General features: G+C 45.0%; 97 protein-coding genes and 1 pseudogene. 55 read left to right on the forward strand and 43 right to left on the reverse strand.

What is annotated here, in order from left to right; translation table 11 throughout:
* From QUA44_RS03180 to QUA44_RS03190, 3 genes are all read left to right on the forward strand, one after another.
* The coding region (locus QUA44_RS03180; RefSeq protein WP_445243628.1) for an ISAzo13-like element transposase-related protein at positions 1–207 on the forward strand (207 nt) is incomplete at its 5' end.
* A 164-nt stretch (positions 208–371) separates the two neighbouring features.
* Positions 372–758 carry a hypothetical protein gene (locus QUA44_RS03185; RefSeq protein WP_333248534.1) on the forward strand — a complete coding sequence of 129 codons (387 nt, stop codon included), beginning with the start codon at positions 372–374 and terminating at the stop codon, positions 756–758.
* Entirely contained in the window at positions 752–1,573 is an 822-nt protein-coding gene (locus QUA44_RS03190) for a hypothetical protein (protein ID WP_333248532.1), read from the forward strand. Before QUA44_RS03185 ends, QUA44_RS03190 begins: the two co-directional genes overlap by 7 nt.
* Positions 1,574–1,612: 39 nt before the next feature.
* Here QUA44_RS03190 and QUA44_RS03195 read toward each other — a convergent pair whose 3' ends face one another.
* Positions 1,613–2,314: a CatB-related O-acetyltransferase gene (locus QUA44_RS03195; protein ID WP_333248530.1), complete on the reverse strand. Its 702-nt coding sequence runs from the start codon at positions 2,312–2,314 to the stop codon at positions 1,613–1,615.
* 13 nt (positions 2,315–2,327) lie between these two features.
* Positions 2,328–3,221 carry a glycosyltransferase family 2 protein gene (locus QUA44_RS03200; RefSeq protein WP_333248528.1) on the reverse strand — a complete coding sequence of 298 codons (894 nt, stop codon included), beginning with the start codon at positions 3,219–3,221 and terminating at the stop codon, positions 2,328–2,330.
* Positions 3,222–3,663: 442 nt separating this feature from the next.
* Here QUA44_RS03200 and QUA44_RS03205 point away from each other — a divergent pair, with 442 nt between their 5' ends.
* The 5 genes from QUA44_RS03205 to QUA44_RS03225 all read left to right on the forward strand — a co-directional run bounded on the left by QUA44_RS03205 (position 3,664) and on the right by QUA44_RS03225 (position 9,130).
* Entirely contained in the window at positions 3,664–4,581 is a 918-nt protein-coding gene (locus QUA44_RS03205; RefSeq protein ID WP_333248526.1) for a glycosyltransferase family 2 protein, read from the forward strand.
* On the forward strand, positions 4,574–5,734 hold the full coding sequence (locus QUA44_RS03210) for a glycosyltransferase family 4 protein (RefSeq protein ID WP_333248525.1): 1,161 nt from the start codon (positions 4,574–4,576) through the stop codon (positions 5,732–5,734). The genes QUA44_RS03205 and QUA44_RS03210 overlap by 8 nt, the downstream gene beginning before the upstream one ends.
* A gap of 100 nt (positions 5,735–5,834) precedes the next feature.
* Positions 5,835–7,064, forward strand: coding sequence for a glycosyltransferase (locus QUA44_RS03215; RefSeq protein WP_333248523.1), 1,230 nt, complete (start codon positions 5,835–5,837; stop codon positions 7,062–7,064).
* A gap of 59 nt (positions 7,065–7,123) precedes the next feature.
* Positions 7,124–8,206 carry an NAD-dependent epimerase/dehydratase family protein gene (locus tag QUA44_RS03220; RefSeq protein WP_333248521.1) on the forward strand — a complete coding sequence of 361 codons (1,083 nt, stop codon included), beginning with the start codon at positions 7,124–7,126 and terminating at the stop codon, positions 8,204–8,206.
* Between the two features lie 117 nt (positions 8,207–8,323).
* Positions 8,324–9,130, forward strand: coding sequence for a WecB/TagA/CpsF family glycosyltransferase (locus QUA44_RS03225; protein WP_333248519.1), 807 nt, complete (start codon positions 8,324–8,326; stop codon positions 9,128–9,130).
* A gap of 474 nt (positions 9,131–9,604) precedes the next feature.
* On the opposite strand, the gene QUA44_RS03230 is transcribed toward QUA44_RS03225, so the two are convergent.
* The 5 genes from QUA44_RS03230 to QUA44_RS03250 all read right to left on the reverse strand — a co-directional run bounded on the left by QUA44_RS03230 (position 9,605) and on the right by QUA44_RS03250 (position 16,418).
* Entirely contained in the window at positions 9,605–10,615 is a 1,011-nt protein-coding gene (locus tag QUA44_RS03230) for a class I SAM-dependent methyltransferase (RefSeq protein WP_333248517.1), read from the reverse strand.
* A gap of 849 nt (positions 10,616–11,464) precedes the next feature.
* Complete coding sequence (locus QUA44_RS03235; RefSeq protein ID WP_333248515.1) at positions 11,465–12,724, reverse strand: glycosyltransferase; 1,260 nt, start codon at positions 12,722–12,724, stop codon at positions 11,465–11,467.
* Positions 12,725–13,422: 698 nt separating this feature from the next.
* Entirely contained in the window at positions 13,423–14,382 is a 960-nt protein-coding gene (locus QUA44_RS03240) for a DUF362 domain-containing protein (protein WP_333248514.1), read from the reverse strand.
* A 128-nt stretch (positions 14,383–14,510) separates the two neighbouring features.
* Positions 14,511–14,837, reverse strand: coding sequence for a hypothetical protein (locus QUA44_RS03245; RefSeq protein ID WP_333248512.1), 327 nt, complete (start codon positions 14,835–14,837; stop codon positions 14,511–14,513).
* 120 nt (positions 14,838–14,957) lie between these two features.
* Positions 14,958–16,418, reverse strand: coding sequence for an aspartate ammonia-lyase (locus QUA44_RS03250; protein WP_333248510.1), 1,461 nt, complete (start codon positions 16,416–16,418; stop codon positions 14,958–14,960).
* A gap of 58 nt (positions 16,419–16,476) precedes the next feature.
* On the opposite strand from QUA44_RS03250, the gene QUA44_RS03255 reads away from it, so the two are divergent.
* From QUA44_RS03255 to QUA44_RS03280, 6 genes are all read left to right on the forward strand, one after another.
* Positions 16,477–16,962 (forward strand): hypothetical protein, encoded by a 486-nt coding sequence (locus QUA44_RS03255; protein ID WP_333248509.1) that lies wholly within the window; start codon positions 16,477–16,479, stop codon positions 16,960–16,962.
* Between the two features lie 29 nt (positions 16,963–16,991).
* Entirely contained in the window at positions 16,992–17,441 is a 450-nt protein-coding gene (locus QUA44_RS03260; RefSeq protein ID WP_333248507.1) for a hypothetical protein, read from the forward strand.
* A gap of 246 nt (positions 17,442–17,687) precedes the next feature.
* Entirely contained in the window at positions 17,688–17,972 is a 285-nt protein-coding gene (locus QUA44_RS03265; RefSeq protein WP_333248505.1) for a peptidase, read from the forward strand.
* A 242-nt stretch (positions 17,973–18,214) separates the two neighbouring features.
* A complete protein-coding gene (locus QUA44_RS03270; RefSeq protein ID WP_333248504.1) occupies positions 18,215–20,095 on the forward strand; it encodes a hypothetical protein in 1,881 nt (626 codons plus the stop codon).
* Positions 20,096–20,599: 504 nt separating this feature from the next.
* The gene (locus QUA44_RS03275; RefSeq protein ID WP_333248502.1) at positions 20,600–22,288 is read left to right on the forward strand and encodes a DNA repair helicase XPB; all 1,689 of its coding nucleotides are present in this window, start codon (positions 20,600–20,602) and stop codon (positions 22,286–22,288) included.
* A gap of 146 nt (positions 22,289–22,434) precedes the next feature.
* Entirely contained in the window at positions 22,435–22,776 is a 342-nt protein-coding gene (locus tag QUA44_RS03280; protein ID WP_333248500.1) for a hypothetical protein, read from the forward strand.
* A gap of 86 nt (positions 22,777–22,862) precedes the next feature.
* Here QUA44_RS03280 and QUA44_RS03285 read toward each other — a convergent pair whose 3' ends face one another.
* Together QUA44_RS03285 and QUA44_RS03290 are read right to left on the reverse strand one after the other, a co-directional pair.
* Positions 22,863–23,069: a hypothetical protein gene (locus tag QUA44_RS03285; protein ID WP_106148803.1), complete on the reverse strand. Its 207-nt coding sequence runs from the start codon at positions 23,067–23,069 to the stop codon at positions 22,863–22,865.
* A gap of 5 nt (positions 23,070–23,074) precedes the next feature.
* Entirely contained in the window at positions 23,075–23,494 is a 420-nt protein-coding gene (locus QUA44_RS03290; RefSeq protein WP_333248498.1) for a GIY-YIG nuclease family protein, read from the reverse strand.
* A gap of 315 nt (positions 23,495–23,809) precedes the next feature.
* Here QUA44_RS03290 and QUA44_RS03295 point away from each other — a divergent pair, with 315 nt between their 5' ends.
* The 9 genes from QUA44_RS03295 (at position 23,810) to QUA44_RS03335 (ending at position 34,506) form a co-directional block, all read left to right on the forward strand.
* Positions 23,810–24,994: a hypothetical protein gene (locus QUA44_RS03295; RefSeq protein WP_333248497.1), complete on the forward strand. Its 1,185-nt coding sequence runs from the start codon at positions 23,810–23,812 to the stop codon at positions 24,992–24,994.
* A 6-nt stretch (positions 24,995–25,000) separates the two neighbouring features.
* Positions 25,001–25,897, forward strand: coding sequence for a WD40 repeat domain-containing protein (locus QUA44_RS03300; protein WP_333248547.1), 897 nt, complete (start codon positions 25,001–25,003; stop codon positions 25,895–25,897).
* Positions 25,898–26,009: 112 nt separating this feature from the next.
* Positions 26,010–26,429, forward strand: coding sequence for a DUF2281 domain-containing protein (locus tag QUA44_RS03305; protein ID WP_333248495.1), 420 nt, complete (start codon positions 26,010–26,012; stop codon positions 26,427–26,429).
* On the forward strand, positions 26,404–26,541 hold the full coding sequence (locus QUA44_RS03310; protein ID WP_333248493.1) for a hypothetical protein: 138 nt from the start codon (positions 26,404–26,406) through the stop codon (positions 26,539–26,541). Before QUA44_RS03305 ends, QUA44_RS03310 begins: the two co-directional genes overlap by 26 nt.
* A 184-nt stretch (positions 26,542–26,725) precedes the next feature.
* On the forward strand, positions 26,726–27,871 hold the full coding sequence (locus QUA44_RS03315; RefSeq protein WP_333248492.1) for an iron-containing alcohol dehydrogenase family protein: 1,146 nt from the start codon (positions 26,726–26,728) through the stop codon (positions 27,869–27,871).
* A 252-nt stretch (positions 27,872–28,123) separates the two neighbouring features.
* Positions 28,124–29,308, forward strand: a complete 1,185-nt coding sequence (locus QUA44_RS03320; protein WP_333248490.1) for an aspartate aminotransferase — start codon at positions 28,124–28,126, stop codon at positions 29,306–29,308.
* Between the two features lie 394 nt (positions 29,309–29,702).
* A complete protein-coding gene (locus QUA44_RS03325) occupies positions 29,703–32,210 on the forward strand; it encodes a dynamin family protein (protein WP_333248488.1) in 2,508 nt (835 codons plus the stop codon).
* Positions 32,211–32,280: 70 nt separating this feature from the next.
* Positions 32,281–33,156: a hypothetical protein gene (locus QUA44_RS03330; protein WP_333248486.1), complete on the forward strand. Its 876-nt coding sequence runs from the start codon at positions 32,281–32,283 to the stop codon at positions 33,154–33,156.
* Positions 33,157–33,171: 15 nt separating this feature from the next.
* Positions 33,172–34,506, forward strand: coding sequence for a hypothetical protein (locus QUA44_RS03335; RefSeq protein ID WP_333248484.1), 1,335 nt, complete (start codon positions 33,172–33,174; stop codon positions 34,504–34,506).
* 356 nt (positions 34,507–34,862) lie between these two features.
* On the opposite strand, the gene QUA44_RS03340 is transcribed toward QUA44_RS03335, so the two are convergent.
* Both QUA44_RS03340 and dapF read right to left on the reverse strand, forming a co-directional pair.
* Complete coding sequence (locus tag QUA44_RS03340) at positions 34,863–36,008, reverse strand: hypothetical protein (protein ID WP_333248482.1); 1,146 nt, start codon at positions 36,006–36,008, stop codon at positions 34,863–34,865.
* 93 nt (positions 36,009–36,101) lie between these two features.
* Positions 36,102–36,944 (reverse strand): diaminopimelate epimerase, encoded by an 843-nt coding sequence (dapF, locus tag QUA44_RS03345; protein ID WP_333248480.1) that lies wholly within the window; start codon positions 36,942–36,944, stop codon positions 36,102–36,104.
* A gap of 313 nt (positions 36,945–37,257) precedes the next feature.
* Between dapF and QUA44_RS03350 the strand changes: the two genes are divergently transcribed.
* On the forward strand, positions 37,258–37,470 hold the full coding sequence (locus tag QUA44_RS03350) for an Hfq-related RNA-binding protein (RefSeq protein ID WP_333248478.1): 213 nt from the start codon (positions 37,258–37,260) through the stop codon (positions 37,468–37,470).
* A gap of 237 nt (positions 37,471–37,707) precedes the next feature.
* Here the strand turns inward: QUA44_RS03350 and QUA44_RS03355 are convergent, their stop codons facing one another.
* Positions 37,708–40,023, reverse strand: a complete 2,316-nt coding sequence (locus tag QUA44_RS03355; RefSeq protein ID WP_333248475.1) for a cation:proton antiporter domain-containing protein — start codon at positions 40,021–40,023, stop codon at positions 37,708–37,710.
* 196 nt (positions 40,024–40,219) lie between these two features.
* On the opposite strand from QUA44_RS03355, the gene QUA44_RS03360 reads away from it, so the two are divergent.
* From QUA44_RS03360 to QUA44_RS03400, 9 genes are all read left to right on the forward strand, one after another.
* A complete protein-coding gene (locus QUA44_RS03360) occupies positions 40,220–40,384 on the forward strand; it encodes a hypothetical protein (RefSeq protein ID WP_333309491.1) in 165 nt (54 codons plus the stop codon).
* Between the two features lie 388 nt (positions 40,385–40,772).
* Entirely contained in the window at positions 40,773–40,937 is a 165-nt protein-coding gene (locus QUA44_RS03365) for a glutathione S-transferase family protein (protein ID WP_333248471.1), read from the forward strand.
* Between the two features lie 36 nt (positions 40,938–40,973).
* Positions 40,974–42,035 carry an NADH:flavin oxidoreductase/NADH oxidase gene (locus tag QUA44_RS03370; RefSeq protein WP_333248469.1) on the forward strand — a complete coding sequence of 354 codons (1,062 nt, stop codon included), beginning with the start codon at positions 40,974–40,976 and terminating at the stop codon, positions 42,033–42,035.
* A gap of 59 nt (positions 42,036–42,094) precedes the next feature.
* On the forward strand, positions 42,095–42,832 hold the full coding sequence (locus QUA44_RS03375) for an SDR family oxidoreductase (RefSeq protein ID WP_333248467.1): 738 nt from the start codon (positions 42,095–42,097) through the stop codon (positions 42,830–42,832).
* Positions 42,833–43,163: 331 nt separating this feature from the next.
* Positions 43,164–44,240: a D-hexose-6-phosphate mutarotase gene (locus tag QUA44_RS03380; RefSeq protein ID WP_333309493.1), complete on the forward strand. Its 1,077-nt coding sequence runs from the start codon at positions 43,164–43,166 to the stop codon at positions 44,238–44,240.
* Between the two features lie 332 nt (positions 44,241–44,572).
* Entirely contained in the window at positions 44,573–46,099 is a 1,527-nt protein-coding gene (locus QUA44_RS03385; protein ID WP_333248462.1) for a phosphomannomutase/phosphoglucomutase, read from the forward strand.
* A gap of 52 nt (positions 46,100–46,151) precedes the next feature.
* Positions 46,152–46,379, forward strand: a complete 228-nt coding sequence (locus QUA44_RS03390; protein ID WP_333248460.1) for a hypothetical protein — start codon at positions 46,152–46,154, stop codon at positions 46,377–46,379.
* A gap of 695 nt (positions 46,380–47,074) precedes the next feature.
* Positions 47,075–48,016, forward strand: coding sequence for a M23 family metallopeptidase (locus tag QUA44_RS03395; RefSeq protein WP_333248545.1), 942 nt, complete (start codon positions 47,075–47,077; stop codon positions 48,014–48,016).
* Positions 48,017–48,227: 211 nt separating this feature from the next.
* Positions 48,228–48,758, forward strand: coding sequence for a late competence development ComFB family protein (locus tag QUA44_RS03400; protein ID WP_333248458.1), 531 nt, complete (start codon positions 48,228–48,230; stop codon positions 48,756–48,758).
* Between the two features lie 522 nt (positions 48,759–49,280).
* Here QUA44_RS03400 and QUA44_RS03405 read toward each other — a convergent pair.
* The 3 genes from QUA44_RS03405 to QUA44_RS03415 are packed head-to-tail and all read right to left on the reverse strand — an operon-like array spanning position 49,281 to position 50,263.
* Positions 49,281–49,409 carry a hypothetical protein gene (locus tag QUA44_RS03405; protein WP_333248456.1) on the reverse strand — a complete coding sequence of 43 codons (129 nt, stop codon included), beginning with the start codon at positions 49,407–49,409 and terminating at the stop codon, positions 49,281–49,283.
* A 4-nt stretch (positions 49,410–49,413) separates the two neighbouring features.
* Positions 49,414–50,127 carry a photosystem II biogenesis protein Psp29 gene (gene psb29 / locus QUA44_RS03410; RefSeq protein WP_333248454.1) on the reverse strand — a complete coding sequence of 238 codons (714 nt, stop codon included), beginning with the start codon at positions 50,125–50,127 and terminating at the stop codon, positions 49,414–49,416.
* A gap of 7 nt (positions 50,128–50,134) precedes the next feature.
* A complete protein-coding gene (locus tag QUA44_RS03415) occupies positions 50,135–50,263 on the reverse strand; it encodes a hypothetical protein (RefSeq protein WP_333248452.1) in 129 nt (42 codons plus the stop codon).
* A gap of 209 nt (positions 50,264–50,472) precedes the next feature.
* Here QUA44_RS03415 and QUA44_RS03420 point away from each other — a divergent pair.
* Positions 50,473–51,646, forward strand: a pseudogene (locus QUA44_RS03420) (RNA-guided endonuclease InsQ/TnpB family protein).
* A 136-nt stretch (positions 51,647–51,782) separates the two neighbouring features.
* Positions 51,783–52,403 carry a chromophore lyase CpcT/CpeT gene (locus QUA44_RS03425; protein ID WP_333248450.1) on the forward strand — a complete coding sequence of 207 codons (621 nt, stop codon included), beginning with the start codon at positions 51,783–51,785 and terminating at the stop codon, positions 52,401–52,403.
* Between the two features lie 252 nt (positions 52,404–52,655).
* Here QUA44_RS03425 and QUA44_RS03430 read toward each other — a convergent pair whose 3' ends face one another.
* On the reverse strand, positions 52,656–53,018 hold the full coding sequence (locus QUA44_RS03430) for an STAS domain-containing protein (protein WP_006631392.1): 363 nt from the start codon (positions 53,016–53,018) through the stop codon (positions 52,656–52,658).
* A gap of 57 nt (positions 53,019–53,075) precedes the next feature.
* Positions 53,076–54,119 carry an oxygen-dependent coproporphyrinogen oxidase gene (hemF, locus tag QUA44_RS03435; RefSeq protein ID WP_333248448.1) on the reverse strand — a complete coding sequence of 348 codons (1,044 nt, stop codon included), beginning with the start codon at positions 54,117–54,119 and terminating at the stop codon, positions 53,076–53,078.
* A gap of 190 nt (positions 54,120–54,309) precedes the next feature.
* Between hemF and QUA44_RS03440 the strand changes: the two genes are divergently transcribed.
* The 7 genes from QUA44_RS03440 (at position 54,310) to QUA44_RS03470 (ending at position 59,321) form a co-directional block, all read left to right on the forward strand.
* On the forward strand, positions 54,310–55,380 hold the full coding sequence (locus tag QUA44_RS03440) for an Mrp/NBP35 family ATP-binding protein (RefSeq protein WP_333248446.1): 1,071 nt from the start codon (positions 54,310–54,312) through the stop codon (positions 55,378–55,380).
* Positions 55,381–55,629: 249 nt separating this feature from the next.
* Entirely contained in the window at positions 55,630–55,821 is a 192-nt protein-coding gene (locus QUA44_RS03445; protein WP_106149246.1) for an NAD(P)H dehydrogenase subunit NdhS, read from the forward strand.
* Between the two features lie 122 nt (positions 55,822–55,943).
* The gene (locus tag QUA44_RS03450) at positions 55,944–56,612 is read left to right on the forward strand and encodes an HAS-barrel domain-containing protein (protein ID WP_333144649.1); all 669 of its coding nucleotides are present in this window, start codon (positions 55,944–55,946) and stop codon (positions 56,610–56,612) included.
* 127 nt (positions 56,613–56,739) lie between these two features.
* Positions 56,740–58,200, forward strand: coding sequence for a protein kinase domain-containing protein (locus QUA44_RS03455; RefSeq protein ID WP_333248444.1), 1,461 nt, complete (start codon positions 56,740–56,742; stop codon positions 58,198–58,200).
* 24 nt (positions 58,201–58,224) lie between these two features.
* Entirely contained in the window at positions 58,225–58,578 is a 354-nt protein-coding gene (locus QUA44_RS03460) for a hypothetical protein (RefSeq protein ID WP_333248442.1), read from the forward strand.
* Positions 58,571–59,140: a zeta toxin family protein gene (locus QUA44_RS03465; RefSeq protein ID WP_333248440.1), complete on the forward strand. Its 570-nt coding sequence runs from the start codon at positions 58,571–58,573 to the stop codon at positions 59,138–59,140. The genes QUA44_RS03460 and QUA44_RS03465 overlap by 8 nt, the downstream gene beginning before the upstream one ends.
* A complete protein-coding gene (locus tag QUA44_RS03470) occupies positions 59,130–59,321 on the forward strand; it encodes a hypothetical protein (RefSeq protein WP_333248438.1) in 192 nt (63 codons plus the stop codon). Before QUA44_RS03465 ends, QUA44_RS03470 begins: the two co-directional genes overlap by 11 nt.
* Positions 59,322–59,733: 412 nt before the next feature.
* Here QUA44_RS03470 and QUA44_RS03475 read toward each other — a convergent pair whose 3' ends face one another.
* From QUA44_RS03475 to QUA44_RS03485, 3 genes are all read right to left on the reverse strand, one after another.
* Positions 59,734–60,078, reverse strand: a complete 345-nt coding sequence (locus QUA44_RS03475; RefSeq protein WP_333309512.1) for a PPC domain-containing protein — start codon at positions 60,076–60,078, stop codon at positions 59,734–59,736.
* Entirely contained in the window at positions 60,075–61,505 is a 1,431-nt protein-coding gene (locus QUA44_RS03480) for a tetratricopeptide repeat-containing serine protease family protein (protein ID WP_333248436.1), read from the reverse strand. The genes QUA44_RS03475 and QUA44_RS03480 overlap by 4 nt, the downstream gene beginning before the upstream one ends.
* A 282-nt stretch (positions 61,506–61,787) precedes the next feature.
* The gene (locus QUA44_RS03485; protein ID WP_333248434.1) at positions 61,788–62,321 is read right to left on the reverse strand and encodes a COP23 domain-containing protein; all 534 of its coding nucleotides are present in this window, start codon (positions 62,319–62,321) and stop codon (positions 61,788–61,790) included.
* A gap of 122 nt (positions 62,322–62,443) precedes the next feature.
* Between QUA44_RS03485 and QUA44_RS03490 the strand changes: the two genes are divergently transcribed.
* Positions 62,444–62,746: a Rieske (2Fe-2S) protein gene (locus tag QUA44_RS03490; RefSeq protein ID WP_333248432.1), complete on the forward strand. Its 303-nt coding sequence runs from the start codon at positions 62,444–62,446 to the stop codon at positions 62,744–62,746.
* A 188-nt stretch (positions 62,747–62,934) separates the two neighbouring features.
* Here the strand turns inward: QUA44_RS03490 and QUA44_RS03495 are convergent, their stop codons facing one another.
* Together QUA44_RS03495 and xrtO are read right to left on the reverse strand one after the other, a co-directional pair.
* The gene (locus QUA44_RS03495) at positions 62,935–65,835 is read right to left on the reverse strand and encodes a TIGR02921 family PEP-CTERM protein (protein ID WP_333248430.1); all 2,901 of its coding nucleotides are present in this window, start codon (positions 65,833–65,835) and stop codon (positions 62,935–62,937) included.
* Positions 65,825–67,363: an exosortase O gene (xrtO, locus tag QUA44_RS03500; RefSeq protein ID WP_333276395.1), complete on the reverse strand. Its 1,539-nt coding sequence runs from the start codon at positions 67,361–67,363 to the stop codon at positions 65,825–65,827. Before xrtO ends, QUA44_RS03495 begins: the two co-directional genes overlap by 11 nt.
* Positions 67,364–67,505: 142 nt before the next feature.
* Between xrtO and smpB the strand changes: the two genes are divergently transcribed.
* The 3 genes from smpB to QUA44_RS03515 all read left to right on the forward strand — a co-directional run bounded on the left by smpB (position 67,506) and on the right by QUA44_RS03515 (position 69,626).
* Positions 67,506–67,973, forward strand: coding sequence for an SsrA-binding protein SmpB (gene smpB / locus QUA44_RS03505; protein ID WP_006631384.1), 468 nt, complete (start codon positions 67,506–67,508; stop codon positions 67,971–67,973).
* A 691-nt stretch (positions 67,974–68,664) separates the two neighbouring features.
* Complete coding sequence (locus tag QUA44_RS03510) at positions 68,665–69,390, forward strand: tetratricopeptide repeat protein (protein ID WP_333248425.1); 726 nt, start codon at positions 68,665–68,667, stop codon at positions 69,388–69,390.
* Entirely contained in the window at positions 69,387–69,626 is a 240-nt protein-coding gene (locus QUA44_RS03515) for an Osc7112_2153 family protein (RefSeq protein ID WP_333248424.1), read from the forward strand. Before QUA44_RS03510 ends, QUA44_RS03515 begins: the two co-directional genes overlap by 4 nt.
* Before the next feature lie 288 nt (positions 69,627–69,914).
* On the opposite strand, the gene QUA44_RS03520 is transcribed toward QUA44_RS03515, so the two are convergent.
* The 11 genes from QUA44_RS03520 to QUA44_RS03570 all read right to left on the reverse strand — a co-directional run bounded on the left by QUA44_RS03520 (position 69,915) and on the right by QUA44_RS03570 (position 79,876).
* On the reverse strand, positions 69,915–71,375 hold the full coding sequence (locus QUA44_RS03520) for an IctB family putative bicarbonate transporter (RefSeq protein WP_333248422.1): 1,461 nt from the start codon (positions 71,373–71,375) through the stop codon (positions 69,915–69,917).
* A gap of 253 nt (positions 71,376–71,628) precedes the next feature.
* A complete protein-coding gene (locus tag QUA44_RS03525) occupies positions 71,629–72,516 on the reverse strand; it encodes a histidine kinase dimerization/phospho-acceptor domain-containing protein (protein ID WP_333248420.1) in 888 nt (295 codons plus the stop codon).
* 156 nt (positions 72,517–72,672) lie between these two features.
* On the reverse strand, positions 72,673–74,115 hold the full coding sequence (locus QUA44_RS03530; RefSeq protein ID WP_333248418.1) for a 1-acyl-sn-glycerol-3-phosphate acyltransferase: 1,443 nt from the start codon (positions 74,113–74,115) through the stop codon (positions 72,673–72,675).
* A 435-nt stretch (positions 74,116–74,550) separates the two neighbouring features.
* Entirely contained in the window at positions 74,551–76,560 is a 2,010-nt protein-coding gene (locus tag QUA44_RS03535) for a ribonuclease R family protein (RefSeq protein ID WP_333248417.1), read from the reverse strand.
* 302 nt (positions 76,561–76,862) lie between these two features.
* The gene (rpsR, locus tag QUA44_RS03540; protein ID WP_265238843.1) at positions 76,863–77,078 is read right to left on the reverse strand and encodes a 30S ribosomal protein S18; all 216 of its coding nucleotides are present in this window, start codon (positions 77,076–77,078) and stop codon (positions 76,863–76,865) included.
* A 164-nt stretch (positions 77,079–77,242) separates the two neighbouring features.
* A complete protein-coding gene (rpmG, locus tag QUA44_RS03545; protein ID WP_265238844.1) occupies positions 77,243–77,431 on the reverse strand; it encodes a 50S ribosomal protein L33 in 189 nt (62 codons plus the stop codon).
* A 38-nt stretch (positions 77,432–77,469) separates the two neighbouring features.
* Positions 77,470–78,003: an RDD family protein gene (locus tag QUA44_RS03550; protein ID WP_333248414.1), complete on the reverse strand. Its 534-nt coding sequence runs from the start codon at positions 78,001–78,003 to the stop codon at positions 77,470–77,472.
* Positions 78,004–78,412: 409 nt separating this feature from the next.
* Positions 78,413–78,958: an RDD family protein gene (locus QUA44_RS03555; protein WP_333248412.1), complete on the reverse strand. Its 546-nt coding sequence runs from the start codon at positions 78,956–78,958 to the stop codon at positions 78,413–78,415.
* A gap of 104 nt (positions 78,959–79,062) precedes the next feature.
* On the reverse strand, positions 79,063–79,350 hold the full coding sequence (locus tag QUA44_RS03560; RefSeq protein WP_333248410.1) for a type II toxin-antitoxin system YafQ family toxin: 288 nt from the start codon (positions 79,348–79,350) through the stop codon (positions 79,063–79,065).
* Entirely contained in the window at positions 79,325–79,555 is a 231-nt protein-coding gene (locus QUA44_RS03565; protein ID WP_333248409.1) for a hypothetical protein, read from the reverse strand. The genes QUA44_RS03560 and QUA44_RS03565 overlap by 26 nt, the downstream gene beginning before the upstream one ends.
* A gap of 99 nt (positions 79,556–79,654) precedes the next feature.
* Positions 79,655–79,876: a hypothetical protein gene (locus QUA44_RS03570; RefSeq protein WP_333248407.1), complete on the reverse strand. Its 222-nt coding sequence runs from the start codon at positions 79,874–79,876 to the stop codon at positions 79,655–79,657.
* 38 nt (positions 79,877–79,914) lie between these two features.
* Between QUA44_RS03570 and QUA44_RS03575 the strand changes: the two genes are divergently transcribed.
* The gene (locus QUA44_RS03575; protein WP_333248405.1) at positions 79,915–80,793 is read left to right on the forward strand and encodes an SGNH/GDSL hydrolase family protein; all 879 of its coding nucleotides are present in this window, start codon (positions 79,915–79,917) and stop codon (positions 80,791–80,793) included.
* A 159-nt stretch (positions 80,794–80,952) separates the two neighbouring features.
* On the opposite strand, the gene QUA44_RS03580 is transcribed toward QUA44_RS03575, so the two are convergent.
* The 3 genes from QUA44_RS03580 to QUA44_RS03590 all read right to left on the reverse strand — a co-directional run bounded on the left by QUA44_RS03580 (position 80,953) and on the right by QUA44_RS03590 (position 85,266).
* On the reverse strand, positions 80,953–81,852 hold the full coding sequence (locus QUA44_RS03580; protein WP_333248403.1) for a DUF4436 family protein: 900 nt from the start codon (positions 81,850–81,852) through the stop codon (positions 80,953–80,955).
* 304 nt (positions 81,853–82,156) lie between these two features.
* On the reverse strand, positions 82,157–83,653 hold the full coding sequence (locus QUA44_RS03585; RefSeq protein WP_333248401.1) for a carotenoid oxygenase family protein: 1,497 nt from the start codon (positions 83,651–83,653) through the stop codon (positions 82,157–82,159).
* Positions 83,654–83,817: 164 nt separating this feature from the next.
* Positions 83,818–85,266: a folate/biopterin family MFS transporter gene (locus tag QUA44_RS03590; RefSeq protein WP_333248399.1), complete on the reverse strand. Its 1,449-nt coding sequence runs from the start codon at positions 85,264–85,266 to the stop codon at positions 83,818–83,820.
* Between the two features lie 221 nt (positions 85,267–85,487).
* Here QUA44_RS03590 and QUA44_RS03595 point away from each other — a divergent pair, with 221 nt between their 5' ends.
* From QUA44_RS03595 to QUA44_RS03605, 3 genes are read left to right on the forward strand one after another with little or no spacing between them, the layout of a single operon-like run.
* Positions 85,488–85,847, forward strand: coding sequence for a hypothetical protein (locus QUA44_RS03595; RefSeq protein WP_333248398.1), 360 nt, complete (start codon positions 85,488–85,490; stop codon positions 85,845–85,847).
* Positions 85,831–86,292, forward strand: coding sequence for a cupin domain-containing protein (locus tag QUA44_RS03600; protein ID WP_333248396.1), 462 nt, complete (start codon positions 85,831–85,833; stop codon positions 86,290–86,292). The genes QUA44_RS03595 and QUA44_RS03600 overlap by 17 nt, the downstream gene beginning before the upstream one ends.
* Positions 86,293–86,298: 6 nt before the next feature.
* Positions 86,299–86,934: a class I SAM-dependent methyltransferase gene (locus tag QUA44_RS03605; protein WP_333248395.1), complete on the forward strand. Its 636-nt coding sequence runs from the start codon at positions 86,299–86,301 to the stop codon at positions 86,932–86,934.
* A 79-nt stretch (positions 86,935–87,013) separates the two neighbouring features.
* On the opposite strand, the gene QUA44_RS03610 is transcribed toward QUA44_RS03605, so the two are convergent.
* Together QUA44_RS03610 and QUA44_RS03615 are read right to left on the reverse strand one after the other, a co-directional pair.
* Positions 87,014–88,297 carry a sodium:proton antiporter gene (locus QUA44_RS03610; RefSeq protein WP_333248393.1) on the reverse strand — a complete coding sequence of 428 codons (1,284 nt, stop codon included), beginning with the start codon at positions 88,295–88,297 and terminating at the stop codon, positions 87,014–87,016.
* A gap of 143 nt (positions 88,298–88,440) precedes the next feature.
* Positions 88,441–89,580 carry a universal stress protein gene (locus tag QUA44_RS03615; RefSeq protein ID WP_333248392.1) on the reverse strand — a complete coding sequence of 380 codons (1,140 nt, stop codon included), beginning with the start codon at positions 89,578–89,580 and terminating at the stop codon, positions 88,441–88,443.
* Between QUA44_RS03615 and QUA44_RS03620 the strand changes: the two genes are divergently transcribed.
* Entirely contained in the window at positions 89,572–89,700 is a 129-nt protein-coding gene (locus tag QUA44_RS03620) for a hypothetical protein (protein WP_333248390.1), read from the forward strand. The genes QUA44_RS03615 and QUA44_RS03620 overlap by 9 nt on opposite strands.
* 197 nt (positions 89,701–89,897) lie before the next feature.
* Here the strand turns inward: QUA44_RS03620 and kdpC are convergent, their stop codons facing one another.
* From kdpC to kdpA, 5 genes are all read right to left on the reverse strand, one after another.
* On the reverse strand, positions 89,898–90,527 hold the full coding sequence (gene kdpC / locus QUA44_RS03625; RefSeq protein WP_333248388.1) for a K(+)-transporting ATPase subunit C: 630 nt from the start codon (positions 90,525–90,527) through the stop codon (positions 89,898–89,900).
* Positions 90,528–90,634: 107 nt separating this feature from the next.
* Positions 90,635–90,904, reverse strand: a complete 270-nt coding sequence (gene kdpF, locus QUA44_RS03630; protein ID WP_333248386.1) for a K(+)-transporting ATPase subunit F — start codon at positions 90,902–90,904, stop codon at positions 90,635–90,637.
* 79 nt (positions 90,905–90,983) lie between these two features.
* Entirely contained in the window at positions 90,984–91,592 is a 609-nt protein-coding gene (locus QUA44_RS03635; protein WP_333248384.1) for a Uma2 family endonuclease, read from the reverse strand.
* A gap of 99 nt (positions 91,593–91,691) precedes the next feature.
* Positions 91,692–93,788 (reverse strand): potassium-transporting ATPase subunit KdpB, encoded by a 2,097-nt coding sequence (gene kdpB, locus QUA44_RS03640; protein WP_333248382.1) that lies wholly within the window; start codon positions 93,786–93,788, stop codon positions 91,692–91,694.
* A 75-nt stretch (positions 93,789–93,863) separates the two neighbouring features.
* The gene (gene kdpA, locus QUA44_RS03645) at positions 93,864–95,687 is read right to left on the reverse strand and encodes a potassium-transporting ATPase subunit KdpA (RefSeq protein WP_333248380.1); all 1,824 of its coding nucleotides are present in this window, start codon (positions 95,685–95,687) and stop codon (positions 93,864–93,866) included.
* Positions 95,688–96,614: 927 nt separating this feature from the next.
* Between kdpA and QUA44_RS03650 the strand changes: the two genes are divergently transcribed.
* The 4 genes from QUA44_RS03650 to QUA44_RS03665 form a co-directional block, all read left to right on the forward strand.
* Positions 96,615–97,721 carry a HAMP domain-containing sensor histidine kinase gene (locus QUA44_RS03650; protein ID WP_333248378.1) on the forward strand — a complete coding sequence of 369 codons (1,107 nt, stop codon included), beginning with the start codon at positions 96,615–96,617 and terminating at the stop codon, positions 97,719–97,721.
* Entirely contained in the window at positions 97,711–98,403 is a 693-nt protein-coding gene (locus tag QUA44_RS03655; protein WP_333248376.1) for a response regulator transcription factor, read from the forward strand. Before QUA44_RS03650 ends, QUA44_RS03655 begins: the two co-directional genes overlap by 11 nt.
* Before the next feature lie 189 nt (positions 98,404–98,592).
* On the forward strand, positions 98,593–98,793 hold the full coding sequence (locus QUA44_RS03660) for a hypothetical protein (RefSeq protein WP_333248374.1): 201 nt from the start codon (positions 98,593–98,595) through the stop codon (positions 98,791–98,793).
* Between the two features lie 78 nt (positions 98,794–98,871).
* The coding region (locus QUA44_RS03665; protein WP_333309497.1) for a cadherin-like domain-containing protein at positions 98,872–100,349 on the forward strand (1,478 nt) is incomplete at its 3' end.

Raw genomic sequence — 100,349 nt, forward strand, 5'->3', positions numbered from 1 at the left:
CAAGGAGTAATTTTTACCAGTGTTGAGTTAGTGAAAAAACTCATGGCAAAAACTCATACTAAAACCGGGCTTTCTGTGGTAGTAAATGTGAGCGATAAAATTTATGAAACTGGTCGAAAAGTAGCTAAGGGATTTAAAGAAACAATGAAAATTATTTTTGATGAATATCTACCAAAATGGAATTATCGTGCAGTTCCGACTATTTAGCAGACGCTAAAGTTATTAAATTTTCATTCCTAAGTCGATTTGAAGACTATTATTAAAATAATCTTTTTAGAGAAGTAGGATTGCAGGAAGTACATTAAATACTTAAAAGTGTTATTGTACGAGGCGAGGCTGGCATACAACGATCAAAAAAGTAGAGTATGTAAATGTCAGAAATATCATTAAACACTGCTGTAGCTTTTATTATTTTCAAACGTCCTGAAGAAACTCAGAGAGTATTCGCAGAAATTCGGAAAGTCAAGCCTCCTAAATTGTTAGTAGTTGCTGATGGATCCCGGCCAGATAGACCTGGAGAGGATCTGCAATGCGCTGCTGCTCGTGCTATTATTGACCAGGTGGATTGGGAATGCGAAATTTTTAGGAATTATGCAGACACTAATTTGGGCTGTCGCGATCGCGTTTCTAGCGGGCTAGATTGGGTGTTTGATACGGTTGAAGAGGCCATTATTATTGAGGATGACTGTCTGCCTGATCCTACATTTTTCCGTTTCGCTGAGGAATTGCTGGAGCGCTACCGAGACGAAAGTTGCTAAATGCACAAAGGCACTTAGAGGGCAATCCTGAGTGTGGATTAGTGGTGATAGTTCCTAAGTTCTTAAGGTGGATGGTTCCGGATGAAGTTGCAGAAATCTGGACAGTACCTATTTCTTTAAAAAATGGTCAGAATTACTATCCCAGTTTCGCCGAGTTTGTTGCAGAAGAAACTAAACGATTTGATGAAATTTATGTCAGTGAAGCTCATTCTCATCCCAGTCAGTTCGACATCACGCGGTTTACTAGAGTACCCACACATAACTTTGAGAACAAAGAAATAAAAATTACTTTTATTTGGCGCGAAGATCGTTTATTAGTGAACCGTTTGCTGTTCCGAGTGGTTAGAAAAATAGATCGACGAGCAATGTCACTGCCATTGCAAAATTTAAAAATTCAGCAGTTATTTGAGAAGATCAAGTTGCAAGTACCAGAAGCAAAATTTGCAGTGGCTGGTCTGGGTACAAAAACTAAGTTCCCAGAATGGATTGAAGATTACAGGGTGGATAGTTTTAATGAAAAAATTGAAAAGGAGATTTGCCACCTTTATTCAGAGAGCCGCTTAATAATTGGTCTTCACGGCTCCAATATGCTGCTACCTTCTGCTCATGCTGGTATGACAATTGATTTGATAGATGAGCGCTGGGGGAACTTTGCCCAAGATATTTTATACCAAGAACGCGACCATAGAATGGCTACTTTTCGCTATAGATTTTTGCCGTATCAGACTAGCAATGATACGCTGGCATTCATAGCGGCTGTGATGGTTATGAAGTGGTCTAAGTTTAAATCCCAGATGACTGCTGATGTTATATAACCTCGGGCTAATTAGACATAATACCGAATCCGCTACCATTCAACTATTTTTCGTGTTATAAATATGGATGAATTTGTCAATGTTGTGAAAGTCTTTGACATTTTTTCTCAACCATTTCTCATCCTTGTCCCACCACTTAAACTTCAGCAGAAAATCAATTTTTTGTTCATCAAACCTATAGCGAATAAGTTTTGCGGGAATTCCTCCATATATAGCATAAGGTGGCACATCTTTTGTGACAACGGCTCCGGCTGCGATGATGGCTCCATCACCAATAGTTACACCATCTAGAACAATAACATTTGAGCCAATCCAAACATCATTGCCGATATGGACAGTTTTTTCCTCTTCTTCAAAATATTTTTGGTCTACAAAGGTTGTCCCTACTAGCATTTTTGGCGAATAAAATATCGGATGGCTTGAAACAAAATTTCCCACAGGATGTAGGCCTAAGCGAATGATGCAGTTTGGTCCAATCGAACAAAAATTGCCGACAACACCATTGAAAATTCGCGTATTATCACGTACATAAGTGTAAGAACCAATGACAGAATCTTCTATGGCTACGCGAATAGACACACTAACATTGTGACTGATAGTTGAATTGGTAACCAAAGCCATATAGTCTTGAGAAAAATTATTATATTTAAATTGGTTTTTCCACCAATTGACTAAAAATCGCAGATATTCAGTGATCGGATTTTTGAGTATTGATCTGAGAAATGTTGAGATTTTAGACATGGTTACTAATTACTCAGTGAAGGTTAAATATTGTTTTCCCACATAACTTATTTAATTTTCTCTTGATGCGCTTGATTAATGCGGGATGATAATCATAAAATGTATTTTGAGTGAATTGATCCGCTACAAAATTTCGGATCGCGTGGTTTGGATGCCTTAAAGGAAAGGTCATTGCTTCCGTTGGCATATTACTGTATATACTATTTTCTCCTAAAGTATGGGTGGCTTGACTACCAAATCCAATATTAGAAATTAAATTTTTTTCTGGAATAATAGCAAGTCCATTTTGAACCCAACAAGTAAAAAGCCATCTAAAAAACCAATTGTTGACACTTCCATCATAGGAAACTTGAAAAGCCCTATCCCAAACTTTTACAGATTGAGGATTAGCTAATAAATTTTCGAGAAAACCTGCTTCCCGCAGTTGAGGCCATAACTTCATGTCAACATCATAGTATTGCCATGCTCTGCGCCAAGTCGCCCATCCCCAACAGTTACTAAAACGCGAAAAATAGTAACTGTCTTCTGTTCTTTTTCTCCCAAATTGTAAATTTACACCAGCGATTGACATAATCCGTTTGTCATCTCGATAATGCTCTAATAACTGCTCACAAAAAGGGAAGAATTCCGGGTGGGGCAAACAGTCATCTTCGAGAATAATTGCTTCCTCTACGGTATTAAATACCCAGTCGAAACCGCTAGAAATGCGATCCTTGCAACCTAAATTGATCTCTGAATAATTTTTCAGAACTTCACAGTCCCAATCGACCCGATCGATAATTGCACGTACAGCGGCGCACTTTTCAGCTTCCCCAGGTTTGTGGGCACGAGGGCCGTCAGCAATTACTAACAGCTTAGGGGGTTTAACTTGTCGAATCGCCTCGAAGACTTTTTCAGTAGTATCCACTCGATTGAAAACCACAAAAACAATGGGAGTTTTTGTATGATAATGTGGCATTTAAACTGTTCAACTCCTACGAGGATAAATATTTTTGCTTAGTAGAACTCATCAGTATTATGAATGTGCTAGGAAGCTTGCAGGCTTCGCTTGTTAACTTAAGTTCTAAATTCCAATTTATCACCAAAAAGTTCGCGGGTCAACTATAATACAGCAAGAGTTTACCCAGACAGACTTCTAGGACTGACGCTCTTAAACTCTAAAACCTTGATACCCGCACCCCGTTGCCCAAGTGGGGAACTCTTAAAGCCCCCTTGTGAAAGGAGGGGAGCGACTGCGTAAGCCCTAATTTCATTTTTGTAGCGACGGTTGCAACCGCCGAGCCAGTGGTAAAATAAAACACTGTTACTTTTAGCCTTACCTATCGCTATAAGCCGCACAATTGGGAACAATGAACCGTACTAAAATCGCCGCCCTTTTAACTTGCTTCAACCGCAAAGAGAAAACATTAGCTTGCTTAGAGGATCTTTTTAAGCAGGCACTTCCAGCCGATGTTGATATTTTAGCCTATCTAGTCGATGATGCCAGCACGGACGGAACCAGCGAGGCAGTTCGTCAAATCTATCCTCAAGTCAATATTTTTTCCGGCGATGGGAACCTATTTTGGAACGGGGGAATGCGTGGGGCTTTCAGCGAAGCAATGAAAGATGATCCCGACTACTACCTATGGTTAAATGATGACACTCTTATTTATCCAGAAACCGTAAGTGTCTTGCTAGAAACCACTCAAAAATTATCAGAAAAAGGAGAAACCAAAGCCATCGTTGGCGGTTCTACCTGCGACCCCGAAACGGGTCAAACAACATACGGCGGTGTGGTGCGAAATAACCCTTTGCACCCATTCCGATATGGTATCCTAGAACCAACAAAAGAGCCTCAGATGTGCGATACTATGCACGGCAACTGCGTATTAATTCCCCGCAGTGTTGTGCAAATGGTCGGCAACCTCGATCCGGCTTTTGTCCATTATATTGGTGATTGGGATTATGGTTTAAGAGCCAGACAGAAAGGATGTACAGTTTGGATTGCTCCTGGCTATTTAGGCACTTGTTCTCTCAACCCCCAGGTGACCAAAACGGCTGCTGATAATTTAAGTGAAGGATTGGATAAAATGAGCAAACCGAAAGGTTTATCCTTCAAAGATACTACCCTGCAACCGGCTCAAGAGTGGAAAGTATTTACTCAGCGGCATGGTGGCTGGTTGTGGCCAATTTATTGGCTGCTACCTTATCGCAGGTTAGTTTGGCTTTCAGTGTTGAGTAAACTGGGATTGACTAAAAACAAAACTCAAGGTGAAGAGGATGGTTGATAGAAATGAACTCCGCATTGCTTGGCTTGTCCCGGAAGTGGAACTGGGAGCTTACTGGCAGCCTGTTTTGAGGGAATTTACAAAAATTTTTAAGAATACTGTATTTTATACTGGTCGTGTTTGGTCTGGGTTCGATCCTACGCTGCCGGGAGCATCGGCAATTCAGTTGGTAGGGGAGACTAAATTTGTCGAGACGGAAAAGATAGAAACAGGATACGATCGCGGATTCATTGTAGTATCGCCTAGTATTATCGGCTATTTGCTAAAATTTAGACCTCATGTGGTGTTTCCCCAAGCTTTCTCTTTGTGGACTGTAATTGTTGCGTTTTTAAAACCGCTACTGAGGTGGAAAATTGCCATTATTTACGATGGCAGTTCCCCAAATACAGACTTTCGAGATTCGAGTTTTAGGACATTTGTTCGCCGCATCCTTGTGCGGTTTGCCGATGCTTTTGTTGCCAATAGCAATGCGGGTAAAAAATATTTGATGGAAGTTCTAAACGTACCGGAGGATAAAATTTTTATCCGAACCTATCTCGTACCTGATGCGGGAGCTTTGCTGAAACGATTGGATCAAACTCAGCGGCCCAACTTGCAGTTGAAACGCCCGATTTTTCTGTATGTAGGGCGCATCACGGCGAGAAAGGGAATTAAAACGCTTTTAGAAGCTTGCGCTATTCTTAAAAATCAAGGTTATGTTGATTATTCGCTGTTGATTATTGGCAAGGGAGATCAGCGGGAAGAACTGGAAGCATTTATTAAAGAGTGGGATTTTGAAGAGCAAGTAACGTGGGCGGGATGGGTGGAATATGGAAATTTAGGTGCTTATTTTCAGCAAGCTGATATTTTTGTGTTTCCTACTTTTGAGGATGTCTGGGGTATGGTTGTACCCGAAGCGATGGTGTTGGGAAAACCAGTATTGTGTTCAAATGGTGCTGCTTCCTGTGAGTTAATTAGGTCAGGCGAGAACGGTTATATTTTTGACCCTAGCAGTGCTCAAGAGTTAGCGGGGAAGATGCAAATTTTTATAGATCATCCTGATTTAATTGAGTCGATGGGAGAGCGTTCACGACAGATAATTTCTCAAAAAACTCCGGAAACAGCAGCTAAAGCTTATGTCGAAGTTACATCTTTTTTGATGGAGAATAGGTGAAGCAAGTTCGGCAAGGGATGAGTGTAAATTATTTAAAGGAGGGATGGAAGAGGAAAGAGGGAAAAATTAGTAATTACCAATTAGCAATTACCACTTAGCCATGAAAGTTTTATTATCTGCGTTTGCTTGCGAACCGAATCTCGGCTCCGAAGAGGGAGTAGGATGGAATACTGTTATCCAATCTGCTAAACATCACGAAAGTTGGGTATTTACTCGCACGTTTTGTCGATCGTACATTGAAGCAGAACTAGAACGCAATCCGATGCCCAATCTGCACTTTGTTTATTTCGATCCGTTTGGGTGGAGCGAAGATTGGAAGGGGAAACAAGGATTGCTGCAACTTCACTACTATCTGTGGCAAATCTGGGCTTATTTTATCGCTCGGAAGCTCGATCGCGAAATTGGTTTTGACATAGTACATCACGTAACTTATGTCAAACATTGGTCTCCAAGTTTCCTAGCGCTGTTGCCACATCCTTTTATTTGGGGGCCTGTGGGGGGTGCAGAAGCAGCACCAAAGGCTTTTTGGCAAGATTTTAGCCGCCGGGGCAAAATTTACGAAACGCTGCGGGCATTGGCTCAAAGCGTAGGAGAACGCGATCCGTTTGTGGGTCTGACGGCGCGCCGCAGTGCCGTGGCACTGGCGACTACGGAAGAAACCGCAGCCAGACTGCGATTTCTCAAAGCAAAAAATGTGAAGATTTTTTCACAAGTCGGTTTATCGCAGCAGGAAATTCAAGAATTAGAGAAATTTCCTACCCCGCCGGATCAACCAATTAGATTCATCAGTGTTGGTCGTCTCTTACACTGGAAAGGGGTGCACTTAGGACTCCGTGCATTTGCGGAGGCGAAGCTGGAACAATCGGAATACTGGATTGTCGGAGACGGCCCGGAAAGGCAGCGTTTGGAAGCTTTGGCCACAGAATTGGGACTGGCAAATAAAGTATTGTTTTGGGGAACTTTATCTCGCACTGAAACTCTTTCTAAAATGGGGGAGTCTCACGTTCTCCTCCATCCGAGTTTGCATGACTCTGGCGGTTTTGTGTGCACGGAAATGATGGGCGTTGGCCGTCCGACGATTTGTTTGGATTTGGGGGGGCCGGCTACTCAAGTGACTGATCAAACGGGGATTAAAGTGGCTGCTACTGACCCCGATTGCACTGTTCAAGGTCTAGCAGAAGCTATAGTGTGTTTAGCCCAAGATCGTGAATTGCGATCGCGCTTGGGTCGATCGGGTCAAACGCGCGTCAGGGAAATCTATGATTGGGATGTTAAAGGTCTATTCTTTGCTCAATTGTGCGAAGATGTATTCGACGGAAAATCAGAATAACTTCTGATTGGTTCGATCGGGCAAAACAAAGAAAACTATATTTTTTCAGGCGGTGAAACGTGGGCGTTGCAATCATTACTGGCTCGGCGGGTTTAATTGGCTCTGAGGCGTGTCAGTTCTTTGCCAAACAAGGCTTAGATATAGTTGGCATCGACAATAATATGCGCCAATTCTTTTTTGGCGCTGATGGTTCTACAAACTGGAACCGCCAACTGCTCGAAAAGTCCTTGGGTACCAAGTATTATCACTTAGATGTGGACATTCGCGACTATGAAGCGATTACCAATATCTTTCAGCGGTACGGCGAGTCGATCGAATTAGTAATTCACACAGCAGCCCAGCCCAGCCATGATTGGGCTTCCCGTGCTCCGAAAATAGACTTTACAGTCAATGCCAACGGCACTCTCAATCTTCTAGAAGTAACTCGCTTATACTGTCCTAAAGCGGTTTTCATTTTCACTTCTACAAATAAAGTATACGGCGATACACCCAACAAATTGCCTTTAGTTGAATTAGAACACAGGTGGGAAATTGAACCAGGTCACACTTATGAAAGCGGCATTCGGGAGGATATGTCGATCGATCAGTGCCTGCACAGTTTGTTTGGTGCTTCTAAGGTAGCTGCTGACATTTTAGTTCAAGAATACGGTCGATATTTTGATATGAACACCGCTTGTTTTCGTGGCGGCTGTTTGACGGGACCAAATCACTCTGGCGCTCAATTGCACGGCTTCCTCGCCTACTTGATGAAGTGTGCTGTCACGGGAACTCCTTACACTGTGTTTGGCTACAAAGGCAAGCAAGTTCGCGATAACATTCACAGCGCGGATTTAATTTCGGCATTTTATGAATTTTATAAAGCTCCCAGAAGTGCCCAAGTTTATAATACAGGAGGAGGCCGGTACAGCAATTGTTCGATGTTAGAAGCTATCCAGATGTGCGAGGCAATTGCGGAACGCAAGTTTAATTGGACTTATGCTGAAGGGAATCGCATTGGCGATCACATTTGGTGGATTAGCGACAATTCAAAATTTTCCAGTCACTATCCCAACTGGAAAATGAAATATGACGTTAAACAAATCTTACAGGAGATTTATGAATGTAACCGCGAGCGTTGGCTGAAAGAGGATTCCAATGATTGAGCGGGGCAAAAAGAATGTGCTTGGAATTTCGGTAAACGATTGAAGAATGCAACGTTAAACAAATCTTAGGGGAGATTTATGAGTGTAACTGCGAGCGTTGACTTAAAGAGGTGCTCCATGATTGATAAAGGGAAAAAGAATGTACTGGGCATATTAGTAAATGCCGTTAATTATGAAGCGGCTGTTAGCAAAATTATTGCGGCAGCCAGCGCCGGAAAACCAATGTCAGTTTCTGCCCTAGCGGTTCACGGGGTAATGACTGGGGTTCTCGACAGCACTCATCGTTATCGGATTAATCACATTGACTTAGTATTGCCAGACGGACAGCCGGTCAGGTGGGCTTTAAATTGGCTATACCATACGGAATTGCCCGATCGAGTTTGCGGGCCGAATGCGATGTTACAAATCTGCGAACGTGCTGCAGAAGAAGGATTACCTATCTATTTGTACGGCTCTCAAGCTTGTGTACTGGAAGCTTTATCTCGCAATCTCTGCCAGCGTTTTCCCAAGTTAATTATTGCTGGAACTCAGCCTTCTAAATTTAGGCAAGTTTCGCCCCAAGAGAAACAAGAAATTGCACAGCAAATTCGCAACAGCGGTGCAGCAATTACTTTTGTCGGTTTGGGGTGTCCCCGGCAAGAAGTCTGGGCTTACGAATACCGGGACGACTTATCAATGCCGTTGATTGCTGTAGGTGCTGCTTACGATTTTCATGCGGGTAATTTGGCTAAAGCTCCTGACTTTTTATCTAAAATAGGTTTGGAATGGCTGTTTCGGATGATTAAGGAACCTCGGCGCCTTTGGCAGCGGTATGTTTTTTTGAATCCGCTTTATATCTGGCTGTTTTTGCTACAAGCTTTGAAAATTAAACACTTCGACCCCACAGACGCCACGCCGCCTGTAGAAGAAGTATTATATGGTTGAAATTTAAAAGTTTCTGGTGAATTATGGGTGCTCACAAGTAAAAAGTAAAAAAGCAAACACATCGTAATTAATCGTTTTGAGGTACAACTACGATCGCATATTCAAGAAAATTTATATCAAATCCGGTGGCATCCGCATTATAGTGGGAGCTTAAGATCTCGCTACCCAAATCGCGAGATCTTAAGCTCCCACTGACATGATCGAAATATATTATTCCGATGCCGCCGGAAACGATATTACGCCAGAAAACAATTTTTACATTATCTCTGTGGTAAGCTGCGGACTGCACACCTTAAATACAAAGTTTGTGCGTCAGTCTCGATCGAGTCAGGTGGATTGCTGGGTCAATAGTCGCATTTGGTTTGACTATACTCCTGGCATCGGCGATCATCGCAGGGAATCGCAAAAGTATGGTGAGTGTGTAACCAAACTTGATAATCAAACCAAAAGTTTATTGCCCTTCCCTCGATCTGGCTATGGCTTTTGTGCCACAATCCGGATCGAATCGTACTTGTTTTCATCAGCAGCCAAAATTGTTTTTAGCAGTAGCTTCCAAGCTTGGACTTTACTGTTTTCTTTGGGCTTTACTATCTGATGAGATGCCATTGAATCGAACACACTGAAAATTTTTATTTCATCATTAATCCAACTGTTCTCAAATTGGCGATAGTAGCCATTAAACTGGGTAGAAACTATCTCAAATCCTACTTTTTCACAGATAGCGCGAAAGCTCTGTGGTGTGAAAAAATACAAATGCCTTGGTACATCTAGATGCATCCATGAAATCCCTGATGACTTCAGCCCAATACAAGAGTTATTTGGTACTTCCATCACCAATTTGCCGCCATCCACGAGCAACTGCATGGCATTGCGGAGTGCAAGTAAAGGATCTCTGGTATGTTCTAGTACGTGGTTCATCACAATTATGTCGTACTGTCTAGACTTGACTTCCGGAGGCAAAGATTCAGCAGTACCATCAAATACATTAAGACCTCGCTGCTGTGCCAAAACCAAAGCTTGTTGATCGGGTTCTACGCCCCAGACTTTGTGACCATCAGCTTGCAGTTCTTGCAGCAGGTGTCCGTTGGCGCAACCAATTTCTAAGATCGAGGAGGAAGCAGTCCCGAACTGTTGCTTCCACCATTTACTTGTGACATCTACTCCGCGATCGAAACGCCAAGCTAGATGGGTACGCAATTTATCGAAGAAGGAAATAGAAGAGGCAGATACGAAGCCTGTAAAGTCTATATGGTGAGTATAATACTCATCAATGTCGTAGAAGCTGGCGATTTGGTTGAGTTCGGGTAGAGGATGAATGCATCCAAGTTGTGACTTTTCGCACCAGTACAATTGAAATGACTCTTGGTTTCGAGGTCTGCGCCAATCACCGGGTATTAATAGCCACGGTTTCATACTCTGTCCCGATATCGGACAGGCGACGGTAGGGCTTAAGCACTGTTGACTTTGCTGCATTTTAGTTTTCATTACTTAGGTACTGGACGTACTAATAACCACTCATGTTAGATCAATCCGGGACATTATGTGTCAGTGATAATTGCGGGATACTAAACACAGCAGATGAATGCCTAAAACTTATGAAATTTTGGGAATACAATTGCTAAGGCGTGGTTTTCAGGTAACATCCAATTTAAGCTAACGCATTTAACTTACTCTATTAATACTTCGGACAGTTTTATATCTAATCTAGTCTCCGAAACCCAGACGGGCTATATGGTGGACTATTATTTCAAGGTTTAAGTAAGCGCGCTAAGTTTCCTAAAATGCATTAAAAATGGCAGGGCTTTCTCGCGATCGGCTTACAGGGCCGTTAAAAAACTGTCCGAAGTATTGCTCTATCAGTTTTTATGAAAAATTACACCTTCCACTAGCTGGCTGTGAGTAAGTTTTTCTATTGTCAATAATTCAGCAATAATTCAAGTATAAATTAAGTTATCAATAGGGTAGGTCTCTAGGCTATGATACTAATAAAAGCTTTTGTGCATATAGCTAAATAATGAAGCAGTTGATTTAACAAGATTTAAACTAAAACCCCTGTTAGTTTTGCCTGTTCCGGTGGAAAGGAAAATGAGTTGGTCGCTCAATGGTTTAGAGTTGCTGTGGGAGCTGCTAGTTGCCCAGAAAATTTAACCCGTTAAATGAGGCTTGAGAACCTATGGAAGAAGTGCGATCGCCCAGTCGAGTTTGATGCTATTAAGTTTGAAAAAAACATCTAAATCTAATGGCGATCGATCACTTCAACCATTGCCTTTACAAGACCTCCGATTTCCGTGGCTACCTTAATGAAACCTGTCTCAATCATAGGCAGAAGGATTCTTAAGGCAGTTGACTGTACGCCAAAACCATATCTGGAGCATCACATACTTGACTTTCGGTGACTGGATTAGACCGCGTTGAGTAGGCAATAGCCTGCATATGTTTTACGCGAGCTTGAAAAGTCTTCTCAAATGTGTGCTGTTGAGCAAACTTCAGCGACTTGAACGACATCGATTTAATTTCTTCCCGTTTGTGGCTGAGTTCTGCAATTTTTTTCGCCATCTGTTTAGGCTGATTCATTGGCACCACCCATCCTGTCTCAGACATTTCTGCAATTCCCTGGAAGGCTTCGTTAGCATACCCTACGATCGGCACGCCAGCAGCCATAGTTTCTATGTAAGTACAAGAAGGATCGCCCTGCCGGTGACAGCAAACAAACAAATCAATATTGTTCTTAACAAAGGGGAAAAAATCTGTTTTAAAGTCAGGCACTCCGAGCATTTTCACACAATCATTAAGTTGATTGGCAGCTATTTGCTGGTGCATCATCTCTTCTAAGTCACCAATACCACTGATGAACATTTCAAATTTCACCTTCAGTTGTTTGAGTTCTTTAGCGACCTCAAGTAAATGATCGGCCCCTTTCATCTTAATTAAGCGACCGGAGAATACTAGCCGGAGAGGCATATCTTGAGAGCGGTTTTCAGTGCGCCGTTCAATGTCAGCTTCTGTTGCTAACATATCCTCTTTAATCCGCGTGTCCAGGAACAACTGTGGGTTGGGATTGAGATGCTTGTATTCTTGGTATGTAGGGGTGCCGTTGCACTGCAATCCCTCTGCCATTGCGATCGCCTTGCGCTGCTTATATTCCTGACTGTAAGTCCAGATTATTCTCCGCAAGCGGATCAAGGGATTTCTCGTACTCACATTCACTATCTGTTTGCGAGTTTTGAGACTGTATTCGGAAACGTAAATACACGGTACTCCCGCTATTTTACACACTTTACTGATATGGTTCTGTCTGTATTCCGGGGCTGCCAATACCAGTGAACTCTGATGCTGATGTAGTAAAGCTGGGGTGATTTGGTCAAAAGAAATTATTTCCAGTTTGAATGGCAATTGATCAAGTTTGAATATTTTTGAATCTATCTGGTCGTTGTCTTCTTGGGTTTCTTCCATCATCACCGTAATGGAACCCAACCAATACTGGGCTAACTCACCAACTGCTTCAATCAATTTACGGGTGAGTAAAACTTCACCGTTTGGCAAAATCTTAGCTTTGAGTGGCTGTACGATGGTCAGATTGTGGTTAGTAAGCATGGTTAGGTACTTCCTGGTTTTAAGCTTTTACTGATGCGGTAGTGAATCTTTGCTGTACTTGGCAAGGGCTGTTGATCGATCTATATAACAGACATCTACGGAATTTAAATTTCGCCGCCTGATACGAGAAGCATTTCAGACTCTGTTTCGGAGATATCTAATACTTAAGATGGATCCAGCAACTGGATTAGACGTGTATTATTTAAGGTGATGTCTGTTTGATATGTCGCAATCATCTGCGATCTACGTACAAGTGTCAATAGCCTTTTACGAGATTTACTGAATCTTTATAATTGAGCGGTCAATTATAAAGAAAAACGCAATTTTAGGGTAAATTTGGTTAAAACAAGGGCTGTTATAAGTGTTTATACTTAAGTGAAAACCTCTAACTGCTTCTAGCTAGCAAGCATGAGCGCGAGTTGCGAATACGGCGAAACAAATGCTTTAAGTAAATCGGCTCGAAAAAACGCCTCTATCTAAACGAGGGCAAAGTCTCCAAATGATCTCTACTGGCTGACTTAAACTTGTTTACATAGTGTTACATTATGCGGTTTAATCCTGCCTACCTACTGAAACCATAGAATTACAACAGATTTATTAAAAGTTTACATAAATAGATATGTTGTAACATAATATTTCTTTACGATTCAAGGCGAAGCAGAAGGAATAAAAAAGAAATTTTACCCCTTCTCTCTTCGCTAATGCGAAGCCTTGATGCTGAACTTTTCTTTAATAAACCGGATATAAAGGTGCTTAAAGGCTGACTTAATCACCCGAGGCATACCAAAGTCGATCGGCATCATACTTTCTGGCAACTTCCAATCCAAAACCTTGAGAGTTTCCGGCTGCAAAAGCGGAAAATTAATAGCCTCCAAATTCGAGCAAAGCCCCAATCTCATCGCCGCAGCTACAGTCGGAACCAGCGCCGGATCGACATTAATGATTTCCACTAAAGTTCTGTCCAGCGCAAACACATCACTCGACGCGCCCAAAATCCCTAAAAATTTTGGTTCGCCGCCGCTGGGCCCGTTACCTTCGTGACCGATTATACCGTCTAAAATCGTCAGATTTGGGTTAATTGTTCGGGCCGTTTCTACCAGCATTTGACCGAATCTGGCGCTATCTTTGCCGGCTTCCATATGCCACCAAGCCTTCATTTTCCCCGGTACGCAGCCGAACAAGTTTTTTACGCCCATTGTCACGGTTAATTGAACGTGAGATTTGAGTTTGGGCAAGTTAATCACGACATCTGCTTCCATTGCTTCTTTGCAAATTCGGAGATGATTGAAATCTTCGCTGACTGTTTCGTAGCGTTTTCCTTGAAACTCAACTACTGGCAAATTCAGTTCTTCTAACAGTGGCAAATAACCGTTGGCTTTAGCTACACCCATCGCGCTGCCAAAAGCCGGACTGTCGCCTAAAAACGGTTTTCCTCCCGCTTCAATGACCATTTTAGCAACACAGTAAACCAATTCCGGGCGGGTGACACATTCTTTGGTAGGGCGAGAACCGGTGAGGAGATTGGGTTTGAGAAGAACCCGATCGCCCGATTTGACAAAAGCCGACATTCCGCCCAGGGGTGCGAGCAAATTTTCTACAGATGTTTGCAGGATTTGGCGATCGTATGAATCGGCCCTAATTAAACTAACAGAAGACATGATGTTATTGGTTATTTGTTATTTGTTATTTGTTATTTGAGATGGGGCATTAGTAATTGATAATTGGTAATTACAACAAATTACCAATGATTAATCCTCATATTCAATCCCCCATACCCCATGCCCCATTATGTATTCATCGGCAATCTGCCAGAAGCAGCCCGCTGCATCGTACTAACTCGCATGGAATTCGAGAAAATTCCTTGGCCTTGAAGTTCCGGGATAGCAGGTTTAATTTCCACTTTCACCAAGCGGGCAGTGCAGATAAAAACTGTTTGATCGACTAAATGAAAAGTCAACCAAGGTTGATTTAATAAATTCAGCACTTCCTCTTGAAATTCTTGTGCAGGCATCGGGATAGTAAAGGTTTCCGTGTGACCTTCCACATAATGAAATGTCACTTGAGTTGTGTTCTCTTTATCTTGAGTTAATTGACCAAAGGAACCTGCGCGCATAAATTTTGCTCCCAAACTTTAGAGTTGAAAAGATTAAGACGGCGGTTGAAACCGCGTCTTGTCAAACTAAGTCCACCTCCGTGGACTGAAGAAAATAATGTAATTTTAACCGCCCAACCTTCAACCTGCGGAGGCTGGTTTTGTTTGAAAAGAAGCGGTTGAAACCGCCCGATTTTCTGGCATCGCACTCATTTTCTCTAAATCTAGAACTTTTGCCAAGTCTTCTGCACTCATTAAACCCTGTTCTAGCACAATTTGCCGTAAAGATTTTCCCGTTTCTAGGGATTCTTTGGCGACGGCGGCGGCGTTGAGATAGCCGATGTGAGTGTTGAGGGCGGTAACGAGGGCGAGACTACCTTCAGCATAAGCGAGACACCGATCGCCCTTAGCTTCAATTTTGGCGAGGCATTGTGCAGTCAACGCGCTAATCGTATTGCCCAAAATTTCGATGCTGTGAATCAGATTGTAGGCAATCAGGGGCATCATCACGTTCAATTCTAATTGTCCTGCTTGGGCGGCAAGGGCGATCGCGCTATCGTAACCCATAACTTGAAAACACACCATCGAAGTCATTTCTGCCATCACAGGATTGTATTTTCCCGGCATAATTGACGAACCAGGTTGCACCGGAGGCAGTTGAATTTCCTTGAAACCCGTTTTCGGCCCCGAGTCCATCAAACGCAAGTCATGGGACATTTTAACGCAATCCTGAGCGAGATTTCGCAGCGCACCGGAGACATTTACAAACGGTGCCATACTCTGCATCGCTGCCATTAAATGCGGTGCTGGTTTTAGGGGGTGGTCGATTAATTCTGAGAGAATTTCAGCAACTTTTTGAGAGTATTCAGGGTGAGTATTTAAGCCTGTTCCTGCCGCACTTCCCCCCAATCCCAGAGATGTCAAATCATCGGATGCCCTGTCAATTCTCAAGGTATGTTCTCTGAGAATTTGCGCCCAAGCGCCGAAGGTGTCGCCGAGTCGAACCGGCACAGCATCTTGCATATGAGTGCGGCCGGATTTAACAATATTTTTGAATTCTTCTGCTTTGTTTTCTAGGGCGACTACGGCATCCGACAAAGCCGGAAACAGAGTCTTTTCTAACGCCAACAATCCGCCGATCCGAATCGCAGTCGGAATCACATCATTGGTAGATTGACCGTAGTTTACATGATCGTTGGGACTGACTCGCTTGTAGTTGCCTTTTTCATCGCCCATAATTTCCAAAGCGCGATTGGAAAGAACTTCATTGACGTTCATGTGGTGAGAAGTTCCCGCGCCTGCTTGGTAAACATCAACTACAAATTGATCGCGCAAATTTCCTGCTAAAACTTCATCAGCAGCTTGGATCAGTGCTTGGCTGATATCTTCAGGAATGCAGCCGAGTTTACCGTTGACTATCGCTGCAGCTTTTTTAATTAAAACGCAAGCATCGACGTAAGTTGATAAAGGTTTGATACCGCTAATTGGAAAATTTTCAACGGCGCGCAGAGTTTGAATGCCGTAGTAAACGGTAGATGGGATTTGTTTGTCTCCCATTGAGTCGCTTTCGGTGCGGTAGGTAATGGTTGGCTGTTGCGTCATATCGTTGGGTTTGTGATAATTAGGAAGTGTACAATTTTTTTGTAACAGCGTGTTCTGGGTGTTTTTACTTTACCGCACCCGCTGGCGACTGTACAGTAGCATAAATTGCGATCGCCCAAAATTATCCCACATCCTAGGGTTGAATCTCAAATCTCGAATCTCAAATCAAGTCTGGGGCGAGGGTGAGGGCGAAAGGGCAGTTTACAAAAAGCTAAAATTGATTAGAAAGGGCGATCGCACGCAGACAGGAATGCTTAGCTATAATCGTACCAGTCAATCATTTCATACTAAGAGTGAAACTCATAAACAAACCAGCAAAAACTTTCAAACAGCTAAATATTTTGATAATCTGCTTAATTGTCTCTGCAATTTTTTCGGCTTCATTAACTGTCAACTGTCAACTGTCAACTGTCAACTGTTAATCCCGTGCCCTCTCGAAGATGACAGCGCTAGCAGCACGATCCTTTTGGGCTGGCTGCTAACTGCGATTAATTGCAAAAATTGCCGTTTTAGCGATCGATCTGCTGGTTTTGTGGCAAAATAGATTGTAGTATTAATTTTTTAGGAGTTTTCATGGCTCGTTTCAATCCAATCCTTGTCCTCAGTGCCGTCACCCTTGTAGCTTTGGCTGGTTGCGGCGACAACCAAGCATCCACTCCGCCAACCGCACCTTCACCGGTTCCCTCTGCTACTACTACTACTACTACTACTACTACCAGCGGATCTGAGAAACCAGTATCTCCTGCTAGCTATCCAGAGTTAATGAGTGTAGTTACTAATACCAAAGCAGCAGTTGAGACTGGTGATTTCGTCAAAGCCAAAACCGAATTTGACAAGTTTGAAACTTCCTGGGATAAAGTCGAAGATGGCGTCAAAGCTAAAGAACCTAAAAACTACGAGACCATTGAAGAAACTACAGAAAAAGTAACAGACGAACTCAAAAAAGCTCAGCCTAGCAAAGACCTAGTGCTGGCTCAATTGCAGTCGCTAGAAAAGACCATCGCTAGCATTCCTCAACCCTAGATTTAAGTGCTAATTTGAGTGGGGTCATCTCAGTTTTGCATTTATAGTGCGAGCTTAAGAACTCGCGAGTAGAATACGCGAGTTCTTAAGCTCGCACTATAATAAAAAAAAGCTTTTTGCAAAACTGAGATGCTCCCATTTGAGTGTTTGTTTCTAGTGCGACGTTCGCCGTAATTGCTCAGAAACAAACACTCAATTTATGCTCACTCATTATATAAATTGAGAAACACTCAACTTTCAACCGTTATGAAAAAAGCATTTCGCAAGTACCATCGCATTCTAGCTATAATTGTTTTTTTACCAATTACCCTCACTGTGTTGACTGGAATGGCAGCAACGATGGGCCGGCAGTGGCCGATTAGCACAGGAATTTCATCGAGATTATTGTTGAAAATTCATACAGGTGAAATTTTTAACCTGCAAGCAATTTACCCGATTTTAAATGGATTGGGAATGCTTGGCTTGCTGGTGACAGGTTTAAGTATGTCGGGTTTGTTTGGCAGAAGAAAGCAGCCAACCTCTAACGATTAAAAGCAAAGATACGAGCAACTGATGAAGGACTTGAGGACGACTATTGAACCGGGTAATTTTAGGGTAGCAAATATGAGCTTAAAAATCAAAACAAATAACCTATGTACGGTTCCGGTTCATCGTACCGTAACTGTTGAACCAAATTTCTTGATTTTGTAACAAAAGTTTAAGTTCCGCATCCCGTAAAATTGTTATATTTGGGTTGCCAAAACAATTTTGAAGCGGGCGCACTATCAAACATTATGTCGCGTTACCCAAGCATAGATAACGTTATCAGCCTCCAACAGGCACTAGAAGGAATAATTGTTGAAGATTTAAAAAAGCTCAAAGCATTATTACCCGATCTTCGTAAATTAACCCGTAAAGCGGATCTTGTTGATGGAATTAGATCGCAATTGCTGGGAGATCACCTTCGGATAGTGTGGGCGAAATTAGACGACCTCCAAAAAGCGGCTGTAGCTGAAGTTATACATGGAGAGGACGGCTATTATTTTCCTGACATATTTAGGGCGAAATACGGAGAATCAGCAAATTTTGGAACAATCGATCGCTATGGAACTAACAGAGAACCATCACTGTTATGCTTGTTTATTTATGGCAACCAGATTCCTTACGATCTACAAGAATTATTGCTGAAATTCGTGCCAAAGCCCAAAAAAGCGACCTTGGATCATAGTGGTGAAACAGTAAAAAATCATGTTAAACTCAGCGTCCAAAGATATAACTACAGTACAAGGGAAAAAGATACAGAAGAATACGATATTCCCTTGACTTCTTGTGAAACACAGTTGACAGCTACAAAGGATTTAGCAGCTGTTTTGCGTTTGATTCAGTCGGGAAAAGTTACTGTTAGTGAGAAAACTGCTTTACCTAGTGCTGGAAGTGTAAAAGCGATCGCCTCTATATTGCAAGGCGGTGATTTTTATAATGAGGAACAGCGTCAAATTACCCTAGCGAAGGATAGCGACTATGATGATGAAGTATTCGCTGAACTCGGTAGCATCAAGCCCTTTGCTTGGATAATGATAGCGCAAGGGAGCAAGTTCGCGGAACGATCGGGCAAAAAGCTAGTTTTGACGAAAGCGGGACAGAAAGCTTTACAAGAATCACCCGCCAAAGGTTTACAGACAGCATGGAAGCGCTGGTTAAAGACAAAAATCTTTGATGAATTTCGCCGCATTGATGCGATCAAAGGACAAACTGGGAGGGGCGCAAATGGCATGACGGATGTGGCGTGGCGCAGAGATGCGATCGCCTCTGTGCTCGCAGAATGTCCTGTGGGTAAGTGGATTTTATTTCATGATTTTAGTAAATATCTAGTCGCAACAGGCCATAGATTTGATGTTACTGAGGAACCCTACTGTTTATATATTGGTGAAGCTGGGTATGGAAGCTTATCAGAATTGGATGGCCATAGTTGGCCGATTCTGGAAGAACGATATATGCGCTGTTTTTTGTTTGAGTATGCTGCTACTTTGGGCATAATTGATGTTGCATATGTCGATCCGTTCCTCATACCAAGTGATTATGACTATCTTTGGGGAACCGACTATATGGAATTCCTGAGTCGTTATGATGGCTTAGTATATTTTCGCTTGACGAGTTTGGGGGCTTATTGTTTGGGATTGACGGATCAGTATACTCCGCCAATAATTGAGGTTCGTCAAACGCTCAGGGTATTGCCGAATCTAGAAATTATTGCAGCCGGAGATGGTGTCGAGACATCTGATGCGATCGTCCTGGATATCTATACTAAAAAGGTGTCGGATGTTGTGTGGCGACTCGATCGCCAAAAAATCTTCGCAGCTATTGAAAATGGATATCCATTAGCAGAGTTTACAGAGTTTTTGAACGCCAGAAGTATTGAACCGCTACCACAAACTGTGCAGCAATTTCTAACGGATGTTACAGAGCGATCGAATAGCGTGCAAGATATAGGTAGTGTCAGGTTGATCGAATGTACTACCGCCCATTTAGCATTGCTGATTGCGAATGATTCCCGTACTAAAAAGTTCTGTCAGTTGGCGGGCGATCGCACTTTAGCCGTTCCATTGGGCCAGGAAACTAAATTTCGCACCGCCCTGCGGCAAATGGGCTATGTTTTGCCGCAGAGTGATAAATAATACACCTGATATTATAGCCTTTCTCAAAAAGGTGAGGTACGCGAAGGGCATAGGGCATAGGGCATAGGGCATAGGGCATGAGGCTCTCCTCATCTTTCTGAGAACTGCTATATTAGTGTCAACAATCGCCCGAAAACCTTTGTATCTTTTGTTTATAGCTGAGTCCAGATCCCCCTAAATCCCCCTTAAGAAGGGGGACTTTGAGAATAATCTTGTCCCCCCCTTGTTAAGTATTTGTAGGGTGCGTCGCGGGCGATAAATCCCTAAAAAGATCGACAATCTAGATCGCGACGCACCTTTGACATAGACTGGAGCAAATAAACCAAACATTTCTCTTCCTTCTTCCCTCTTCCCTCTTCCTTCCATCAACTATCAACTATCAACTGTCAACTATCAACTATCAACTGCCAACTATCAAATGCCAACTATCAACTATCAACTGCCAACTGTCAACTGCCAACTGTCAACTGTCAACTGTCAACTGTCAACTGTCAACTGTCAATTATGAGTTATGTTGCTGAAAATGCTTTAATCGTACAGAGCGATCGCTCAATTTTACTAGAAGTTCACGCCCCAACAGCACAAAAGGCACGAGAAGCGATCGCACCCTTTGCCGAATTAATCAAAAGTCCCGAACACATCCACACCTATCGCATCACGCCTTTAAGCGTGTGGAATGCGCGGGCGGCCGGAATGTTAGTGGAATTGATGATCGCAGCTTTGCGAAAGTATGCCAAATATGACATTCCTGAGTCGGTAGCGCAGGAAATCCAACTGCTTGGTACACGCTACGGATTGACGGTAATTGAAAGGATTGATGCGGAAAATCCCGATTTACAACTGCGGATTGCCGATCGCCCGCTGACAGAGTTGCTAGTGCGGGATGAGCGCGTAAAACCGCTGTTAGGTAAGCGGATTTCGGATCTTTGCTTTCAAGTCGATGCGGGGAATCGCGGTGTACTCAAACAAGCTTTGCTAGCAGTGGGTTATCCGGCGGAAGATTTAGCTGGATATGTCGAAGGTGCCGAGTTAGCAATTGCGTTGCGCGATCGCACTTTAGGAAGCGACTTACCCTTTAATTTGCGTGCCTATCAAAAGGAAGCAGTAGAAGCATTCTATCAGAGCGGAGAGGTTAGAGGTGGCAGCGGTACGATCGTCCTACCCTGCGGCGCTGGTAAGACGATTGTGGGGATGATTGCGATGAGTTTGGTGCAGCAAAAAACATTGATTCTCACCAGCAGTTTGACTTCGGTGCACCAGTGGCGCAGGGAAATATTAGACAAGACGAGTTTAACTGAAGATGCGATCGCCGAGTACAGCAGCAACAGCAAAAAAACGGCTTCTGTAACTCTCTCGACTTACCAAATGCTCAGTTATCGATCGACTAAAGATGATGAATTCCCGCATTTCGAGTTATTTAACGCGCAATCCTGGGGACTGATTATTTATGATGAAGTTCATCTATTACCTGCACCGATATTTCGGATTACCGCCGACTTACAAGCGCGACGCAGGTTAGGTTTGACGGCGACATTGATTCGCGAAGACGGGAAGGAAGGCGATGTTTTCACGCTAATTGGCCCCAAGCGCTATGACGTACCTTGGCGGGAATTGGAAGGACAGGGATTTATTGCTACAGCCAATTGTACGGAAATCCGTGTCGCCCAAAATGAGGCGGAAAAAATGGAATATGCCCTAGCGCCCCGCCGCAGTCAGTTTCGGATTGCTGCGGAAAATCCGGGTAAGTTGGATGTGGTGCAAAGTTTGTTGCAAAAGGAGGCGGGGCACCGTATTTTAATTATTGGTGAGTTTCTAGAACAGTTGGATGCGATCGCCCTAGTTACCCAATTACCGCTGATTACGGGGAAGACAAAACAGGTTGAGCGCGATCGGCTTTACGAAGCATTCCGTCACAAAGAGATTCCCGGATTAATTCTATCTCGCGTGGGCAATTTTGCCGTCGATTTACCCGATGCCGATGTGTTGATTCAAGTATCAGGAAAGTATGGTTCTCGCCAAGAAGAAGCGCAGCGCCTCGGACGAATTCTCCGCCCAAAATCCGATGGACATACTGCGAATTTTTATACATTAGTATCGCTACAAACTTGCGAGGAGGATTTTGCGCGACACCGCCAACTATTCCTCACCGAACAGGGCTACAGTTATACTATTGAGGTTCAAGGCGATGGTTAGTCGTCGGCATAATAGACCTTTTGCAAAATCTCAGATCTATCGAAAAGGGCGATCGGCTGCTGACAGTGCAAATTTGATATAATAGAATAGGTAAAGTGTGGAGTACGCACCCTACAAAAACACGCTCGATGTGCAGGTAAAAATCAATGACACAAACACTCGATATCGAAAAAATATTATTAGATAATCTGCGGATGCTTTCGACAGATAAACAGCAGGAAGTGCTCGATTTCGCGCAATTTCTAGTACACAAATTGCACCAGACACAAGATTTATCAAAAGAAAGTGATGAGTACAGCAGTTTGCTAACACAACCGCCACCACTCAAGCTATCTTTCACAGAAATTGCTAAATTGCCGATCGCGGAACGCCATAAAATACTAGCACCATATATGGCTGTCACAGCCCAAGATTTTTTGACCGATCCTGAATTAACTGAATTTTCTGTACTCGACAGCGAAGACTGGGAGACTGAATATGACTGGTAACTCCAAACGAGGAGAGATTTGGCTAGTACAACTAGATCCAACCCGAGGCCAAGAAATTCAAAAAACTCGATCGCCAATTGACGCTGTTATTGTCCGCGTCCTGGTTTGCAATCTGCAAAACCTAATGCCTCTGTGTCAAGGAAACTAGCGATCGCCATCTCAATGACTGCTTCGATTGGGTATTCAATTTCAGCAGCACGAGCAATTAGAGCAGCACGAATTCGTTCAGGAAAACGTCCTAAAATAACTTCGGCATCAGCGAGGGAAAGTTGCTCTTGAAGTTTGACTTGCATGGCATTTACATCTCAGTTGGAATTTGGACGTTGTAAGGGGGTTCAGCAGCTCTTAGAATGATGGCTTCTAGCTCCAATAGTAACGCAGGCTTCTCCCAATGAGAAATTGTCTGTACTGCAATCCGTATGTCTTCATCGCTATATTTATCGAGCCATGCCCACAAAAAAGCTTTGTGTCCACCACTGAAGCGACCTCGTAAGCTCTTGGTTTTACCGATGTAGAGCAATCCATCAGTTCTGTGCCTGATTGCATAAATGCCAGGACGCGCAGGAATGCTCTCAAACCCACGGGTCAAAGGTTGACATTGCTCAAAAGGAATGAAAGCAATCGCATCTAGAATTCTTCGCGCTTGGATTTGTATGTCAGAATCATTCGTTGGCATGAAGGCAAGAAGGCTAATTGCACAGAAATCATAATCCCACAAATTCTGTTACAACCATCATAAACTAGGGATGGTTTCCTGCGCGATCGCACAAAGAAGGCGATCGATCCCGAGCTGATTTGAGCCTTGGCCGTGGCTGTGTTTTTCTAGGATATGGGAAAGGGGCGAGCGATCGGGTTTTACCGGTCGGTAAAAAATGTAACGTTATTTCCGTAAAAAACCCGGTTTCTGCCTCCAGGAGTATTCATGATGAAATTAAATCTAAAAAGCAACAAGTGCAGAATATCGGGCAACCATCCGAATTATACCTCCTAACATCCTGCTACACTATTAATAACCGCATCCTCACGCACATTTATGCTTCCAACAATCATCGCTGCTATCGCTCCCTACATCTCGGAAGTGTTCTCACTCATTGCCAGCAATATCGGCTACAAACTAGGAGAAACCCTCGGCAATAAATCTCAACAATGGGTAGAATTTCTGATTCCCGATCCCAATCAGATATCCTCCGATTCGACTGAGATAGAGCGAGCAAAACAGCGTTATTCTCAAGAAATGCTGGAATACGCAAAGGCGAAAGATGCTAGAGATAACGAATTGTTAAAGCTAACAGTAGCACAAACGGCACGTCGCATTGAGTTGAAGGAACAGGAACAGCAAGACAGACTGAAGCTGGCAGCCTTGCAGCGGGATTTGATGCGGGAATTGCAAGCAAAGGATATTCAGGTCAAGCTGGCTGAAATTCAAACAATTTGGGATAAAGATACTTGGTTTTCTAAGTTGAATCGAGAGGAAACTAAGCAGATTTTACTTCAGCAGCAACACCGCCTCTTAATCTTACTGTCACCGCCCAAGATTAGCAAGCGATGTCCGGAAACCTTTTGTGAAGATTTGCCAATTGAGATGAGAAGTGTCGGAGATTTTCTCAGACAGCATTATCCTCAACAGGATGTCTTACGCCCCGTTAAGTTTTATAGCGATTATTTCACTGAGTCGATTGGTGATATTGATGTGGAACGCTTGCAGCGAATTTTATCTCCCGTTCCGACTACAATTTTATATAGCGATATCAGCGACTATGCGGTAACTTTCCGCGTCGGGTTTTGGGGATTCCTCAATAATCAGGAAGTCTCCCTGTTTTCTACCAAAGTTTTTGACTGGGAAGAGGCAAAAGATGCACTTTTAGAATCTGGAGTAAGTGAGAAAAAAGCCCTCCGCATCATTCGGCAGTTGATTGTGGCGATTCACAAATTGCTGGCGGGATTTTTAGCCGATTTGTATTATCTCAATATTGACCCTGGCTATGAACCTTTGTTATTTAATTTAAAGGAGGAATTGGCTGAAGATGGATTAGCAGAAGAGTGGGTAAAACCTTATTTTGATATTCTTCAGGATATTCAGCGGCGACAGCGAGAAGTGTATGAAGAGGAGTTAAAAAAGCTAGCTGATGCTGAACTAAAAGCTTTAGAAAAATTGAGGCAGCGAGAAGTGTATGAACAAGAGTTGAAAAATTGGGCTGAAGCAGAAGCAGCAAAGTAATTCAGGATTAAAGAGCAGAAATGGAGATGTGTACGCACTCTCAAGGGACATTCAGCTTTCGTTACTTCTGTTGCCATCAGCCCGGATGGAGAAACTATTGCCAGTGGCAGTTATGACCGAAAAATTAAACTATGGAATCTGCAAAAAGGAGGAGAAATCCTTACTTTTAATGGGCATTCAGACAGCGTTATTTCGGTTGTTTTTAGCCCGAATGGAGAAACTATTGCAAGTGGCAGTGATGATGAAAGAATTAAACTGTGGAATCTGAAAAATGGACGGGAAATTTTTAGTTTTAATGGGCATTTAAAGGGTGTAAGCTCTGTGGCTTTCAGCCCGGATGGAGAAACTATTGCAAGTGGCAGTGATGATGAAAAAATTAAACTGTGGAATCTGAAAAATGGACGGGAAATTCTTACTTTTAATGGGCATTCAAAGGGTGTAAACTCTGTGGCTTTTAGCCCGGATGGAGAAATTATTGCGAGTGGTAGTGAGGACGATATCAAACTGTGGAACATAAACACTGGACGGGAACTTTGCACTCTCACTGGGCATTCAGATTGCATTACTTCTGTTGCTTTCAGCCAGGATGGAGAAAGCCTTGTGAGTGGCAGTGATGACGGAAAAATCAAACTATGGAATCTGAAAGATGGACGGGCAATTCTTACTTTTACTGGTCATTCAAAGTGTGTTAATTCTGTGGCTTTTAGCCCGGATGGAGAAACTATTGCAAGTGGCAGCATGGATAATACTATCAAATTGTGGAATCTGAAAATTGGACAGGAAATTTGTACTCTTGCTCGACATGGGCACTGGGTTATTTCTGTCACCTTTAACCCAGATGGAAACACTCTAGTTAGTGGCAGTTGTGATGGGACTATCAAAATTTGGCGGCGTGATGAGTGAACTACTAACAGGGAAAGATGAAAATTATGCTCTGTGCTATTTGCAAGTATGGTCCTACAAAACTTGACTGCGTGAGAAATAAACCGATAAAAGCTTAGGGAAAGTAATTGAAATGTCAGAAACAATTAATTTTGAGCAAGCAGTGTTAGAGAATCTGCGACAGTTGCCAAGGGAGAAACAACAAGAAGTGCTCGACTTTGCACAATTCCTCGTGCAAAAAGCGGAACAGAAAAAGCAGTTACCCAGCGAAAGTTCTGAGTCTAACAGTTCGTCAACAACCGCACCTACTCTCAAGCTATCACTTAGAGAAATTGCTAGCCTGCCAATAGCAGAACGCCATAAAATACTAGCACCGTATATGGCTGCTACAGCCGAAGATTTTTTGACATATCCTGAATTAACCGAGTTTTCTGTACTCGATGGCGAGGAGTATTTAATTGAGAAATATTACACTCGCAGCCACGACGCTTTTTTGAAAGGCTACGTACCCGAAGACGAAGGACTTTATGATGACTACAGTACGTTTGTCTAGATTAGATTGTCTGGAAAAGTTTTTGTGGCTAGCGAAAATCGGCCAAATTTCTCAAGCAGATGCAGCAGCAGTGAAACAAGTCTGGGATTTGTACGTTAAGCCTCAACTTTAATCATAATTCGATCGCCCTCAACTCCCCAACTCCCCTCCAACTCCCCCAGCCCATCCCCCAACAGCCCAACAATACTTAATAAAAACTTTATAAAACTTACCATTTCCGCATAGATTAGAGTTATCCTAGAAAATCCAGCAATCCTGCAAAGCGTCAACCTTCTCGTCACTTATCCAGTGGTTCGATGACTCAAACCCAAAGCACTAAAACCGCCACCCCAACTGCAATTTATTCCTTGACAATTGCTCCCGCCTGTGTATTGCGGGGTCGATCGGCGATCGCCCAAGCCGGAGATGCGATCGCCCGTTTCGGAAAGCGGCCGCTAATCGTCGGCGGCAGCAACTCCCTCGCCGCCGCCAAACCCTACCTGCAACCAATCCTCGAACAGCAGCAGTTACAATCCGCCGAAACACAATACGGCAACGATTGCAGCGAAACCAGCCTCGAAACCCTCCGCGCAGCAGCCGCCAGCCATGAAGCCGATTTCATCATCGGAGTTGGTGGTGGCAAAGCCTTAGACGCAGCCAAACTCGTCGCCTATCAGTGCAAAATCCCGATCGTCACCATACCGACATCAGCAGCCACCTGTGCCGCTTGGACAGCCCTTTCTAACATTTATTCCGAACAAGGCGCATTCCAATACGACGTCACATTAGCCAGATGTCCTGACTTATTAATCCTCGACTACGGCTTAATTCAAACCGCACCACAGCGGACATTAGTAGCAGGAATTGGAGATGCGATCGCCAAATGGTACGAAGCATCAGTCAGCAGCGGACACTCCGAACAGACAATGATCATTGCCGCCGTCCAACAAGCTAGAATCCTGCGAGATATTTTATTTCAAAAATCAGCCACCGCCCTCAAAGAACCCGGTAGCGAAACCTGGCAAGAAGTCACAGACGCAGCCGTGTTGCTAGCAGGAGTAATTGGCGGCATCGGCGGAGCCCAATGTCGCACCGTCGCCGCCCACGCCGTCCACAACGGCCTAACTCATCTATTAGCAAGTCACGGCACATTGCACGGAGAAAAAGTCGCCTACGGCATTTTAGTACAACTGCGACTAGAAGAAATGCTGCAAAACAATCAACTTGCCGCTAGCGCCAGACAGCAACTGCTAAAATTCTACGCCGAGATTGGATTGCCCCAAACTTTAGACAATCTAGGACTAGGAGACGTTAGTCTCACACAATTGCAGCAGGCCGCCGACATAGCCTGCAATCCCGACTCTGACATCCACAGACTGCCGTTTAAAGTCGTACCCGAACAATTAATGGCGGCGATGGTTTCTACTACCGCACCTGTGGGAGAATTGAAAATCAAGCATTAAAACCTTTTGTAGTAAGGACTTTAGTCCTGAAAAAACCGTGCTGGAAAGCAATACAGTTCCGTTAAGTCCGATCTCCCCTAACCCCCCTTCTTAAGGGGGCGACAAGAAAGCTTTCAAAGTCCCCCGACTATCCGGGGGATTTAGGGAGATATTCGGGGAATAAACATTGTTAACTTAACTAAACCGTATTGTGATAGAAAGGACTGAAATCCTGACTACAAACCAGGAAAACTGACAACTGACAAAAAACAAATGACTTTGGATTGGATTAGCCCTGCTGACAGGTTGCAAACACTACCGCCCTACGTATTTGCCCGTCTCGACGAACTCAAAGCCCGCGCCCGCGAACAAGGACTAGATTTAATAGACTTAGGAATGGGAAACCCCGACGGTGCCACTCCTCAACCAGTAGTAGAAGCCGCTGTCGCAGCCATCCAAAATCCTGCAAATCACGGCTATCCACCCTTTGAAGGGACTGCCAATTTCCGTCGCACAATTACCAAATGGTACAGCCGTCGCTACAATGTTGAACTCGATCCAGAAAGCGAAGCATTGCCTTTGTTGGGTTCCAAAGAAGGTTTAGCACATTTTGCGATCGCCTATATCAATCCCGGCGACTTAGTATTAGTACCGAGTCCCGCCTATCCCGTATTATTTCGCGGCCCGATTATCGCCGGTGCAAAAGTTCACAACATCATCCTCAAGCCAGAAAATGACTGGGTAATTGACTTAGGTTCCATTCCCGACAGCGTAGCCGAACAAGCAAAAATTCTCTACTTTAATTATCCCAGCAATCCGACCGGAGCGACTGCCCCCCGCGAATTTTACAAAGATATTGTTGCTTTCGCCCACAAACATCAAATATTACTGGTTCATGACTTGTGTTATGCGGAATTAGCCTTTGACGGCTATCAACCGACAAGCTTATTAGAAATTCCCGGCGGGAAAGAAATCGGTGTTGAATTTCACACCATGTCCAAAACCTACAATATGGCCGGCTGGCGAGTCGGTTTTGTAGTAGGAAATAGCAAAATAATTCAAGGTTTGCGAACCTTAAAAACCAACCTAGATTACGGTATATTTTCCGCCTTGCAAACGGCAGCAGAAACAGCGCTGCAATTGCCGGATAGTTACTTGCACGAAGTGCAGGAACGCTACCGCACTCGCCGCGATTTTATGGTTGCAGGACTGGCAGAATTAGGGTGGAATATTCCTAAACCTCTGGCTGCAATGTATCTTTGGGTTCCCTGTACTCCGGGGATGAGTTCTACGGATTTTGCCCTGAATGTTTTGCAGCAAACCGGTGTGGTTGTGACTCCTGGCAATGCTTTTGGCCCTGGTGGCGAAGGATATGTGAGGATTAGTTTGATTGCAGATTGCGATCGACTGGGAGAAGCATTGCGGCGCTTGAAACAAGCAAACATTCGCTATCAATAGTCATTGGTTATTGGTTATTGGCGATCGGCCGCTCACTCTGCATCAACTCATTATTATGTTGAGGATGACACCCATTATCCCCTAAACATAATAATGAGATTAACAAGCTCAGGCGCATATAAATTGTACAGTCAAGTTTGATGAAATTATTGTGGGGTGTCCCGCCCGCCCGAAAAATATAACGCAAGATGCGGGACAGCTTAGTGCGTAGGGTGCGCCGAAGCAGAAAAACCTGTTGAAATCGAAATAATCAATCTCCGAGGCACTCTACAAGTTGATTTAAGAGTGACTCTTTATTTTGTGGCCAGCTTTAAAACATCCGTGGATGTACGAGGTGCGATGCCGTGTCTCCTTAGTTATACTTAACAAAGATCATTAAGAAAGCATTTTTGCTATGTCCCTAATTGAATCTAAGTTAAACAACACCCGCAACCTTTTACAAGAATTAGGCAACTCAGTCTCTAGCTTAGTCAACTCCTCCCCGGATGTTTTTGCTGATTCGGGGATTCAATCTTGCCTACAGGATTTTTTAACTGTTTATCAAGAAGCCCGCCAACGCCTAGAAAATCCTAGTTTTCGGATTGCTACTCTGGGCACAACTTCCTCTGGAAAGTCAACGATTGTTAACGCGCTGATTGGTCGAAAAATCGCACCGATTGAAGCCGGAGAAATGAGTGGGGGTGTATTAACCATCAAACATTCTCAAGAACAGAGATTAATGATTGCAGAAACGGAAGATGCTGCTTGGGATGCTGGTGAATGGACAGGCTTAAGCGATGAGGATTTATATCAGCGAATTAGCACCGTGATGCACTCCTATCACGCGGCGCGGAAAAAGCGTGAGTATGTTGCGCCACAAATAACAGCTCATGTTCCTCTTTTACCTGCTTGTCATGCTTCTTTACTGGGTTTACCCAACGGAATCGGAGTTGAATTGATTGATTTACCGGGATTGAAATCAGTTCAAGACCGGGCTAACTTAGCAACTATCCAAAAGCAAGTTAATAAAGCTTTTAGTTTAGTGGCTTTGGACTATATGCAGGTAGATGATGACCACAGAAAACGCCTATTAGAAGAATTAAAGAAGGTTGTCGAAGATCTACAAGGTCGCACAGATTCGATGATTTTTATCTTAAATCGGGTCGATAACCGAGGAACCGATGATTTACCCCTATCAGAGCGGATTGATAAGTTAAGAGAAGAAATTAAAGAGGTCTTATCACTTCCAGAACTTCCTGATGTTCTGCCTTTTAATGCTCGTCTTTTATATTATGCTCAGTGTGCTTGGGGTTCTGGATCGGGTAACGAACCGTCAGTGATCAGTCAGGAGATACGGTTAAAACTCCTTAAAGCTATGTTTCAAGACTGTGCAGGAGTTATTAAATTCAATACTAAAGAAAACCGCGATTTAAAGAATTGGTTTCGCGATATTGAAGATCGGGTAGATGACAATAAGACTATTGATGATGAAACCATGCGACAAATTCTCCACTATTCTTTAGAATGGAGTGGAGGTAGAGAACTTTGGGCTCGTTTCCGTGTGCGGGTTCAAGAATCATTTGCTGAATTGGTAATACTTCCTGCTTTGTTGGAAGTATTCGATAATTACGATGCTTTGGCCAAATCTCTCGATATTCTGATTCAAACCAGAAAAATTTACAATCAAGAGCAGGTTGAACAAGAAAAATATAAAATTGCTAAAATCCGTCAAAATTTGCATAAAAATATTAAGAAAATTGCTCAGCAATTTAAGGACGAAATTGAGGAAATAATAAATTTTTTGAAAAGCAATGATCCTAACGATCATATTAAGTTTAAAAAAGCTGCTGTAAAAAAAGAATTTGATGGTTTTTCTCTGATGCTTAATGCTGTCGCTGAGGTAGAAGGAGACTTAACCAAGGTTCTAATTGTTCCAGTTCGTGATGCTTTTAAAAATAATCAAGGAGCTTTTGAGCTAAGAGATCAACTACGGGAAGTTATATTCCCTTCATTGGCTGATGATATTTCTCAAGCCTATGATAATGTTAGTCGTAGACTCAGTACATTTTCTTCTGAGTCAGAAAACTTAGTTAAGCGTGTACGGGCTGATGATGATAAAGGGAAAAAAGAACTTGAACATGATGAACGCTATGTTCGCCTGCTATATCACAGGATGAGAGAAGCTATATCCGCAAGAGCGGAGTTTTTCTTGCAAGGAAAAGCCCAGCAATTTGAACAAGCATTAGAATCATTAGTGAATGAGCAAGTTAAGAGATTAAAAGTTTGTTTGTCAGACAAAACTTTTTCTTCGATTAATGTTGAACAAGCAGCAATCAGTAATTTACGCAAAAAGTTAGCTCAAAACTCGCCAACTTTACCTGATAAGTTTTTTGAACTTTCCGCTCCTATAAAACAAAATCGCTCCACAAAAAGAGAAGTAGTTGGCAAAAAAACAGAGTATGAAACTCGCACAAAAACAGAATATCAAGACTATACAGAATCTTATCAAGATGGTTCTTGTTTCTCTAGCACAAAAACGAGAACAAAAACACGACCTGTAACCCGTAATTACCAAGAAGCTGTAACTCGGAATATTTACGAAGATATCGAGTATGTTGAACTTCTCCTTCCTTCTCCCGACTTAATGGCAAAACAATGGTTAAGTGGAATTGAGAAAGGGAAAGGGAGTTTGTGGGAGATTTTACGTGAGTGGATTATCAAACGGTTAGATGATGTTAGCAGTATCTTTGAAGAATCAGTTGATGAGATTACCAATCTAGCTGAACGTGCTTTGCAACAACAATTAACTATCATTGAGGAAAATTTTGATCAGGAAAAACAGTTCTGGCTTGATTTTGAAGTTAAAAAAGATCATGCAACAGCGGTTTGTCAAAATTTAGAAAAAGATTGTCGTCAATCTTAAGTCTGCTGTTGTATAATTTTAGGGAGCATCTTGCTCCCTCTTAAAACAATCTATTCTTTAAGGATTAACAATGATGTTTTCTCAGAAGTTAAACGAAGTAAGAGAACGAATAAGACATGAATTAACAGGTAGTAATCCTCCTGATTTTTATTTGTATCATTCTACTAGAATTTGGTGCCAAGAGCTTGGTATAAATAAAGATATTGCTGCCTATATTCTGAGAGGTTATGATCATCAGCCTGAAATAAAAAACTTAACAATTTATATTTATCAAAAAGGCACAATAGAAAAGGAAAATTGGGGTCTACTAACTCGATATGGATTCTATCAATATATAAACGCGCTTTTTAATCGAATGAACATTAGGAGGGAAAAGATGGAATTTATTGTACTTATTGCTTTCGCTATTACCGCAATTGGTTACTGGATATATATACTCAACCAACAAAAACAACAAACAACTCGTGGAGAAGAACCCAGACAAGATAATCCTAATCCTCTGGCTCCTACTGTTTCTACAGGTCAAACGCCTTCAATTCCAACTCCTTCAATTCCCAAAAATACTAATCAGTTTTTAATTTTAGTAGTGTCTCATTCACAGGCAGATTTTCTTAAATCACTCCAAGCAAAAGAAGAAATTGATTTTAAGGATGGGGAATATCTTTATGAAATCACGAAATATTTATGGCTAGGCTCGGAAACTGAATACTCTCAAATAAAACGTAATATCAAGGAGTATGAAGTCCCCAAAGGAGAAGAATCAGAATATGATATTTATCTGGTCTATATAAAACTAGATCAAGCTGATGAAGGATTCACTTCAAATGTGGATCAACTGGATAGATATGATGCTTTCCGTAAATTAGCTGATTTATCACGTAATCTTACAATCTCCGATAGATTGCAAATGGAAGCCTACGGAAACATTGAAGTTTACAATCGTTAAACAGGAGATAGTAAAATGCTGATTGATACCACTCTGTTAGTTAACAATCCCGAAATTATCAAGGGTTTACTTGATGGTTCCATGCAACGGTATGGAAGCGTTATTAGATGGGCTGCGGGAACTGTAAATGGTGGTCAAATTGTCCGCCATTTAGCCGAAACTCCCGGACTGACTAGCAAACTGATGACTGTTCCCTTTTCTCCCATTGTGGCAGGAATTGATGTTATTGGTCATGGGCTTAACTATCATAAATTAATAGGTGTCGAGGGTAAATTAATCGGTATTGAAAAAACCTTATCCTCAGTGATGGGGCTAAGTCAAATTGCTGCGGGCGCAAGTGTTTTAAACCTTGGTGTCAGTATTGCGGGCTTTGCCTATATGGGCTATAAACTGCACCAAATACAAAAAAATTTAGGTCACATTCAACAGTCAATGGAAGAAGGCTTTAACCGTGTTGAAGCTGGCTTAAATGGGATTAAAAATAACTTAACAGCAGGTTTTAATCATATTGATAATCGCTTAAATAGTGTTGACGAGGGCTTAAATATTATCTCTGGACAATTGGCCTATCTGTATTTATTGGTAGAAGACAGCCGCCAAAAGCAAAAAAGCCTTGCTAAAGCTATTTCCCATCTTCATCAAGCCATGCTAATTAAAGAAATTGCAGCTTTAAAAGCTGAACTTTACGATCGCTCTCTTTTTCCTGATGAATCACCGAGAGCTGCCATTAAAACAGCTTCTAGTGTGGGATTATTTCTCAGTAATCAAGCCATGCAAGCTACCCCAGAATTAGATGCTGAAATTATGCTTAATGCTGATGTTTCTATTCAAGGTTGGGCTGTAGCCGTAGCAACAGAAGCCAATCTTCTCTTAGAAATAGGGAAACATCAAGAAGCTAAAGAATTACTGGCGTTACAAATCCCCCAATTTAAACAAGTCGCGGAAAGATGGGGTAAGGCACTAATCAATGATGAAAACACTTATCTATCTACTGCTTATCGCTTTACTAATTCTCGGTTTAAAAACCATATTACCTCAGAACGAGTAGAACGAATTACGGAAATATCACCAAGCGATCGCACTTTATCTCCTGACCAAATCCGAGGCAAAAAAAATTATGTTGATGTAGAGTTTGAAATGTCCTATAATTCTGCTAAATTTGATCAAACATGGACACATCGCCAAATTGCTGTAGCTGAATATTTGGATGGGTTGAGTGAACTTTCAGCAAGATTAGAAGGTTTAGAATCGTTTGCAAATCTGTGCGAAAGTAAAGGTGTTAAAAGCAGCCGTGAAATTCTGCCTGGGCCAGACACTGAACCGGGCATATACATACTACCCAGCACATAGGGTAAAGTGTGTCATATCAAATCCGGTAGCATCGGAATTAATATTACCCACAATCAGGACACGGCAGTGCCCATAAGTGTCAACTTAAGCTTTTTGTGCGCCAGTCATCCCGCCCACCCGGCAGTCCGCCAGGGAATGAATTCCCTGTCTAATAGCTAAAGTCCTCTCAAAGAGGACTGAAAAACTCATTAGTCCTCTTTGAGAGGACTTTAGCTTTGAAGCAGGGGTTTCAACCCTTGCCGGACTATCGGTTTTACGTTAAGTTGACACTAATGGGCACTGCCGTTTCCCTACAATTAATGGGGGTAGGGAAACGGCACTGCTGTGTCCTCCGTTTCTATCATCTCTGAGTGCAACTATAAGGTTTTAATTTGCTCGATCGCCCAGTCAAAAGTTTCCATAACTTGCTTGAGTGCAGATTCATCCTGCAAAGTAAACAAAGCCAAACTCGGAGACCTTCTCTCCCCAGGTTCTGTAGGTAGCGACAGACCGATCGAACTCAGCTTACTTCTCAATTCCAGCCAATTTTGTTCCGCATTAAACGGCGGCTGGGAACCGTAATTATCAGCAGAAATCTCCATTCTGCCAGCAATATCTACAGTGAATAACTGATAGGGTTTTCTTCCCCTTTGAGGCAATTGAGCGGCGAAACCGCCGTAGGCATCCCCCGTTCCCCAGTGGATTTGAACTTCGGGTTCTTGACTTTTAGCCCAAAGGTAAATTGCTCTTGCCATTTGCGCCTCGTCCGCGCCCCGTCTAGCTTTGATTTCCGCAAAAAATGAAGATTCATCCCAGCGCCTTCTTTCGCGCGTTGCGCTGGATTTTTTCTGCTGTGCTTCCGCTGTCTGACCGATCACTCTGGGAACTAAAGTTTTCAAACCGTCTTCACTTACATACTGCTTAATTTCCAGTGCAAAAACTTCAACCGGGTCCATTTGTTCGTTGAGAAATTCCACAACTCGGCGCATTTCAGCGGAAATCTCGTCAGCGACAAACACTAAGCGAATTTTACCCGCTTGCAAATTAGTTTTAACCTTCTGCCAAAACCTATCTTCATTAGCATCCGCGCCCAGAAACTCTTCAAAAATCTGTTCTGGATCGCGGCCCCGATCGCGACAATTAGCTTCAAACAGAGCAATAATTGAATCGACTGGCCAGTGAACTACCGCATTAGCAGCATAGTCGATCGACTGACCCAAAACTTTTTGCCGCAGTTCGGCATTAGGAGTGCGCCTGACATCCACCAAAGTAGGAACTGCATTTTGGTCGAGAAATAAATGATCCAGCGACCACTGGACGGCTGTTTCCTCATCGGTGGGCGCTGCTGCTTCCCGCGAAATTAACAGCCACCTGCGCGCCGTCGCCCGATCGATTTGGTCTCCCGCGATCAAATTAGGATAAGTTACTAGCAAGTCTTGTAACTGGTCTTCCGAGTCGTAGGGCTGTTCCATCATTTCAACCAGCCTGTCGTCGTCCTGAATCAGATAAATACCTCCAGCCATGCAAGTCCACCTACTCAATTTGAGATTTTCATTGTTTGAACAGTTAACTGTTAACTGTTAACTGTTCGCTGTTGACTGTTGACTGTTAACACACTAATTAGCAATAAAGCCAGTAAATACTTGCTGTGCCGGCCCGGTCATGTAAATCCGCCCAGAAACTTCGGCCCATTCGATTTCCAAAACGCCGCCGGGGAGTTCAACAGCAGTTGTCCGATCGCACTTTCCGACCAACACCCCAGCCACCACAGCAGCACAAGCACCAGTCCCACAAGCTAGAGTAACACCTGCGCCCCTTTCCCACACCCGCATTTTTACGTAGTTCGATCGTATTACTTGAATGAATTCGGTATTTGTGCGCTGCGGGAAGGCTGGGTGGTGCTCGAACACAGGCCCGACAGTTTCTAAAGCAACAGCCGAAACATCGTCTACAAAAGTAATGCAGTGAGGATTACCCATGCTGACACAGGTAACAGACCAAGATTTACCCGCTACCTCGATCGGCACATCAATAGCTTTAGCATCCGGTGCGGCCAAAGTTGTCGGAATTTCCGCAGCCAGCAGCCGGGGAACTCCCATATCCACCTTAACTTGACCGTCCGATCGCAATTCCGGGCTAATGACACCCGCCAGAGTGTGGATGCGATACTGAGTTTTCGCCTTTGATCCTTCCAAATCGGCGATAAACTTAGCCAAACAGCGAATCCCGTTGCCGCACATTTCCGGTTCCGAACCGTCGGAATTAAAAATCCGCATCGTATAGTCAGTGCCATTTTGACCCGGAAGAGCAAAAATCACGCCGTCTGCGCCAATGCCAAAATGTCGATCGCACATTTCGACAGCTTGTTCTGGTGTTATCACCGGTTCCGAGGAGTGGCGGTTGTCAATCAGAATAAAATCATTGCCCAGTCCGTGATACTTCGCAAACTCGATCGGCATAAAAAACAAACCTCTTTTGGTTAAAACTGATTAGATAATTTGGCGACCAAATTACCCATTTCCCAGTATTATAAAACTTTATGCAATTTATAGTCCTTTCTAGTCAAATATAAACAAATATAATTTTTATAACTCTACAGGGATATCTAATTAATGCTGATGTCAATGGCTCAATGAATATCAGTCGAAAAGTAACCGCCAACTGGTTTCTCTCTCATCGGGTACAGGCACTTGTAATTGCGGCAGTAAGGGTTAAACGGTATAAACAGAAGAATATGGTTTAAGGTAATATTTGACTATATTTTTCTGAACTATGTCTGAATTTGAAACCGGATTGCCCAGCATTCGCTTAATACAAAGCTACATCAAAGACAAACAACAGGTGGAGATCAAACTCCTGACCGGCGACTTAATAGCTGGCAGAATTTTTTGGCAGGATAATAGCTGCATTTGCCTCCTCGATCCCTCAGAAACACAAATTCTGATCTCGCGACCAGCAATTGCTTATCTCAAACCCAACGGCTGAGAGTGGGGAATGGTGAATGGGGCAGTTGACTGTTGACTGTTGACTGTTCGCTGTTGACTGTTCGCTGTTGACTGTTGACTGTTGACTGTTGTCAGTTGGCAGTTGACTGTTCGCTGTTGACTGTTCGCTGGAAAGCTCACCACAGTCAACTGCCAACTGACAATTGCCAATTGCCAATTGGCAACTGCCAACTGACAACTGCCAACTGACAACCGCCAACTGCCAACTGCCCGCTGACTAATCGCTAAACAGCTTTTCGATGACTTGGGCCTTGACCAAAGGCAGCTTTAAAGCAGGTTGCGGCACCGGCGGTGAGGCCGTCCGCTGCATCAAGCCGAGCTCGTAGAAGCCGCCGCACAGCAGCAAACGATCGCCTTCTTGCAAATTGCTAGTTCCGTCCGGCCAGCGAGTAAATTTCCCTTCCCGGCGGATCGCCCGCACCTGCACGCCGTACTGGGCGAGTACATCTACCTCTGACAGTTTTTTGCCCGCCCAAGGGCTGTTTGCTGGCAGCCTCAGCCACTGGCAAGAACTGTCGCCCTGCGGCACTGCAACTTCCCCCTTCGCCAGCAACTCAAAACTGATGAGTTCTTCCGGTTCTCCCACTACAAAAAGCCGATCGCCCGGCTGCAAAGCTGTCTTCCCGTTAGGATAATCAATTTCCTCGCCATTCTCGCGGACGATCGCCATCACGCTGACCCCTGTCAACTGTCGCAAGTTAGTTTCTTCCAGAGTCATGCTGGTGATGGGAGAACCCTGCGGCAAACTGTACCACTCGCTGTTCATATCTCGAACCGCCACTTTCAAATCCCGCGAAATCGCCAAAGGTTCGCGCGGTGGCCGCAATTCCAGATAGCGGCTGCTGCGAATTTGCTGCACTTCCCGCCCGATCGCCATTGCCGAGATCCCAATACTAGCCAGCAAGTGGGAAGACAGTTCTAAACTGGCCTCAAACTCCGGCTGCACTACTTCCCAGGCACCCAGTTGGTAAAGCAGTTCGATGTCTTTATCTTGGTTTGCCCGCACCACAATATCCAAATCCGGGACTAATTCTAAAGCCCGCTTCAGACACAAGCGAGTGCTCATGGGATCGGGAAGGGCGATCGCCATGGCTTTTGCCCGTTCCACCCGCGCAGCTTCCAATACGTGCAAGCTGGCAGCATTCCCGTAAATGTAAGGAATTCCTTGCATTCTGCACTCTTGAATTCTACTTTCTGACTCGTCGATCACCACAACTGAACAGTTGCGACTTTGCAGCATTTTGACTAAAATTCTGCCGACTCGCCCGTAGCCACAAACCACAACATAATTTTGTTCCGGCAAAGTTTCAGCTATTGCCACAGGTTGAGATGTTTCGTCAAAATAGCGCTGCAAAGGCCCGAAATTTTCCGCCCATTTCAATAACTGCGGCACGCTTCTCAATACAAACGGAGTTAGCACGAGGGTGACTGCTGTCGTTCCTAAAATTAACAGGTAAACGTCCCGCGAAACCAGCCCCATCATTTGACCGGCACTAGCGAGTACAAAGGAGAATTCTCCGATTTGAGCTAAGCCCAAACCTACGATCAATGCTGTTTTTAGTGGATAACCAAATAGCCTAACGAGTGGCGCGATGATCAAGAATTTGCCGACAAATACTATAAATACCAGTCCCAGAATTACTTCTAGATGGCTCCAGAGAAACATCGGGTCGATTAACATACCGATGGTGACAAAAAATAAGGATGCAAAAATATCTCGCAAAGGCTCAACGTAAGTTAGAGTTTGGTCGGCATATTCCACCTCCGAAATCATTAAACCCGCCACAAATGCGCCCATCTCGATCGAGAAACCCAAATATTCTGTCAGCAGCGCAATACCTAAAGCCAGAACCACAACTCCCAGCAAAAATAGTTCGCGGCTTTCTGTTTTCGCGAGATAGCGCAGCAACTGCGGGACAATCCAAATGCCTGCAATTACAGCACCTGCAGCAAATAAGCCGATCCGCAGCAGAGCCCAAGCTACCGTCATGCCGATCGCTTCTGCTGGCTGATTGAGTGCCGGCAAAACTGCTAGCATTAGCCCCAAGGCCAAATCTTGAACTACTAATATTCCCAGCATGACTTGACCGTGGGAAGTACCGCTTTCGTTGCGTTCCATCAAGCACTTGAGTACAACTGCTGTAGAGGAAAGCGACAGAATCGACCCTAAAAACACGCCTTGGGCGGGCGATTCTACCCAACCTACAGCCAAGGAAATTGCAGTAGTAATGGCGATCGTCAGCACAATTTGCAAGCCCCCCCCGCCCAAACTAATGGCTTTTACTTTCTGGAGTTCGGCGAAAGAAAATTCCACTCCCAAGGCAAATAACAGAAAAGCAACCCCGAATTCAGCCAGGGTGTCTACCTGAATTAATTCTTTAATCAGCCCCAAACCGGCCGGCCCAACTACGATCCCTCCCAGGAGATACCCGAGAATTACCGGCTGTCGCAATAGCGATGCAAAGAGTCCTCCTGCAGCGGCAGCAGCGAGAACTAGAACTAAGTCAACGATCAGTCGGAAGTCTTCTTGCACAACTTTATGAAAAAAGTATAAAGTTATATTATAGTATCTAATGTGTTGACTATGTTTAGTGGGTTGACTGTAGTTGGTGAGCCAGGGCAACTGCAACTATATAACCCGGTATTTTTTGAGGCTAAAGAGTTTCACTCCTCACAAAAAGCTTAACCTCTTGCAAGTTGATCGACGCATTGGGGCTTTATTGGGGGTAATGTTTCACCTCAACCTGATGAGGGCGGACAGATTAAATCAAGTTACTTTTTTTAATCAATTTGAGGCTGGGTGGAGTTATGTTGATTACTTTTTTGTAGTGAGCGGTTTGATCATGGTGTACGTTCACAGATTGGCGATCGTTCAGTTGACAGTTGACAGTTGACAGTTGACCGCAAGATAGCGACCTCTACCTGGAAGGAAGAGGATTCGAGTAATGAATAGTCTTCTTTTAATTTCTCCCGCTTATGGGTTCCGGCTTTAAACCATTTTTTTTGGTAAAAATAATTAGTTAAAATCGTTTTTAGTCAAGCCATACTTGCGGATTTACCCGATATACTGGATAATTACTCTGACACTTTGGTGTTTTTTTCTAGTAATTCCCGGTTTTGCTAACACTAAAGATTTAGGTTTTAGACAAGTAATTGTGTCGTTGCTCTTGATACCTCAAAATGACCAGTCCATTAGGGATGTAGGTTGGACAAAGCTGCCGTCGCACCTGTAAAGACGGCGCTAAAGTAGGGAGTCCCTAACTTTATTTAGGCAGTCCGTATTTGCTCGGTCACGAACTGAGCGTTGCCGATTTCTACCTAATTCCAGTCTTCACCTACCTCTCGCAGACCCCAGAGTACGAAGCAACGATCGCGCAAAGTTCTTCGCTGCAGACTTGGTGGAATGAAGTCAGTCAACTTCCCAGTGTCAAGAAAGTCTGTACTTGACATCTGTGCATTTATATAACTCACGGGTTTACAACCATGTCGCATTTATTTGAGCCATTGGATCAACGTGGCGTTAGCTTCCGAAATCGCATTGCAGTTTCTCCCATGTGTCAATATTCAAGCGTGGATGGATTCGCGAATGATTGGCATTTGGTTCATCTTGTCAGTCGAGCGGTAGGAGGGGCAGGGCTGGTGATGACGGAAGCAGCGGCAGTCGAGCCTGAAGGACGAATTACGCCACAAGATTTGGGAATCTGGCAAGATGCTCACATTGAAATGTTGGCGCGAATCGTCGAGTTAATTCACCGCAACGGTGCGGTTGCTGGAATTCAACTGGCTCATGCAGGTCGAAAAGCCAGTACAGCGCCTCCGTGGGATGGCGGCGATGTGCTTTCAGAATCTCAAGGAGGATGGACTTCGATCGCCCCTAGCGCCATTCCTTTTGAACCCAATAGCCCCGCCCCGACCGCTCTGAGTATCGAAGACATTCAGAAGCAGACGACACTCTTTGTCAGCGCAGCCCAACGCGCCCTCGCAGCCGGATTTGACGTAATCGAGATTCATGCGGCTCATGGCTATCTACTGCATGAATTTATGTCTCCCTTGAGCAATCAACGGACTGATGACTATGGTGGCAGTTTTGAGCATCGCATCCGGTTTGTATGTGAAGTTGTACAAGCGGTGCGAAATGTTTTGCCGGATCAAACACCGCTTTGGGTTCGCATCTCTGCAACCGATTGGGTTCCAAATGGTTGGGACATTGAACAAAGTATTGCACTCAGCGATAAATTAAAGTCACTGGGCGTTGATTTAATGGATTGTTCATCAGGCGCAATTGTACCGGGTGAAAAGATTCCGACGGGTGCAGGTTATCAAACTATTTTTGCCGATCGCATTCGACGCGAAGCCAACATCGCCACCGGAGCAGTTGGTATGATTACTGCACCCGCGCAGGCTGACCACATCATTCGTACAGGCCAAGCAGATATGGTATTACTTGCCAGAGAACTGCTGCGCGATCCTTATTGGCCGATGCGGGCTGCGAAGCAACTACGTCAATCCGTTCCTGCTCCTATTCAATACGATCGCGCTTGGTAATTAAGCGGATTTGCGATCGGTTTTAGGTGAGCCGATTTAATCAACAAACAGGAGTGAATATGTCTGAGATTCAAAACAAGGTTGTCATCATTACAGGAGCAAGTAGCGGTTTAGGTGAAGCCACCGCTCATCGTTTAGCCGCCAGCGGAGCCAAACTGATGCTTGCTGCCCGCCGCGAAGATAGGCTCAAAGACTTGGTGGCTTCGATCAAAAAAACAGGTGGCACCGTTGCCTATCGAGTCACCGATGTTGCCGATCGCGCTCAGGTGCAAGCATTGGCGGACGCAACGCTGGAAACCTATGGACGGATTGATGTGCTGGTCAACAATGCGGGTTTAATGCCCCTGTCTCCCCTCGACCAGATTAAGGTCGATGAGTGGGATCAAATGATTGATGTCAACATTAAAGGCGTGCTTTACGGCATCGCTGCGGTGCTGCCGACTATGCGCCAACAGAAGTCCGGCCATGTAATCAACTTGTCGTCCGTTGCAGGGCACAAAGTATTTCCGGCGGCGGCAGTTTACTGTGCTACCAAGTATGCCGTGCGAGCAATCTCCGAAGGGCTGCGGCTGGAGTCAAACGGTGAAATTCGTTCTACCAATATTTCCCCCGGTGCGGTTGCGACTGAGTTAACCAGTACCATCACTCATGGTGAGACGGCATCAGGGATAAATCAGTTGTATTCAGTCGCCATTGATGCTGATGCGATCGCCCGGGCGATTGCCTATGCCATTGAGCAGCCCGGTGATGTGGATGTCAACGAAATGATCATCCGCCCGACTCGTCAGGAGTTGTGAAGTGGCGCGCCTCAGAGTCGATCGATTCTCAATTGAATACGGCTCAAAGGCTGAACTGTTCCTGGATCGTCCATAGCTTGATTCACTAACGCCGAACCGGAAGCGATCGCACTGGACTTACCGGGTTTCGGCGAAACTCCGTCGCTAACAAGTGAAGTTTCGATCCCAACGCTAGCCGATGCAGTCAGTCGGACAGCGCAAACAGCCGTGTTTGCGGCGCATCCCTGGCAATTGTCGCCGGATAATCACCCTCGAAAAGATGCGGGGTTTTGCGGCTGCGCCGTCTTTTGATCAACTGCTGCATTAGCTTGCTTACCCAGATATCAGCAAGGTGCGTCGGTGGGTTCGATCGCACATCCCCTCGCGATCGGTTGGCACTCCAATTCGTTTCTCTGAGGGCATCGTTGTGTCGATCGCACCCTCCCAGGTCAAACTCAACAATCTAATCAATCTCGCAACCATAATATCGGATAATTGTAAAGCAATTCACCAAGCTAACAGCATGAGTATTGACCCATTAAACACAGACTACGGCATTGCCGGCCACCTCACCTTCGCCACGGGAAACGGTGGTTTCCCGATGATTCACATCGACAACGGTCAAGCCAAAGCCTTAATTTCTGTGTATTCCGGTCAAGTGCTCTCCTTTCAACCAGCCACCGAAACCACAGACTTGATGTTCGTCAGCGACAAAGCCTACTACGCCGAAGGGAAAGCCATCAAAGGCGGTATACCCATCTGTTGGCCCTGGTTTGGCCCAGATCCCGAAGCCTTGGGGCGTCCGAGTCATGGGTTTGTGCGGAATCGCCTCTGGAATGTGCTGGAAACCGCCACAACCCCAGACGGCGCAACCAAAGTCACTCTAGGACTCAAGGATACCGATGAAACTAGAGCAATTTGGCCGCAAGCCTTTGAATTGGCGATCGCAATTACGATCGGCACCAGCCTCACTGTAGAATTAATCACCCGCAATAAGGGCGACAAAGCATTTCCCCTCACCCAAGCTTTCCACACCTATTTCCAAGTCGGCGATATCAACCGGGTGCAGGTTTTGGGTTTAGAAAATAGCCAGTATCTTGATAAAGCTGATGGTGGTGTCGAAAAAACTCAAGTGGGTGCAGTAGCAATTACAGGTGAAGTCGATCGCATTTATCTTGATGTCACCAAGGAATTAGTCATTGACGATAGCGCCCTCAATCGTCAGATTCGCATTAAATCATCGGGTAGTAAATCCGTCGTAGTATGGAATCCCTGGGTGACAATTTCTGCAAGTATGGCCGACCTTGATGATGCAGATTATCAGCGTTTACTCTGCGTAGAAACTACCAATGCAGCTACAGATATTGTGGAAGTTCCCGCTCATGGTGAGTTCCGCTTGCAGGCCATTTACAGCGTTGAACGCGACTAAGGAATTAGAGCTTAAGCTTAGCGGTGATGGGGTCAAAAGTCTCAGTAAGCGGGTCAACATTTCAATTGGATATTTTGGGCGTTGCTCAAATCCCACCCACAAGACGGGGATTGTTTCTTTAAATACAACTTAAATGCCGCTTAGCTGATTGAATTGAAAAACTCTGTCACCGTAATGACTAATAATACCAAATCCTAGATTTCTCCCGTCTTTATTTCTTAGTCCGTGAAAGAATTTCGGCGAAGCTGAGTCGAACCGTCTAGCGGCAAACGAAAGTTTGTACGATCGGTTTTAACCGCCGACTCCGATCTTTTTACTTACCATCAATTATTATGCAAATCTTCAACTGGACAAAACTTCAAAATGGATCAGACATTCGCGGTATCGCCCTCGAAGGCGTTCCCAATGAAACAGTCAACCTAACGCCCGAAATTGCGACAATCTTAGGTAAATCCTTTGTCAGTTGGCTGGTGCAAAAAGTCAATAAGCCAGCGGCCGAATTAACGATCGCGATCGGGCGTGACAGCCGCCTATCAGGGCCAACCTTAATGCAAGCAGTCATGGAGGGAATCACCTCAGTTGGTGCAACAGTGTACGACTTTGACATGGCCTCAACCCCCGCCATGTTTATGAGTACAATTACCCCTGGTTTTGATTGCGACGGCGCGATTATGCTCACTGCTAGCCATTTGCCATTTAATCGAAATGGCTTAAAGTTTTTCACCGCCAAAGGTGGCTTACAAAAGCAGGATATTACAGATATCTTAACACTAGCCCAAAGCAATTACTTTCAGCCAGCCTCATCGCCAGGTAAGATTACAAAGCATGATTTTATCTCCGTTTATGCTAACCAATTTGTCACCAAGATTAGGGAATCAGTCAATCATCCCGATAATTTTGAGCAGCCGCTGACAGGATTAAAAATTGTTGTAGATGCAGGCAATGGTGCTGGCGGTTTTTATGTTGATAAAGTCTTAAAACCTTTAGGTGCAGACACCACGGGCAGTCAGTTTTTAGAACCCGATGGTACTTTCCCGAATCATGTGCCAAATCCCGAAGATAAACAGGCAATGCAGTCGATTTGTCAAGCGGTAATTGAACATCAAGCTGATTTTGGGATTATTTTTGATACCGATGTCGATCGCAGTGCGGCCGTCGATCAAGTTGGCAAGGAACTCAATCGCAATCGCTTAATTGCCTTGATTTCTGCGATCGTATTACAAGAACACCCAGGCTCTACCATTGTTACCGATTCTATCACCTCCGATGGCTTGACACAATTCATCGAACAGGATATAAAAGGGATTCACCATCGCTTTAAACGCGGCTACAAAAATGTGATTGACGAGTCGGTTCGCCTCAATGAAGCCGGACAGGAATCATGGCTGGCGATTGAAACCTCTGGACATGGAGCTTTGAAAGAAAATTACTTTTTGGATGATGGCGCTTATTTGGTCAGCAAATTATTGATTGAATTGGCTAAGTCAAAGCTAGCAAACCAATCTTTGCCAGATTTAATTGCGAATTTAAAAGAACCGGAAGAAAGTGCAGAATTTCGGATTAAACTTGGTGTAGATGATTTCAAGGCTCACGGCGATCGTGTTATTGAGCAACTGCAAGAATTTGTCTCAACGCAAGCAGACTGGAAAATAGTTCCCAATAACTACGAAGGTCTGAGAATTTCCTGCACCTCAGCTAGCGAATCCGGCTGGTTTCTGTTACGCTTATCACTCCACGATCCAGTGATGCCTTTGAATGTTGAGTCGAATGTTAAGGGTGGTGTAGCTCGCATAGTGGCTCGGCTTTTAGCTTTTTTCCAAACCACAGAATCCCTTGATTTGTCGGCACTATCGAGCTAACTTTTTCTTTGGTCAGACTATTAGTTAACCAAACCTAATGAGGAATTTAATCATGTGGCTTTTAATCATAAAATGTTCTGCTGCAAGCTGGGATACCCATTCTAAAGCTTTCAAAGCGATCGCAGATAAATATCCGGCTACACCTCTTTCTTCCAAAAAGATGAAAGGCGATGCTCAACGCATCATGGAGTATCAGCTTGAGGATGTCAATGATGTAGAAGAATTTATGGAAGAATGCTTAACCTTAAATGGCTTCACCGCTACCTTTGAATCTCTATAAATCTCGGTAATAAGACTAGAGGAATTCTCGATTTTTATCTCATACCCTTTTAGCTAGGAGATCTCAGATTTGGGAATCAGTAGTATTTTCCTAAAAAGTAGGCTACAACTAGAAATTTTGAGGAAGGTTCTAAGAAAGTAAACTGCCAAGAAAGAATTAATTTAACAGCCGACGAGTTAACAATAATAATTATGTCGCAGCGCCGTCAACTATAACTAATACTAATTGTGGAAAGTTATGCAAGAGTAGCTATGGATTATAAAATATAATCCCATCCGGCTATAGATGAAGAGTGTTTCGGTTAAAACTTCGGCTTTCCTGGATTTGTGGTGGAAACGGTAGGGTGACAGTCTGCCTCAAGCGGGTTTTCCTCCCCGCACTACGGTAATTTTTATTATTCTTATCACCTCAAGTTAAGTATTTATTTAAGTTAGTCTCTCATCTCCAAATTTTTGAGTTTCCCAAGCTTTTTACCAGAAAGAATTGGTTTAAAGCCCAAAGCCCGATCGGGAGAAATTAAAAGAAGACTATTCATTACTCCAATCCTCTTCCTTCCAGGTAGGGGTAGCTATCAACTATCAACAGTCAACAGTCAACAGAACTACGGCTGTTTCTATCGACCGATTGAGGATTGCTATAGTGAGTCTAGATAGTTGAAAATATCTCCGCGAGAGAAACGTTAAGGACAGCTAGTGATGGTAATGACTGTGAATCGAGACAAGTGCGGGCTAAGTACGGAAATAATTACAAGTCTGATTTTGCGGTGGCGGCAGTTGAAAGCAAACAAGCTAACCGCCAGTTCAATCGGGGGAATTGTTGCTGGCATTCTAAGTTTTGCCCTGCCGGTGCAAGCTTTGCAGGTAGTTGTGACCCCGAAAAATCCCGAACTGGGAGATACGCTGTCAGTAATGATTCAGGTTGACGGTAACGGTGGCGAAACTCCCAAAGTTTCTCTCCAGCAAAAAAACTACCCCGCGTTTCCGATCGGCAACGGACGCTTTCGGGCCCTGCTGCCGACGACGCCGGTTGAGAAAGCCGGTGCCCGCCTTCTTCAAGTCACAGGTGACGGACAAGTGCAAAAATTGAGCGTGCAAGTGCGCGATCGAAATTTTCCCACTCAATCCATCTGGCTACCGCCTGGGAAAGACGAGGAAGGTACAGATGCGGAGTTTGATCGCGTAGACGCATTTAAAGCACTGGTGACACCCGAAAAATTTTGGGACGGCAAATTGTTGCGCCCCAACTCCGGCGAAATCACCAGTATTTACGGGGTGCGGCGGTATTATAATGGGGTATTTGCTCAGGACTACTACCACCGCGGCGTTGATTACGCGGGTGCTTACGGTTCCCCTGTAGTCGCACCAGCAGCAGGTCGGGTGTCTCTAGTGGGACGCGAATCCCAAGGGTTCAAAATCCACGGGAATGTCGTTGGTATCGACCACGGTCAAGGGGTAGCAAGTATTTTGATGCACCTCAGCCGGATTGATGTCAAGGAAGGCGATGTCGTGAAAGCCGGTCAAGTAATTGGTGCTCTGGGGTCAACGGGGGCTTCGACAGGCCCTCACCTGCATTGGGGACTTTACGTGCATGGGCAGTCCGTCGATCCTGTACCTTGGCGCCTTCAGGGAGTTGAGTAGGAATTTTTACGGATTTTGACGAATAAAGCCGTCAATTATGGGGTAAGTTTGTGGCTGGGGTGTGCAGATAACTGTTCAGGGGTTATCCGTATTGAGTTAGGATTTGTATAAAATTTCTCAACTCAACCCTCAAAACTCGAATCTCAAGACGCTAACAATCGCGTCTTCAAAAAAAACTCTATTAATGATGCCGTTGAGTGGGGACGCATATATGAGTATTGAAAAAATTGTTGAACAAGCTTTGCAGGACGGTTATTTAACGCCGTCTATGGAAGCTGAGGTGGGACGGATCTGCAATACGGCTTCGGAATTGTCGATCGAAGAGTACATGGCTCTCGATCGTCTGATGGGCTCTTTGTTGACTGGCGAAGTTGTGGTTCTGCCACGCAAACAGTTCATCAACGTGATGGAAGAGTTGGTACTCAGCGATGCGATCGCTAGGGTGGCCGAAATTGAAGCGACGAGCGACCTAAGTCTGGATGTGGGAGATATTGCGGCTTATGCTTTAAATAGGCTGCCACCTCTGTACGCTACGACGGAAGAGGGCGCTCACTTTCAAAGGGCTAGGGCTAAAGAGCAACTTCACGATTTGATTTCCAAAGAAGTCAACGCAGCGATCGCCCGCAACTTGGACAGGCCCGACACTCCAAACCCTACAGCTTTGGGCAAGTCTTCTGGAAACGAAGTTCTTTCACAGCTAAGCACTTGGCTGCAAGCTAACGCCACTAATTTTGAGCAGTAGCCGTAGTACCACTCCCAACGGCTCTATTTTGATTAAGTCGATCCCGCTCAATTCAGAAAGCGGGATTTTTAGTTTCTGATCTCAAATCTGTTAGCATCGGAATTATTCATATATCTATTCTCGACCTCTGTGTGAATCAGCGTTAATCGATTGTCATCTGCGGTTAATACATTCTCTTTTTTTAACCGCAGATGAGGGCAGATGCAACACAGATTAACGCAGATAAATTAGATCAATTCCGGTTGTACTGTCCGTGATTGTTGACTGTTGACTGGATTTTACGCCTGATAATGCTACCGGATTTGATATGAGCCACTAACACAGGACGTAGGCAACTGGCATCATATATAGTAAGGTGCTCTATTATCCCGAAATCCTCGATAGTCGTTCAATAAAGGAGTCTAACGCGCCCTACAAGTAGATGAGGGTGTGACATTTCACCTTAGTCCTCTAACATTCATCTGAAGGCAGAAGCCAGAAGGCACAAGACCGAAGCCAGAATTCAAGAAAAAAACTTAAAATTTAAGAGCTTTCTTTATTTGTTAAATCAAATAAAAAATTTCTTCTTCCTTCTTCCTTCCTTCCTTCTTCCTTCTTTCTTCTTCCTTCTTTCTTTCTTCTTCCTTCTTCCTTCCTTCCTTCTTCCTTCAAACGATTAATTGTTGCTGTCAGAAGAGTCGGCCGAGGGGCTGGCGGTAACTTTTGTTTCTCGCTTTTCGCGTTTTTTCCGTTCCGCTTGGATGACATCTTGAAGCACTATTCGCGCTTGGGCCATTTTTTCCAAATTGCTGCGGTACAAATCTAAATCTTTGCTAACTTTGTCTTCTGGCAGGTGCAAAGCCAGACTGACTTTGGCGATCGCGTCGTTTCGCGTTTCTTGGTCTTTTACCATGTCGGGGTCAGCTTTTTCTAACAGCGAGAACAAGCCGATCGCGAACAAGCGACTGTACTTAAATTGAGCGTTGCTGGCGATCGCCCCTAAAGATGCTTGCAAATCTCCTGTATCTTGAAAGCTGGTGGAGCGATCAAGCCACGAGAGCAACTCTGATCCGGAAAGTCTATCTGCCAAGCTTTCCAAGCGCTGAGCGTCTTGCTTGTAGCGTTCGGGATCGTCTTCTAGGGACTTGCACAAAGCGTTAAAAATCGAAAGTCTGTCGGCTTCTGGGGCGTACCCAAGCATGAATCGATCAAAAGCTGTCACTACACCCAAAGCATAAATCGGGTCGTATTGAAAATCGGCATTCGCCGAAAGCAAGTGCATTTCTACCATCAACTCTTCCACCACTCGACGGTAAATTGAGTTGATCGGTCGAGTGTGAATCGTATAGAAACTTCGCTTAGTATCTGAAACAGTACGGTTATTGTTCACCTGAGTCTTATAGATAAATAATTTTGCCGTAGCGGGCGTGCCAGCGCGGCGTGAGTAAAGTCGGGGGAGTCAATTCTGCGATCGGGCTGACAAAGATTGCCAGTTTTTTAAGCGTTGCCGCCTCCTTGCGAGACAAAATTTTATCAAAAAAATTTTACGCGCGATCGGCAGCAACCATTAATATGTCGCAATAGGAGGGGCAAAACCCCAGTATCTTTACAATCATAGCTCTTCTGGGATCGCTCATCAGAAAAATGGGTAGAAACCCCGTCCTTATAGGACGGCTTCACAAAAAGACACAAAACCAAAGCGACTAACTCACAAAAGACGTGCTAGAGCGTGAAGATGGAAAAAGCCTACCGCTACCGATTCTACCCGACCGTCGAGCAAGAAAATCTCTTGCGACGGACAATGGGTTGTACCCGGTTAGTGTATAACAAGGCTTTGGCGGCCCGCACGGAAGCTTGGTACGAGCGTCAAGAGAGGGTTGGCTACAGAGAAACTTCCTCGATGCTGACGAATTGGAAAAAAGAAGAGGAACTCGACTTCCTCAACGAAGTTAGTTGCGTACCTCTTCAACAGGGACTCAGACACCTTCAAACAGCTTTTACCAATTTCTTTGGGGGACGAGCCAAGTACCCTAATTTCAAAAAAAAACACAACGGTGGTAGCGCTGAGTTCACCAAGTCAGCTTTCCGTTGGAAAAACGGGCAAGTGTTTCTGGCAAAGTGCAATGACCCGCTACCTATTCGCTGGAGCAAACAAATTCCAGCAAGCTGTGTTCCTTCTACTATTACGGTAAAACTAACACCGGCTGGACGCTGGTATGTCTCTATACTTGTAGACGACTACACGCTCAAACCACTTCCCAAAACAAATAAAACAATCGGCTTGGACGTGGGAATTAGTAGCCTGATTGCTACTAGCGACGGCAATAAGATTGCCAACCCCAAGCATTTCAAGCAGCTTCGTAAGAAGTTAAAAAGGAAGCAAAAAGCTCTAGCCAAAAAGCAAAAAGGAAGTCGTAACCGTGAAAAAGCGCGGGTGCAACTGGCTAGAGTCCACGCACAAATAGTCGATGTCCGCAAAGATTTCTTGCACAAACTAACAACTCAAATCATTCGTGAAAATCAAACGATTGTCGTTGAGGACTTGGCTATCAAGAATATGGTGAAAAACCATAAATTAGCTCTTGCTATTAGTGACGCTAGTTGGGGCGAGTTAATTCGCCAGCTAAGTTACAAGTGCCAGTGGTATGGGCGAGAGTTTGTAAAAATAGACCGCTGGTTTCCCAGCTCTAAACGCTGTGGAAACTGCGGTCACATTGTTGAAAAATTGCCGTTGAATATTCGAGAATGGGAATGCCCTAAGTGTGGCGCAAACCACGATCGTGACATTAACGCAGCAAAAAACATTTTGGCGGCTGGGCTAGCCGTGGAGCGTCTGTGGAGCGACCGTAAGACCCGAACAGAGCAAATCTGTTAGGGCGGGTGCTATGAAGCAGAAACCTAATCGGTGACGATTGGGAATCCCTGTACCTTTAGGTCAGGGTGGATGTCAAAAATCTAATCTTCTGACTTGCCCAGCCTAGACATGGCCTTACATATCACGATAACTTGTTTTTGTCAACCCTAATCGTCAAAAATCAAACAAACATGACAATTTCTCCTGAATTAATAGCTTTAGCTCAGTACATGGCGGGCGAATTTGACAACCGGGAACAAGCGCTAGCAGAGCCGGCGTGGTACGTCCACCTTCGTTTGTGGCAAAGACCACTACCGGTTCCTTTATTTTCCGAACCCAGCATTGCCCTGTTTGCCGAACAAGCCAACATTCTGGAATTAGACAAGCCATACCGCCCCCGCATCGTGCAACTGAGGCACTCACAGATAGCGCCGGGACTTATCGAAGCTCAGTATTATATGTTCAAGGATATCGCAGCCGTCAAAGGAGCCGGTTGCAACCCCGACTTGCTTGGAAAGCTAACGAAGGAGCAAATCCAACTCCTCCCCGGCTGCACCCTGTCGGTTGCAGTGCAAAATTTAGCCTCAAACAGCTATCGGTTTCGGGCATCTTTGCCGGAGGGCACTCGCTGCGGCTTTGCCTACGGGGGGCAAAATTACCAAGTAGACTTGGGATTTGAAGCCGCAGGCGAGGAATTTCTTAGCTACGACAAAGGAATAAGCCCCACGACAGGCAAGGCTATCTGGGGAGCTTTAATGGGCCCTTTTAGATTTGTCAAGCGTCAGGATTTTGCTGCTGAGATATTGGTTTGAAGCAAGAAGCAACAAGCAACAAGAAACAAGGAAGAAAGATTTAGCTATCTAGGATAGAAGGCAAGACTTTACCTTGACCTATTCTTCTACTTTAGTGTTTTGGTGAACCTCTCAACCTCTCAAGAAAGGAAGAAGGCAGAAGGAAGCCGGAAATAATTTACCTGCTTCCTGTTCTTGTGCAGGGTTTCTGCGCGTTTTGTGAGCCTCAAGCTTAAATTGCGCTTACACCGCAACCGATGCAAGCGGGAGTGCTCAACTTGCGCGCGGCACCCCCTCTAGAGCTTCTTCTTCCGTCTCAAAGATTTCAAACACAGAATCCATCATGGTGACTTCAAACACCAGTTTGGCTTCGGGATGAACATTGCAAATGCGGAAACTTCCCTTAACTTTATCCGCATCGCGCATACCTGCTACCAATGAAGTCAGACCAGAGCTATCTATAAAGTTAACCTGACCAAGATTCACGACGACATGGCGGCTGAGTTTGGAAATACACTCTTGCAACTTGAGGCGGAATTGCCAAGCTGTAGTGATGTCCAACCGTCCTGTCGGTGCTAAGACGATAACTGTTGTACCGTCTTGAAGCGTGTGGGTTTTTTGATCAATATGAATCACTGACCCTTCCCTCAAATTTATTATCTATCGCGGTGGTTACTGTCCCAGTAGTTTAACTCAGGTCGGTGACTGCTGAGGCATCCAATTCGCCCAATCTTGCGGTTTTAGGAACTTGGAGTAGAGTTCGGCTTCTGGAGAGTTGGGTTCTGGCTCGTAGCAGTATTCCCAGCGTACCAAAGGTGGCAGGGACATTAAAATCGATTCGGTGCGTCCGTTGGTCTGCAAGCCAAAGGTTGTGCCTCGATCGTACACTAAGTTAAATTCAACGTAACGGCCGCGGCGGTAAAGTTGGAAATTACGCTCGTGTTCGCCGTATTCTTTCGATCGGTGCTTTTCAATAATGGGGGTGTAAGCCGGCAAAAATGCCCGGCCGCAGTCCTGTACGAAGGCGAACAGCGACTCCCAAGTTCTAGGTTCGGGCACCCCGATGTTGTTGCTGCACTCAGCGGCCTTGCCTTTGACATGATGGTCGCGGTAAAGCGCGCCTTGAGCGCTTTGGTAGTCAAAAAACAGGCCGCCCACGCCGCGGGTTTCTTGGCGGTGAGGCAGGTAGAAATATTCGTCGCACCAAAGTTTAAATGTCGGATAATATCCGGGATGGTGGCGATCGCAAGCTGCTTTCAGAGTTTTGTGAAAATGAGCTGCATCCTCAGCCAACGGGTAATAAGGAGTCAAATCCACACCGCCGCCAAACCACCAGATCGGGCCTGCCTCAAAATAGCGGTAATTCAGGTGAACCGTAGGCAAATAGGGATTGCGGGGGTGCAGCACCATCGAAGTGCCTGTTGCATAGAAATCGTGACCGGCGGCTTCTGGGTGCTTTGCCAGAATCAAGGCCGGCAAACTTTCGCCCCAGACTTGGGAAAAATTGACTCCCCCTTGTTCAAACACATTGCCTTCGCGCATCACGCGAGAACGTCCGCCGCCGCCTTCGGAGCGTTCCCAAGAGTCCTCCTTAAATTTGCCACCGCCATCGAGCTGTTCGAGGGATTGACAAATTTCGTCTTGTAGGCTTTTCATAAATTGGCTGACTCTAGCTCTAGAGTCAGCCGGTGGCAAAAACGGGGAAGTGGCGGTTTTAAGTGTGGTAGAAACTGTCATAAAATTTTCTGTTGTCAGATTTTAGTCTTAGATGGGCAATGATTCCCAAATCCAGTTGCCATGTAATTATGCCACCGTAGGTCTGCAAATGATCGCTATGAAGTTACATTAAAAAATAGCAATAAAAATATACTTAAACCTGCGATCGAAAATTCGCTAACCCAATTGCAGAGCTATGGTGGAGAACACAATGCCCAATACACTCGATGTTAGTTCAGTCTTAGAAATCCTGCGACCTGTGCAAGACCCCGAACTGCAAAAAAGTTTGGTGGAATTGAACATGATTCGTAACATCAAAATCGACGGCGGTACAGTCAGTTTTACTTTAGTGCTGACAACGCCTGCTTGCCCGCTGCGAGAATTTATTGTCGAAGATTGCCAAAAAGCGGTCAAACAGTTGCCAGGAGTCGAAAAAGTGACCGTGGAGGTGACAGCGGAGACGCCGCAGCAGAAGGGAATGGTCGATCGCCAAGGCATTGAAGGCGTGAAAAATATTATCGCAATTTCCAGCGGCAAAGGTGGCGTCGGCAAAAGCACGGTGGCGGTAAATGTGGCAGTAGCGCTGGCGCAAACCGGCGCTAAGGTGGGTTTGCTGGATGCGGATATCTATGGGCCCAACGACCCGACAATGTTGGGTTTGGGGGACGCGAAAGTGATGGTTAGGGATGGAAAAAGCGGGGAAAGCTTAGAACCCGCCTTCAATTACGGCGTCAAATTAGTGTCGATGGCGTTTTTAATTGACAAAGACCAACCCGTGATTTGGCGCGGCCCGATGTTAAACGGGATCATTCGGCAGTTCCTCTATCAGGTGAATTGGGGCGATTTAGACTATCTGATTGTCGATATGCCTCCGGGTACAGGAGACGCGCAGTTGACGATGGCGCAGGCGGTGCCGATGGCTGGTGTGGTAATCGTGACGACGCCGCAGACTGTGGCTTTGTTGGACTCTCGCAAGGGGTTAAAGATGTTCCAGCAGTTGGGAGTGTCGGTATTGGGAATTGTGGAAAACATGAGCTATTTTGTGCCACCGGATATGCCTGACAAGCAATACGATATTTTCGGTTCTGGTGGCGGGGAAAAGACTGCTGCTGAGTTGGGAGTGCCGCTGTTAGGCCGCATTCCGCTGGAAATTCCGTTGCGGGAAGGTGGCGATTCGGGGGTGCCGATCGTGGTGGGGCAACCGGGTTCTGCTTCGGCAAGGGAGTTGCGGGCGATCGCGGGTAGGATTGCTGGTAAGGTTTCGGTAGCAGCCTTAGCCTAACAAATTTAGTCCGGGACGCATCGGTGCCGAGAAACCGGGTTGTTGTGACGTTTACTTCGTTGCAGCCTGCTGATTCATAAAAAACCCGGTTTCTTGAGTCCCAGCGCCTCCCAAACTAACTTTTATTCTCCTTCGGGGGATGTTCCTGGGAATGCAGATGAGGGAGGTTCTGCCTTGCGTTTTAGCATCAAGTCTCGATCGCCAAAAAACAGTAAACTATAAACAGTCAAACTTAACTTTCAAACAATTATGATTTTTCCAGGTTCGGCAGTTCGAGTTAAAGATAAGGGCGAGATTTACTACGGCTTTCAAGGACTTGTCCAGCGAGTTACCGACGGGAAAGTCGCGGTACTGTTTGAAGGTGGCAATTGGGACAAGCTGATCACGTTCCGCCTTTCGCAGTTGGATCTCGTGGATGCTACGGCTGGCCGCGCGAAATAGTAATTAGTCAGTAGTCAATAGTCAGTAGTCAGTAGTCAGTAATTATTGGTTACTGATTATTGGAATAGATTCAAAAATAATAACTGTCAACTGTCAACTGTCAACTGTCAACTGACTAAACTATGCGTTTACCTTTACCCCAATTTGCTACAAAAGAGCGCCATCCCGATCGCATTGCTGAGGTAATCGAGACAGCAACTTCGGAGTTTTTGGCTCAATGTTTGGAACCGGAAGACTTAAGCTTTCCCGTGATGCCGCCTTTTGGGAGTTGGGTGAAGGCCGAGGATGAAGAGTCGAAAAATCAAATTTACGGCGTGGTTTATTACGCTACGACTAGCCCGATCGACTCGGTGCACAGAGCTCGCGCTTTGGGTTTGTCGCTGGAAGAGTTGCGGGAAGAACAACCGCAGATTTTTGCGATGCTAAAAACCGAGTTTCGAGTGGCGATTGTGGGGTTTGAGACTGCGCCGGAAAGGTTGAACGGCCACGGCCCATCGAGGGGTAAAATTTATCAGTATTTGCCGCCGCGCCCGCCGCAAATTCACCAGGCGGTTTATCGCTGCGAACCCGATGAGGTGATTGATTTTACGGTGCAGTTGGATTTTTTGAGGACGCTGCTGGGTGTGGCTAATGCGCCGGTGGATGCGCTGACGGCGGCGGCGATTCGGGAGATTTATCAGTTGCGGATGCGCGATCGATCTTGGTTGGTGGAAGCGGGGAGGAGTTTGAGTGTTTTGTTGAAGGATGATTACGATCGGTTGCGGGTGATTTTGAGTCAGATTCATCCGTAGGGGACAACTGTTATAACTACAAAATCGAGATAGTCTCAACCTAGCCGTTAAAGATGAAAGGTTTGCCAAACTAAACTAAGCTATCAATAGTTCAGCCCGGACACTACTGCTACCCAACATAACTCTCATGCAAGGACAAACACTCGCAGGACGCTACCACATCATAAAACACTTGGGAGGCGGTAGCTTCGGTCAGACTTACCTGGCTGAAGATAAAAGGCGATCGGGTAATCTTCGGTGTGTCGTCAAGCAACTCAAGCCACAGTTTACAGATCCGCAAACTCTAAGTATAGCTAGACGTTTATTTAAAACAGAAACAGACACCCTCCACCAACTAGGAACTCATCCTCAGATTCCCGAACTTTTGGATCATTTTGAGGAAAATCAAGAATTTTATTTAGTTCAAGAGTTGATTGAGGGGAGAGATTTAAGTAAAGAAATTACTCCTGGTCAGCAGCTTAGCGAGTCGGAAGTTATGGCTATTTTGCAGGAGATAATAGAAATATTGGTATTTGTTCAGCAGCACAAAGTCATTCACCGGGATATTAAACCTGCTAATTTAATGAGGCGCAATTCAGATGGCAAAATATTCTTAATTGACTTTGGGGCTGTCAAACAAATTAGCACTCAAATAGCTAACACCACAGGGCAAAGTCCGCCGACTATTTGCATCGGCACAGGTGGCTATATGCCAGCGGAACAAAATAACGGACAGCCTAACTTTGGCAGCGATATTTATGCTGTGGGAGTGACTGCCATTGAATGGCTGACTGGCATACTTCCTCACGAGTTGCCAAAAGATGCTAACGGTGAAATTATTTGGCGCGATCGCGTCCCAGTTAGCGCCGGTTTTGCTAATATTTTAAACAAAATGGTGCGCTATCATTTTCGCGATCGCTACCAGTCAGCAGCAGAGGTGTTGCAAGCTTTCAACAATTTGAGGAGAGTTCGACCATCTTCTACTTTAGTATCATCTCCTAACTTATTGACATTAATGAGTAACTGGACGCGAGATAATAAAATTGGTTTGCTTGGGGTTGGTTTGGCTGCTATATTTGGTGTAGCAGCATTGTTTACACCAGAAATTAGAAAAATGCTGGGATTGGAACCTGCGGATAATCTGGTAAGTTATGATAATACAACCCAAGGCATTAAGATACAATATCCCGATAATTGGACTAAACAAGAAGAGTCTAATGCCGTTACCAAAGAGGTGGTTCAATTTATTTCATCGAAAGAAAGCGAGGGCGATAAGTTTCAAGAACGTCTGATTGTAACTGTTGAACCTACCACGAATAATAAAACCCTTGATGAATATACGAATTTATCTAAAGAAGAAATCTTGAATTTAGATAAAAATGCTAAGATAGATCGAGAGGAAAAATCGACTTTAGCTGGCAAAAATGGGTATAGAGTTGTTTACACAACCAAAGAAGGGAATGAAGAGTTAAAAAAATTGAATGTTTGGACAATGAAACATGACAAGGCTTATTTGATTACCTATGAAGCGGAAGCGGGAAAGTACGAGAAGTTTTTGCCCGTTGTTGAGAAAATGATTAAGTCGCTGGAAGTTCAAGACACGAAATAAATTTATTGAGGCAGTTGTCAGATTATGGTGACAGTATCAATCAAAGACGAATATGTTGAAGTGTTGAGTGCTTTGGGTGATTTGCAGGCGGCTATGGATTTGGCAATCCAACGCTATACCATCGAGCAGATTCTAACGAAAGTTGCTGAACTTCGACAAAGAAATAGTCAGTATCAGGCTAAATATGGCATGGATTATCTCGCTTTTTACCAGCGAGTTTCTGAAGATGAAGTTTTTATCGAAAATCTGGAGTTAAAGATTAATAATTTGTGGGAGATTGATTTTGCAGATTGGGAATTTTGCTATAAGGGGATAGGAGATTGGACGCGCAAGTTACAGAATATTTTACTTGAAACTAATAAGTTATTAGATGCCTAATTTATACATTATTGGCGGTGCTAACGGTTCTGGAAAAACCACTGCCGCTAGGGAAATTTTACCCTACTTCCTAGAAGTTATTGAATATGTCAACGCCGATGAAATAGCGGCGGGTATTTCTCCTTTTAACCCTGAATCTGTAGCTCTTCAAGCGGGACGATTAATGTTAGAAAGGCTATCAACTTTAGTCAAGGCTGAAGCTGATTTTGCTTTTGAAACTACTCTAGCTGCTCGAAATTTTGCCCGATTTTTGCGAGAGTGTAAAACTAAAGGTTATCAAATCAACTTAATTTATTTTTGGTTGCAAAGTCCTGAATTAGCCATTGCGCGGGTACGCCGACGGGTAGAAAGTGGGGGCCACAATATCCCAGAAGATACTATCCGCCGTCGCTACGAACGGGGACGGAAAAACTTAATAGATTTGTATTTACCTTTATGCGATACTTGGATGGTGTATGATAATACTAAAAGTCAACCTCAATTAGTGGCAGCATCCGGTAACAATCAAGAGGAAAATATTTATGAGCCCCCAATCTGGAACCAAATCACCCTTGGATCGTAAACCGCAAATTACCCTAACAGAACTCCATCAAAAAATTGATGCTGGGGTTAAAATTGCTATTGCTAAAGCCATAGAAAAACACCGCAAATTAGGGGAATCAATTAGTATTTGGCAAGATGGCAAGGTAATTACTTTAACTGCCGATCAAATTCCTCCCCAGAAATTAGATAATAATAGTTAACCTTAATTAGCACTTACGGGGGCCGAGAAACCGGGTTTTTTACGAAAAATATTCGCGGTAGCCGACAGATTAAGTAAAAACCCGGTTTCTTTAGTCGCAGTGAGTAAATCCTGAGAATTTTCAAAATTAACGCAATCACTCAATCTGATAAATGTAAGCATCATCAACATTGAATCCCACATTCCGCACTTCTTAATATTATTCTGAGGCTTTTTATCAAAAAATGGCGGTAAACCTTGCTGAGCAAGGTTTACCGTATTATTAAAATATATTGCTTTTTATAAAAAATTATTATATATTTTCTGTAAAATAATTGTTATTGAGAAATAATTGCAGATAAAAGCCCTGGAATAACGGTTTTCCGTAAAAGCACTTCTGACTATGTTAAGAAGTGCGGAATGTAGGTTGAATACTAGCGAACTGTCAAAGTGTATCTACCTCTTTCGCCTTTTTTATTAGCATTAACAACTACGGTATAGCGGCCGCTGGCGGGTAAGGTGAAGGTGAGAGAAGAATTGGTATTCGATCGGCTGATGTCGTCATTTTTTGCTAACAGTTTTTCATCAGGGCTAAAAAGTGCGACTAAGGTATCAAAATCGCGGCTTTCTACGCTAATTGTAACTGATTGACCGGCTCTGCCTACAAACGTATGTTGCTCGTACAGACTGCCGTCAGAGGGAAGGGCAGAGGATCTACCGGGTATTAATGAGCTATTCGTGATTAGTCGCTGGCTGTTTGAGTAGTTGTTATAGTTTATCGAAGTCTCCTAAGTAGGTTAAGGACTTTTTGATAGTTATCTCTATCTCCTTGTCGCTGAAATAAGTCTGCTGCTTTTTGATAGTCTTGAATTGCTCCCTGCTTCTCTCCTAAATTATCGCGGGCAATACCCCGGTTGCCGTAGGCATAGGCAAGGTTAGGATTAATTCGCAAAGCTTCGTTGTAATCGGCGATCGCACTCTGATAATCTCCTAAATCATTGCGGGGACGTCCGCGGTTGTTGTAGGCTTCGGCATAGTTAGGATTAATTCGTAAAGCTTCGTTGTAATCGGCGATCGCGCCCTGGTTGTCTCCTAATTCATAGCGGGCAGTACCCCGGTTGTAGTAGGCATAGGCAAGGTTAGGATTAATTTGCAAAGCTTGGTTGTAATCGGCAATCGCACCCTGTTTGTCTCCTAATTCGGATCGGGTTACACCCCGGTTGACGTAGACTTCGGCAAAGTTAGGAGCAATACGTAAAGCTTGGTCATAATCAGCGCTCGCTCCCTGATTGTCTCCTAAGTTGCGTCGGGTTACACCCCGACTCAAGTAAGCATCGTCATAATTAGGATTAAGCTGAATTGCTTGGTTGAAATCTTGTATCGCACTCTGATAATCTCCTTTATTTAATTTCTCCCTACCCTGAATATAGAAATCATCAGCCCTCAGCCCAGTCGCCACAGGTGCACTCGGAACCTTCACCCCTAAATCTACTTGAGATGAAGCCAACAATCTCAAACTCGTATTAATCGGAATCCCCAGATTAAAACCAGTCTTAGCAATTTGAATATTCTGATTAATACTGCTAGATTCCGCCGCCCTTGTATCCGCCATCCCGTGAATTCCCACCACCTCGCCATTCTCATTCAACACCGGCCCCCCGCTCATTCCCGGCAGCGTATTGTTACTATAAACCAAACTATAACCATCATCATTTATTGGTTTAGAAGCATTAGCAGTAATTCGCCCATCCGTGAAATTGTAAATCGAACGATTAATCGCCGCTGAAGTCTTCGGAAACCCAGCCACATAAGCTGCTTTCCCTTCTGTCGCCAAATCCGAGTTGCCAATCTTAGCAACGCTGTAAGTTTGACTGCTGGTAAACTCGACAACTGCTAAATCAATATTTGGCAGTTTTTTCACACTGCTGTAATTGAGCAAATACCGCTTATCATCAGGGGTGACTATTTCATATTTAGCTTGAGCATCTTTGAAAACGTGACGGGCTGTGAGCACCGTGTAAGTGTTGCCATTCCGTTTGATAATGATTCCAGAACCCGGATTTTTACTGTCAATCAGGACTGTGATTGATTTAGCTATTTTGCCAACTTCATCAGCCGATATTGCCAAAGCTGCGGTTGGTTGTGCGATGACAATAGTTGCAACTGTACCGATTAAGGCGATGGGAAGTTTGTTAGAGAAGTTCATTGATTTTGGGTTTAAGAATAGAGAGAGAAAGCGCACTACACGGATTTGGACACGGATACACAGATGATTTGATTTGAAATTTTAGGTTGGAGATTTGAGATATTTAGTCATGGAGGCAGAAACCGGGTTTTTTACGAAAATACTGCAATAGAGCCTTTAACACGGGTAAAAAACCCGGTTTCTTTAGTATTTATGCGTCAGTCCTCGTATTGCACAACCAAAAGCACGATCGCAAATCCGTCTATCTGTGTCCCTCCGTGTCGGGTTGCTGATTTCACTCGCCTATGGTGAAATAGGAGAAACATTTTCCTCAACAGGTGTCTCCTCCAGATATCTCTCCACATCAACAGAACCAGGCCCAGTTTCAGATAGTATATATCCAGCCCCTAAGCCGCGACGATCCATTAATCTCTGCAACGTAGCGTCAGCATCGCTCCCCCGCTTGAGAGTGAATAGCAAAGTCCTATTCGTACAAGCATCGTCTTTGTTAACAGCAGCGCACACCACGGGTTCTCCGTTCAGAGTCCCAGTGTTAATATATTTGAGAGTACCGTTGTCGTAGTTGCGCTGAAATCTTCGGCCTACCTCTTGGCAGCGTCTTTGGGGTGTCCAGGGTGGCGGAAAATAGTTGTTAGAAGTCCAGCGGACGAGTGGCACATTCCCCCGCGAGTTGCGAGCGAAGGTGACAGGCAGCCTGTTGAGAGTAGCGCAGAAAAAGCTATTATTTCTCGCTTGGCTGGGTTGACAAAACAGCGCTGCTGTGCTAGCCGAAATAACTAACCCTGTCAGGAGTCCCGTCAAGATTTTGAAGTTCATAAATAGAAATTTTTGATATATTATCTCACAGCTCAGCTAAAGTTGCAACTTATAACTTACCCGGATTCTCAAGCCGATCGCCTATCATTCTGTCATAATTTATTTAAAGCGAGAAAGATTATATGTGGGTAGAGGTAACAGCGCTAAATCAAGTTCCCGAATGGGGTGTCTTGAAGGTAAAAGTTGAGGAAATTTCAGTGATATTAAACCGTCAAGGCATGAATGTCACTTGTTACCGTAATGCTTGCACTCATTTAGAATATCCGATCGACATGGGTAAGGTAAATAACGGTATCATTACCTGTCCGTTCCATAAGTATCAGTACAAGTTAGATACGGGTAAATGTTTGAATGCACCAGCCGATTCCCTGGAATCTTATCCGGTAAAGATTGAGGGCGATCGCGTTTTTGTAGAAATAGATTAGTTATTCGTTATTCGTTAAGTCCGACAGTCCGACAGGGGTTTAAACCCCTGTCTCATAGCTAAAGTCGTCTCAAGACGACTGTAGATTAATATGTGATATCAAGTCCGGCTTAAATACCCCCTCACTCTCTTAGTCTGCGGAGGCAGACTTTGTTTGACAAGGAGCGGTTTCAACCGCCGAAACATCTTTCAACCTACCATTTTCGCGCGCCGCTGACGGAGGAAAACCGCCAAAAGCCCGATCGCACCTACCGCCAACAGCAGCCATTCTTCCGGTTCAGGAACCCCCGAAACATTCAGAGGATTATTCGGCTTACTCAACTGTTCCTTACCAGATTCTACCTCTCTGTCAAATCGATCGCTCTTAGCTTCCGCTGCTTTTAGCTGCTCCCTTTGGGCGTCATTAACTAACACAATCATCGAAGAATAAGGCGTCACCACTTTGAAATTTTTAGCTATTGCGTGCATCGCATCCAGTTGCGTCAGTTGATTGGAACTTTTCTGCTTGCTAAGTGCAGTTATCAACTGCCGCGCAGCTATCGGTTTAAAGCTTTCATTTCCGGCATTTTTTGACTCCGCAACTGCCACCGATTTGGCAGTTTTTTTCGACTGCGGCGTTTTGGCATAACTCCAAGCATAGCCGTCAACAACGCTAACTGTAGATGAGCCCGAAGCTGCTGTCGTTGCTACTCGCTGCATCGCCTCTTTCATATCTGTAGAAACTCCGCCGCCGCTATCTTGAATAGCCTTTAAAGTTGCGTCGTCGTAGCCGGGGGGCAAACCTCCCAAATGTACTGTCCATAGGGGTGAAGAGATGGAAAGTTTAAGTTTGCGATCGTCCGACAATTCGTAACTGTGGCGATCGCTCACCACAAATACAGTATCGTAACTTTTATCGCCCCGCAACTGTGCAAACTGTTGCAGCATATCTTTGAGCTGGATAGTACCGTAAAATGTCACCTTTGCCTCATCGAAATTGCGTACATCTTCCACAAACTTAGGTGGCATTCCCGCAGCGCTGGCGACATACAAATCAACAGCATTTTTGCCTGCTGCATTCGCTTTCAACCATTCAAGAGTCTCTTTTACTTCCTTCTTTTGGGCCGCCATGCTGCGGGAAGTATCGAGAATAACTGCAAATTTTTGGCCTTGCGGTAGCGAGTAATTTGCATCAGCCAGCGGCTTAGCAGAAATGATATTTCCTCCCGGTAGAACCGCCTGCTGCGCTGTTAGCGGTTGCTGTGCGGCTGCGGGCAAAAACGGTGGCAGCCAAGTTTCTCTTGCTTCTTTACCGCTGTATTTGACCTCTTTTCCGGCGATCGTGCGACGAGTATTTTGGTTCCAAAAAATGTTGCGTTTCTCAGCCAAAACAGGCATCGCCCAACCCTGTGGCTGACGCATGACTTTGTAAGTAAGCCACAGGTGCATTTCCTTTGGCCCGTCAGTTTGGGTGAATTCTCGTTTAGCCGGGATGGGAAAAGCCCGCAAGCGGTATTGTTTGGGGCCAATTTGTTCTAGCAAAGCCGGATCTACTCTTTCTGCTACCTGTTGATTGTAGACTTGCTGGGCGGCACCTCTAGGCGATACCGTAAATACAAAACGTTTGTTTAAATCCCCAGTATCTCCCAGCCAAACTCCTGTAACTGCGGCGCTTTCCGGCAGCGAAAAGTAGTAGAATACTTCTTGCAAGTTCGGCGTTTGATTTTTGTAAACTTCGTAGAGCTGAACGTCAGCCCAGTCGCCGTTTTCTTTGACTGTCACTTCTTGCGACTGCAACCATACTTTTTCCTGATTGACATTCAGCAAACCGGCTTTTGCTTCTTCGCGATTTGATGTTGACTGTACCGCGTGTTTTACTGCTTCTGTGTCGCCTTTTTGCAGTTCCGTATCGAAGAATTCGCCGTAGAGTTTTTCGGCTTTTTCTACATCAGCACTAGAGCCTTGATACAAAAACGGCGACATTAAAAAATTATAGCTGTTCTGCACAGTTTGAGCCGCTCCGTCAGGCAAATTCAAACTATTTTTGTATATCTCATAAATGTGGTTATTTTCTCCCACAGTGCTGAGGTATCGGTAAGGGGACAAATAAGCATTGACTAAGCCGGAGCGAATCATATCAGACTTGGCTAATAAAGTTTGGCGAACCGTGTCATTTGGGGGCGGAGTCGCCAGCATTTTCAGTGCTGCAACTTGTGGCTGCTGCTGCAAAGCCGAGAAAATAGCCAGCCAAGCTGCTATGACTCCTAAACTTCCAATTATCGCTTTATTTTTTCCGTATTGTGCAGCAAAAGTCTGCCATATTTTCCGCCCGGAATGAATGTAAAGAAAGCCGTACAGCAAAGGCATGACAACGAACAAGCTACAGGTTAAACCAAACAATATAAACGATAGCGGTATCCAAATTAAACCCCATATCCACTCCCCGTATCTAAAGATATCCCAAAATGCTGATACCCATGTAAACTTGACAAATTCAATGACTATAGTAAAGAATCCATAAAGTGTAAACAATGCCACAGGTACAGCGTAATAAATCAGCAATGTTGCCGCCCAAATGCCAACTACTACCATTAAACTGTGACATCCTAATTGCAGCCACGCACTTCGCTTTTCTCCGATTAACCTGGAAAAACGATGCTGTTTATTGTGGGAAGTTTGAGAATCTGAGATATTTTGAACATTTTCTTTTTTACCCAGATATCCGTACAGCATTTCCACTGAAAATGCTGCAATGCACAAAGCAATAGTAGCGATGATTTGAGAACTAGCTGGAGTCAGTTCTCGCAGCAGGAACAAGCGGAGCAAACACAGCAAAAATAGCGGTGCTTCTACGCCGTAAAACCAACACATTAGCTCTAGGGGTTGCTTGCTAAAACGGCTAGCTCCTATTACTGTACATACTGTGGGTACTGCGATCGTAGCTGCCATCGTCAAAGAAAACTCTAGCGGGATGATGCCATCGATTGTCGCCATAACTAATGGCACTCCTATAATTGGCAAAATTCCCAAGTAAACAATCGATAAGAATGTCAAATTCCAGACCCAAAAAATTGTTTGAAAAATTCCATCAAATACCTGTTTAATTTTCATTGATTTCTCCTTGTAAGCTTTGTTTAACGGTATCGTAGACGTTACCAGCAAACTCTTTTACTTCATGATTTTCTGCTTGTAGCGAACTGTCAAATAAAATGGAAACTAGCACCCAAGTATGGTTTTTGTTGGTGAGGTCGCTGCCGATACGGGACATGAAGTTATCTGTAGTTAGCTGTGCAGATTGCAGCCAGTATACTGCTGATAATTGGTTGTCTTTGAGAGACAGCCAGCGCGCTGTTATTTCAGGAGTTAGTTGTTTTTTTTCTATGCGATTGACGGGAATGCCGCTGGCTACAAAACACAACTCTGGGGCGTGATAAGTCTGCCAAGATGTGCTGGCTACTGTGAGCATGGAACCGCGCAAGTTGCCTGACACAAATCTCTTTTTTTCTGTTTGCGTGCTTGGGTAATTGCCAAAGAATTTTTGTTCGCTGGGATTCAGCGGGATTGATTCGGACACAATCGGTTCGGGAAATTTCAGGGGGGCGATCGCTAATTTTTCACTTTCTACATGATACAATTGAGAAATTACGGCCAAAACAGCCACCGCCATAATTAGTCCCGGTTTGGCAAAAGGCTGATTTTTGAGTATTTCTAAATCCCGTTGCGAGTTAAAATCAATTTGTTTTGTTTCTTGAAATTTCGGAACTTTTTGCAGCATTAACCAACTTAAAAAGCAAGCGCCGATTAAACCCACAATTCCTAGGGGTACGTGCAGCATTGCTGCATAAGTTGGCTGTTGAAAAACTTGGGCAACCAGCACTAGCACGGCAACTCGCAAAGCGTTAGCAGACACTAACATTAAGAAGTTAGCAGCGCATACTGCCAGCCATTTTAAACTCAATTTGCGGCATTCTAGCCAGGTAGCGGCAAGCAAAAATAGCGTTCCGACTAAGAGGGTTTTAATGCCGCTACAAGGCACGTCAACGTGAGCGATGCCGTTTTCCAAAACGATAATATCGTAAGAAGAAATAGCCCCAATGTGCAGCAGAGAGAGCAACTGTTCTACTACCTGAGCAGTGAGCACTCGCGCCGGCAAACCTAAGCCGCTATTCAACTGACTGTTAAATGGTAAAATACAAGCCAGCAAGCCCGCAACTGGTAAGTTTTTTCGCCAAAAGTTCGGCTCCACTAATAAGCCGCACAGCCCGTAAGTTCCGAGGATAAACAGCAGGACAGTAATTTGTTTGATATCAATTATGCACTGAAGGGCGATCGAGCAAATACCCGCACCCAACATCAACAGCAGCGGATATCGCCTCAAAACGAAATTTGGCGAAAATCCCGGCGGGCGATCCGAGTTCCCAATCGATCGCACTACTAATGCTACAATCAGAAAGCCAATTACTATCTTGTATAGTGTGGGTATCTCAACAAACGAGGATAACAGCCACTTAACAGCCGAGATATTGGCCCAAAACCAAGCAAGCGCCAGCAAAAAAGGAGCCACCCAAACCAAATTAACCGCCGAATTGGGACTGACAGCATCTGGAAGGTCAGAATTGGGAATATTTGTGCGCTGCATGATACCGCTTGACATTCACGTTGGTGACATCTTAGCTCAGCCAAATGGGTAATGCCTAGACCGATTATTTAAGTTTTGTCAAGCTTCGATTTTCTCTACAGAGAAGCTAGCGTTATAATAATTAATTTTAGCGGAGGTAAAAATGAGCGAAAAAAGCCCAGGATACAAAATTGTTAGCGATAACCGACAAGCGCGCCATCTCTATGAAATTATAGAGACATACCAAGTGGGCATCGAGTTGAAGGGCACCGAAGTCAAATCAATTCGGGAAGGAAAAGCCAATTTGCGGGACGGATATGGCTTAGTTCGGAACGGCGAACTGTGGCTGATCAACGTTCATATTTCGCCTTGGAGAAGTGCTAGCAACTATTTTAATCACGAGCCCCGCCGCACGCGTAAATTGCTGATGCACAAACAGGAAATTCGCAAATTAATCGGCAAAGTCGAAGAAAAAGGCTTGACTTTAGTGCCGTTAAAAATGTATTTGAAAGGCGGCTGGGTAAAACTTGATATCGGTTTGGGTAAAGGGAAAAAACTGTACGACAAGCGCGAAGATTTGAAGAAACGCGAAGACAAGCGGGATATGGAAAGAGCGATGAAGCAATTTTAGTCAGAGTCATTAGTCATTAAACATCTCCGAACAATAAACTAAAACCTTTGCTACTCGAAGGTTGAAAGTTAATTTATGGAGATGTTTATTAGTCAGGAGTCATTAGTGATTCATGATTGGTGATTGCTCATTAATGATTGGCTATTTTAAATCGAGTTGGGTTAATTACTCATCATAAGATTTTTCAAAATCCTCCTTTGAGGATTTTGAGGAATTCCATCGTCACTACAAACTTAATGAGAGTTATTTCACCGGAGCCCATCTTACAGCAGATTCTATGTTGAGGAACTAAACCCCAGCTCGTTCCATCCCCGTAGGGAAAGAGCCCAGGGTAAGTCCCTACACTTCATAAACCTGGAATACGCTGTATCTCCTCATACAGTCGCATACAGTCGATCGACTGGCAGCCGACTAAGTATTATTACTTAGGCAAGGCAACAGTTCTACCTTCTTCCTGCTTCCCGCTTCCTTTTTTCTGAAAATATCCGGATTGCTTGTGGAGCCTCATGAATGATTAACCTATGCTCGAATACATCTGGGTAGTGGGAGCATTACCCAAGCATTCGGCTGTGGACTAACAAACTCTTATGAGAAATGGGTTCAAATCTGAGTCATTTCGTAAGATTATGATGCCATTAGGGTGGCAATTAAATCTGGCAAACAATATATCGCCAAACTCTCAAGTTCAAAAATGCTAAAAATCACACCATTAGCTAACATTTTTAATGCCATGAAAGAGCCAGTAAAAAAGCATCAGAACTCCAAGTGGGGAGCCTTCTTGCTGATGCTAGCAGTAGGCTTTGCCGGCTGGCAATTTGGGCTACCGGAACTCGCATCACTTTTTAACAATAAGGGCTTTGAAAACTACAAAGCCAATCGATTGGCTGATGCTCAACAAGCCTATGATTTAGCGCTCTCCATAGACCCCAAAAGCCGAACAGCTCTTTACAATTTGGGATGGCTTTGCGAAGAGGTGCAAGATTTAGAATGCGCCAAAGGAAAATATCTGCAAGCTGCCAAACTAGGTATGCCGGCTGCTTACAGCAATCTGGCTCGATTGTATATAGTTGAGAAGAAAAACTATCCTGCTGCCGTTCACTTGCTGTTGCAAGGCCTGAAATTTGCTAAGGACGAGCCAGTAAAATATTCTTTACTCAAAAATTTGGGATGGGCTCGCCTAGAACAGGGTCGATATTCAGAAGCATTGCAACATTTGGATGCAGCGATTAAACTTGATAGTGAAATACCAGCAAGTTACTGCTTAAAAGCGCAAGCCCTAGAAGGGATGAAAAAGACGAAGGAAGCGCTACCGCAGTGGACAATTTGTCAAAAGTATGCGGATTCTCAAGAATTCGATGAGGATATATGGATAGGAATGGCACGTCAACGAGTAAAAGAGGAAAAAACAAATAAATGAAACGCACAGTTTTGCTTTCATCAACCATACTGGCAATTATCACGGTACTGGAGCTAAGTCAAGCCTCAACAGCACTGCCAACTCCTGCGACTGTTAAAATTACAGTTAATCAATCAGTCGAAACGCCGTTCGACTCCAATCAAGCGAAGAGGTCGCGGTCGCGGTCGCGGTGCACAGATAGAGGTCGTTCTTATCAGTGTCCGGGATTCGTCATGCCTTCTGAGAGCGAACAATAAGAGTTATTTTCAATAAATTTTGTAGAGTGTACCATCACCACTTTACAGCAACAGGTATGTAGTGTGTAGTAGTAACAGTAGTATGCAATGTGCGCCGTCCGCACCTTATAGCATTTGAGATTTGAGATTAAGATTTGAAGAATTGGAAATAACTTATGGCTATAATGGTTTGCAGCTTGTATAAAGCTGCATTCTTTTTTTGCACTGGTATAACTCCTAATCATTGCTGTATGGACTATTGCTGGAATCCGCACTGGGCGGGGAGAAAATCCCCGCCACCAATTCTATCTACTCGCCCTCGGTCAAAGCTGAATCTTGCTGGTGGTGCGAGTTGCTGTAAAAACTAGCAATAATCGCCACCATCAACCACCACAGCATATTAACTTCTGGCCGGTACCAAACTGTATCGACAAAACCGTGGGCCATCATGCCGGCTAAAGTTGCGATCGCCCCAATCAACCAAAACCCCTGATTCGATTTTAGATTTTGGATTTTAGATTTTGGATTTCGGGATTCTTCCTCTAAATTAGAGATGTTAGATTGTAAATCCCGCAGATTTTTTATCCGCAACAAACCTTGATTGACGGTGACAGTCATCAGCCACAGGAAAGACATTAAACCGATAAAACCGGTTTCCACCGCAATTTCCAGCAGCACGGAATAAGCGCTCAAAGCAGTGAATTTCGGCTTCATATAAAGCGGATAAACTTTATTAAAAGCAGTGTTTCCCGGCCCAATTCCGAGAATTGGCCGATCGCGAATCATGTCAATCACCGCCGTCCAAACATTAATCCGAAAATTGTTGCTGCTGTCACCTCGGCCGATAAACATACTCGAAACTCGATCGCGCAGAGGCTCCACTAAAGCCACTCCCAAAATTAAGGCTCCAGCCAAACCTCCTAACCCTAACGGCAGGGCCCAAGTTCGCCATAACCGAGGCATCAAAGGGCTGTACCAGTACCACAGCAGCACTAAAAATACCACAAGCAGAGCCACAAAACCGATCCAAGCACCCCGGCTGTCTGTGTAGCGCAAACACGCTAAATTCACCACCAACATCGTCAGCGCTAAAAGTTTTGTTCCCCATCCCTTCCACACAAAAAGCGCGGCAGCGCTCAATGCAATGGCCGGCAGTAAATAGGAACCAAGCAAGTTTGGATTCCCCAAAAAGCTGTAAACTCGCGTGACATTGGCTTGAGTAGAAGTCGGATCGTTCCAAGTAGCTAATGGTGGCACTTTGTCAATCCACTGCCGCACGCCGTAGAAACTGACAACTAGAGCGACGTTCAAAAATACGGCAATTAACCACGATCGCCAACGGGGCGATCGCAAGATCCGCGCCATCAGCGCAAAAAACAGCAAATACAGCGTTAGCTTGCTCCAACCAGTAGCAGCGGCGACTTTCACCGGCGACATGGCGGTTGCGACGGTGGCAATGCCCCAGTACAGCAGAACCAGCAAGTGAATGGGCGTCAAGGGGATCTCGCGATCGTCCGAAACAGTCAGCAGCACCCAAAATGCAGCGCTAGCCGCCATCAACACCCCCACCAAGGCATTGTTTACAAACGGCGCCAAACCGAAAGTCAAGGCCAGCAAAACAAAACCCAAGGGTTCCGCCCACTGCATCAGCCAGCTACTCTGCCGCCAACTGCGTAAAGAGCCGATCGCCAAATTGAATAAATAACTTCTACTTTGCCACTGAGAGAGCGGCAAATTTGCCAGAGTTAACTGTTGCCAAACTGAATTCATTGCTATTTTAGATTTGTACTTAGTAATCGGGCATTGGGCATTGGTTATTGGTTATTGGTTATTAGTTATTATTGTGAATTTGGCATTGGTTATTAGTTATTGGAAATTTGTTAGTTGTTAGTTATTTTATTATAAAACAACTAACAACTAACAACTAATAACAACAGTCAACAGTCAACTAACTTCATCCCTTAACAACCAACAACAGTCAACAGTCAACAGTCAACCGTCAACCGTCAACCGTCAACTAACTTCATCCTTCCAACAATTCCGTAGCATTTGTGCAGGGCAGCCAGAGCACGTAGCGATATCCAGGTTCCGGGGCGCCTTGAATTGAGAGTTGACCGCCTTGAATTTCCACCAATTGGCAGCAAAGCAGCAGCCCCAAGCGTTCCCGCGCCCCGTAACCAGCTAACACCGGTGCGGTATCCTCGGCATTCTCGGCCACCAAAGCCGCCAACTCCGAAAACGCCAGCGTTAATCGCTGCGAACCCTGTGTCGGGAGTTGCGCTTCGACTCCGAGGGAGTCGGTTTCGGAGTTCGATGGCGAACCGCTAACAGATCCGGCCTTCAACAAGTAGTCGGTGTAGAGTTTAGCATGGGGCAAACTTTCCCCTAACCAAGGATGAAAAACCCAAACTGCGATGTTGATACCGTCTTCTTTCCGAGAAACGTGGACTCGAATCACGCTGCCTGCCCCAGCAGATTGAATAATGCTAAAAATTAAGTGGTGCAGCATTTGCTGAACCTTATCTTTATCCACCAACCAGATGCGCGACCCGGGCCCCATCGATAAATTAATTTCTTGCTCTCGTCTACTTGCCGCCGACGACAGGATTGTCACCACCTGCTGGCACAAAGTTTCTATATCGACTGCGGTTCGCTTCAAGGTGAAAGCGGAATTATCTAGTTCTGCGAGTTCCAAAATTTCTTCAACTAGCGATCGCAAAGAGCGGCTGCTGTCTTGGATTACGTCAATATATTCTTTTTGCTTGCTCGTTAAGGGGCCATAAATTTCTTGTTTCAACACGCTTGCCATGCCGAGGACAGAAGTGAGCGGTGTGAGCAATTCCTGCGCTAAATAATTCAGCAGTTTTACCTTAATTGAGTTAGTAGACAAATCGATAGGTTTGTTAGTCATCGCTAATTTTTATGGGTTCATTGTCGAGCGAGGGTTGGCGGTTCATTAGACCTATTCCAAAAGTCTATAACAATCTGTTTATAATTCACCACAAAAAAAGTAATCAAGAAAAATATATATTCCTTCTTCCCTAGAAGCTCTTGTTTATCTGAGTAATTAAGATTTAATCATTGCTTCTAAAGCTGATTGCAAGTCTTGAGTGAGTTCGGCAACTGCTAACCTGCGACTGGTTTGATATCGATCCCAACGATCACTCACTGATATGGGTTCGCCCACGGTCATTTGTACCTGCTGTTTGCCCAACTTCGGTCTGCCGAAAGGATTTCCCCCTTTGATGCGAGCCAGTACGTCCCACAGCAGCAAAGTTGTTTCTGCCAAACGTTCTGCTGTCAGTTGTTCTGCGACGTACCTGCCTGTGACGGACACGAAACTTTCTACAAGTCTCATGTGCCACATCCGAAGACTTGCTTCTTCAGCGAGGCGATCGGCTAATCCTCTTTCTAAGGGAGAAAGTGCTGCAATATCTTTGATATCTTCTCGATAAATATAGTCCCAGCCTGCTTGTTCCAGACGGCGGCAGCGGTCTATTAAACTGCCTTTGGGTTTTAAGTTAAAATATTCTTCTGCTACTTGCAAGCCCACATCTAACAGTGCTTTCAGTCGAGCTATCATTACTTCATTGTCAAAATTATTTGTCGTTTTTTCGGAAACTGATGATGGTAAAATAGATATCTTTTGGGGTAAATTTTTATGATAAAAACGGCTGTAAAACTCTTCCATTACTGCTAGCAAATGGCTGCCCAGTCGAATCAGGCGCAGATATTGGAATTTGTGATTTTGGTTTTCGGAATCGGGATTTGCAGTCTCTAAATTAGCGATCTCGGTGCGTTCTAAAGGTGGCAGTCCGCAATCAATTTCTAATTGAGTTAAAAGTTTTTCTAGGGGTTGCCAAGGTGGGTTGACATAGCGGTATTGAATGCCGATCGGCACAATTAACACTTTTTCCTCAGTACGTCCGGCTTTGAGCAAGTCTTCAACGCACCAGAAGCCCATTTGAGCAATTCCCGGTTCGAGGGGACTAACTATTTCATTGTGACCGTTGGTAGCGCCTTCTGGGGCGGCGGCGATCGGGAATTGGCTGTTGGCAAATAAATTGCGGGCCGATCGCAATCCGGCGCGATCGATCTTACCGCGCACAATCGGAGTACCACCGAGGCGAGAATACAGCCAGCCGACGCCAGAACCGGCCCACAGGGGAATTCCGCGATCGTAAATAAAGTGGGAATGTACGGGGAATTGCAGGGGAATGCCTTTGACGCGCGCTGCCTGGGGAACGAGTTTCCAAATTAGTTGTCCCAAACAGTAGGGATCGTCTGAGTTGGGGTGGCGGAAGGCTAGCAAGAAGCGAACTTTCTGATTTTGAAATTGGTGGAATAGTTCGGCGAGGGTTTCGACATTTTCGGCTTGAACGTGGCTGATACTCGTCTTAAATCGCAGCCACCAAGGGAGTATTTGCTGACAACCCTGGACGACTAGCGGGTTGTAGGCTGGGGGGATGAATTCCAGCGGCGGCTGAACTTGGCTAATTGAATTGGGCATTTTGCGATTTTAAATTTTAGATTACTAGGCTGCGGTAAAAACTTCCAATTTTTTTTACAATGCTGAAGTTTTTTTTATTAACCGCAGAGGACACAGAGGACACAGAGGAGATAGCAAAGCGTGTCAACTTAATGTCAAAAGTATTACCCGTCTTGGATCGGATATCATGTCCAGTCGATCGACCACAATATTTTGGTCGGGGCGGGTTTACGGGATTTCTGGCTTATATTACAGATCGGGGCTGAACTAGCCCTGACAAGAATTACGATTATTTTACAGGACTAGATATGAAACCATGATATTTTTTACCCCCCTGCCCTTGACAAGGGGGATGCGAGGGGGTCAGGAACTCGACTAAAAACGAGATTTATCCTCAGTTTCAGCCTTCAACACAGATTTTTGCAATCCAAAATCTAAAATCTAAAATCTAAAATCCTATTGTGCGGCTTCCAGAATCACTTCTTGGAAGTTAATCACATCCGATCGCGGATCGCAGTGAGTGACTTTGACTTCTAGCCGATCGCCTATTTCGACTGATCGACCAAACCGCATCGCCAATTCCAAACCCAACTCTTCCAACAAAATTAATCCCAGATTGCTATCTTCCCGTAGCCAGCGCAACATCAAAGCCTCCCAGACTTCCTCCGGGTTGCGACGCAAATACTCCAATCCCCAATAGCGATTGGTTTGACGTTCGACACTAGAAGCCTCTCTGACTGCTGTACCGAGACACATCACAATGTCCTGCATTTCTTCAGGAGAAAAAGGCTGCGGTTCATCGCGCAAATGAGCTTTGATTTGGAAATGAGTCAGCAAATCAGTATAACGACGAATCGGAGAAGTCACTTGAGTGTATGCTTCCAAACCCAAACTAGAGTGCCTTCCAGGAGTCAAATTCATCTCACTACGAGGCATACAGCGACGCACAGCGCAAGCGCGGGCGGGGCCTGCGGGTACAGCCAGGAGTTCTTCTTCTGGTGGGAGTTCCGGCTGGGGCTGATGGCGGTAGGGTATGGCTAGACCGTGTGTTTGACCGTAGCGGGCGGCGACTTCCCCGGCTAGGATCATCATTTCAGCTACTAGCATTCGGGCTGTCGAGTCGTCGATGACGTGAATTTTGATTTCGTCGCCCTGGACTTTGATGACGGATTCGGGCATGAAAATGCTGATTGCACCTTGGGTTTCCCGCCATTTTTGCCGGAGTTTTGCGAGTGTGGCGATCGCACTTATTTCCGGTTCTGCTTCAATTCCCAACTCCAACATCTCGTCTACGTCATCGTAGGTTAAGCGGTAGGTAGGTTTCACCGTGCTGATGTGAATGCTGTAATCTTGGACTGCACCAGTCTCATCTAAAATAATGCTAAAGCTGAGAGCGCTGCACTCTTTACCTTGAATCAAGCTCATCGGCCCAGTTGCCAACTCCGGGGGAAACATCGGTATCATCCCCGTGGGTAGGTAAACTGTGGTGGTGCGCTTTCTAGCTTCCAGGTCGAGTTCGTCTCCGGGGGAAAGCAAGCGGGTGGGATCGGCGATGTGTATCCAGAGGCGCTGCTGGCCGTTTTCGAGGAATTCTAAGCTGAGTCCGTCGTCTATTTCGGTAGTGCTTTCATCGTCGATCGTGTAAACCTTGAGGTGAGTCAAATCTAGACGATTTTTGTCGGAGTCGCTTGGGAGATTTTCTAGACAGCGTTGAACTTCTTCTAATACCTTGGCAGGTAACTGTAGGGGAATTTGGCTGCGTCGCAAAAACAGGTTTTCGTGGTGACTCCACAGGCCGAGATCGACTAGGAGTCCAAATGCTGCTTCGGGGTTTTCGGGACGTTGTAAGCTGGCTAAAGTTTCTAATGCCGGCGTGCGATGGGTTGCTTCTTCTCCGAGGGTGGCAAAGCGTTCTAGGGCATCGAGGCGAGTTCGATCGCTAGGAAGCCAATCTACATTATTTTCCCCAGCCAGTCGCTGTTTGACTCGATCCCAAAATCCTTGGGATTCTTGGTGTCGCTGCTGTTCTACTTCTTGCTGGTGTTGGATTTCGGCTACTTGGGCTGCCGATCGCGGTTCGTAGCGATCGCCCTTTTGTTTGAAATACAGTTTATCAGTTGACAGCAAACAGTAAGCTGCATAACATTGCGCCGGAGTGCGATCTGAAAATAGTAACATTGCCAGGGCTTCGGGGTCTGTATTTTCTCCGTCATCCACTAGCAGTTCCCAAGCCACTTCAAGACTCGATGGATCTGAGTAACCTTCTACTTCTTTAAGAAATTTGGAAATGTCGGAGGGTTTGTAAGTTTCTCCGACTGTTTCGTAGCTGATTTGTTTGGGCGGTATGCTGTGCGGTTGACCGTTTTCGTCTACGACAACCCAGTTTTTCTTGCCGTCGGGGCGATCGGCAACTGCCAGACGACGGTCGCCGTGCACTCTAAATTCTACTAACGTTCCCTTCTCCACTTGGCAGCTTTATTATTTTATATTTGATATTTTTACTATTACCATTTATCTGGTTACGATGTGGGATTTTAGATTTTGGATGTTGACATTTTTTACATCAATTGTTAAAAATAACATCTAAAAAGTTATGCTTTTCATCCTTTAATCTTTAACTTTTGAGATTTTGACTAAGACTTACGCAGCAGCGACTAAATACAAAATATTGCGATCGATTAGCGACCATCGCTGGCGACAAAAAGACGTTGTTTTCGCGTAAGTCTTATTTCCAGTCCAAAATCTAAAATCTAAAATCCAAAATCCAGTTAACCTTCTTGGTTTACGAAGGGCATCAAAGCTACAATTCTTGCTCTTTTGATGCTACGAGTCAGGTCGCGTTGCTGTCTTGCCGTCAAACCGGTAATCCGGCGGGGCAAAATTTTACCGCGTTCTGTGACGTATTTTTTGAGCAAATCGACATCTTTGTAGTCGATCGGGTCTCCTGGTTTGATTGGCGAAACGCGCCGGCGAAAGTAAGTCATGGTTTGTTCTTTGTTGACTGTTGACTACTGTTAACTGTTAGTTCCTAGTTATTAGCCGTTAGTTGCTAGCCGTCAGGAAAGCATTTGTTAGTTATCTGCTGTTCGCGGGTCAATATCAATTGCCAACTACTGATGACTGATGACTAATGACTAATGACTAATGACTATTTGATCTCTTTGTGGCCAGTGTGCTTGTTGCAATGCGGGCAGAACTTTTTGAGTTCCAGCCGCGCCGTCGTGTTGCGACGGTTCTTGGTCGTGGTGTACCGAGACACGCCTTTGGAGCGTTTGCTCGCGTTGGTTCGGCACTCAGTACACTCTAGGGTAATTATGATGCGGACGCCTTTAGCCATAATTCTAAATAAATTTCGACTAATTTAAACACAATTTATTATCTTCTCACATTGCTCTGCACTTGGTCAAGCAATCTTCTAACTTTGATGTCGAGGGAGTAGCCGCGCTTGGTTCCGATGACCATCGTCCCGCTGAGTCGATCGTGAAAAGCTTGGGGAAAGCGGGCGGTGTCGATGAAGGCAGTGCTACAGTCGATCGCCAGCGGCAGAATCAGCAGCAAGACGGCCGCGTTGGTAGATGTGAGTCGGGCTACACCGGCAAAGGCTAGGGCGGCGCAAATGCCCAGCAATCCCTCGCGCTTGCAAAGTTTCTGCACTCCGGGAATCCGTTCGAGTCTAACATCGATAATTTTCAGGTCCAACGCCCAGCGCCCAAGACTTTGACCGTGGTTTTTCCTGACAATGGGTACGCGCAAAATCATCCACAGCAGGACAAAAAAGATGGTTTGGGCGATCAGATTAGTGCCGAGAAGCAAGCTGGGCAACCCAACTGCGATCGCGTCGATGCAGAAAGCAGCAGCGCGACGGCCGATCGATACTTTGGGCAGGAGAGGAACTAGGTCGGAACTCATGGGTCAAAAGCGCGATCGCCATTAGCTACTTTTCAATCTTAAACTGTGGAGCCGGTCGATCGGTCTAAATCAACGTCAAAACCCGCTTTTACTCAGGAATTACGAAAAAATGGTTGGACGCGCGACTTAGATGTCCAAGGTGCGGAGTCTGCAGCCTATAGATAGAATGCCAAACTTCTTGTTTCTCTGAAAAATCTGGTTTTTCGCAATTTTTAATCAAGTAAAAAAGACCATAAAAAACGGATATAATTGCTTTACCTCAAAAATAATTAGACTTTTTGTGTTGTAGCAAGACACGCTTTTTGAGTGTTTGCTAAGCACTCAGTAAACTATAAAGTAATGATAATGCGGACACCTTTAGCCATAATTCTCAATAAATTTTGACTAAGACTAATTTGAACACAATCTCTTATTTGCTTATATTACTCTGCTGTTGGTTAAGCAATCTTCTAACTTTGAGGTGGAGACAGTAGCCGCGGCGGGTTCCGACTACAATCGTCCCGCCGAGTCGATCGTGCAAAGCTCGGGGAAACCTTTTGCTTTGGGAGACGGAGGCAAACATAGCATCAAACTGCAAGGGCATTAGCAGCATAACCGGGCGATCGATATATTCGTTGTAATGTGAGTTTGCCCACAAACCTACCAAGCATGATGCCGTGCAAAGGCCCAGCAATGCCTCACGCTTGCAGAGTTGTTGCACTGCAGGAGTCCGTTGGTATTTGGTATCAACAACTCTCATCCCCAATAGCCAGCGCCCGAGACTTTGACCTTGGTTTTTCCTGACGATGGCTACGCGCATTATCATCCACAGCAGGACAAAAATTATTGCTTTAACGATAAAATTAGTGCCAAGAAGCAAGCTGGGCAACCCAACTGCACTCACGTCGATGCAGAAGGCAGCAGCGCGGCGGCCGATCGATACTTTCGGAAGCAAGGGAACTAAGTCGGAACTCATGGGCCAAAAAAGAATTACTTTGAAATGCGTAAGTCCTGTTTCTATCGTAATCGAAATCAAGGGGCTTGGAGCCGTAATGCATAGGATCAAGGCGCAGCTACATATTAATAAACCTCATCATGGCTTCCAATATCAACCAATAGAATCACCATTTCTAATAATTCCTCATTTTCCGAGAAATTAAAAATTATTCTGCAATCATATGCAACAGAACAAGACCATAATCCGGCCAACTCCCCTCCTAACTTGTGAGACTTCAAAGATGGCGTAAATGGATCATCTACCAATAGCCTTAACACCTTAGCAATTTGATCCTTTAATTGTGGATTTTTCTTTGTAATCTTGTTAAAAGACCGATTAAATCCACTACTCCAGACAACTTCCATCATCATCTCCTAGTAAATCTGCGATCAAATCATCAACGCTTCCCCTCTTTGCTGTCCCATTCTTAAAAGCTTCCATCACTTCCTGAGCATTCGCCAAAATTTCAGCCCGCCGATTCTCGATCCGTCGCTTACGGATTAACTCAAACAACTGATCCTGATCTTCTATTGATAAACTTTCGACCTGAGCGATAATTTCCTGTAAAGTCATCATACAATCTCCTATAAACTAAAATCAACGAAATATTTCGCCACCGCCAAAACCCGATCCTTAATCAAACGGCTTAATCCTTTTTCCGTCATAATATCTACCTTACAACCTAGTAGATCTTGCAAATCCATCAAGAGCATCGCCTGGGAACCAAGGCGAAATTTTCTGTAAATCATAATCCACCAAAAGGTCAGTATCACCAATCTCATCGACAACACCCCGCGCCACCGAACCAAACACCCGTACATTAAACGTCCCATGTCGCAGCGCCACCTGCAGGATATCCTCGCGCTTGGATTGTAATAACTGTTGTAGTTTCATCATACAATTTCCTCAAGCATCAATTTAATACAAACTGCGTAATGTCTCAAAATGTACGCGCGGCGAAGCTATTCCGTAGGGAATCGCCCCATCCCAAACCCCCGAAACAGCAAGCATTAATCAGACTAGCCCTCGCCATAATTGCGGCTGTTATCATCTTCAACATTCCTCACTCCTTACTTCCCGTGTTTACAGAATCCCTATCCCAAGCAACCCCGCCGCCAGAAATCCAAAACCTCCTCGCCGGCAAGGGCAGAATTGTCACAGTAGGCGACAGCATCACCGAAGCCGGGAAATACCCCGGAGGTTACGTTTGGCTGCTGCAACGCTATCTGAATGCCCTGTATCCCGATCGTAAAATCGAAATCGTCAACGCCGGAATCTCCGGTAACAAAGCCAGTGATATGCAGGCGCGTTTTCAGAAAGATGCGATCGACAAAAAGCCAGATTTAGTCATGATTAACGCCGGAGTTAACGACGTTTGGCACGCTTTCTTCGACTTCCAAAACCTCCAGTTTAATCCGCAAGGCAACTTAGCATCAGGAGTACCGCTGGCAGAATACATAGACAAAATAACCCAAATGGTGCAGGCAGCCAAAGCCGCAGGAATTAGAGTCGTCCTGCTTTCTCCTACTCCCATCCGCGAAATTTTGGACGGCCCAGAAAATCGCAGACTGCAAGAATACGTAGTAGCGATGCGAGAAATTGCCAAGCAAAACCAGTGTTTATTTATCGATTTGAATGCACCTTTTCGGGAAGTGATCGGCACCTATCAAAAACACGCCGGCAAAACTTTAAATTTGTTAGCAGCCGATGGAGTTCACCCCAATCCATCGGGATATCGAATTATTGCTTTTACTATCTTGCGCGGTTTGGGTGTCCCCGCTAAGGATATTGAAAATTTGCAGGTGAAAAATTGAGATTAGTCAGTAGTCAGTAGTCATTAGTCAGTAGTCAGTAGTCAGTAGTCATTAGTCAGTAGTCATTAGTCATTCGTTGTGATGTGATGCCCGGTTGATTCTTCCCAATTAGCAATTAGCAATTACCAATTACCAATTACTTATTCCCAATTGCCGTTATCACTCAATCGGCGGATGATACCGCTTCAACCAACAGCTACCAATAATTACCAATGCCACCACCACAATAATTTCCGTCCAAAAAAACGACAGGAAATCACTAGCAGTTCCCACAGGTGGCACTCCCGGTTGGGCGTTGCGAATAGCGGGAAAAGCAAACAGCATCACAGCAGTCCAACTCAGCATTCCCACTTCCGGCAACTTCCCAGATTTCATCACTTTTAATGCTAGCAACAGCGCCATACTTGACAGCACCCACATGATCACAATAATCACTAAAGCAAAAAATTTCACCGGAATCGAGCGAGTTGCAGAAACATCAATATAAATAAAGATTGACGAATTCTCTTCCATCGGCTTATAACTGATGTCAAAACCGGGAACATCGGCATTAAACTTAAATTCCAGCGGCACGGGATTCAGTTCAAAGGGAGCAAATTTTTTGCCAATCGAAGCCAGCGGGTCGATTGAAATAGCCACTTTAGCAATGTGCGTATCAAACGGATAATTATTAATTTTTCCCTTGACTAAGTTAAACTTTAATGCAGGGACAATCATCGGTTTGCCTTCTTTAAAGGTAATTTCCGAACCCTCTACATTTGCGCCGTTAACTGTCATTAACAAGTCTTGAGCCGGGTAAGTCGGCCCTTTTTTATAGATACCTTTGAGTTCAAACTGCAAGCGGGTTTCTAATTCGTTTTTAATCGGGTCTACCCCAATTACCGTCATTTTCACCTCAACCAAGCCTTTGGGGGCTACAGTGCTTTTTGGAGCTGGTTTGTAAGGTTCTTGGGCATTAGCATTGTGAGAGTAAATAGATAAGATAATTGCCAAGCTTACGGCGATGCTGCAAATTAAAATAAGTATTTTTTTGAGATTGAATTTGTTGACAGTTTGCATTTATGATGGATATTTTAGATTTTGAATTGTTGTTAGCCTTCCCCGCAGTCCAGTAGTTCGCAAGTCCGGCAGGGGTTTAAACCCCTGTCTCATAGCTAAAGTCGGTTAAAACCGACTGAAGAAACTTGATAAATAATCAATCGGGAGTTATACCAAATCCGGCTTAAATACCCGTTTATTTCTTAGTCCGCGTCGGCGGACTTGGTTTGTCTAGCAGCGATTTCAATCGGCGACTGTTAGTCCGCGTTGACGGACTTGGTTTGTCTAGCAGCAAATTCAATCGCCGACTACTATTATGAACCTACTAGGAACCGATAGGAAGCAGTACGTTGGGTGTAAAACTTCCGTGCAAACCGTAGGGAATGTGCTGTTTTAAATGCAGGCGCGCTACTGGCCCTTTGGTGATGTCACTAGCATCTAGAATCGCTAAGGTCGATCGATGATTAGCCGCATCATACATCAAAACTAGCAGCCAGCCGTCATCCTCCGCCATAGCATCGGGACGGGGAACAAACACAGGTTCCCCCGCAAAACCGCGCGGCGCAGCACTCCAAATTTGCTGCTCTCCTGTCTGGAAATCCATTTTAAGAATAGCTTGCAAAGGAGCATTTCCCGTCGGAGCATCCGCAGCGCCGATATAAAGATATCGGTAAGGCTGTCCGACGTTGTTGGGATGCAATGTCGGAAACTCACAGCACCGAGTTTCAATTACTTGATGGTTGACAGTTTTTTCGTTCAAATTTAACTTAAACCGCCACAATTCCCCCGCTGGAATACTGTCAAAATCAAGCTCGCGAAAATCGCCGTCCGCTTCTACGGTTGGGAATGAGTCGTAGCAAACTGAGTCAACAAAAATTTCGCCGTTTTCTTCCCAGGCGTTGCAGTGGTGGAAGACAAAACAAGGTTCGGTTTCTAATATCTTCACCTCGTCAGTGCCGTTGCGGGGAATTAAAATTGCTTGGGTTGGCTTGTTTGGGGAAAATTGAATGCACTGGGCCGCACTCCGAAATCCTAACAGGAAAAGTAGGGGATTAAAGCTGACGGGATTTTGGAAGAATATGCAGTAATTCGGGGTAATTACCATGTCGTGCAGGAAGGCAAAACCCGGTATTGCATGGGCGTGTTTCTGCAATAATTTGCCGCTTGCATCGAGTTCGTAAATGGTAATTGTACTTGACAAACCGGGCTTGACGGAAAAGTTGACTAATCTGTCTCCGGCTCCATTTTTGCCTTTTTCAATTCTGGGGTGGGCTGCGAAGGCTTCACCTGGTTCTAAGATGCCGTCTAGGGTGTCTAATCCGAGTGTTTCTAGGCTGTGGGGGTCTAGTCTGTAGGGCTGTGCTGCTTCCCAGAGTGCTAGCAGTTTGTCGCCCCAATAAATGATGTTGGTGTTGGCTATGTTTTTGATTTTGACATCAAAGATGTTGGCTAGCCAGCCACCCGGTTTCTGTGTGCCGAAAACGCCTCGGTGCAGGATTTTTCCGGATTTTTGTTCGGCGAGGTAGCCTTCGGTGCGGACGAATCTGTTGCGGAAGTGGGCGCGGCCTTCGGATATTGCGATCGCACAAACCATCCCGTCGCCGTCAAACGGGTGATGGATGCGCTGGCCGTTGACATCTAGCAAACCGGGCCCGTTGCGAAAGAATGTGCCTTGCAAGCCTTCTGGGATTTCGCCTTCGATGTCGTCAATCCAGTAGTCGGATTCGCTGGGTTGGGATTCGTAGCCGCGCTGCCAGTCTTTGCGCGTGTATGATGGTTTTTGGGCGGGTGTTTGGGGTTGGGAAGTTTGTAAGTTTTGCATGGGTAGAATAAGTTTTTATTGATTTAACCGCAGAGGGCGCAGAGGGCGCAGAGAGAAAGAAAGAAAGTAAGAAAAAAGGAGATGAAAGGAGATTAAATCAAACTAGAAAGATATTCGCAGTCAATTTTGTTCCTTCTTCCTTCTTCCTTCTTCCTTCATTTGCGTTAGTCGGATCGGCGACTTTCTGACCTTACTGTCGGTACTAAGTCGGGAAAGTATTCGGGTATGAAGTTCTGTCCGCTTTGTTTGGCACCTCCTAGTTCTGGTTGTAATAGGGGAAGTGATTGTTGATTGTTTTCGTCGCTGATTTCTGCATTTTCTGCGGGAAGCCAACTTAGGAATGGCAGGGGTAGCAGTGTGGAGAGGTTGGTGATGACTATTAGCAGCCAGAGGTTGTCGAAATTGCGATCGGTAATTCCGAGTAAGTGGGTCAAAAGTGCACCGCCTTCGTGGGACAAAAGTCCGGCTAAGTTGGTGACTGACATTAACACGGCAAATAATGTAGCTTCGACACCGGGAGGACACAATCGCGCTGAGAGTACCAGCACTGGCATATAGGCAATTTGTCCGATTACTGTCAGGATCAGGCTGTCTCCGATGCTGAACCATTGATCGTCAATTCCTAAAGCTCGGTTGGCATGAGTTACTAATAATAATGTAGTCATGCCCAATGCAGCCGCAATGACGGTTGACCAGCCGAAAATTACTCGAAATGGAACTGTTTTGAGGAATCGCTGAAACAGCCAAATGCCGAGGAGGGAGGCAATGCTGGTGACGAGGCGTACTCGACCGAGAAATTCTGGTTGAAAGCCTAGTTCGTTTGTGGTAAAGAAGAAGAAGGCTGAGTCCGAGCTTGGGGTGGCTTGCCACAGGAAGAGAAAGGCGGTGGGCAACCAAATTGTTTTTTGGGTAACAGCTTGCCGCAATTGTTTTAGTTGGTCTTTGACTGTGGCAAAGTCGGTTTTTTTGTTGACTTTTTCTTCGGCAATTAACCAAGCTGTTGCTGATACGATTAGGGGGAAAGATGCGGTGATTAAAAATATGGTATGGGTGCTGAAGTGTTGCAGCAAAGAACCGCTGAGGTAGGCGGTGATTAGTCCGCCGAGGGCTGATGCGCCCCAGGATAAGGATTGTAGGGAACCTGCGTCGGCGACGGATTCTTTTCTAGCTCTTTCGACTATTAGGGAGTCGGCGATGACGTCGCTGACGGCGAGGGAGAGGGAACTCAGGGCGATCGCCCCTGTGGCGGCCAGTGGCGTGTGTACAATTGTTGCGAGGCTCACCCATGCTGACGTGCCCAAGAGCCCGGAGAGGACGATGTAAGGTCGTCTGCGGTAGCCGAATATGGGCAAACCGTCCGACATGAAGCCGAACAAGGGTTTGATAATCCAAGGTAGGGCGACAACACCCATCATTGCTGATACTTCGGCCGGAGTCATGCCAAGATCGTCTTTCAGGAAGAAGCTGACGGCTAAGCGAGCTAGTCCGAGAATGCCTTGGACGAAGTAAATCAGTAAGATGGCTATGAGTTCGGGGGTTGGCTCATTCCCAAAGAATACTTTTTCTTTTAAAGATTCTTTGAGTTTGCTGGCGCCAGAGGGTGAAAGAAGCATTTTTGCAATATTTCTTAATGAATCTAAATATTATATAACACATTCTTAATGGGTTGCGGAAACTGTCGGAGGTGGGATGTTAGGGTGAGGAGCGACTGCAAGCGGGTATAAAATTGTGATGAGCCTGGATTTAAGGACTTTTTGCGATCGATGAAAGCAGAAATTAGAATTGTCTCTCTGGCTGTGGTTTTGGTTTGAGGATTGGGGGCTAATTTAGCTTTATGGCTCAGGGATTTCGATCGGTTTCTGTAGATGGCGTTGATGCGCCTGCTGATTTGTTTGAAAGAAACAAAAATAAGGTTTTTCAGTGGCCTGTGGTGATTACTTTTCGCAGGGGAGAAGGCCTGCAAGCGGTGACGGGAAATCATGCCGAGCAAATTATGATTGCTGATTTTCCGGGTAAGCCTTGGCTGCGGATTTTAACGGATCGGGGTAATTGTTTTGTGCGGACTAATTCGGGAAAATTCTACTACTTTGAAATTTTTGGAATAATTAACCGCGAAGACGCGAAGTACGCGAAGCAAGAAAAGAAAGAGATGTCACAAATACTGAAAGGAGTATTTTATGATTGTGAATCCTGAAAATGTGCCGGATATTACAGGCTCTAAATATCCCCTGCAATTTCAATCTGCGGTGGCGGGAAGGGTGAAAAAACGCTTGGGCGATGCTGCCGGATTGCAGAATTTTGGGGTAAATTTGGTGAGACTTGCGCCGGGAAGTTGTTCTGCTCTGAGACATTGGCACTCTCGTCAAGATGAGTTAGTGTATGTTCTGGAAGGGGAGATTACTCTGATTTCTAATGCGGGTGAGGAAGTGCTGCAACCGGGTATGGCGGCGGGTTTTCGGGCGGGTGATGCTGATGGGCATCGTTTGGTTAACCGCACGAATGCTGTTGTTGTTTATCTGGAAGTTGGCGATCGCACTCCGGGAGATTCAGCAAATTATCCCGATGATAATTTAATTGCTAAAGCTAGCGACAATGGTTGGATTTTTACGCACAAAAACGGCGAGATTTATCAGGAGTAAAAAATCATGAGTCAAGTCAATCTTTGGACTTCGGCGGAACACGCTTTGTGGTATCTTGCTAAGGCTGATGGAATTCCTCACCGCACTGAGGGTGAGGCGGTTTTGTTGGAGGAGGTGCCGCAAACTGTGCGCCGGATTCTGGATGTGGGTACGGGTGATGGACGGTTGTTGGGTTTGCTGAAGTGCGATCGACCAAATGTTCAATGTGTGGCGATCGACTTTTCGCCGACAATGCTGGAAAAAGCCAGAATTCGCTTTGCTGATGACCAGAATGTCACGGTAATCGAGCACAATTTTGACGAACCGCTGCCGGATTTGGGCAAGTTTGATGCGATCGTTTCTAGTTTTGCGATTCATCACGTAAAGGACGATCGCAAATTTGCCCTCTACACCGAGATTTTCGAGCTTTTGGAACCCGGAGGCATTTTTGGCAATTTGGAACACGTAGCGTCCCCAACAAAGGCTTTACACGAGAAGTTTCGAGAGGCGCTGGGTATTAGCGATTCGCCGGACGATCCGTCTAATAAATTGCTTGATTTGGAAACACAATTGCGCTGGTTTAGAGAAATTGGTTTTGGTGAGGTAGATTGTTATTGGAAGTGGCGGGAACTGGCTTTATTAGTTGGGGTGAAACCTGTTTAGCGGTAAGTATGGGTAGGGACACGGCACTGCCGTGTCCCTACCCATATCACATACAATCTGTATAGGGTGCGTGAATAAATTAAATTAAATCCGGTACTTGAGGTTTAATTCGCCGCTCGTACCAGTTCATTAACGGGGTGGAACTAATGCCGTGCAGAATCACAGAAAGTACGATGGTTGAAAAGGTAATCCAGGCAATTTTCTCGCCTGTTTCTCCTTTCAAACCGTGACCTAAAGCATAGGTAAGATAATAGATAGAACCGACCCCGCGAATGCCAAACCAACCGCACAGCAAGCGGCTGGCTGGATGTAAAGGACTGCCGATCGTACTGATCCAAGCTCCCACAGGCCGGATAAAAAAGATTAACAATCCAGCTACTAAGAGCGAGTAGCCTCCATAAGCGAGCATAGGTTTTAGGCGCAGGAGCGAACCTAAGAGTAAAATAGTTCCTACTTCCATTAACTTTTCAATGCGCTCGGTAAAGTGCAGTTGGGAAAGCGGTTTTTCTGGGTTGCGGTAACTCCGCTGCACCACAATTCCTGCTACAAAAACTGCGAGAAATCCGTAGCCGTTGACTACTTCTGTGAGGGAATATGCGATCAGAATTGTGCTGAGAGCAATGAAATCTTCCATTAATTGATCTGCCTGTCGATAGTGTTGGAGTTGGCGATCGATCCAGGTGACGGCTTTCGCTACTAAAATGCCCATCACGAGACCTGCGGCGATCGCCCAAATTAAGTCAACTGCTGCCCATTGCGAAAACCAGTTCGACAAATTGTCATCTTTCATCGCATAAATGCCGAAGTAAACAAAGGGAAAAGCTAAAGCATCGTTCAAACCGCCTTCGGATGTTAAGCCAAAGCGCAATTCATCGCGATCGTCTATATTTGCTAACTGAACTTCTGAGGCTAAAACAGGATCGGTGGGAGCGAGAATTGCTCCCAATAAAATTGCCGCCCCCCAATCTAATTTCACAAACCAATGACCGACAGCCGCAACCGCAAAAATAGAAATTGGCATTAAAAAACCTATCAGCCGCGCTGTGGAATTCCAAGCCCAAAGTTGCAGCGGGCGATTCATTTTTAAGCCGCAACTGAATAGAGAAACAATAACTACAAATTCTGCAAGTCTTTCCAAAAATTGAGCGTCGGGGCGCAATTCAATCAGCTTGGAGCCGTAGGGCCCCAATCCGATACCGACAACTAGATAAATTAAGGCATAAGATACAGGGAATCGCGAAATCCATCCGGAACCCAAAGTGACGGTCAGCAGGAGGATGCCAATAGCTAGCAAATCGAGAATGTAAATATCCACCATAGCGATCGCACTTTTAATTAGGTTTAACAAGTGCGATTTTGGCATTTAAAAGCTTTTGACGCATCTACCAACCGCTAGAGTCTGTTATCCTCCGAAAGTTATATTTATTTGTTATCTGTTATCTGTTATTTGTAACAAATGACTAACAACTGCCAACTAACAACTGCCAACTAACAACTGCCAACTGACTAATGACTTTTTTCGGTAGCAATGATGTGCAAATCTACGTGTTTGAGCGATCGCACTAACTGTTGAGTCAAAGAACCCCGCAGCAGCAATTTCCACCGCGATTGCTGGCTTTCACCGATCACAATTTGAGTAATGCGATACTCTTTAGCTACATCGGAAATTGCTTTGGCTATTTTATTACCGTTGACTCGCAAAAATTGTCCGTTAAATTCCTGACAGAGTTTCTCACAAGTTTCAACGTGCAAGCTTTCTGCTTTTGTTAAAAATTTGTCTGGATCGTTAACAAACAAAGCATAAAAGGGAGCATTCATGTAGTTAGCAATCCTCCCGCCCCGCCGCAGCAGTTGCAAGGAATTGGGATAAGTCGAGACGCATACTAAAACTCGTTCGTGAATGTTGCAATATTGACCTTTTAAAGTTGCTGCGTCCTCTTCAACGTTGTCTGCAACTTCTCGCAGGGCGAGTTCTCGCAAAGCAATTAAATGACGGCGCTGGAAAAAGTTTTTTAAAGATTGTTCAATTTTTTCGGGTGCATAAATTTTGCCTTCTCGCAACCGTGTCTCTAAAGTTTCCGGTGTGACATCGATAACCACTACTTCGTCAGCTTCTTCTAGAATGCGATCGGGAATTCTTTCTCGGACTACAACTCCGGTAATTCGCGCTACTAAATCGTTGAGGCTTTCGATGTGCTGAATGTTGAGGGTAGAGAAAACATCAATTCCAGCATTCAGAACTTCTTCGACATCTTGATATCGTTTTTCTCGCTGAGAACCGGGAATATTTGTATGGGCGAGTTCGTCAATTAATGCTAATTGGGGGCGGCGCAATATGACGGCTTCCACATCCATTTCGGCGAGCATTTTTTCGCCGCGCAGCATTTGTTTTTGCGGCACTATTTCTAATCCTTCTCCTTTTTCGGCGGTTTCTTTTCGCCCGTGGGTTTCTAACAGTCCGACAACCACATCAATGCCTTCTAATTTGAGTCGATGCCCTTCTTCCAGCATTCGGAAAGTTTTGCCCACACCGGGGGCCATGCCGATAAATATTTTGTGTTTTCCCCGGCGGGTGCGATCGCAAGTGCGGTAGGTTTGGGCATAAATCGCGTCTGAATTGTTGGTGAGTTCGCTAGAGTGAATCATAGCTTAATAGATAAGTTGGCAGTTGGCAGTTGGCAGTTGGCAGTTGGCAGTTGGCAGTTGGTATTTGGCAGTTGGTATTTGGCAGTTGGCAGTTGGCAGTTGGTAGTTGTTAGTTGTTAGTTGTTAGTTGTTAGTTGTTAGTTGGCAGGAAAACAGTTGTTAACAGTCAACAGTCAACATTCAACATTCAACATTCAACAGTCAACAGTCAACAGTCAACAGTCAACAGTTAACAGCTAACAATTCCCTAATGACTACTGACTACTGACTACTGACTACTGACTACTGACTACTGACTACTGACTACTGACTCTAAATTATTGTAAACTGTCGAGAGCTAAATTTAGTTTGAGGACGTTAACTCCAGGTTCGCCGAAAATTCCGAGAAATCTGCCGTCTGTATTTTTGGATACCAAAATTTCTACTTGATTGAGATTGATCGATCGCACTTTTGCTATCCGCTCAATTTGCGCCCTAGCTGATTCTACGCTAATGTGCGGATCGAGGCCAGAACCCGAGGTGTAAACTAAATCCGCCGCAGGTTTGATGCCAGCTTGGTTGAGGCGGGCTAATTCTACTTCCACGCCTTGAAAACCATCTTTCTCATTACCTCGCTTCAGCAAATCAGAGTTACTGGGAGCAAGGTTGCTAGCTCCCGAAACGCCAGTTCTTTGAGTTAAATTATCTGCCTTTGTTTGGTCGAAATCAGTAGCTGCAAAGCTGCTGTAAGTTGTGGTGCTGGGGCGGCTCCAAAAATATTTATCCGAACTGAAAGATTGACCGATTAAGGATGAACCGACTACAACTCCCTGCTTAGTAAGCAAGCTGCCGTTGGCCTGCGAGTTGAAAGCGAGTTGACCGATTGCTAGCATTATCAAGGGATAAATAATAGCCGTGATTCCCCACAAAACTAAAGTGACGCGAATTGCTCTGATTAATTCTCTCATAAATTACCTCAATTAAGGAAGAAGGAAGTTCGGCAACGGATTATGTAACGGATGTAACGGATGTAACGGATGTAACGGATTTTGTAAGGGGTGTAATGGATGTTTGCTTAAAATCTTTCCGGTTGGAAAATTACAGTAAACAAATAAACTGCGAGTCCGATGATTACTAAACCCAAAAGGCTTAAACCCCATGCAGCTTTTTTAGTTAAACCTTCATCCGTAGCGGCATACACAGCGGGAGCTATTATCAAGTTAAAGCACATTACTAGAAATAGCTGCACCGGGATTGGGTGGCGTTTACACAGCATTTCTCCTAACTCAACGATGTCTTGAAAATCTCTAAGCAAAACATCATTCAGCAAAGCGTTTCGTTTCATGATTTTTCCTTTTTTTTACATTAAATTGCTTGACAATTTGAAATGAGCATCGACGAGGCAGAGCCTGGGAACGAGTCTGTTAAGCTTGCTCTGGTCGATCGCGCAGTGCATTGCGAAACTCAACTACAGCATCGTATTGATCGGGGATATTTGCACAACGAACGAACAATGTTAAATCCAAATCAGGTAGCAATTCACTGCGATCGACTTGTTTGTATTCTTCGTCTTGCAAACGGTACACGGCTAGCTTGCCTTTTCTCCAAAACCACACTTCGGGAACCTTGACTCGCCTGTAGATTTCCAGAGTATTTACTCCGCCGCTGGTGACAACTACTTCTATTACAATGTCGGGAATCTCTTTCTTAGTTTCCAGATTGAATGATTCATCAGGCTCTTTCCTTCCTCCTAGTTGGATACTGCCGAGAGTCTTGCTACCACGCTTGTAAAATCGGATGTTTGCGTGTTGAAAATAAGCAAGCAGTAAGAGACTGATAGTGCTTTTACCATCTTCATGTTCTTCTGAAAGAGGAGACATAATATCTAAGGTTCCATAGAGGTAGGCTAGCCGCACATTTGGAAAATCTTCTAATGCTGCTTCTATTGCTTCCAATTTCTCCCAGCTAACATCATAAAGCGTGAGGCACTGGTTGCTTTCACTGACTGGTTTATCCAAAAGTTGAGGATTCATAGGTCATTTTGCAATGAGTGGTTTTCAGATGAGCGTCGAGGCAGAACCTCTAAATCTATTCTATCCATTAAATCTCGTACTCTGCTCGCTACCGAACCTCTATGCTAGCCCGACTGCGGTAATCAACACATCGATTATTTTGATGGCGATAAACGGCGCGACTGCTCCGCCCAATCCGTAGATTAAAATGTTCCGCTGCAATAGTTGATTTGCTGTCAGCGGTCGAAATTTTACCCCGGTTAATGCTAGGGGAATCAATGCGGGAATAATTAAAGCATTGTAAAATAATGCGGATAAAATTGCTGATTGACCGCTCGCTAAACCCATGATGTTTAAAGCGCCAACTGGGGCAAACATTGCGGGAATAATGGCAAAATATTTAGCGATGTCGTTGGCTAGGGAAAATGTAGTCAGCGCACCGCGAGTAATCAGCAATTGTTTGCCAATTGTCACTAAGTCAATGAGTTTTGTGGGGTCAGAATCTAAGTCCACCATGTTTGCAGCTTCTTTGGCCGCTTGGGTTCCAGAATTCATCGCGAGTCCGACGTTTGCTTGGGCTAGGGCGGGTGCGTCGTTGGTTCCGTCTCCCGTCATTGCTACTAATTTGCCTTCTGCTTGTTGCTTGCGAATTACTTCGATTTTGTCTTCTGGAGTTGCTTCGGCAATGAAGTCGTCAACTCCGGCTTCGTCGGCAATTACTGATGCTGTAATTCGGTTATCTCCGGTGAGCATGATGGTGCGAATTCCCATTTTTCGGAGTTGGTCAAACCGATCGCGAATTCCCGGTTTAATCACATCTTTCAAATAGATAATTCCGTAGGTGTCGCTACCTTGACAAACAGCTAGCGGCGTGCCTCCCAAGCGCGAAACTCGCTCGTAAGCTTCATCGAGATCCGGGCCGAAATTGCCGCCGCGCGATCGCACAAAACCCTTCACCGCATCCACCGCACCCTTGCGAACCTCCGTACCATCGGGTAAATCGGTACCCGACATCCGGGTTTTTGCCGAAAAATCCAGCCCGGTTGCGTTAGCGCGATCGAATTTTGCTGTAGCGCCCAACTTTTCCGCCAAACGGACGATCGACTTTCCCTCTGGAGTCTCGTCAAACACGCTAGCAGCCAGCGCCACACTCGCAACCTGATCCAGCGAGTGACCGTTGACCGGAATGAATTCCTCAGCTAAACGGTTGCCCAGCGTGATCGTCCCCGTTTTGTCCAAAATCAGTGTATTCACGTCACCGCAAGCCTCTACGGCGCGCCCAGAGGTCGCTATGACGTTAAATTGAGCAACGCGATCCATCCCCGCAATGCCGATCGCGCTCAACAAACCGCCAATGGTTGTTGGAATCAGCGCCACCAGCAGCGAAATCAGCGTTACCACGCCCACGGGAGTTTTCACGTAATTGCCGATCGGCGGAATCGTTGACACCACAATCAAAAACACCAGAGTCAGCACCGCCAGCAGCACCGTCAGCGCGATCTCGTTCGGCGTTTTCGAGCGTTCAGCGCCCTCCACCAGCGCGATCATCCTGTCCAAAAACCCCTTACCGGGGTCGGCCATCACCCGCAGCGTCAGTTCGTCGGAAAGGATGCGCGTCCCGCCGGTAACGGAACTGGCGATGTCCGAACCCGGTTCCTTGAGCACTGGGGCGGATTCGCCGGTGATCGCAGATTCGTCCACAGATGCGACACCTGCGATCACTTCGCCGTCAGCGGGAATGACATCGCCTGCGATCACTTTAATTTGATCGCCGCGTCTCAGGGCTGTCGAACTTACTTCTTGAATTAAACCGTCTGGTAAGAGTTTGCGGGCTGTGGTGTCGGCTTTGGTCGATCGCAGCGCGTCTGCTTGCGCTTTGCCGCGCCCTTCTGCTACCGCTTCGGCAAAATTAGCAAATACCAAAGTGAAGAACAAAATAAAGGTGACTAAACCGTTGAAAACTCTCTGATTTTCGCCGGGAACCGGGCCGAACAGCGTGGGGTCGATCGTTAATAATGCAGTCACAATTGTGCCAACCCACACCACAAACATTACTGGATTTTTCAGCATCACCCGCGGGTTTAGCTTGACAAAAGCTTCTTTGAAAGCTCTTTGATAAAGCCCTTTTGTATTTGCTTTGGGGGTATGTTTGCGAGACTCGCGAGGGCCTCTGGAACGGGAGTTTTTCTGAGAATTAGGGGTATTGGAAGAAGCCATAATTTGGATTTTTAATGAACCGCAGAGGACACAGAGAACACGGAGAAAGAGGAGGGTGAGATTGACAATTTTTCGCTATTGAGGTGGAGGAGTTGGTGTTGCTTCGGGTGTTGTCGCTTCTGGTGTTGGTGTTACTAAAGGCGAAGGCGTTGCTAAAGGCGAAGGTGTTGCTAAAGGTGGCGCAGTTATCGGTGCTGGTTCCAACTTAGCGCTGCTCATTTCAAATCCTTCTGCAATTGGCCCCAAAGCTAGGACAGGGAAAAATGTCAGCGCGCCCAGAATTATGATTACTCCTGCGGTTACGCTGGTGAATAAAATGGAATCGGTTCTTAGTGTTCCGGTTGTTTCGGGAACCAGTTGTTTGTTTGTCATGCTGTCAGCTAGCAACAGCATTGCAACAATTGGAACGTAGCGCCCTAAAAGTAAACTAAAACAGGTGCTTAAATTCCACCACAGTCCTGTTGCTGCGGGTTGAGAATCTCCTAATCCTTCAAAGCCTGAACCGTTGTTAGCTGCGGCTGAAGCGTATTCGTACATCACCTGGGAAATGCCGTGGAATCCGGGGTTGCTGATGCCGCTCAAGCTGTCGGTAAATGCGAGTGTAATTGCGCCGGGGATTAAAACTGCGATCGGGTGAACTAACAAAACCACGCTGGCTAAAACAATTTCCTGCTTTTCAATTTTACGTCCCAAAAATTCGGGCGTTCTACCCACCATCAATCCTGTGAGAAATACGCTCAAAATCAGGTAAACAAACAAGTAAGCTGTTCCGGTTCCTTGTCCGCCCCAAACAATTTGCAGAAACAAGTTAGACAGAGTAGCAAAACCTGCGGGAGGCATTAAAGAATCGTGCATTCCGTTCACGGCGCCGCACATTGTGCCAGTTGTAGTCACGGCCCAAAGTACAGTTTCTGCCCAGCCAAATCTAACTTCTTTACCTTCTAAATTTGGTTGCAGCGAACTCAGTAAATTATTGACTTGAGGATTGCCTTGATATTCGCCAATTGCGGCAGTGCCAATCAAGACAACATAAATTATAAATACCATCCAAAAAATCAGCCATCCCTGCTTTTTGTTGTTGGCAAATTTGCCGTAGGTGTGAATGAATGCTGCTGGGATGCAAACCATTGCTAGGATTTCCAGCAGGTTACTAAAAGGGTTGGGGTTTTCAAAGGGGTGAGCAGAGTTAACCCCGAAAAATCCGCCGCCGTTTTCTCCTAGTTGTTTGATACTTTCAAAGTGAGCTACTGGGCCGCGGGCAATAACTTGGGTGCTGCCTTCTAAGGTGGTGGCAACTTGTGGCCCCGCGAGGGTTTCGGGTACTCCTGAAATCAGCAATAGCAACGCGATTATTAAAGATAATGGCAGGAGAATTCTGGTAATTGATTGAATTAAATCGATGTAAAAGTTACCTAACGGGCGGCCGGTCAGTCCCCGAATAAAGGCGATTCCTACTGCTAAACCTGTGGCGGCTGAGGTAAACATTAAAAAACCCAAAGTTAACTGCGATAGATAACTATATGTTGTCTCGCCGGAGTAATGCTGTTGGTCGGTATTTGTGAGGAATGAAATTGTTGTGTGTAGGGCGGTATCCCAGGTTGGTGCGCTGAGGCTGGTGGGATTTAAAGGTAGCACTCCCTGAAGCATGAAGATTAGAAAAACAAATATGCCCATTGCTACATTGCTGTATAATAGCGATCGCGCATATTGCCAGCCTGTCATGGAATCTACAACACGGATGTTGCCGGCTTTATAGATGAGTTGTTCTACTGGTTTAATGGCGGGATCGAGGATGGTTGGTTCTCCCATGTACACCCGCGCCATGTAGTTGCCGAAGACGGGCGTGATCGCTATTAAAATGATTAGGGTTAATCCGATTTGAGTTAATCCTTGCAGCATAACTTAGTTAAAAAATCCTCGTTGTTGAATAAATGCGCTTCACTTCTCGGAAAATGGCTTCGGGAAGAAGTCCACAAAACGGGGTGAGTTTTCTTTAAGGTTACTTCTAGTTCGCAGCCTATCGCCCGATTAATTGCTACTGCTAAAATACGATCTCCGCAGAAAATCGTTGGAATTTCGCTGGCTATAATTAATCGGTTTTCTCTTGTTAATCCCAAGCAATAGCAGTTGTCGGGCAATTGTATGGCACTTAGTGCTAGGCCGCAATAACTGCTGTTGAATTGGATCGGTACTTGAATGAGTTTTGGTTCTGCAAAGCTCATGAACGACTCCCGTAGGCCGCAAGGTTAGGTTTACTTTTATTGATTACTCTACAGAATTTTGGGGTGTTTGATAATTAGTCTTAAGATATAAGTTACTGTTTAGAATTTATGCTTGTATGCTATATACTTTTACTAATAGGCGAATGTTTAGATGATGTTTGAAGTCTATACTTGCAGGTATAGATACTGTGTAAACGCTGTTTTTTGCGGGACAATGTACTGAATATTTCATATTGTTTCCGCTTGCATCGGAATGATTTAACCTTATTAGTACACAGAGTACACAGAGGGAGAGAATATATATCTGAATCATTCCGATGCTACCGGATTTGATATCAGGACTTATCTCAAATCCTCTCTTAATCGAAATAGTGAATTCACTGTTGACTGTTGACTGTTGGCTGTTGGCTGTTGACTGTTGACTGTTAACTGTTGACTGTTAAGATCATGTATGAGTGCAACCGGAATTGATATTACGCACTCCGACTCAAAAAATCGGGTTTTTAGCGCAATTAGAGGCTAAAATTGAGTTTTTTCGTAAAAAGCCAGGTTTTTGAGGGTCAATTCTTTCGGGACTGGTCATTTTAAAATGGATTGATTAGGAATGTTTAAAAGCTTATTAAAAATCCCCAAAAATGTACTACTTCAAGAGAAGTATTTGCGCGGAAGATGGTCGATCGCCATTTTGTTTGCTATTGTGATCGCGCTGGAATTTAGCACTCCCTCTGAGTATCTGTTTGGATACTTATACACGGGGCCGATTATACTGGCCAATTCGCGCTTGAGTCGGTTGGGGAAATTACAAATTACGCTGATAGCGGCAGCTTTGACTCTGTTGAATGTGTTTATCCCTCCTGGAGAAACGATCGCCCTAGCAACTTTTGCAAATAGAGCGATCGCAGTTATGGCTTTGGGAGTGACGGGATATTTGAGCGATCGCAACCAGCAGTACCAAGAAGCGATCGCTCTTGCTAAAGCTCAGTTGCAGTCGCAGCAGCAGCTAGCCAGCATCCGAGAGGATTTTGTCTCTACTTTGACTCACGACTTGAAAACGCCGATGCTGGGGGCGATAGAAACAATTAAAGCTTTTAAATCGGCAAAATTTGGCGATGTTACTCCCAGTCAGCAAAAGGTTCTCGAAACAATGGCGCGATCGCACAAAATGTCGCTACAATTAGTAGAAACCCTGTTAGATATTTATCGTAACGATACTGAAGGTTTGAAACTGCAACTTGCTCCTGTAAATTTAGTAGCTTTAGCAACAGAGGTAATTGCCACACTCGCAGATTTATCGGCGGCGCGTCGAGTTTATATTAGTACGAGTTACGGAGAGTCAGATTTCCGTCGCTCTTTGTGGGTAAACGGCGATGCAGTCCAACTCCAGCGCGTTTTTGTTAATTTGCTAACAAACGCGCTCAACCATTCTCCCCGAGGCGGCAAAGTAGAAATTGTGATGGCATCTCATTCAAATTATCAGGTAGTGAAAGTGAGCGATAGCGGGTTGGGAATTACCGCAGGGGAACTCTCGCACCTATTCGAGCGTTTTTATCAAGGAAATAGCGATCGACAAGCTAAAGGATCGGGATTGGGATTATACTTATCTCGCCAAATTATTGACGCGCACGGCGGTATAATTTGGGCAGAAAACAAATTACCCCACGGTGCTTTGTTTGGATTCCGACTACCAGCAATCTCCGCCAATGAAACCTAATTCTCCCTTACGAATTCTGCTAGTTGAAGACGACGAACTGTTTCGGTTGGGACTGCAAACTCGATTGCAGCAGGAAAGTTGCTTGCAAATAATTGCCGAGGCGGAAGATGGCGAAACTGCGGTTGAATTGACTCAAGAATACTTGCCGGATGTGGTGGTTTTGGATGTAGGTTTGCCGGGAATTGGTGGTATTGAAGCGTGCCGCCAAATTAAACAGCGACATCCAGAAATTCCCATTTTAATTTTAACATCCCATTCCCAAAAATCGTTAATTGAAAGATTGATGGCTGCGGGAGCTCACGGATATTGTCTCAAGGGAATTGCGGCGGAAACTTTGGTTTTGGCAATTCGATCGGTAGCGTCGGGCGCTTCTTGGTGGGATAAGGGCGCAACTGCGGAAATTAGGGCAGTTTTTACTCATCCTGAACCTGTGAAAGTCGGGGGAAAATCGGAAGTTTTAGACAATCCGCTGACGAAGCGAGAACAGGAAATTTTGGCTTTAGTTGCTGGTGGGAAAAGCAATCAGGAAATTGCACAAATATTGTACATTGCGCCGGGGACTGTGCGGGTTCACGTTCACGCGATTTTGCAAAAGTTAGAAGTGCGCGATCGCACTCAAGCTGCTGTTCTGGCAATTCAGAAGGGATTGGTTGCTGAAGAACTTTTGGCGATCGAACCTTAAAAAGGCAATTTGTGTACTGGAATAGTCGGTTTTTGAAATGAATTAATTGCTAAATGCGCCTCTACAAGCTAAATCTATTGCAGTTTCACGGAAAATTAATATCAGTCTCGATTGTTGATTTTATTGGTCTCCTGACTATACGGTACTACTATTGTCGATCGATGCTGACAACATTAATGAAGTTTGACATTGCACAAGTTTAACCTCAAAGCTAAGACGATGCAGAACTTCGTGCATTCTCTCCTACGGCCGCCCCGCAAGTTTGCAACTAGGCGCGATCGACCTAAACTTGACAATACTGGTTTATTCAGCGTACCACTCGCGATCGTACTCTTTAGGACAACTGATTTTTACGTCGGCGGGGGCTGCGATCGGCCGTGCTACTATTAGTTTAAACCTCAGAGACAATGGTCGTATCGATACTTCGGCTACCCAGCTTTCGTCATTAACGTCACCAACCAGCAACCAGTGGCACAACCAGACAGTTACAGTATTCCCCACGACAAGGTATTCAATCTGCCAGCCCCCGGAGTCCTAGCCAACGACGACGACTTCGACGGCGACGCCTTGACTGCCAAACTGCTATCCACGCCAAACAATGGCAAGCTAAATTTCAACAGCGACGGTTCCTTCAGCTATACTCCCAATCCCGGTTTTGCAGGCCCAGACAACTTTACCTACAGCATCAGCAACGGGGCATCGCCGTCTCCCCCCGTTCCAGTGAACCTGAATGTCATTAACTTTCCACCTGCGGGACAACCAGACAATTACAGCATTCCCCACGACAAGGTATTCAACCTGCCAGCCCGCGGAGTCCTAGCCAATGACGACGACCTCGACGGCGACCCCCTGACTGCCAAACTGGTATCAGTCCCCAACAATGGCAAGGTCAATTTCAACCCTGATGGTTCCTTCAGCTATACTCCGAATCCCGGTTTTGCTGGTTTTGACAACTTCACCTACAGCGTCAGCGATGGGGCATCGCCGTCTCCCCCCGTTCCGGTGAACCTGAATGTCATTAACTTTCCACCTGCGGGACAACCAGACAATTACAGCATTCCCCAAGACAAGGTATTCAACCTGCCAGCCCGCGGAGTCCTAGCCAATGACGACGACCTCGACGGCGACGCCTTGACTGCCAAACTGGTATCCACGCCAAACAATGGCAAGGTAGTTTTCAACAGCGATGGTTCCTTCAGCTATACTCCGAATCCCGGTTTTGCTGGTTTTGACAACTTCACCTACAGCGTCAGCGATGGGGTATTGCCCTCTCCCTCCGTTTCGGTGAACCTCAACGTCACCAAGTTCTTAATCAACCAGCCGCCGCAGGCAAATCGTGACAGTTACAACACTCCCCACGACAAGACACTCAATGTCGTAATTCCCGGAGTCCTGGCCAATGACATCGACCCCGACGGTGACCCATTAACTGCAAAATTTGAGTCAGTCCCCAAAAACGGCAAGCTGAATTTTAACCCTGACGGTTCCTTTAGCTATACTCCGAATCCCGGTTTTGTTGGCTTGGAGGAATTCAGCTACAGTGTCAGCGACGGAACTTTCACATCAGCGCCTGCTGTGATAGGTATTAATGTCACAAATCAGCCGCCGCAGGCAAATAGTGACCGTTACAACACTCCCCACGACAAGACACTCAATGTCGTAATTCCCGGAGTCCTGGCCAATGACATCGACCCCGACGGCGACACATTGACGGCCAAACTGGTATCCTTGCCAAACAACGGCAAGATCAATTTTAACCCTGACGGTTCCTTTAGCTATACTCCCAATCCCGGTTTTGTTGGGTTGGAGGAATTCAGCTACAGTGTCAGCGATGGAACTTTCACATCAGCGTCTGCTGTGATAGGTATCAATGTCACAAATCAGCCGCCGCAGGCAAATAGTGACCGTTACAACACTCCCCACGACAAGACACTCAATGTCGTAAT

Origin of the sequence: Microcoleus sp. N9_A2 (assembly GCF_036701775.1) — a bacterium.
Taxonomy (GTDB): domain Bacteria; phylum Cyanobacteriota; class Cyanobacteriia; order Cyanobacteriales; family Microcoleaceae; genus Microcoleus.

Bases quoted from the DNA above. Each gene is read 5' to 3' on its own strand.
- QUA44_RS03280 (WP_333248500.1), top strand. From the start codon at position 22,435: ATGACACAAACACTCGATATCGAAAAAATATTATTAGATAATCTGCGG.
- QUA44_RS03615 (WP_333248392.1), bottom strand. From the start codon at position 89,580: ATGATTCACTCTAGCGAACTCACCAACAATTCAGACGCGATTTATGCC.
- QUA44_RS03450 (WP_333144649.1), top strand. From the start codon at position 55,944: ATGCGTTTACCTTTACCCCAATTTGCTACAAAAGAGCGCCATCCCGAT.
- QUA44_RS03195 (WP_333248530.1), bottom strand. From the start codon at position 2,314: ATGTCTAAAATCTCAACATTTCTCAGATCAATACTCAAAAATCCGATC.
- QUA44_RS03315 (WP_333248492.1), top strand. From the start codon at position 26,726: ATGACTCAAACCCAAAGCACTAAAACCGCCACCCCAACTGCAATTTAT.
- QUA44_RS03440 (WP_333248446.1), top strand. From the start codon at position 54,310: ATGCCCAATACACTCGATGTTAGTTCAGTCTTAGAAATCCTGCGACCT.
- QUA44_RS03395 (WP_333248545.1), top strand. From the start codon at position 47,075: ATGGTAATGACTGTGAATCGAGACAAGTGCGGGCTAAGTACGGAAATA.
- kdpB (WP_333248382.1), bottom strand. From the start codon at position 93,788: ATGGCTTCTTCCAATACCCCTAATTCTCAGAAAAACTCCCGTTCCAGA.
- QUA44_RS03370 (WP_333248469.1), top strand. From the start codon at position 40,974: ATGTCGCATTTATTTGAGCCATTGGATCAACGTGGCGTTAGCTTCCGA.
- dapF (WP_333248480.1), bottom strand. From the start codon at position 36,944: ATGCCGATCGAGTTTGCGAAGTATCACGGACTGGGCAATGATTTTATT.
- QUA44_RS03550 (WP_333248414.1), bottom strand. From the start codon at position 78,003: ATGAGTTCCGACCTAGTTCCTCTCCTGCCCAAAGTATCGATCGGCCGT.
- QUA44_RS03205 (WP_333248526.1), top strand. From the start codon at position 3,664: ATGAACCGTACTAAAATCGCCGCCCTTTTAACTTGCTTCAACCGCAAA.
- QUA44_RS03520 (WP_333248422.1), bottom strand. From the start codon at position 71,375: ATGAATTCAGTTTGGCAACAGTTAACTCTGGCAAATTTGCCGCTCTCT.
- QUA44_RS03655 (WP_333248376.1), top strand. From the start codon at position 97,711: ATGAAACCTAATTCTCCCTTACGAATTCTGCTAGTTGAAGACGACGAA.
- QUA44_RS03335 (WP_333248484.1), top strand. From the start codon at position 33,172: ATGCTGATTGATACCACTCTGTTAGTTAACAATCCCGAAATTATCAAG.
- QUA44_RS03495 (WP_333248430.1), bottom strand. From the start codon at position 65,835: ATGAAAATTAAACAGGTATTTGATGGAATTTTTCAAACAATTTTTTGG.
- QUA44_RS03295 (WP_333248497.1), top strand. From the start codon at position 23,810: ATGCTTCCAACAATCATCGCTGCTATCGCTCCCTACATCTCGGAAGTG.
- QUA44_RS03235 (WP_333248515.1), bottom strand. From the start codon at position 12,724: ATGCTTACTAACCACAATCTGACCATCGTACAGCCACTCAAAGCTAAG.
- QUA44_RS03590 (WP_333248399.1), bottom strand. From the start codon at position 85,266: ATGCTTCTTTCACCCTCTGGCGCCAGCAAACTCAAAGAATCTTTAAAA.
- QUA44_RS03385 (WP_333248462.1), top strand. From the start codon at position 44,573: ATGCAAATCTTCAACTGGACAAAACTTCAAAATGGATCAGACATTCGC.
- QUA44_RS03310 (WP_333248493.1), top strand. From the start codon at position 26,404: ATGATGACTACAGTACGTTTGTCTAGATTAGATTGTCTGGAAAAGTTT.
- rpmG (WP_265238844.1), bottom strand. From the start codon at position 77,431: ATGGCTAAAGGCGTCCGCATCATAATTACCCTAGAGTGTACTGAGTGC.
- QUA44_RS03265 (WP_333248505.1), top strand. From the start codon at position 17,688: ATGAAAAAAGCATTTCGCAAGTACCATCGCATTCTAGCTATAATTGTT.
- QUA44_RS03510 (WP_333248425.1), top strand. From the start codon at position 68,665: ATGCTAAAAATCACACCATTAGCTAACATTTTTAATGCCATGAAAGAG.
- QUA44_RS03350 (WP_333248478.1), top strand. From the start codon at position 37,258: ATGTCTGAATTTGAAACCGGATTGCCCAGCATTCGCTTAATACAAAGC.
- QUA44_RS03250 (WP_333248510.1), bottom strand. From the start codon at position 16,418: ATGACGCAACAGCCAACCATTACCTACCGCACCGAAAGCGACTCAATG.
- QUA44_RS03605 (WP_333248395.1), top strand. From the start codon at position 86,299: ATGAGTCAAGTCAATCTTTGGACTTCGGCGGAACACGCTTTGTGGTAT.
- QUA44_RS03400 (WP_333248458.1), top strand. From the start codon at position 48,228: ATGAGTATTGAAAAAATTGTTGAACAAGCTTTGCAGGACGGTTATTTA.
- QUA44_RS03485 (WP_333248434.1), bottom strand. From the start codon at position 62,321: ATGAACTTCAAAATCTTGACGGGACTCCTGACAGGGTTAGTTATTTCG.
- QUA44_RS03515 (WP_333248424.1), top strand. From the start codon at position 69,387: ATGAAACGCACAGTTTTGCTTTCATCAACCATACTGGCAATTATCACG.
- QUA44_RS03270 (WP_333248504.1), top strand. From the start codon at position 18,215: ATGTCGCGTTACCCAAGCATAGATAACGTTATCAGCCTCCAACAGGCA.
- QUA44_RS03260 (WP_333248507.1), top strand. From the start codon at position 16,992: ATGGCTCGTTTCAATCCAATCCTTGTCCTCAGTGCCGTCACCCTTGTA.
- QUA44_RS03445 (WP_106149246.1), top strand. From the start codon at position 55,630: ATGATTTTTCCAGGTTCGGCAGTTCGAGTTAAAGATAAGGGCGAGATT.
- kdpF (WP_333248386.1), bottom strand. From the start codon at position 90,904: ATGAAACGAAACGCTTTGCTGAATGATGTTTTGCTTAGAGATTTTCAA.
- QUA44_RS03325 (WP_333248488.1), top strand. From the start codon at position 29,703: ATGTCCCTAATTGAATCTAAGTTAAACAACACCCGCAACCTTTTACAA.
- QUA44_RS03210 (WP_333248525.1), top strand. From the start codon at position 4,574: ATGGTTGATAGAAATGAACTCCGCATTGCTTGGCTTGTCCCGGAAGTG.
- QUA44_RS03595 (WP_333248398.1), top strand. From the start codon at position 85,488: ATGGCTCAGGGATTTCGATCGGTTTCTGTAGATGGCGTTGATGCGCCT.
- smpB (WP_006631384.1), top strand. From the start codon at position 67,506: ATGAGCGAAAAAAGCCCAGGATACAAAATTGTTAGCGATAACCGACAA.
- QUA44_RS03600 (WP_333248396.1), top strand. From the start codon at position 85,831: ATGATTGTGAATCCTGAAAATGTGCCGGATATTACAGGCTCTAAATAT.
- QUA44_RS03320 (WP_333248490.1), top strand. From the start codon at position 28,124: ATGACTTTGGATTGGATTAGCCCTGCTGACAGGTTGCAAACACTACCG.
- QUA44_RS03245 (WP_333248512.1), bottom strand. From the start codon at position 14,837: ATGCGCGCAGGTTCCTTTGGTCAATTAACTCAAGATAAAGAGAACACA.
- QUA44_RS03375 (WP_333248467.1), top strand. From the start codon at position 42,095: ATGTCTGAGATTCAAAACAAGGTTGTCATCATTACAGGAGCAAGTAGC.
- QUA44_RS03565 (WP_333248409.1), bottom strand. From the start codon at position 79,555: ATGATGACTTTACAGGAAATTATCGCTCAGGTCGAAAGTTTATCAATA.
- QUA44_RS03230 (WP_333248517.1), bottom strand. From the start codon at position 10,615: ATGAAAACTAAAATGCAGCAAAGTCAACAGTGCTTAAGCCCTACCGTC.
- QUA44_RS03215 (WP_333248523.1), top strand. From the start codon at position 5,835: ATGAAAGTTTTATTATCTGCGTTTGCTTGCGAACCGAATCTCGGCTCC.
- QUA44_RS03465 (WP_333248440.1), top strand. From the start codon at position 58,571: ATGCCTAATTTATACATTATTGGCGGTGCTAACGGTTCTGGAAAAACC.
- QUA44_RS03580 (WP_333248403.1), bottom strand. From the start codon at position 81,852: ATGCAAACTGTCAACAAATTCAATCTCAAAAAAATACTTATTTTAATT.
- QUA44_RS03225 (WP_333248519.1), top strand. From the start codon at position 8,324: ATGATTGATAAAGGGAAAAAGAATGTACTGGGCATATTAGTAAATGCC.
- QUA44_RS03425 (WP_333248450.1), top strand. From the start codon at position 51,783: ATGACAATTTCTCCTGAATTAATAGCTTTAGCTCAGTACATGGCGGGC.
- QUA44_RS03525 (WP_333248420.1), bottom strand. From the start codon at position 72,516: ATGACTAACAAACCTATCGATTTGTCTACTAACTCAATTAAGGTAAAA.
- kdpA (WP_333248380.1), bottom strand. From the start codon at position 95,687: ATGCTGCAAGGATTAACTCAAATCGGATTAACCCTAATCATTTTAATA.
- QUA44_RS03340 (WP_333248482.1), bottom strand. From the start codon at position 36,008: ATGGCTGGAGGTATTTATCTGATTCAGGACGACGACAGGCTGGTTGAA.
- QUA44_RS03490 (WP_333248432.1), top strand. From the start codon at position 62,444: ATGTGGGTAGAGGTAACAGCGCTAAATCAAGTTCCCGAATGGGGTGTC.
- QUA44_RS03650 (WP_333248378.1), top strand. From the start codon at position 96,615: ATGTTTAAAAGCTTATTAAAAATCCCCAAAAATGTACTACTTCAAGAG.
- QUA44_RS03330 (WP_333248486.1), top strand. From the start codon at position 32,281: ATGATGTTTTCTCAGAAGTTAAACGAAGTAAGAGAACGAATAAGACAT.
- QUA44_RS03530 (WP_333248418.1), bottom strand. From the start codon at position 74,115: ATGCCCAATTCAATTAGCCAAGTTCAGCCGCCGCTGGAATTCATCCCC.
- rpsR (WP_265238843.1), bottom strand. From the start codon at position 77,078: ATGACTTACTTTCGCCGGCGCGTTTCGCCAATCAAACCAGGAGACCCG.
- kdpC (WP_333248388.1), bottom strand. From the start codon at position 90,527: ATGAGAGAATTAATCAGAGCAATTCGCGTCACTTTAGTTTTGTGGGGA.
- QUA44_RS03585 (WP_333248401.1), bottom strand. From the start codon at position 83,653: ATGCAAAACTTACAAACTTCCCAACCCCAAACACCCGCCCAAAAACCA.
- QUA44_RS03635 (WP_333248384.1), bottom strand. From the start codon at position 91,592: ATGAATCCTCAACTTTTGGATAAACCAGTCAGTGAAAGCAACCAGTGC.
- QUA44_RS03480 (WP_333248436.1), bottom strand. From the start codon at position 61,505: ATGAACTTCTCTAACAAACTTCCCATCGCCTTAATCGGTACAGTTGCA.
- QUA44_RS03460 (WP_333248442.1), top strand. From the start codon at position 58,225: ATGGTGACAGTATCAATCAAAGACGAATATGTTGAAGTGTTGAGTGCT.
- QUA44_RS03610 (WP_333248393.1), bottom strand. From the start codon at position 88,297: ATGCCAAAATCGCACTTGTTAAACCTAATTAAAAGTGCGATCGCTATG.
- QUA44_RS03390 (WP_333248460.1), top strand. From the start codon at position 46,152: ATGTGGCTTTTAATCATAAAATGTTCTGCTGCAAGCTGGGATACCCAT.
- QUA44_RS03560 (WP_333248410.1), bottom strand. From the start codon at position 79,350: ATGATGATGGAAGTTGTCTGGAGTAGTGGATTTAATCGGTCTTTTAAC.
- QUA44_RS03360 (WP_333309491.1), top strand. From the start codon at position 40,220: ATGTTTCACCTCAACCTGATGAGGGCGGACAGATTAAATCAAGTTACT.
- QUA44_RS03575 (WP_333248405.1), top strand. From the start codon at position 79,915: ATGTCTCAAAATGTACGCGCGGCGAAGCTATTCCGTAGGGAATCGCCC.
- QUA44_RS03185 (WP_333248534.1), top strand. From the start codon at position 372: ATGTCAGAAATATCATTAAACACTGCTGTAGCTTTTATTATTTTCAAA.
- hemF (WP_333248448.1), bottom strand. From the start codon at position 54,119: ATGACAGTTTCTACCACACTTAAAACCGCCACTTCCCCGTTTTTGCCA.
- QUA44_RS03240 (WP_333248514.1), bottom strand. From the start codon at position 14,382: ATGTCTTCTGTTAGTTTAATTAGGGCCGATTCATACGATCGCCAAATC.
- xrtO (WP_333276395.1), bottom strand. From the start codon at position 67,363: ATGCAGCGCACAAATATTCCCAATTCTGACCTTCCAGATGCTGTCAGT.
- QUA44_RS03455 (WP_333248444.1), top strand. From the start codon at position 56,740: ATGCAAGGACAAACACTCGCAGGACGCTACCACATCATAAAACACTTG.
- QUA44_RS03555 (WP_333248412.1), bottom strand. From the start codon at position 78,958: ATGAGTTCCGACTTAGTTCCCTTGCTTCCGAAAGTATCGATCGGCCGC.
- QUA44_RS03285 (WP_106148803.1), bottom strand. From the start codon at position 23,069: ATGCAAGTCAAACTTCAAGAGCAACTTTCCCTCGCTGATGCCGAAGTT.
- QUA44_RS03305 (WP_333248495.1), top strand. From the start codon at position 26,010: ATGTCAGAAACAATTAATTTTGAGCAAGCAGTGTTAGAGAATCTGCGA.
- QUA44_RS03570 (WP_333248407.1), bottom strand. From the start codon at position 79,876: ATGATGAAACTACAACAGTTATTACAATCCAAGCGCGAGGATATCCTG.
- QUA44_RS03275 (WP_333248502.1), top strand. From the start codon at position 20,600: ATGAGTTATGTTGCTGAAAATGCTTTAATCGTACAGAGCGATCGCTCA.